This is a genomic window from Janthinobacterium sp. Mn2066, from assembly GCF_049319705.1.
Taxonomy (GTDB): Bacteria; Pseudomonadota; Gammaproteobacteria; order Burkholderiales; family Burkholderiaceae_D; genus Janthinobacterium.
Map to the genome: position 1 here is coordinate 115,344 of NZ_JBMOUF010000005.1, position 115,343 is coordinate 230,686.

Consider the following 115,343-nt stretch of genomic DNA (forward strand, 5'->3'; position numbering starts at 1 on the left):
TGTGACGATGGCCGGCTCGTATACGGCCAGGAATTCCGGCGGCATGCGGCGCGCGCGGCCGCTGCTCAATTCGATGCAGACCAGTTCCCAGCGCCCGCGCACGATGGTGGCGCCGTCGCTGTTGCGTATCAGCTGGAAGCGCCGCTCCATGCTCAGCTTGCCATCGCTGGCGCACAGCCAGGTGGCCAGGGTCAGGGTCTCGCCGGCACGCGTGGGCAGCAGGTAGTCGTATTCGCCGCGGCGGATGGCCATGGCCCGGTCCAGGCGCCGGTAATCATCGAGGTCCAGCCCCAGCGCCGCCGAGTGGTGCCAGGCGATATGCTCGCACCAGCGCACATAGACGGCGTTGTTCGTATGCTGCAAGCCGTCGATATCGTCCGGCTGCGGCGTCACGCCCAGGATGTGCGGATGCGGATAATCCCAGTTCAAGCTTGCTCCTGCGCCGCCAGCTGCGCCTGCAGCGCGGCGACGATCAGCGCATGGTCGTCCGCCTGGGCCAGCCCCGACACGCTGACCGTGCCGACCAGGCCCACACCGCGTATCAGCAGGGGGAAGGCGCCGCCGTGGCCTGCAAATTCCACGTCGTCCAGGTATTTCACGTCCTCGAAGGCGGCGCCCCGGTTTTTATAATAAATGCCCATGTAGTAGGAGCTGCGGCAATAGCGGTTGACGGTATTGTTCTTGCGGCGTATCCAGTCGGCCTGGTCCGGCGTGGTGCCCGGCATGGCGTAGTGGAACAGCACCTGGCTATTGCGCGTGATATTGACGACGACAGCCTTGCCGCGGCGGCGCACTTCCTCGACGATCCACAGGCCCACGGCCAGCGCCGTGTCGTTGTCGAAGTGTGTAAATTGCAGGGTTTCTTCCTGCTGGACCAGGGTATTGAGTAATTCCGCGTAGTTATCCATTGCCGTATCGTGAAAATAGCTAAAAGCGTTACTGTAGCCTAAAGCAGCGGCTGCGCGCACGCTACAATGGCGCTTATGAATTTCTCCCTGTTCGACGATGACGATATGCCGCCCGGCGGGCCGCAGCCCCTGGTGCCCGGCGCCACGGGGGCGACCTTGCTGCGCGGCTTTGCGCTGCCGCAGATTGGCAGCCTGCTGGCAGCGATCGATGCGGTGACAGCAGCGGCGCCGCTGCGCCATATGACCACGCCCGGCGGCTTGCGCATGTCGGTCGCCATGAGCAATTGCGGGCCCTTGGGCTGGGTCACGGATGGCCGTGGCTACCGCTATGCGCAGCATGACCCGGCCAGCGGCTTGCCGTGGCCGGCCATGCCCGCGGTTTTCCAGGAACTGGCCGGGGAAGCGGCGCAGGCCGCCGGTTTTCCCGGCTTCGTGCCCGACGCCTGCCTGATCAACCGCTATGCACCGGGCGCACGCATGGCGCTACACCAGGACAAGGATGAATCCGATTTCGCCGCGCCCATCGTTTCCGTTTCACTGGGCTTGCCGGCCACCTTCCTGTTCGGTGGCGCGGCCCGTGCCGACAAGGCGGCCCGCATCGCGCTATTCCATGGCGACGCGGTGGTGTGGGGCGGGGCAGACCGTTTGCGCTACCACGGCGTGGCGCCGCTGAAGGAGGGGCAGCATGCACTGCTGGGCGCGCAGCGCATCAACCTGACGTTCCGCAAGGCGCGCTAAGGCGCCGGTCCAGGTCGAGAATTACCTGGTACAGCACGCGGGCGCCATCGAGCAGCTGCGACGGTTCTATCCATTCTTCGGGGCAGTGGCTGCGCCCGCCCAGGCAGGGGATGAAGATCATGCCGACCGGGCCGGTGGGCGCCACATACACGGCGTCATGGCCGGCGCCGCTGGGCATGCGCATGCTGGCGTAACCCAGTCTGGCCGCCGCGCCGTCGATGGCGTCCATCACCAGCGGCGCGCAATCGGTGGGTTGCGAGCGGCTGACGGTCGACATCTCCACCGTCAGGCGCAGCTGCTGCAAGCCATCGGCCACTTCCGCCATCAGCGCTTCGGGAAAGGTCTCGAGCACGCCGGCGTTCTCGCTGCGCACTTCCATCATCATCTCCACCATGCCCGGCACGGCGTTCGAGGCGTTGGGCGTGAGCGACAGACGGCCGATGGTCGCCACCACATAATGCGGCTTGCCTGACAGTTCGGCGGCGCGGCGGTTGGCCGCATCGATGATGCGCGCCGCGCCCACCAGCGCATCCTTGCGGATATCCATCGGCGTGGTGCCCGCATGGTCGGGCTGTCCCCGCACCACCAGCGAGACGCGGCGGATGCCGACGATATTGGTGACGGTGCCGATCGGCAGGTCCCGCGTTTCCAGCACCGGGCCTTGTTCGATATGCAGTTCGACAAAGGCCGCCGTGCTGCCTGCCGCCCGCAGCGGCCGGCTCAGGTTTTCAGGCTGGCAGCCTATCCTGCGCATGCCTTCGGCCAGGGTTTCGCCATCGGGATTGCGGGCGGCCAGCATCTCGGGCGGCAGGGCGCCGGAAAAGGCGCGGCTGCCGATGCACGAAATGCCGTAATCGCTGGGTTCTTCGGACAGGAAATCGATCACTTCGAACGGGTGCTCCAGGGCGATGCCCTGTTCATGCAGGGTGCGCGCCACCTCGATGCCGGCCAGCACGCCGATGATGCCGTCGAAGCGGCCACCCATCATCACCGTGTCGCAGTGCGAACCTGTCACCAGCGGTGGGCGCGGCGTGGCGCCGGCGCGCGCGGGCAGGCGTCCCACCAGGTTGCCGCCGTCATCCTGGTGCATCTGCATGCCGGCGGCGAGGAATTCTTCGCGCAGCCAGGCGCGCGCTTCCAGGAACAGGGGAGAAAAGGCGCGCCGCGTCCACGGCACGCCGGGCAGGGTCATGCGCGACAGGGTTTCCACGCGGGCCCACAGGCGCTCGGCGTTCAGGGGCGGAAAAGGGATGCTGTTCATATGGGTTTTCCAGGTAAAGAGGTTCAGGCGGCGCGCGGACGCAAAAAGGTGCCATCGCCGGCCTGGTTGACGATGCCGGCGCCGTCAAACACCAGCTGGCCACGGCAATACGTGGCGGCCACGCGGGCAGTAAATTCGCGGCCTTCGAAGCTGCTCCACTGCACCGCCGACAGGCTGTGCGCCGGGTCATGGCGGTAGCGTTCAGGCGCGACGATGACGATGTCGGCATCCATGCCCACTTCCAGCGCGCCCTTGCGGTCGTCCAGCAGGAAGTGGCGGGCCGGATTGCGGCACAACTGGCGCACCACCATCGATGGACTGATGCCATGTTCCTCGCAGCCGGTCCAGAAGGCGGGCAGCAGGGTTTCCAGGCCGGGGCCACCGGAGGCATTCTTGAAGATGTTCGGGTTGTCCTTGCGCTCCAGGCCCCAGCTGACGTGGTCCGACGAGACGAAGGTGCAGGCGTCGCGCGCGATGTGGGTCCACAGCAGGTCCACCTCGGCTTGCGGGCGGATGGGCGGATAGTGCTTGGTCCTGGCGCCAAAGCGGCGGCTGTGTTCTTCGTGGTTCAGCATCAGGTACTGGATGCAGGTTTCGATGCTGGCCCGGTGGCCGGCGGCGCGGTACATATCGCACAGTTCAAAGCCGCGCGAGGTGGAGACGTGCACGGCGTGCGCGCGGGCGCCCGTCTCGGCGCCGATTTCATAGATCATGGCCGTCGCCAGGTTTTCGATCAGCGGCGTGTGCGCGCGCATGAAGGCGTCCCAGCCCGTGTCGCCCTGTTCCAGCATGCGGGCGATATTCTTGCGCGTCAGCTCCTGCATCTGGTTATGCACGCCGCAGACCAGGCCAGACGGCGCGATCAGGCGGAACGCTTCATACAATTGATCTTCCTCGACGCGGGGAAAGCGTCCCGGCGTCGCTTCAAAGGTGGAAAACTTGAAGGCGCACACGCCGCCCTCGATCAGGCCGGCCGCCGCCTGCAGGCCGTGCTTGTCGTTCAGGGTGCCGAACAGGCCCGCGTCCACGTGGCAGTCGCGCTCCACTTCGGCGATCTTTGCGTCGAGCTGGGCGCGCGAAGCCACCGGTTCCGGGTCATCGTAGGGCATGTCGACCATCACCGTGATGCCGCCGGCCGCCGCCGCGCGCGAAGCGTGGCCCAGCCCTTCCTGGCCGGCCTGGCTGCCCGCATGCACTTGCCCATCGACGGCGCCGGGCAGGATCCAGCGCCCGCCAGCGTCGTGCATCTGCCTGCCTTGCGGCGCGCGCCCCGTGCCGCGCGCGGCCAGCTTGCCATCGCGTACGCCCAGCCAGCCGTTTTCCACTACTTTATCGGCGTCGACGATATTGCCGGACACCACCAGATCGAATTCGCTCATCGTTGCACCGCTCTCCATGATTGACGATGGATGAAAGTGTAGGACGGCCAAGCCAAAATGCCTTATGCTTAAATATACGATCCAATTAACATGATGTTATAGGTGTGCCTCCCGTGAAACTCAATCTGCGTCAAATCGAAGTCTTCCGCGCCATCATGCTGAGCGGTTCCATCAGCGGCGCCTCCAAGCTGCTGTACGTGTCGCAGCCGGCCGTCAGCCGCTTGATTTCCTACACCGAGCAGCGTCTGGGCCTGCTGCTGTTCCAGCGCATCAAGGGCCGGCTGTATCCGACGCCGGAAGCGCGCCGCCTGTTCGAGGAAGTGGGCGCCGTCTACCAGAGCGTGCAGCGGGTCAACGAGGTGGCGGAAAACCTGGCGGAAAACCGCATCGGCCAGCTGCGCATCGCCAGCAGCCCGAACCTGGGCCAGTCGCTGATGCCGCGCGCCGTGGCCATCTTTTGCGAGCGCTATCCCGAGGTGCGTATCGTGCTGCACACGCTGATTCCCAGCGTGATGCTGCAAAGCCTGCTGACGCACGAGGTGGAACTGGGCGTGACCTATATGCCCGTCACGCATCCCAGCCTGGCCGTGCGGCCCCTGTACAAGAACCGCATCATGGCGGTGGTGCCGCAAGAGCACCGCCTGGCGGGGCGCAGCAGTATCACCACGGATGACCTGGCCGGCGACCGTTTTGTCGGCTACAGCAGCGACATTCCATTCGGCCAGCTGGTGCAGCAGATGTTCGGCAACGAGGAGCAGCGCCCGCAGCCGCGCATCGAAGTGCAGCAGGCGCATGTGGCCTGCGCCATGGTGCAGGCGGGCGTGGGCGTGGCGCTGGTCGATGAAATTACCATCAGCGGCCCGATCTGGTCGAAGGTGGTGGCCATTCCCGTCGTGCCGATCGCCAGCGCACCCGTGAATGTGTACCACATCGAACTGGAACCGCTGTCGCGGCTGGCGCAGGAATTCATCGCCATCCTGGAGTCCTTGCGCCAATAGCCGCGCGGATTATTGTGCCAATACGGTGCACGGCTTGGGGCCGGGCCTGCACCGCCATGTGCCACGCCATAGCGGGGCGGCATGCACCATCAGATGGCATTAACGCGATGTTATATGCTCATCACAAAATGTAACGCGACATTATTAATAATCCTACCTAATATTTGCTCCATCGCGACAGGAAAAACCTGCGCAGATGCAGATCAATCATGGAGGAGAAAAATAGTGGGACGTATCTTGACACTGAAGGATGTGGAGGCGGCCGTGAAAGGCGGCTCCGTGTTTGCCTGCGGCGGTGGCGGCTGGGCCAAGCATGGCCGCGAGCTGGGCACCCTGGCCGTGACCATCGGCCGGCCGGAACTGGTCAGCATGGAGGAAGTGGATGACGAGACGTGGATCGCCACGGCGGCGGCCATCGGCGCGCCGGGCGGCTTGACGGACTGGGAAATGCAGGGCATGGATTACGTCAAGGCGGTGCAGCTGACGCAGGAAGCGCTGGGCGCACCCATCTATGGCCTGATCATCGGCCAGAACGGCATGTCGAGCACCCTCAACGCCTGGCTGCCATCGGCCGTGCTGGGCACCAAGGTGATCGATGCGGTGGGCGACGTGCGCGCCCATCCGACCGGCGACATGGGGTCGCTAGGCCTGGCCAACAGCCCGCAGCAGATGATACAGAGCGCCGTCGGCGGCAAGCGCGCCAGCAATGCGTACATCGAGCTGGTGGTGCGCGGCGCCACGGCCAAGGTCTCGCCCATCCTGCGCAAGGCCTCGGACATGTCGGGCGGCTTCATCGCCAGCTGCCGCAACCCGGTCCGCGCCGCCTATGTGCGCCAGCATGCGGCGCTGGGCGGCATCAGCATGGCGCTGGCCCTCGGTGACACCATCATCGCCGCCGAAGGAAAGGGCGGCATGGCCGTGGTCGACGCCATCTGCAAGCAGACGGGCGGCCGCATCATCGGCAGCGGCAAGGTAGCCCGCAATACCCTGCGCTACACGGACGAAGCATTCGATATCGGCGTGATCGAAGTGGGCGAGGGGCCGCACAAGCGCCTGATCCACGTGATGAACGAGCACATGGCGGTGGACGACGCGCACGGCGCGCGCATCGCCAGCTACCCGGACGTGATCACCACCCTGGACATGCAGGGCAATCCGCTCAGTGCAGGGCAAGTCAGGGAAGGCATGGAAGTGCTGGTCTTCCACATCCATAAAAGCGGACTGCCGCTGTCGTCCAGCGTCAGCGACCCGGCCGTCTACCCGCCGGTGGAAAAGGCGCTGGGCATCGAGTTGGCCAACTACGCGCTGGAGGGCAAATAATGACGCAGGCCACCTTCACCGTGCAATCGGGCGCCACCTTGCGCTGCAAGGGCTGGCGCCAGGAAGCGCTGCTGCGCCTGCTGGAAAACGTGCTGGCCGTGGGCGAAGCGCCGCAAAACCTGGTGGTCTATGCGGCGCTGGGCAAGGCGGCGCGCGACTGGCCCGCCTACCGCGCCATCGTCGACGCCCTGCTGCAACTGGAAGAAGAGCAGACGCTGATCGTCCAGTCGGGCAAGCCGATCGGCGTCTTGCGCACGCACAGCCAGGCGCCCATCGTCATCATGGCCAACTGTAACCTGGTGGGGCAATGGGCCAAGGCGGAAAACTTCTATGCGCTGGAAAAGCAGGGCCTGATCTGCTGGGGCGGGCTGACGGCCGGCGACTGGCAGTACATCGGTTCGCAAGGCGTGATCCAGGGCACTTACGAGATTTTCTGCCGCATCGCCGAGCGCCATTTCAATAATGACTTGCGTGGCCGTTTCATTTTGACGGCGGGCCTGGGCGGCATGGGCGGCGCGCAGCCGCTGGCCGGCCGCATGGCCAACGCCGCCATCCTGACGGTGGAAGTCAACGAGGACAGTATCCGGAAGCGCCTGAAGAACGGTTTCCTGGAAGTGCGCGCCGACTCGCTCGAGCATGCGCTTGCCCTGATCGCCGATGCGGTGGCGCGCAAGGCGCCGCTGTCGGTGGGCTTGCTGGGCAATGCGGCCGATATCTACCCGGCCATCCTGGCGCGCGGCATCGTGCCCGACATCGTCACCGACCAGACCTCGGCGCATGACCTGGTGTATGGCTATGTACCGTCCGGCCACACGCCGCAGCAAGCCATCGATCGCCGCGAGACCGATATCGAGGGCCTGATGCGCGACAGCCGCGCATCCATCGTGCGCCATGTGCAGGCCATGCTGGGTTTCCAGGATCAGGGCGCGATCGTTTTCGACAATGGCAACCTGATACGCACGCACGCGAAACAGGGTGGGGTGGAGCGGGCCTTCGAGATTCCCGTCTTCACGGAAGCGTTCTTGCGGCCGCTGTTTGCGCGCGCCATCGGCCCGTTCCGCTGGATCGCGCTGTCGAACGACGCCGAGGATATCCGCAAGATCGACGATTTTCTGTTGCAGCGTTTTGCCGATAACTGGATCGTCTCGAACTGGGTGCGCCTGGCGCGCGAAAACGTGCCCTTCGAAGGCTTGCCGGCCCGCATCGCCTGGCTGGGCCACGGCGAACGCACGGAGCTGGCGCTGGAAGTCAATCGCATGGTGCGCGACGGCGAATTGAGCGCGCCGGTCGCCTTCACGCGCGACCACCTCGATGCGGGCGCCATGGCGCATCCGAACATCATGACGGAAAACATGCGCGACGGTTCCGACGCCGTGGCCGACTGGCCGCTGCTGAACGCCATGATCAATTGTTCTTCCAGCGCCGATCTGGTGGCCATCCATTCGGGCGGCGGCGGTTACAGCGGCTACATGACCAGCGCCGGCGTCACCGTGGTGGCGGACGGCAGCGCGGCGGCGGAGCAGCGCTTGCGCCTGTCGCTGACGAATGACACCAGCAGCGGCGTGCTGCGCTACGCGGACGCCGGTTACGACGAGGCGCTCGATGAAGTGGCCGTCAAGGGCATCGCCCGCATCGATACACAGGAGGCCAGATTCCAGCAATAGGGCATAGTCACGCAGCATAAAAAATCAAAAGGCCAGCCGGGGAATACCCCGGCGGCACATAAGAGCTAGGGCAATGTGGTCTACAGGGAGAGATAAATGAAAGAGCTGGCTATCAATGCAGGCGGGGAACGTGCGTCCACCGCAGGAACAGAAACAGCGGCGGGCGCGGCGCATGCCAGCGTTAATCACAATGAGATCAAGCACGACGCCAAGGCGAGCCGCCGCGCCGTCATCGCCGCCTCGACCGGCAATGCGCTGGAATGGTATGACTTCACGGTGTACGCCTTGTTTGCCGTGTATATCGGGCAGAATTTTTTCCAGAACGAGAATCCCACCGTGCAGCTGATGGCCTCTTTCATGGCCTTCGGCCTGGGTTATGTGGCGCGGCCGCTGGGCGCGCTGCTGCTCGGTTCCTACGGCGACCGGGCAGGGCGCAAGGCTGCGCTGACCATGACCATCATGCTGATGGCGCTGGGTACCTTGCTGATTGCGATTGCGCCGCCGTATGCGGCCATCGGCGTGGGCGCGCCGCTGCTGATCGTCTGCGGCCGGGTGCTGCAGGGCTTTTCGGCCGGTGGCGAAATCGGTGGCGCCACGGCTTTCCTGGTCGAGCATGCACCGCCTGAAAAGAAGGGCCAGTATGCTTCGTGGCTGCAGGCCAGCATGGGCATCAGCAATGTGGCCGGCGCGCTGGTGGCGACTGTCGTCACGGCCATGTTCACCGTCGATGAAATCGGCGAATGGGCCTGGCGCATTCCTTTTATTATCGGCCTGGCGATTGCACCGGTCGGCCTGTGGATGCGCAAGGCGCTCGATGAGACGCCGCACTTCAAGCTGGAAGAACAGCGCATGAAAGCGGCCGGCATCGTCAAAAAGACGCCGCTGCTGCAAGTCATCCGCGAATGCCCCAAACAGCTGGCGGCCGGCTTTGGCCTGTCCGTGCTGTGGGCGGCGGCGCCGTATTCGCTGATCATCTTCATGCCGATCTATGCGCAAAAAACCATGGGGTTCACGGCGTCGCAAGCTTTTACTGCCTCCCTGATCGGCAACCTGTTCATGATCGTCTGCTGCGTGCTGGCCGGCACCCTGTCGGACAAGCTGGGACGGCGCACCATGCTGCGCTTTGGCGCGATCTTGCTGCTGGTGGGCGTGTATCCGCTGATGATGTGGCTGCAGGCGTCGCACACCACGGCCACGCTGGTGATCGTGCAATCGCTGTTTTGCGCCATGATCGCCATGTTTGTCGGCGTGGCGCCGGCGGCGCTATCGGAAATCTTCCCCACGTCCGTGCGTTCCTCGGGCATGTCGCTGTCGTATAACACGGCCGTGACCCTGCTGGGCGGCTTCGCGCCCGCCATCCTGACCTGGATCACCTACACCACGGGGGTGGCGTTTGCGCCAGCCCTGTATGTGATGGGCGCCGCCGCCATCGCGCTGGTCGCGATTGCCACCTTGCCCGACGCCAGCCAGACCTGATCCGCCCACCGCAGACACTCACCGAAAGAGCACCATGCACATCACACAACGCAGCGCACTGCGCGCCGCGACGGCACTCGCTTGCCTGGCGTTTGGCCAGCAGGCCTGCGCGCAGTCCAATCTCAGCTTCACCGGCGTCATCGATACCTATGCCGGCTCCCTGCAGCGCAGCGGGGAGGCCGCCCGCACCAATGTCGTCAACAGCAGCGGCATGACCACTTCATGGTGGGGCTTCAAGGGCGTGGAAGACCTGGGCGGCGGCTTGCAGGCGCAGTTCAACCTGACCGGTTTTTTCCGCCCCGATAACGGCGGCGCAGGGCGCTACGACAGCGACACCCTGTTTGCCCGCGACGCCAACGTGGGCCTGGCGGGCGGTTTCGGGCGCATTTCCATCGGCCGCGACCTGGCGCCCAACTTCGTCCCCTCGATTGTCCTCAATCCGTTCGGCGGCTCGTTCGCCTTCGCGCCGCTGCTGGTGCACACGCAAGCGTCGGCCGGCGCGTATCCGGGCCAGAAATGGGCGCCCACCACGGCGGGCGACACCGGCTGGAGCAATGAAATCATGTATGTCACGCCGAACCTGAACGGCTTGACGGCCAGCCTGTTTTACCAATTCGGCGAGCAGGCCGGCAACACCGGCAAGAATAACGCCGGCGCCAACGCCATGTACAGCCATGGTCCCTTGACCCTGGGCGCCTACGTGCAGCGCATCGCCGTCAACAACCCGCTCGACGCCGTGACGGGCGATTCAAAGGTGTTCAGTTTTACGCCGTATAACGTCGCTACGGGCGCCGTCTACAAGCTGGCGGCGGCCAGGCGCCAGACCACCTGGTTCGTCGGCGGCGCCTACGACTTCAAGCTGCTCAAGCTGTTCGGCACCTGGCAAACGGCGGACAACAGCCTGCCCGATGGCCTGGACCGCGACCAGCACAGCTTGAAGTCCGACACGGCCCAGCTGGGCGCCAGCGCACCGCTGGGCAGTGGCGTGGCCATGCTGTCCTGGGGCCGTACGGCGATCCGGGCCGGTGGCGATTTCGGCGGCCCGGGCTGGCGCAGCAGCGTGCGGCGCAATACCGTTTCGCTGGGCTACGACTACCTGCTGTCGAAGCGCACCGACGTGTACAGCGTCGTCATGCGCGACAAGATCAGCGACCAGGACGGCGGCACCAGCGTGGGGGCCGGCATCCGTCACAAGTTCTGAGCCGCTTGACGTCACCCTGCGCAACAATTAATATCCGTCCGGTCGGAAATAAATTGGAGCAAGGATGGGACGCAAGCGCGTGATTGATCAGGAACACATACTTGACGCCGCCGAAGTGGTGGTGGCGCGCGATGGGGCGGCGCGGCTGACCCTGGATGCGGTGGCGGTGCAGGCAGGCATCAGCAAGGCCAGCGTGCTGTACGACTATAAGTCCAAGCAGGCGCTGATCGCCGCCGTGGTCGACCGGGCCGTGGCGCGCGACAACGCCTTCAACCAGCAAACCACGGCCAGCCTGGGCGAGGTGGACAGTGCAGTCATCCGCGGACGTATCGCCGCCGCTGCCTTGCCGATACCCGAGCAATTCAAGCAGGTCGCCATGAATCTGTGCGCGGCCATGGCCCAGGATGCGCAGTTGCGCGCCACCTTGCAAGCCAACCAGCAGGCAGTGATTGCGCAGATCCTGGCCAGCTCGGCCCAGCCGCGCGGCGCCTTGCTGGCCTATCTGGCGCTGGAGGGACTGAAACTGCTCGAAGCGCTCGATTACCACAGCTGGCCGCAGCACGAGCGCAGCCGCATCCTGCGCGAGATCGGCTGGCTGGTCGATGTGGAGCCAACATGACACAGCGTTTGTTCCTGACGGGCGGCAGCGGTTACCTGGGTCGCAACCTGATCCGCCATTTCGTGGCGCAGGGCACGACCGTGGTGGCACTGGTGCGCAGCGAACGGGCCGCCGCCGTGGTGCGGGCCCTGGGCGCGCTGCCGTTTGCGGGCGATCTGCTCGATCCTCTGGCGGAAGGCATGGCAGGCTGCGACGCCCTGATACACGCCGCTGCCGACACCAATCACGGTTACGCCACGGCGGCCCAGCGCCGCATCAATCTCGATGGCACGCGCCATGTATTTGCCTCGGCGCGCGCGGCCGGCATCGCCAGGGCAGTGGTTGTCAGCAGCGAATCGGTGCTGCTCGATGGCCGCCCGCTGGTCAATGCACGCGAAGACATGCCGTTTCCCCGTCACCCTGCGGGCGCGTATTCGCGCACCAAGGGCGAGGCTGAACGCATCGCCCTGGCGCTGGCCGGACCCGGTTTTAGCGTGGTCGCCGCGCGTCCCCGTTTCCTGTGGGGCCGTGACGACACCACGGCGCTGCCGCAACTGACGGCGGCTGCGGCGGCCGGCAAGATGGCCTGGCTCGATGGCGGACGCTACCTGACTTCGACCACGCATATCGTCAACGCCTGCGCCGGCATTGCGCTGGCCCTGCAGCATGGCCGCAGCGGTGAAGCGTATTTTTTCAGCGATGGCGAAGCGCAGGAATTTCGCGGTTTTATCAGCGACTTGCTGGCCACGCAGGGCATCGTGGCGCCTGATAAAAGCATGCCGCGCTGGCTGGTGTGCGCGATTGCCGGCGTGGGCGACCTGCTGGCCACGCTCAGCGGCGGACGTTTCACGCCGCCCGTGACGCGCCAGCAACTGGCCACCATGTCGGTCGAAGTCACGCTCGACATCAGCAAGGCGCGCACGCATCTGGGCTACCAGCCCGTCATGTCGCGCCGTGAGGGGCTGGCCGAATTGGTGGCGCCAGGCTGATGGCTGAGGTGGTAGTTTAAAAACAAGCATCCTGCCGTGTGCCGCGATTCGTAAATTGGTGAAAAAATGCAATTGACTAGCTGATACCAGTCCGGCGCCGCAGGCTTTGCGGGCGCCGCCGATAGTTCATCGCGAAGGAGCATCATGACTACTACCTCCCGGCCGGGACCGTTGTTGCTCATTACCGGCGTTGTCTTCATCCTGTTGGGACTGGCGCTAGCCGGTGGCGGGGCCTGGCTGGTTTATCTCGGCGGTTCCTGGTATTACGTGCTGGCCGGCATCGGCTTGCTGATTGCGGCCGCGCTGGTGCTCAAGGCCAGGCGCAGCGTCCAGCCTTTCGTGGCTTTCCTGCTGTTCGCCACCCTGGTGTGGTCGGTGGTGGAAGTCAGGTTCGACTGGTGGCAATTGCTGCCGCGCCTCGATATCTGGTTCGCCGCCGCCATCTGGCTGCTGCTGCCGTTTGTCGACCGGCGCCTGGGCACGCCTGACACCAGCTACACGAAAAAACGCGAAGCGGGCAAGACGGCCCTGCTGGCCGCCCTGGTGGCCACCCTGGCCGTCGGCGTCTTTTCGCTGTTCCAGGATTACACCACCCTGCACGGCAACGTGCCTGATGAAAACATGGCCGCCGCGCCGCAAGGCGATTTTGCACCGGGCGTGGCGCACAACGACTGGGCCGCGTATGGCCGCTCCGGTTATGGCGACCGCTATTCGCCGGCCAGCCAGATCACGCCGGCCAATGCGTCGCAGCTGAAACAGGCCTGGGTGTACCACACGGGCGACTTCAAGGGGCCGAACGACCCGGGCGAAATCGCCAATGAAGTCACGCCGCTGAAGGTCAATGGCTTGCTGTACCTGTGCACGCCGCACAATATCGTCATCGCGCTGGACCCGGATACGGGCAAGGAAGTGTGGCGCCACGATCCCAAGATCAACCGCGATGCGAAAAGCTACCAGCACATGATTTGCCGCGGCGTGGCGTATTGGGATGTGAACGCGGGCCGCGCGAAAAACGATCCGGCGCCCGAAGCGGCAAACATGGAATGTCCGCGCCGCATCCTGGCGCCCACCATGGATGCGACTTTGATCGCCGTCAATGCCGATACGGGCGAGTCGTGCAAGAGCTTTGGCGAAAATGGCGTGATCGGCCTGTACCACGGCATGGGCATGAAAAAGCGGGGCTTTTTGATGCCGACCTCGCCACCGGCCGTATCGCAAAAGATGGTCGTGATGGCCGCCAGCGTGACGGACAACGATTCCACCGACGAACCATCGGGCGTGATCCGTGGCTACGATCCCGTCACCGGCAAGCTGGTGTGGAACTGGGACGCTTCCAATCCCGATGACACGGAACCGATCGCCGACGGCAAGACCTACACCAATAACTCGCCCAATTCCTGGGGCGTATCGAGCATCGATGAAAAGCTGGGCATGGTGTATGTGCCGATGGGTAATGAAACCCCCGATACCTGGGGCGGCAACCGCAATCCCCACGGCGAGAAATACAATAGCGCCATCGTCGCGCTGGACCTGGCCACCGGCAAGGTGCGCTGGGTGTATCAGACCGTGCACCACGATATCTGGGACATGGATATCGGCGGCCAGCCGACCCTGGTCGATATCGATACGCCGAAAGGCCGTGTGCCGTCCGTGGTGGCCACCACCAAGCGCGGCGACATCTATGTGATCGACCGCCGCGATGGCAGCCTGGTGGTGCCCGCACCGGAAAAACCGGTGCCCAATACCAATCCATCGGCCGGCGACCGCCTGTCGCCCACCCAGCCATTTTCCGAGCTGACCTTCTTGCCTGAAAAACACATCAGCGAGACGGATATGTGGGGCACCACGCCATTCGACCAGTTGGCTTGCCGCATCACCTTCCGTTCGCATCGCTACGAAGGCCCGTTCACACCGCAGACGGCCGCATCTGGCAAGATCAAGGGCGCCATCATTTCGCCGGGCCCGCTCGGCATCTTCGAGTGGGGCGGGGCGACCGTGGATCCGGTGCGCCAGTTGCTGATCGTGAACCCGGACTATATGGGCTTCCTGGAGCGCCTGGTGCCGCGCGACCAGGCGGACGTGAAGGGCGGTTCCGGCACGGAAATGGGCTTGCAGCCGCAGACGGGCACGCCATTTGCCGTGGAAATCAAGCCTTTCCTGTCGCCGCTGGGTTTCCCTTGCCAGGCGCCGCCGTGGGGTTATGTGGCGGCTGTCGACTTGCGCACCATGAAAAAAATCTGGATGCACAAGAACGGCACCACCATGGATAGCGCCCCCGTGCCGATTCCGCTGCCGCTGGGCGTGCCCAGCCTGGGCGGCATGAGCACCACGGCCGGCGGCGTGGCTTTCCTCAGCAGCACGCTCGACTATTACATCCGTGGCTACGATGTGCGCAACGGTAAAGTGGTCTGGAAAGCCCGCTTGCCAGCTGGCGGACAAGCCACGCCGATGAGCTATATCTCCGACAAGACAGGCCGCCAGTACGTGGTCGTCATGGCCGGTGGCCACGGCTCGCTGGGTACCAAGATGGGCGATAGCCTGATTGCGTATGCACTGCCTGACGAAGCAGTGAAGGGCAAGTAGCGCCATTTGCCCCTAGCCTAGCTGCGGCACGACCGGTCTGGTCGTGCCGCAGCTCACTTAGTTGCGCTTTTCTTGCCGATCTTTGGGATGATGATCGCCTTCATGGTGCTCTTGCTGCGGATGAGCTTGCGGCTGGTGCTGTGCTTGTGGCCGCGGTTCTGGGCGCGGCTCCACCCGCGGCGGCGCTTGCTCACGGTGTACCTCCGAAGCGGGACGATGCATTTCCTGGTGGAACTGCTGGCCGCCGTTGGGCCGGTCGAATTGCGGATGCGGCCGGTCCTGTACAGGTTGTGGCGCTGAGGCTGGCTGTGGCTGCGGCTGGAACGTTGCCGCTGGCCGATTGCCGCCGAAGGCATGCTGGTTCAGGTTGCCCGGGGGACGCATCCCCTCAAGGTTGTGCTGCGCAGCTGCTTCATGGTTCAGGGTATTCTGCTGCAGCTCATGCATGGGTCGGCCACTCTGTCCATTCTGGCCAGGCTGGCCACCAGCAGGGCGTTGCGGTGCACCGCCAGGCTGAGCCGGGTTCTGCACGGCATGCATGGCCCCTGGCTGCCGCAGCTGATTGGTGCTGGCCGCTGCCGGGCTGCCGGCAGCAAAATTCCTGCTGAAATTCGGCCGTGTCATGTTGCTGAAGTCCGCTGGTCCGTGATTGCTCCCTTGCGTTGCGGCAAACGACGCACCATTCGACCCTGGACGCAGTGGTTGCGGATTGCCTGGCGCAGCAAAATTCGGCCGCGTCATGTTGTTGAAGTCTGCCGGACCATGATTGCCCCTGGGCATAGCTGCAAACGACGCGGCATTTTGGCCTGGATGCACTGGCTGCGGATTGCCTGGTGCAGCAAAATTCGGACGGGCCGCGTTGAAATTGGCGACCGCGCCGCCCGGCTGGACCGGGTTCGGGGCAGCGAAATGATTGCGCGTATTGTTGTTGATGACCGTATTGTTGTAGTTGTTGGTGACGCGATTGATGATCGTGGTGGAGCGCGACACATAGGTATTGTTGTTGTACACCACCGCCGGCCGGTGCCAGCCGTTCGGGCCGCCGCCATTCCAGTTGCCGCCCCCGCCGCCGCCGCCCCAGTGCATGCCCCAGGAATGCCAGCCCCAGGGGTGCGTGTCGATCAAGGCGCCGACGGCGATTCCCAGGCCAAAGGTCAGCACGCCTGCGGTAACGATGTCACCGGGCGGATAGTAGGCTGGCGGCGGCGCGTAGGAATAGCCTGGATAGACCGGCAGCGGCTGGCCATAGACGACGGCCGGATTATAGGCCGGCACATAGACCACATCCGAATCGGCCGGCTCGATCACGATGGTTTCCGGTGGCGGCGGCACCATTTCAGGACCGGCGTAGTAGGCCGGCTCATTGGGTGGTGGCGCATAGCCGAGCGGTGGCTGTGCCTGCACGCGTGGTGCTCTGGCGATATGCTGCTGTTTGTTGCTCTTCAGATTGCCGCTGGCGGCTGCCCGCTGGCGCATCACCTGGATTGCATTCATGACATCGGTCGGATCGTTGACATAGGCGTCGCCGAGCGCCGACGTCCACGGGATATTGTGCGCCATCTGGTCCAGCACGCCAGGGAACTGGGTCAAGCCCTTGACGCTGACATCCCAGGGTTGTTGATTGGCGGCATCCTGCAGTGGCTGGCCTTTCAGGTTTTTATTTTGCGCCAGCCAGTTGTCGGCGGCGCTGATCTGGTCTGGGTAGCTTGATGCTGCCAGGACTTGCGCCACCAGTTTGTCAGGGAACAGGGCAATCGGCCCGACCAGCTGGTAAAGCTGGTCGGCGGTAGGGGGAATATAGGCGGGAGCAGCTTGTGGCGTAGCAGCAGGCGCGGTGGCATCGTTTTTTTTGTCGCAAGCGGCAAGCGACAACAAGGCGACGCAAACGGACGCGCCAAGTAACAACGATGTTTTTTTATTGTTGGCCATTTCGCGCTCCATCACATCAAGGTATTGACAGTATCTACAAGTTAGCACGGCAATCCGGATAGCCTGCAGTGCGTTACAGAATCTTGCATGTTTAACAGACTATCCCGGCAGGGAGCGGCGATGCTTTATGATGGCGAGACCGTGCAGCGATGCGCTTGCACAGCGCAGATGGCGCGGCAGCGTATTCTTCCAGAAACAGCCGCTTTAACCAGTGAAAGAAAACCATGAAGGCACCACCAGACGATTTGCCGGTCTATCGCGTGTTAACCGGCCCTGACGATGCAAAATTTTGCCGTCGCGTCAGCGAGGCGCTTGCGCTAGGGTATGTGCTTTACGGCTCGCCCTCGCTGACGTTTAATGGGCAAAATGTCATCGTAGCCCAGGCCGTTGTCTGGCCTGCGATTGACGAGCAGTCTATCGGGTAGCCGCCACGATGGACCTTGCTTGATTGAAATCACTGCTGAAAAGACAGCTTGCCTGTTCTTTCCTCTGCTATCCTTCTTCAATTATCACGCATCCTCTCTTATCCTCCTTTAATTTCCCTGTCGTGACTTTTCGATAGTGTGTGGCCCCTTGGCCGCTGCTAGTATTTTTACCTGCCGAGCCCGCTTGCCTTATTGCTTGCGCAAGCTCGGCGTTCTGCCGGCAGGGGCGTCTTTGCCCGTCAATTCTTGCCATGGCGCTCGCTGCTTTTTTGATGATGCAGGCATGCGTTGCGCTCCCATCAGTACCGTGTAGCGGCATGTTTTAACCAGGCAATCCTTGGAGGGAAAGGCTTGCCATGAACGAGAGGAGCAAGGAATGAGCAGTGAATTCAAGAGGCGTGGTGCCTTGAAGGAAGCTGAAAGCTATCCAGTCTGGTTGCAGCAGGTATTGACCGAGACAGCGTCTGCACGGGCGTTGGTGGCCGGACATCCCGTCTTCACCGGCATGCGCGACGCCAGGCTGGGCGCGCGCGAGTTCGCGGCATTCTTTGTCCATGGCTGGCCGGTGGTGGAGCAATTTCCCCAGTATATGGCGATGAATCTGCTCAAGGCGCGTTTTGGCCGTTCGGAAGGGGAGGATATGGCGCGCCGCTACCTGACGCGCAATATCCGGGTCGAGCAGAATCATGCCGATTACTGGGTCGACTGGGCCGGCATGCACGATGTCTCGAAAAGCAAGCTGCTGCGCGCCGAAGGCCCGCCTGCCGCGTTTGCACTGAGCCACTGGTGCTGGAGCAGCAGCAGTTCCCACGCGCTGGCATCCGCCATGGCCGCCACCAATTACGCCATCGAAGGCGTGACGGGCGACTGGGCCACCCTGGTGTGCAGCAAGCCCGATTATGAGCAAAGCTTTCCTGAGGGATCCCGGAAAAAAGCCATGCGCTGGCTGCAACTGCATGCCCATTACGACGACGCCCATCCCTGGGAAGCGCTGGACATCGTCGCCACCTTGCTGGGACATGAACCGCGCAAGGAGGAAATCGAGGACGTTCGCAACAGTATCCTGACCAGCTTTTCTTACTTCAAGGCTAGCCTGGACTGCTGCCTCTGATAGTTGAGTAGCGCGTCGGCCTGCTGCTTGCGGGGCCGGCGCTTCGCCGGATTTCGCTTCAATTTGGCAGGATTTGCTCTATTTGTGCGCTTCAAGCCAGACAATGAAACGACTACACTGGTTTCATTGTTCACTTACTGGATCTGGAAGCCGCATATATGAACCGCTTACCACCACTCTCATTGAAAATATTACCGGCATCCTTCTTTGCGCTGACCCTGGGCCTGGCGGAAACGGGCAATGCCTGGCGCTTCGCCCGCGACCTCTGGTCCTTGCCGCCGTTGATGGGCGAACTGTTCGAGGCGCTGGCCATCGCCTCATTCCTTCTTTTTATCGTCATGTATGCACGCAAATGGCTGGTGCAGCGGGCAGCGGCAGTGGCTGAAGTGCGCGACCCTGTGCAGTCGGCCTTTTTGGCCCTGATCCCGGAATCGATCATCCTGATCGCGCTGGCGCTGCTGCCGTACGCGCCGGCCGCCGCCAAACTGTGCTTCTGGCTTGGCTCGAGCGTCAACCTGCTGTATGGCGCCTGGCGGCTGGCCGCGCACTGGAGCAGCCAGCGCGATGCCGCGCAGATTGTCCCGCCGCTGTATCTGCCCTACACGGCCAGCGTGCTGGTGAATGCCCTGGCGGCTGGCGTATTTGGCTACACGGATTACGGCTGGATGCTGTTTGGCGTGGGCGCGATTTCCTGGCTGATCATGGATTCGTCCATCACGCACCAGCTGATGACGGGGGGACTGGCAGAAAAGACCCGCAACTTCATGGGCATCTACAGCGCGCCGCCGGTAGTGGCCCTGGTGGCTTACCAGGTGCTGGCCGGCAAGGAGGCCAACCCGGCGATCAGCCATGCGCTGGCCGGCTACGCCCTGTTCCTCTTCGCCGGCTTGCTGTTCGCCTCGCGCTGGCTGGCCCGGCAAGACTTCGCGCCCGGTTACTGGGCCTATACCTTTGGTCTCGCCACGCTGGGCCAGGGCTTGATGCTGATGGTGCAGCGCCATCCGACTGGCTTGCTCGAAGCGCTTGCCGCCGTCGTGTTTGCCGCTACCTTGCTGCTGGTGCTGTATGTTGCGCTTGGCTCCTTGCGTCTGCTGGCCCGGGGCGCGTATTTCCCGCTGGCGCCTTTGCCTGCATCAGTATGAAAACCGTCGCATTGGTCATTTTCCCTGGCGTGCAGTCGCTGGACGTCTCGGGGCCGATGGACGTGTTTGCCGAAGCGAATGATTACGTCGCTGCCGGCGAGGGCTATCGCCTGGTCACGGTGGGCACGCAGCCATCGCCGATCCGCGCATCGAACGGCCAGCAGCTGGGTTTTGATTTCAGCCTGGACCAGGCAGAGGCGGGCATTGGCTACGATATCGTGCTGGTGGCCGGCGGCCCCCGGCTGGCGCAGGAAGAGGAAAGCCCGGCCTTGTCCGCCTGGCTGAAGTTAGTGGTGCAAAACGTGCCCCGTTATGGCTCGATTTGCACCGGCGCTTTCTTGCTGGGGCGCGCCGGCTTGCTCGACGGCAAACGCGCCACTACCCACTGGAGCGATGCGGGCCGGCTGGGCGAGCAATTTCCATTGGCACAAGTCGAGCACGACCGCATCCATGTGCGCGATGGCGGCCTGGTGACGTCGGCCGGCGTGACGGCCGGCATCGACCTGGCGCTGGCGCTGGTGGCGGAAGACCATGGCCCTTCGGTTGCGCTGTCGGTGGCCAAGCGGCTGCTGGTGGTGGCCCAGCGGCAGGGCGGTCAATCGCAATTCAGCCCTTATCTGCAAGCCCAGGCGCAGCCCGACGCGCTGGCCACCGTGATCCGGCGCCATGTGATGGAACACCTGGCCGAGCCGCTGTCGGTCGAGCGCCTGGCCGATATCGCCGGCATGAGCGCCCGCAACTTCGCCCGTTTGTTCGTCAAGGAAATGCAGATCCCCCCGGCCGAATTCGTGCTGCGCGCCCGCATCGACGCCGCCCGCAACCTGCTCGAAGGCAGCGAGCTGCCCCTGAAAACCATCGCCTACCGCTGCGGCTTCGGCAGCGCCGCCCGCATGCGCCTGGTGTTTGCACAACGATTTGGGGTGACGCCGTATCAGTATCGCGATAGTTTCAAGGTAGGCCATTCCAATGATGGCAGCGCAGCTATTGAGAGTTGACGCCTGTTGCCGGAACAGTGGCAACATCAGTACAGTTCGTTTTTAGGTGCGCGTTTCGATTCACACTTGGCGCTATCGGATGCCTCGCCGCTGCCCTCATTTTCCGTTGCGCACGCGTTGGTGGCTGGAGAAACCTGTACTTTTTCCTCCACTTGTACGGTATGGTCAGGAACGTCAGCAATGTTTGTCGGCGCCGGGGCCTGCTCGGGGGCCGCCTCAAACGGCATCGCTTGGTGCTCCACTGGCGCTGGCATTTCGGTAACGGCGGGCAGCGTTGACGGCGCCTCTGCGGGTGTTTCTTTTTTGTTTGCGCCGAAGACCACAGCGGCGATCACTATGAGTGCGATCACTCCCATACCGGTGCTCGCAAACCCCACTTCGGAACTGCCGCAAGACGGGCATTTCAGCGACATGTTTTTCCCCCTTGGATACCAGGTGTATCCGCATTTCTTGCACTTGTTTTGTGATCGTTTTGTAGCCGCCATATTTTTACCTTGAAGGTTATAGTCAACGCGAAAGCGAGCAATGGGGATCGCGCGTCATTGTTAAGAATCTGGAGCAAAATTTTGGGGTCAGACCCGTCGGGTCTGACCCCAGCTTTCTGCTGCTGGCTAAAGCCTACCCACAAGCCCTTGTGCAACTACGATACGGCGCTTCGCACGCCTGCAGGCGTTCGGCGCGGCGGGCGCGGAAGGCTTCGGCTTCGGTGGGACGCAGTTGTTGCGACTCGGGATGCACTCCTTTTGCGGCGTTGGCGTAGGGATTGCTGTCTGGCTTCATTGATAGCACGGGACTGGTATCGTTTTCGGTGGTGGGGCCGACGTTTGCGCGGCAGTCCTGGCGGGCCGAAACGCAGACTGATTTGCACATGGATGGCTCCGCCAGCGGTTTTGGGGCTGCTGGCGTGTCTGCGGCGTAGGAAGTCGAGCTCAAGCAGAGGAATAGTGCAAGGGTGCTGGCAAGTCGCATGAAGCATTTCTCCAGATTCCTGCAGGCGGCCACATGGCAGCGCGTCAGGCAGGCGCGACTATATATTTGACAACTCTTTATGGCAAGCTTATTTGACGCTCATGATGGCGGGCCACCCCATTGCAAGGCAACCCGCCTGATTAATGCCACGCTAATTACTGCGCCGCCAGACCCAGTTTCAAGCCTACCGGTTTGCCTGGCGTGGCGTCGGTTTTTTCCGGCGCACCGGCGCTGACCCTGGCCGCTGGCGTGCCATCCTGCTGCAGGGCAGCGAGGATGGCGGCGCTGCGCGCATTGCCCAGTTTGCTCAGTGCATCGGCAGGCAGGGCCTGCTTTTGCTCCAGCTGGGTACGCAAGCCGTTGTAGAAAGCGCTTGTGTCGGCTACTTGGGGTTCGCCTTCGATCAGCTTGCCCAGGCGTTGCCAGACGGGGATTTTTTCCGCTGGTGCCGAAGCTGAAGCTGAAGCCGATGCGCTGGCTGCTGCCGGCGCCGCCGTCGGTATTGCCACCTCGGCTGCTTTCTTTTGCTTGTCCAGCTCAGCCTTGCCGAAGCGTTCTGCGTACAGGTCGCGCAGGGCGCCCCGTATCTTGCGTTCGCCCAGGTTCAGCGGACCCGGCGCTTCGCCCGCTTCGAGCTTGATGCCAGCCTTGTTCGTCACGGCCAGGCGCACGGCCTGTTCGCGCAGGGCAGCCGCATCGCTGTCGCTGTACTGGGCCGGCACGGCCAGTTTCAGCTGCTCGCGCTTGGCCAGGATCTGCGCCACCTGCTTGAGTTTTTCGCGCTCGGGCGGCAGCAGCACGGCGCTGCCTGCGTCGAAATCGACGGCTTCGAGCTTGTCGCTATTGATCCCGAGCAAGCTGCCCAGTGCGCGGAACGGCGCCGTGACGATTTTCGTCAGCACGTTGCCGATGGCTTTCCAGATCAGCGCGCCGTAGCTGAATTGCGGGTCGCTCATGTCGCCCGACACGGGCAAGCCCAGGTCGATGCGGCCATCTGAATCTTTCAGGATGGCCAGCGCCAGGGTGAGCGGTAGCTTCAGTGCGTCGGGGCTGTCGATGCGTTCGCCCAAAGTCAGCTTGTCGAGCACGATCTGATTGGTGCCGTCGAGCTGGCGGTTGCGCACCTTGTATTGCAGGTCCAGCGACATCTTGCCTTCCGCGACTTTATAGCCGGCAAACTTCATGGTGTAGGGCGAGGCCGAGACCATGTCCACGTTCTTGAAGATCACGCTCAGGTCGGTGTTGTCGGTTGGCGCAAACGGGTTCAGTTGGCCGCGCACCCGGGCCAGGCCGAATTCATCGATGCGGCCGTCCAGTTCGATCTGGCTGCGCGCATCGCGCCTGGTGGACAAGCCCGTGACGATGCCGTTCAGCTCGTAAATCTTGGCGCCGAACTGGGGACGCAAGCTCAGGTCGGCAAAGTCCAGCTTGGCATTTTGCAGGCGCACCCGGCGCACGCGCACGGGGAAACTGGCGTCGGCCGTCGAGCTTGCCACCGGAGCCGTAGGGACGGGTGCAGGTTCAGCGGGTTTGACCAGCAGGCGCTGGGCGTTCAGGCTGCGGTCGTTTTCGATGATCAGCTGGGCGTTCGGTTCGACGATGCGCAGTTCCGGAATATCGAGAGAGTTAGGCCCCACGCTGGCTGTCAGCTTGTCCGTGCGCACGCTTTTCCAGGACGCGAAACGCTTGCCATCGACTTCATTCAAGACCAGGCCGGCAATGTCCACGCCGCCCACATAGCGCACGGTGGGCGCGTTCCTTGTGCCGCCGCCCGTCGTCAGATGGCCGCTGCCGGACAAGGTGCCGCCGGCCAGTTTCAGTTTCAGATGCTGGGCCAGCAAGGGTTGCGCGGGCGACAGGGCCAGCTGTTTCAGGTTCAGCTGGGCGTCCAGCGCTGCCGTACCGGGCACGAACTTGCCTTGCGCCGTCAAACGTCCCCCTGCGCGCAGGTCCACGCCCAGATCAAACGGCAGCGCCTGTTTCAAGTCATTGCTGACATTGCTCAGATTCAAGTGCGCATCCTGCAATTGCCCTTTGAGGCCGGTGCCGGGATCGTTGTACAGGGCGCCGAACTTGCTCAGTTCTACCTTGCCGACCGTGGTGGACCATGGCGCGGATGGTTTTTCTTCGGCTGCTGCAGCCTTGCTTGACGCAAACACGGGCAGGTTTTGCGCGATCACAAACTGACCCTTGTGGTTGCGCGTCAGATCGATCTGCGCACCGCTGGCCGTCACCGTACCAAGTGCCACCTTGTGCGCGGCCAGGTCGATCTGGCCATCTTCAAAACCTAGCTGGGCCAGCTTGAATGGGGTTTGCGTGCCGCGCTGCAGGGCCAGGTCGGCCAGGCCGAAGCGGGCGCCATCGATCATGATCTGCGTGCCGGCCGGCGCTTGCTGCAACTGCAGTTGCAGCTGCAATTGCAGTTGTCTGGCGCTCAGGGCCAATGCCGGCTTGACGGTGTCGTCGGTGGCGCTGAGGTCCACATTGCTCAGCGCCAGTTGTTTCAAATCGACTTTCCACTTGCCGGAACCTGGTTTGGCGGGTGTGGCCGCCTCGGCAGCCGGAGTACCTGCCACCATCAGGTTGGCCAGGTCGATCTCGCCGTGGGCGTCGCGATGCACGGCCACCTTGCCGCCGTCGAGGCCGATCTTGTCGACGCTCACGGTCTGGCGCGCCAGGTCGGCGTTGATGCCGGTTACTGCCAGGGTGTGCAGGGTGGTGAACGGTTCGCCCTTGCCGTCGCGCACCAACGCCAGGTCGCGCAAGGCCAGGCCGGCGTTCTTGATGCCCGCTTCCAGCTTGCCGTCCGCATAGGAAAACGCATAGGGCAGGCGGGCCGACAAGGCGCCGCTGGTCACTGCGGCGCGCGTATAGGCTTTCAGGTAGGCGGCCAGGCCGGGCAGCGAAGCGTCCGTCAAGATCAGTTCGCCTTCGCCGCGGATCGGCGTCAACGACGCCGTGCCGCGCCAGTGCAGCTTGCCGCCGCGGGCCGCATCGGCGCTGAAGGTGTAGCTGCCGTTGGCGTCGGGCAGGGTGGAGATATTGTCGAGCGCGAAGTTGATCGGCGTAAAGTTATCGGCATACCCGGCCTTCTGGTCTTGCCAGGCCACCTTGCCCTGTTCCAGCGCGAAATGGCTGATCACCAGGCGCGGCATGCTGCCATCCGACGGTTCATGCGGACGGCGGTTCCAGGTGTCGAGCAATTCGGCCAGGTTGAACTTGCCATCGGGCGTGATGGTGAAGTGTGCTTGCGGCGCCGTGATGCGGATTTCCGCCAGGCTCCAGGCGCGGCGCACGATGGATTTCCATTCCAGCTGCACGATCAGCGCCTCGATGTCGAGCAAGGGCGCACCCTGGGCGCTGGCCGCTTCCTTCAGGACGATGTCATGCGCTTCCAGGCGCAGGGTAAACGGATTGAAGCGCACCTCGCCGATGCTGGCCTGGCGTTCCAGGGTTTGCGCGGCAAATTTGGGGTATTGGCTTTGTATCAGATGCGGCACCAGCCAAAAGCCTGCCGCGCTATAGGCGCCCAGTACGCAGGCAGTGCCTACGGTCCAGCGTTGCCAGCGTTTCCAGCGAAACTTTGTCGGCTGCACGCTTTTGTTTTCTGTTTTTTTCACGATCAACCTTGTAATGGTAGACGTCGTACGCGTCTTAACTGTCAGTATGCCTTTTTGTCGCTGAGCCTGCAAAATTGAAGCGTGCTCCAGTGCCAGGGTAAATAGTAAAAACAGATGTAATGCATGACTTTTTTGCCGATAAAAAACTCACCAAAATTCACTTTTTCTTGCGAATGATTCTCGTTACGGATATGATGCGGGCTATCTTCAGCCTCCGGGCTATTCTTTTTTGTAGAAAGTTTCCCTCCATGCGTGCCGTTTCCCCCGCCATCCAGTTGCTGCCCCTCGTCGCCGCCTTGTCGCTGGCCTTTGCTTCCACTTCCAGCTTCGCCGCCGATAGTGGCAATGGCCAGGATGACCTGACCGCCGGCGATGAAAAAGTCATGCAGGCGGTGCAGGTGACGGGCGCCCGCGCGCAAGGCCTGGTGCCGACCACCACAGAGGCGGGCAGTTTCCGTGGCTCCAGCATCATGGACGTGCCATCGACCGTCAACGTGATCACGCGCGAACTGCTGGAACTGCAGGGCGTGAGCGGCTTGTACGATGCGGTGCGCAACACGGCCGGCGTCACGCGCCAGCAAAACGGCGGAGAGACCTGGGACCAGCTGGTGATACGCGGCATCGCCGTGGAAAACCGCACGAACTATCGTTTGAACGGTTCCCTGCCCATCATGAACTTCTCGCAAGTGCCCATGGAAGACAAGGAGCGCGTGGAAGTCCTGAAAGGCGCGTCGGCCCTGTACTACGGCTTTACCTCGCCGGCCGGGGTAGTCAATTTCGTCACCAAGCGCGCCGGCAGCAAGCCTGTCACCAGCGTGGGCTTGACGGTGGGCGACCGTGGCAGCGCGGTCGCCAATATCGACGTGGGTCGCCGTTTTGGCGAGGAACAGCAATTCGGCGTGCGCGTGAACGCGGCTGGCGGCACCCTGGGCTCGTACATGGATAACGTGGGCAATGGCAACCGCAGCTTTTTGTCGGCCGCGCTGGACTGGCGCGTGACCAACCGCCTGCTGTTGAAGGCCGACCTGGAATACGACCGCCGCAAGGTGACGGAACAGGCGGGCATCAACCTGCCGGCGGCTGTCAATGGCGTGATCACCTTGCCGCATGCGGTTGACCCCAGCCGTTTGATCGGCCCGGACTGGTCGAACTTTGAAGCGCAAACCAAGAATGCCCAGCTGCGCGCCGATTACGCCCTGAGCGACAACTGGGCCTTGACGGTGGAAGGCGGCCACTCGGAAACGTCGCGCGACCGCCGCCTGGCGATTTTCCGTCTGACCAATCCCGCTGCCGTGACCACGGGCGCCGGCAGCATCACGGGCAATATCCAGAATGCCGTGATGTCCTCCGATTTGCTGCGCGCCGAACTGGCCGGCAATTTCAGCACGGGTTTCGTCAAGCACGAACTGACCCTGGGCGCTTCGCGCACGGATAAATCGCAAACCCCGATCTACCAGCAAAATTACACGATCGCTTCGCAAAACCTGTACAACCCGCTGCCGATCACCAAGGTGGTGTTTGGCGCCGTGCCGACCACCCCGACCACGGCCGCGCTGGATACGCGCGACACGGGCCTGTATGCGCTGGACCGCCTGGTGTTCACCTCACAATGGGAAGCCGTGGTCGGTCTGCGCCATTCCAGCTACCAGAGCGACCAGGGCACGAATCACTATGACGTCAGCAAGACCACGCCGATGGTGTCCCTGGTCTACAAGCTGGCGCCGGACCTGTCGTTCTACGCCTCGTCGGCGCGTGGCCTGGAAGAGGGCGCAACGGCGCCTACCGGCACCGCCAACCAGAACGTCAAGCTGGCGCCTGGCGTGAGTAAACAAAAGGAACTGGGTGCGCGCTGGATGGCGCCGACCGGCACGCTGGTGTCGGCCGCCCTGTTCGATATCAGCCGCCCCGGTTACTACACCAACACCAGCAATATCTACACCTCGGACGGCGAGCAGCATTACCGCGGCCTGGAATTGTCGACCCAGGGCAAGCTGACGCGCCAGCTGTCATGGCAGACTTCGGCCCAGTTCCTGGACCCGACGTTTGAGCATATCAACGCCCAATACAACGGCAAGGCGCCGGAAAACGCGTCCCGGCGCACGGGCAGCGCCTTCTTGTCGTACGCCTTCGATGGCGTGCCTGGCTTGTCGGTGAATGGCGGCGCCTATTATTACAGCGCCCGTCCCGTCAACGACCTGAACCAGGCCTTTTTGGGCGGCGTGACCCTGTTCAGCGCCGGTGCGCGCTACGCCAGCCGGCTGGCCAATAAAGACGTGACCTGGCAGCTGAACGTGGAAAACCTGGCCGACAAGTTTTACTGGGCGGGCGCAGGCACCCGCCTGGCGTCCGGTGCGCCGCGCTCCGTCAAGCTGAGCGTGAAGGTGGACCTGTAATGCGCACACTGCTGACCGTTGTGACATCGGCCCAGCTGATGCTGGCCGGTGCAGCCATGGCTGCACCGGCGCTGGACTCCGCCTTGCCCGCGTATGCGCCGCAGCCGGTGACGGTGCCGGCCATGGCGGGCTATGTCGACCGCAAGACGGGCGCGGCCATGCTGGGTGGCGCCGAACACGTGGCCTTCATCGTCGGACGTTTCAATGCGCTGTTCATGGCCACGCATCCCGGTATGAAACTGGGTTTTGATGGCAAGGGCACCAGCAGCGCCGTGCCTTTGTTGATGCATGACAAGATCCTGTTCGGCGCCATGGGCCGTGCCATCAATCCCATCGAGAGCGTGCCTTACCGCAAGATCGTCGGCGGCGATGCGCTGGCCATCCGCATTGCGCACACGGCCGCCACGCCCGACCAGCACCTGGCCACTTCGCTGGCCGTGTATGTCAACGCGGCCAATCCGCTGACGCAGCTGACGGCGGCGCAGGTGTCGCAAATCCTGTCGACCGGTAATGCCGGCGGCGACTTCAAGCGCTGGGGGCAGCTGGGCTTGAAGGAGGAATGGCGCGACCGGGTGATCCATCCTTACGGCACGGCCGCCTACACGGGTTTTGGCGATTATCTGCAGCGCGAGCTGTTCCAGGGCCGCGCCCTGGCCGTCAACCATGAGGAATTGGGCAATACGGAAGCCATCACGGGCCGCATCGCGCAAGACCCGGCCGGCATCGGCGTGGCCGCGCTGGGCGTGCGCAACCCGCAATTGCGCCAGCTGGCCATTGTCGGCAAGGACGGTGTGGCGACCACGGGCACGGATGAAGAAGTGGTGTCTGGCCGCTATCCGTTTGGCCGCTATGTGTATTTGTATGTGCGCCGCGTGCCTGGCCAGGCTGTCGATCCGCTGGCCAAGGAATATCTGCGCATGGTGCTGTCGCGCGAAGGGCAGGCGATCATCGCCGCGCAGCCGAATGGCTATCTGCCGCTGACGGCCGTGCAGGCGCAAGCGGAACTGGAGAAGTTGAAATGAGACTGATGCATCTGAGTTCACTGCTGGCCGGCCTGGCGATCGCCGCCAGCAGCTTTGCTGCGCCGCTGCAGGTCGACCCTGCGCAACCGTATGTAAACCGCGACGGCACGGTGGCCATCGTTGGCAATGACGGCCTGGAAGAAGTCATACGGCAATTGAACGCCTTGTTTACGCGCCAAAATCCGGCCGTGCGTTTCAGCTTGCGCATGGAAGGCTCGTCGGCCGGCATGCCTGCGCTGACGGCGGGCGCCACCGCGTTTGCACCGCTCACGCGCGATATGTGGCCCGGCGACCAGGCGGCGTTCCGCCAGGTGTATGGCTACGACGCCACGCCGATCCGCATCGGCTACAACGGCCATGGTCCACGGCCACCGGCGAAAACGCCGCCGGCCGTGTATGTGCACCGCGATAATCCGCTGGCCGGCTTGACGATGGCGCAGGTGGGGCAGATATTTACTTCCGGCGCCGCGGCCGGCGATATCCAGCTATGGTCGCAACTGGGCTTGAAGGATGGCTGGGCAGCGCGCCGCATCCACGTGTATGGCTTGCGCGACGATGGCGGTTTCGCCACCGGCTTGCGCCAGGCGCGCTTCAAGAAGCGCCCGTTTGCGGCCAGCTATGAAGCGCTGGCCACGCGCGAAGCCGTGATCCAGGCAGTGGCCGCCGACCGCTACGGCATTGCCGTGCTGGGCTGGGTGAACGCCAGCGCCACGTCCGACCAGGTGCGCGTGCTGCCGCTGGCCGCCAGGGCCGGTGCACCGTACTATGGCCCGGACAAGGCCAATGTGCGCGCCGGATTGTATCCGCTGTCGATGCCGGTGCAGTTCTACGTCAACCGCGCGCCGGGCAAGCCGCTCGATCCGCTGGTAAAAGCCTATCTGCAACTGGCGCTGTCGCCGCAAGGGCAAGCCATCATCAATGCCCAGCAGGATAGCGAAGAAGGGTATCTGCCGCTCAGCGAGCAGGATTTGCAGGCGGAGCAGCAAAAGCTGAATGGCTTGTAGTTCAATAACTGGGGTCAGCCCCCGCGATAGACGCAGCCCGATAAGTCGGACACGACGCGCGCGGGGTCTGACCCCGGCTTATGTATTTGGCTTGGCAACGTTATAATGCCGCCATGTTCGTCCGTAAAAGCAAAGCCGTTGTCGTCCTGTGGATCGCCTGTCTCGCCATCCTGATGGCGGCGCTCGCCCCGACGGTGTCGCGCGCGCTGACGGTGGCCCGTGGCGATACGGTGCCCAGCATGGAGATTTGCTCGGTGGCCGGCGGCTTGACGATGGTGCCGCTGAAGTTCGGCGGACAAGCGCCTGATGGGCCGCAAAAGTCCGCCATGAGCATGGGCGACTGTCCGTGCTGCAGCATGCACGTGGCCACCCTGACCGTGACGCCGATGACCCTGGCGCCCGCGTCGGGCGCGCTGATCACGGGCTTGCTGCCCGTGCTGTTTTACCAATCGATTACACCGCTGTTTGCCTGGACACCGGTCCAGCCGCGCGGCCCGCCTGCCGCTTTCTGAATTTCGCTCCGTTTGAACTGCTGCCTGCCGCACGTTTGTTGCGTCGGTCGCCGTTCGTCTCGCCTATCCGAATTTGAAAGCAGCAACAATGAAATCTATCCCATTCTTGATGGTGTGCGCCGTCGTCTTGCCCGCCGTAGCGCAAAGCAATAATCCAGACTCTTCGGTCTTGCCTGAAATGAAGGTCATCGTCACGGCGATTGGCGACAGCTACCGTCCCGCCGCCGATACGGCGCAGATGCTGTCCAGTACGCCCGGTTACAGCGTGGCGGCCGGTGGCGGCGTGTCGGGCTTGCCGATGGTCAATGGCTTTGCCGACGACCGCCTGAAGATACGCATCGATGGCATGGAAATCACCTCGGCCTGCGCCAACCATATGAATGCGCCGCTGTCGTATATCGCCCCGCAGCAGGTGCAGCGCATCAGCCTGCTCGCTGGCGTGACGCCCGTCAGCGCGGGCGGCGACAATATCGGCGGCACCATCGAAGTGCAGTCCGCCGTCCCCGTGTTTGCCCAGCCAGGCGGGCCATTGCGCACGGAAGGCAGCTTTACCGTGGCTGGCCGCAGCGTCAACAGCAGCGTGTCGACCAGCGCCACCGCGTCGGCCGCCACCGACCAGTTCAGCATCGGCTACAGCGGTGCCTATACGCGCGGCCACAGTTATGACGATGGCCATGGCAACAAGGTGCTGGGCAGCATGGTTGAAAGCATCAACCAGGCCATCGTGCTGGCGGCCAGAGGGGAAGGGCAGCAAGTGACCTTGCGGGCCGGCGTGCAGCATATTCCTTACCAGGGTTTTCCGAACCAGTATATGGACATGACGGATAACCATGGCCAGTTCGCCAACCTGGCCTACAAGGGGCAGTTCGGCTGGGGTCTGCTGGACGCGCGCGCCTACTGGCAGCAGACGGACCACGAGATGGGCTTTTTCAGCAGCGAGCGGCCCGGCACCATGCCGATGCTCACGCATGGCCGCAATATCGGCTATGCGTTGCAGGCGACCTTGCCCACCAGCACGGGCGAATTGCGCCTGGGGCAGGAATACCACGGTTTCCGTTTGGACGACTATTGGCCGGCCGTGCCCGGTTCGATGATGATGGGGCCGCGCACCTATCTCAACATCAATGACGGCAAGCGCGACCGCACTGTGCTGTTCGGCGAACTGGAAACGCGCCACGATGCGCGCTGGACCAGCATCGTCGGCCTGCGCGGCGAATCCGTGCGCATGGATACGGACCAGGTGCAATCGTATGGCGACAATATGATGAATATGGCGGACACGGCCGCGGCGGCCGCCTTCAATGCCCGCGACCATCATCGTAGCGACACGAATATCGACGCCACGGCGCAAGCCCGCTTCGAGGCGGATGCCAATAGCCGCTATGAATTCGCGCTGGCCCGCAAGACGCGCTCGCCCAACCTGTACGAACGCTATTCCTGGGGCCGCGGCACGATGGCGATGACCATGACCAATTGGTTTGGCGACGGCAATGGTTATGTGGGCAACCTGGACTTGAAACCGGAAACGGCCTACACGGCGGCGTTCACGGCCGACTGGCATGGCGGAGAGGGGGAGGCGGGCTGGTTCGTGCGGATCAATCCGTATTACAGCAAGGTCGACAATTACATCGATGTCGATGTGCTGGGGAGTTTTAATCCGTATATGCAGATGGGCGCCAAAGGCAATCTCTTGCAGTTTGCCAACCATGACGCCACCCTGTATGGCGCCAACCTGTCGTGGCAATGGCCGTTGGCCAATACCACGCGCTGGGGCCGCTTCACGGCGTCGGGCAACGCCGCCTACACGCGTGGCAAGCGCAGCGATGGTGGCGATTTGTACCGCATGATGCCGTTCAATGCCTTGTTTGCCGTCGAACAAGCCGTGGGCGTCTGGCGCAACCGCATCGAGGCCAAGGTTGTCAGCCGCAAGGATGACGTCGATGCCCGCCGGCTGGAACCGCTGACGGGCGGTTATGCGCTGGTCAACCTGCGCAGCAGCGTAGCCGTCAACAAGATGGCTAGCCTGAACTTTGGGGTGAGCAACCTGTTCAACCGCGCCTATGCCGACCCGCTGGGCGGCGTTTACCTGTCTGGCTTGCAGGCCAATGGCGGGGCGCTGCAAGCCTTGCCGGCGGAAGGGCGGTCGATCGACGTGGGTTTGCAGCTGAAGTTTTAGTGATAGTTGTAGCCGATTGGGGTCTGACCCGCCGGGTCAGACCCCAGCTTGATGCATGATTACGCGTCATGTGTCGCCTGAGCAAGCATCCTTTGCCAGGCGGCGCCTGATGTTGTCTAATCATGGCTGCTTTTGATGAGATAAAGAGGTTCCCATGTTGCCCCAGCCGTTGTCCCAACACTTGATAAGCGTCTTGCGCGCCGACTTCCCCCTGATCGACGCCTTGACAGCCTTGCAGCCCCTGGGCTGGTTCAATCCCGCCATCGCGCCAACTGCCGAAGCGCTGGGCGATGTGGGATTGACGCAGGATGACGTGGAAGACGCCAGCGCCCGCCTGGCCCGCTTTGCCCCTTACCTGGCCAAGGTGTTTCCCGAAACCCAGGCCAGCGGCGGCATTATCGAATCGCCCATCGTGCCATTGCCCGCCATGCAGGCTGCCCTGAAGGTGGCGCCTGGCAAAATCTGGCTCAAGCAGGATAGCCATTTGCCGATTTCCGGCTCGATCAAGGCGCGCGGCGGCATCTATGAGGTGCTGAAACACGCGGAAACTTTGGCGCTGGATGCCGGTTTGCTCAAGCAGGGCGACGACTACAGCCTGCTGGCCAGCGATGCCTTGCAGGCTTTCTTTGGCCAGTATGCGATTGCCGTGGGTTCCACCGGCAACCTGGGCTTGTCGATCGGCATCATGAGCGCCAAACTGGGCTTTCGCGCCAGCGTGCATATGTCGGCGGACGCGCGGCAATGGAAGAAAGACAAGTTGCGTGCGCATGGCGTGACGGTGGTGGAATACGCGCAAGACTATAGCGTGGCCGTGGAAGAGGGGCGCCGCCAGGCGCAGGGCGACCCCAGTTGTCACTTTGTCGACGATGAAAACTCGCACGATTTATTTCTCGGTTACGCGGTCGCGGGGCAGCGTTTGAAACGCCAGTTCGACGCAGCGGGCGTGATCATCGATGCCGAGCATCCATTATTCGTTTATTTGCCGTGCGGCGTAGGTGGCGGCCCCGGCGGCGTGGCCTTTGGTTTGAAGCTGGCCTTTGGCGATGCCGTGCACTGCGTATTTGTCGAGCCTACCCACTCGCCCTGCATGTTGCTGGGCGTGCATACTGGCTTGCATGAAGGCATCAGCGTGCAGGATATCGGCATCGACAACGTGACGGCCGCCGATGGCCTGGCCGTGGGCCGGCCGTCCGGCTTCGTCGGCCGCGCCATGCAGCGCCTGATCGATGGCTATGCCACCGTTAGCGATGAAACACTGTACCGCTTGCTGGCTATGTTGGAACAAACCGAAGGCTGGCGTCTGGAACCGTCCGCCGTGGCCGGTTTTGCAGGCATCCGGCAGGTGCTGGATGCGCACGATTATCAGCAGCGCCTGGGCTTGACGCCGCAGCGCTTGCAGCAAGCTACCCACCTGGTCTGGGGCACGGGCGGCAGCATGGTGCCCGCAGCCGAGATGGATGCCTATGTGGCGCGGGGCAGGGCGTTGCTGGAGCAGGGCTGATGGCAACGGGCGCCCAGTTGACGGCCAGCCAGTTCGCCAACCTGCGTACCTTCCTGGTCGCGGCGCGCCACGCCAGCTTTGCGCTGGCGGCACAGGAATTGTCTCTGACGCCCAGCGCCGTCAGCCACCGCATCGCCCGCCTGGAAGACAGCCTGGGTTTGCTGCTGTTCGAGCGCCTGACGCGCCAAATCAGGCTGACGACCGATGGCCAGCGCATCTACGCGGCCCTGCAACAATGCTGGGACAGCCTGCATGCGGCCCTCCACGGTGGCGACCTGCTGGCCGGCAATGTCACCGTCCATGCGCGCCCCTCGATTGCCCAGTGCTGGCTGGTGCCGCGCCTGGCCGGTTTCACGGCCTTGTACCCCGACATCAGCCTCGACCTGCGCGTGGGCAATGAACAAGTCGATTTCCGCGCCGGCCAGGTCGAGCTGGCCATCCATTATGGTGATGCAAGCTTTCCTGGACTTGCCTCCCAACATTTGATGGACGAATCGCTGGCGCCCGTCTGCAGCCCCGCTTACGCGCATGAACATGGTTTGCTGGACAGGCCAGAAAACCTGAAAAACGCGACCATACTGCACGACACCCTGGCCTGGCCCGCCTGCGCGCCTGATGCCGAATGGCAATCATGGGCCGCCGCGCTAAGCCCGGCAATAACATTACCCACCCGCAGCCTGCGCTTCGACCGCGCCGACCTGTGCGCTTTAGCCGCAACTCACCACGCCGGCATCGCCATTGGCCGCCGCCAGCTGGTGCAGCCTTGGCTGGACAGCGGGCAACTGGTGCTGCCATTCGGCGGTTTCAATGTGGCCAGTCCGCAAGCGTATCACCTGGTGCATGCGGCGAGGTCGCCGTTGCCGGCAAGGGTGCAGGTACTGATGGAGTGGTTGCTGGGGCAAGCGCAGGAGCGCTAGTTCTTCTGGCGCGTCGCCCACAAACATAGCAAGGACCCCGCCGTCACCATCACCACGCCATACAGCAAGGAACGTCCTGGTCTAATGCCCAGCCACAAGCTGGTCAGCGTGGCCGATAGCACGGGCGTGAAATAAGACGTGGTGGCGAGCACCGTCAGGCTGCCGTGCTGGATGCCGAAATTCCAGCAAGAATACGCGGTTGCCGTCAGCGCGCCGAGCAGCACAACTTGGGCTATCCCGGCATAGCTGATGTGCAAGGTGGCTTCGTCGCTGAGCGCATATTTGATCCACAAGACCGTGGCGGTGACCAGCAGAAAAAGCGGCACGCCATTCGCTCCCTGGCCGTAACGGCGCGTCATGACCGAATAGCTGGCCCAGATAAACGCCGCAGCAAAGGCCAGTCCATAAGCGACTGGATTGCCCAGCACATGGCCCCACAAAAGCGGGGCCGACAACGCCCCATCGCCCTTCATCACCCAGACGATGCCGCTAAAACATAGGGCGATGGCGGGCAGCAATAGCCAGGAGCCGCGCTGGCTGCGCGTGATTATGGCCAGCAAGACCGTCAGGCTGGGCCACAAATAATTGATCATGCCCAGTTCCAGCGCCTGGTGCCGGTCATCGGCCAGGCCCACCGACAAGGCCAGTGCAATCTCGTAAGCAACAAACAACGTCCCGCAGCCCAACAGATACATGGGCCGCATGGTGCGTAGATTCGGCAAGCCCAGCACCGCCGACGCAAGCAGACCGCTGGCGCTAAAAATCAGGGCCGCACCGCCCACCGGGCCAAAGATTTCAGAGATGCTGCGAAACAGACCAAGAGAAGCGCTCCACATCAGGATGGCGGTCATGCCGATCAGGGTGGATTTGTGTTCGGGGTGGTGAGATTGCAGAAAATTCATGCTTATTCAGGCAGGTGGACGAAGTGGACGGATAATCTGGTTTGGCAGGCACAGGTGCGCGATTGGCGCCGATTAACGGAACTCTTGCGCGATAAAGTCGATGAAGGCGCGCATTTTGGCCGGCAGATTACTGCGGCTGAGGTAGTACAGGTATAAGTCCGCATCGGGCAGGCAGTAGCCTTGCATGACTTCTTTCAGCCGTCCGCTTGCCAAGTACTTGGCGGCGTCCCACTCGGAGCGCTGCACGATCCCGTGACCTTCCAGTGCCCAGTTCATGACCACGTCGCCGTCGTTGCTGGACACTGCGCCCCGTACCTTCACCAATTCGTCCGCCTTGCCTTTCTGAATGCGCCAGGTGCCGTAGACGTCATCGTTCTGCCGGTGCAGGATGCAGCGATGGCGCTGTAATTCTGCAGGCGTCTGTGGCTCGCCATATTTTTTCAGATAGGCAGGGGAGGCGCACAGGAAGCGGCGGTTGGACATGAGTTTGCGCGCCGTTAAACGCGTGTCCGGCAACTCGCCGAAGCGTATCGCCAGATCGTACGCTTCCTCGACCAGGCTGATAGGACGGTCAGTCAGGTGCAGCTCGACTTCCACCTCGGGATGGACATGGGCGAAGCGCGACAGGATGGGGGCGATACGCGTACGGCCGAAGCCCGGCGTGGCGTTGATCCTGAGCAGCCCCTTCGGCTCGGCGCGCCCGCTGGAGATCGATTCCTCCATCTCGCGTATCTGGTGCAGGATCTGGGTCGCCTGCGCCAGATACAACTCCCCCTCATTGGTCAGGCTGATGCGCCGGGTGGTGCGATTGACCAGCCGCACGCCCAGTTTCTGCTCCATCAGGTTCAGCCGTTTGGTCACCGCGGGCGGCGTGACGCCGAGTTCGCGGGCAGTTGCCGTCATGCTGCTCAATTTTGCCAGCAACACAAAAAATGCCAGATCTGGGGCGGTATCAGTTTTCATTTTAAGTGAATAAAGGTTTCAATCTAAGTTAATCTTACCAGTTATATTCAATAGTAAGCTACGTCTATGCGCTGAAAGACAGCACTTCCCGACACCTGGAGACCTAGCATGAAAATTATTGAAATCCGCGAAAAAACCGTACCGATCAGCTCCCCGATCCGCAATGCCTACATCGATTTCAGCAAAATGACCTTGAGCCTGGTGGCTGTGGTCACCGACGTGATCCGCGATGGCAAGCCGGTGATCGGCTATGGCTTTAACTCGAATGGCCGCTATGGCCAGGGCACGCTGATGCGCGAACGCTTCATTCCGCGCATCCTGGAGGCAGATCCTGCCTCGCTGGTAAACGACGAAGGCACGAATCTGGACCCGCACAAGATCTGGAACTGCATGTTTACCAACGAAAAACCCGGCGGTCACGGCGAACGTTCGGTCGCCATCGGCACCATCGACATGGCGATCTGGGATGCCGTAGCGAAGATTGAAGGCAAGCCCTTGTTCCAGCTGCTGGCAGACCGTTATGGCAATGGCAGCCCCGACCGCAATATTTTCGTGTACGCTGCCGGTGGCTACTACTACCCAGGCCAGGACCACGGCAAGCTGAAGGACGAGATGCGCAGCTACATCGACCGTGGCTATACGGTGGTCAAAAAGAAAATCGGCGGCGCCTCGCTGGATGAAGATCTGCGCCGCATCGACTCTATCCTGAGCGTGCTGGGCGATGGCCAGAAACTGGCGGTGGACGCCAACGGCCGCTTTGATCTCGATACGGCAGTGCAGTATGCCAAGGCGCTGTCACAGTACGATTTGTTCTGGTACGAAGAACCAGGTGATCCGCTGGACTTCGAGCTGCAAGCAACCCTGCGCAATTACTACAAGAATCCCATGGCCACCGGCGAGGACTTGTTCTCGATGCAAGACGCCCGCAACCTGATACGCTACGGTGGCATGCGTGCCGACCGCGACTGGCTGCAATTCGACTGCGCACTGAGCTACGGCCTGGTTGAATACCTGCGCACGCTCGATATGCTGCGCGAGCATGGCTGGTCGCCTAGCCGCTGCATCCCGCACGGTGGCCACCAGATGTCGCTCAATATCGCAGCCGGCCTGGGCCTGGGCGGTAACGAGTCCTACCCGGACCTGTTCCAGCCTTACGGCGGCTTCCCCGACGGTGTGAAGGTCAACAACGGCTACATCACGATGCCAGACCTGCCAGGCATCGGCTTCGAAGGCAAGGCCGATCTGTACGCCGAGATGCGCAAGCTGGCGCAATAAAACGACAGCGCTACGCCGCGCACAGACGACGCAAACAGCCGAAGAGCAGGTGCGTCGTCCTTTCCAATAAAAGCACAGCGCAGAGCGCGGGCGGTATGCCGCTGGCACGCTCTCTGCTGGCGCTCGTCGATTATTTTGTTCCGCTGGAGGAGACCCGCCGTGAACGCGCAACGCTTTAAAAAACTGGCATCCACCTTATACATCCAAGTTATTATCGGCCTCGCCGCAGGCATCCTGCTGGGCTACTTCTATCCCGATATCGGCGTCGAGCTCAAACCGCTAGGCGACCTTTTTATCAAGCTGATCAAGATGCTGCTGGCGCCTATCATCTTCGCCTCGGTGGTAGTGGGTATCGCCCGCATGGGCAGCGTCAGGGAAACCGGACGTGTCGGCGCCAAGGCCATGCTCTATTTTGAGATATGTTCCACCTTGTCGCTGGCATTCAGCCTGATCGTGGTCAATCTGATGAAGCCCGGGGTGGGCATGAACATCGACCCGACGCACATCGACACCGCGTCCATCAAGAGCTATACCTTGGCAGCACAGCATCATACGACGCTGGAATTCTTGATGAACATCGTACCCAATAGCGTGGTCGGCGCCTTTGCACAAGGCGATATGTTGCAGATCATCCTGTTTTCCTTGCTGTTTTCGTTTGCGCTGAACCGGCTGGGCAGCAAGGTCACGCCACTGATCGATGGCCTCGATATGTTCTTGCATGGCATGTTCGGCGTGGTGCGCATCGTCATGCATTTGGCACCGATCGGCGCTTTCGGCGGCATCGCCTTCACCATCGCCAAATACGGCATTGGCACCTTGAACTCGTTCGCCGAACTGATGGCCGCCGTGTACCTCACCTGCATCCTGTTTGTGGTGCTTGTGCTGGGAACGGTGATGCGCTACTGCCGCGTGCCGCTGTGGGGTTTCCTGAAATATATCAAGGATGAAATCCTGATCGTGCTGGGCACCGCTTCGACGGAAGCGGTACTGCCACAAATGATGCAAAAGATGGAGGCCATGGGCTGCCAGAAAAAAGTGGTGGGTCTGGTGCTGCCAACCGGTTATACCTTCAATGCGGACGGCACGGCAATCTATCTGGCGATGGCGGCTATTTTCATCGCGCAGGCCACCAATATCGACCTGACGATCTGGGAACAGCTCGGCATCCTCGGTGTCATGATGCTGACCTCCAAAGGTTCTGCTGGCGTGGCTGGCGCCGGTTTTGTGGCCCTGGCCGCCACGCTCGCTTCGATGCACAAGATTCCCCTGTCCGGCCTGGTGCTGTTGGTGGGTATTGACCGCTTCCTGAACGAGGCGCGCGCCGTGACCAACTTGATAGGCAACGGTGTCGCCACCATCGCGGTGGCCAGATGGGAAGGGGCACTGGATCTGGAGCAGATGAAGCGCGCGTTCGCCGCTTCGGCAGCTGGACGTGATGTGTCTGTGCCCAAGGAAGCAGCTCCCCTTGCCGAAAAGCCCCTTGCTGTGCCGGGTGAGCATGCTTCGCGTAGCGCCAGTCTCTGATTTTTTTGTAGGCAAGCGCGGCAGCAATGGCTGGCCGCGCCACTTGGCTGAAGACGACAAGACGATGCATACTCAGAGCCACCCCTTTAAAGGTGCGTCGTCACAGCTGAGATAAAACCGGCACTCTTTGTAGCAAACATCATCTAACTGGCACAGGAGGAAACTGCCATGATGATGAATGCTGTGATATCGCACTGCGCAAAAATCAGCCCGCTGACTGTGATGGCAAGGCTGGCGCTGCAACGTGCCCTCGATCCTGCTTGGGCCGATGAACTTTTCGAGCGAGAACGTGGTGCCCAATACCAGAGGGAGCTGCTGTTCTCGACGACAGTCGAACTGATGTCCGTGGTCGCAGTTGGGCTGCGGCCATCGCTGCACGCCGCAGCGCAGGCCTGCCCTGATTTTCCGGTTTCTGTGCAAGCTTTATATGACAAGGTCAGACACACCGAGCCGAACCTGGTACGGGCGCTGGTCACCGGCAGCGCCGAGCGCCTTGATGACGTGATCACGCCATTTTTGCAGCGAAAGCGGCCGCTGGTTCCGGGTTACCGCACCCGTATCGTGGACGGCAACCATTTGCCTGCTAGCGAAAAGCGGCTGAAGCCTTTGCGGGCCTTTCGCGGCGCCGCAATACCTGGCCAGTCCCTTGTGGTGTATGACCCTGATTCGGGCCTGATCGTCGATATGGAGCCTTGCGAAGATGCACACTCGCAGGAACGCGCCGTGATGCCACCGTTACTGGAGCGTTCGCATCCGGGCGAGTTGTGGATTGCTGATCGCAACTTCAGCACGCGCATGATCCTGTCCGAATGGGATCGCCGTGGGTGTGCCTTCATCGTACGTGAGCACGGCCGTACGCCCAATCCGGCGCCGCTGGACGAGTTGACATATCAGGGGCGAATCGCGACCGGCACCGTCTTTGAACAGTGCGTTGCCATCCCTGGAACCACAGGGCAAAAGGTAGCATTACGCCGCATTGAGCTGCGACTGGACAAGCCCACTGACGATGGCGAAACGATCATCCGCTTGCTGACGAATCTACCAACAGAGCATTTCAACGCACGCGCCATTGCTCGCCTATACAGCAAGCGCTGGCGGATCGAGACCATGTTCCAGCGACTCGAATCGGTCTTGCACAGTGAAGTCACCACACTCGGACACCCGCGCGCCGCCTTGTTCGCGTTCGGCATCGCAATCCTGGCCTATAACGTGTTGACTGTCTTGCAGTGCGCAGTGAGCGCCGCGCACGACCTGGTTGCCAGCGGCATTGAGCTATCGCTGTTTTATGTGGCCGTGGAGGTACGAGCGCACTATGCCGGCATGGTGATGGCTGTGCCAACCAAAGCATGGCGGCGCTACGACGCCATGTGTGCATCAGAGCTGAGCAAATTACTGCTCCAGATTGCCGCTTACGCTAAACCAAAAACGCTGCGTAAGCACCCTCGCGGCCCGAAAAAGACAGAGAAAAAAGGCTACGTGGCCGGCGCTGTTGCACGACGCCACGTATCGACGGCGCGGGTATTAAGGGACGGGGTTGTCAATGTACACCTTTAAAGGGGTGATACTCAGAGCATATCCTTAGCGAATGCCCCCCCCATTTGATACACTGCGCCCCTCACCAAAAATCGCGCACCAAGGACTCCCCATGCATCGCCCGCCATCCCCCTCGACCTCCGCCACCCCACAGGAACTGCGCGCCACTGCGCTGGCTTGTCTGGTGGAGGCCGATCCGGCGACCAAGGTGGCGATGGTGGCGGCGATGGCGCAGGCGGAGCTTGAGCTTGATCCAACTGCTGCGCTAGAGCCGCAAGGGCCGGTGCCGGGCCGGCCTGAAAGGCCGGAACTGGTGCCGCCGCGGCTGGTGGGGCGGCGGTCGATGGTGACGCAGGAGGGGCGGGCGATGCTGGTGCATGCGCTGGCGCATATCGAGTTTAATGCCATGAACTTGGCGCTCGATGCGCTATGGCGCTTTCCCGGTTTGCCTGCCGAGTACTATACGGACTGGTTGCGGGTGGCCAAGGAAGAGGCCACGCATTTCGCCATGCTGGTGGCGCATTTGCAGGTGCTGGGCCATGCTTATGGCGATTATCCGGCGCATGACAGCCTATGGGAAATGGTCGACAAGACGCGCGGTGATGTGCTGGCGCGCATGGCGCTGGTGCCGCGCACCCTGGAAGCGCGGGGGCTGGACGCGATTCCGCCGCTGCGCGCCAAGCTGGCGCAGGCGGGCGATATGGCGGCGGCTGCCATCCTCGACATCATCCTGCGCGATGAAGTGGGCCATGTGGAAATCGGCAACCGCTGGTATGGTTATCTGTGCGAGCAGCGCGGCCTGGAATTGCGCGCCACGTATGCGGAACTGGCGGTCCGCTATGAAGCGCCCACCCTGCGCGGCCCGTTCAACCTGGAAGCGCGGCGCAGGGCGGGGTTCAGCGAGCTGGAACTGGGCGATTTGCCTGCTTGACGGGTGCGGCTTGGGTCGCTTTGCCTACATGCCTGGCCATGCAGGCAAAGGCGAGACCAAACGCCATCGCGGTCAATTCCACGGCGGCGCTCTGGCCGTCGCCATTTGCCAAGTACAAGCCCAGGTGCTGTCCTGTCGTGACCCAGTTCAGCAACGGCAAGGCCAGGCACAGCAGGGCGGTGCTCCATAATTGATCCAGCCAGGCCTGGCGTGGATTAGTCAGGAACGTACGCACCAGCGCATGCAGCAGGCTGGCCAGCCAGGTGTACATAAAGGCCTGGATTTCCAGCTTGGCCCGGCCTTCCAGTGCTGCGGGCAACAAGCGGTTGGCATAAAAATACACGATACAGGCCAGGGCCGTGCCGGCCAGGGCGGCCACGTTGCACGCTTCGATCACGCGGTAGACGGTGGCCGTGGCGGCGCCGAATTCCATCTCGCTTTTCTTGCGGCGCTTGACGCAAAACAAGATGGTGCCCGTGGCCATCATGGCAGTACCCATCAAGCCGCCCACGAAGTACAGCCATTTGACGCTCCAGCCACCGAAATGGGCCAGGTGCAGTTGCTCCATCGCCTCGTGGCTGAACTTGCCGGCGTAGCCTGCGTCATGCTGCGCGCCTTCCAGTTGCAGGATTGCGCCGGTGGCGCCGTCGAAAGTGATGCTGCGGGCATGGTTCAGCAAGTCGCGGGAATCGTCGCCTTCCGTGCTGCGTGCATCGAAGCGCACGCGCTGGTGCGTGTCTCCGGGCAAGTCCACCGTCATTTCCAGCGCCGGCCTGCCCATCAGCGTGTCGGCGCGCAGTTGCAGGGCGGCCAGGTCGGGCAGGGCGGCAGCGATTCCACTGCGCGCGGGCGGCGCCAGTGGCGGGGGCTTCAGTGCCAGTTCCGCCTGATATTGTTCGTAGGCATCTTTGCCGCCATACATCGTTTCCATGGGCCAGGGCATATAGCTGATATAGAACACGGACAAACCCGTGTAGACGATCATGAACAGGAACGGCAAGGACAGCACGGCCATGGCGTTGTGCGCATCGAGCCAGGAACGCTGGCCCTTGCCGGGGCGAAAGGTGAAAAAGTCCTTGAAGATGCGTTTATGCACCACCACGCCCGACACCAAGGCCACCAGCATGCCCATCGATAAGAATCCCACCAGCCAGTAGCCGGGCAAGCCGCCTTGCAGCATGTAGTGGAAAGCCATGAAATGCCGGCCGCCCTGGGTGGCCCGTCCCCAGGGCTGGTCCAGCAGCGCGCCGGTAGCGGGATCCATGATCACATGGTGCCTGGAACCATCATCTGCCTTCCAGGCCAGCTGCATCGCATCGCCGGGACGGCGTGGCAAGTCGACTTGCCACGCTGGCGCTTGCGGCGCGGTGGCGGCCAGATAGGCGCTGGCCCGTACCACGGGATTGCTGTTCGCGGCCACTGGCAACAATGGCTGGGCTTGCATCCAGCGCGTAATCGGTTCCCGGAAGACGCTCAAGGTGCCCGTCAGGAAGATGGCGCACAGCACCCAGCCGCAGAACAGGCCGCACCAGGTGTGCAGCCAGGCCATGCTTTTGCGAAAACTGTCCTTCACGCGGACACTCCGCGCATCATCGTAGAGCGATAGAAAGGAAAACAGCGGGGAATCAGGGACATGCAAAAATCTCCATCAGAGTGAATACAACACACTCCCATGGAGACGCAGGGCGGGGCGCGAACCTCACCCTGCCGATCAAATTATTGTTACAGCGACTGCGGCGCCTTCTTGATGAACAAGGCGGTCAGCATGCCCAGTACGGCGACGGCGATCACATACCAGGCGGGCGCCAGGGTACTTTGCTTGAGCAGCAAGGTGACGGTGAGCGGCGTCAGGCCACCGAACACGGCATACGACAGATTGTAGGAAAACGACAGCCCGGAGAAGCGCACTTGGGCAGGAAACGCTTGCACCAGTGCACAGGGTACGGCGCCGACCACGCCCACGGCCAGGCCCATCAGCGCATACAGGGGCAACAGCAAGTCAGGGCGCGTTTGCAAGCTGGTGTAAAAGAAATAGGTGCAGATGGCCAGCAGCAGGCTGCCGAGGAACATCAGGCGCTGCGTGCCGAAACGGTCCGCCAGGGTACCGGCCAGGATGCAGCCCAAGGCCAGCGCGATGGTGGCGGCCACGTTCGCTTCCAGCGCCGTGCGCGCATCGAAGTGATACAGCTTTTGCAGCAGGGCCGGCGTCATCAGGATGACCACCACGATGGCGGCCGACAGCAGCCAGGTCAGCAACACGGAGACGATCACGGCGTGCTTGTGTTCGCGCAGCACGGTCTTGAGGGGCATTTCAGCGGCCAGGGCCTTGCGCTGTTGCAGTTCGACAAAGATCGGGGTTTCATGCAGCCAGCGGCGCAGATACATGGCGCCCAGGCCAAAGATACCGCCCAGCAGGAAGGGCAAGCGCCAGGCCCAGTCGGCCACTTCCGCTGGCGTGTAGGCGGTATTGATGCCGGTGGCGACCAGCGAGCCGAGCATGATGCCGACCGTCAGGCCGGCAGTCAGCGTACCGCAGGCGTAGCCGATGCGGCGCGCCGGCACGTGTTCAGCAACAAATACCCAGGCGCCAGGCACTTCACCGCCCACGGCCGCGCCTTGCAGCACGCGCAGCAACAGCAGCAATATCGGTGCGGCGATGCCGATGCTGGCGTAGGTTGGCAGCATGCCCATCAGCAAAGTGGGCACGGCCATCAGCAGGATGGAAATGGTGAACATGCGTTTGCGGCCCAGCAAATCGCCAAAGTGGGCCATGACGATGCCGCCCAGCGGACGCACGATATAGCCGGCGGCAAAAATACCGAAGGTTTGCAGCAGGCGCAGCCAGTCCGGCGTGTTGGCCGGGAAAAAAAGCTGGCCGATGACGTTGGTAAAGAAGACAAAGATGATGAAATCGTAAAATTCCAGTGCGCCGCCCAGGGCGGCCAGCGACAGTGTCTTGTAGTCCTGGCGCGTCAGCGGGCGCGCCGTGGCGCCGGCCTGGCCGGCAGTGCTGGGGAAGCCTGTTGTCTTATCCTGGCTATGCATGTGTGCTTGTCTCGCTTCTTGTAGGGTATGGGGAAGAATCTGCCTTGCTTGCGATCAGTTGCACAGACGCACCAATAGCTCCCGGCCATTCTCGGGCCGGGAGCGCTGTACAAGCTGATCAGTTACCCACCAGCATACGCATTATTTACCCAGCGCAATACTGCGCCGGGCATTTTTTTTTGTTGCCGTATGTCCCGTTTGTTACAAGAAGTAAGGATTCAAATAAAACATAGTATGGTAAGTATCGCCTGCAGCAATGTAGCAAGCACAGCATATGGCCGGCCGTATCAGGGCAGGTGCTGCAGCAGTTCACCCACGTTCGGCACGCCCAGGCCCGTCACCATGTCGTAGCCCTTGACGGCGTCGAAGGCGCCGTTGTTGCCGATGGTGATGTCGCGGAAGCACGCCGTTTTTTGCAGTGGATACAGCAACGGCGGCAAGAAGGTCAGCGCCTGCTTGCCTGCCGCCAGCCGGGCGCCATTGATGCCGGCGCAGAAGGCTGCCCAGACGGGGGCGCTCCAGCTGGTGCCGCCAAATTGCATGTCGCGCCCACCGAGGATGACCAGCGCGCCCGTATTCGGGTCCGCCGCCATGGCCACGTCGGGCACCATGCGGTGATGCCGGGCCTTGCCGCCCAGGTCGCTTTGCCACGAGGGCGCGCCGAAATATGCGCTTTTGCCGCCGCCGCTGTCTGGCCAGCCCGTCTCATCGGTGACCGTGCCGCTGGCGGCCAGCTTGAGCGTGGTGCCGCCCACGCCGATGACGTAATTGTCCGAGGCAGGATATTCGGCTTGCAGCGGACCGTTCGAGGCGTGGCCCGTATTGTCCGGATTCGAGCCGGCGTCGCCGCTGGAGACAAAGACGTTGACGCCGGCAGCGGCCAGGCGCAGGTATTTCAGGTTTTGCGTGCGCAGTTCGGCCGGCTGCATATAGCTTTCGCCCAGGCCCAGGCTGATCGACAGCTGGCGCAGGCCCGGTTCATTGGCCAGGTCGTTCAGGATGCGGTCCAGGCCCCGGTCCAGCGCCGTGAATTGCAGCGAGCCGCAGGCGTAGACGCGGATCGCTGCTTCCTGGGCCACGCCGCCAGCCCATTCCACATCCATGGTTTCCTCGCCTTCGGGCGGCGGCAGGTCGGTGTTGTTGACGTTGACGATGGTCACGCGCGAGCCGGGCGCCGTGATGCGGTTGCGCTGCCAGAAGGCGTTCAGGTCCTCGTCATCGGGCTCGGCATCGATCAGGATGGCGATCGTCTGGCCGCGCCCCGTCAGGGCGGGGTCGTCCGCGTTATAGGCTTGCCGGATTTCATGTGGCAGGTAGGGCGGCGCGAAGTTGATGTTACTGGTGGGGGCCGGCACGCCATTGACATTGACCTTGAGCTTATTGTCCGTCTTGGTGCGGTTCATGGCGGGCATGCGCCGGGAGTGCTTGCGGGCGTGACGAAAAGGCTGCAGGCCGCCGATTGCCTGTACTTGTCCGGCAATGTCCGCAGGCAGGCTGGGGGCATTGCGCGCCGCAAGATACGTCACGCCATTCTTGGTGATGTGCACCATGGTCACGCCCAGGCTTTGTTCGATTACGGATGCGCTGGCCTTGGCAAACACGGTGCTGTTGTCGCTGGCCACGTGCTCGATGGTATAGCCTTGCTGTTCCAGCCATTGCGTCAGTTTCTGGCATTGGGCGCGGTCGGTGGCAAAATCCTTGATCTGGTCGGCATACGGGATACGCTGGCCTTTGGCCACCGCCTCGACCAGCGCCGCCTGTTTGTCGTCCGGCAAGGCAAACGAAAAGCTCAGCAGCATCGGGGCGTCATCCTTGCCGGGGCCGGCGTGATTGAGTTTCAAGCCGTTGGGCGCCAGGCCCGGCAGCTCGGGCAGCGGCAGGATGCTGTCGTGAAAGACGACGCGTTGGCGGTTGTTTTGATTGCTAGCTGGATTCATTGTTGACTCCTTGAGTGAGAGTTGCAGGGGATAGTTGCAGGCGTGGCGAGATAGGCACTGGACAGGCAGTGACAGGTATGGGACAGAGCAGGCCGGCTGCCACGCGGCGCCGCCCAGGAAAAACAGCATAGAGGGCGCTGCGGGTGCACGATTGAGCCAGCGCAAACAAGTCGTGTGTACGGAAGCAAGCGTCAGGCGTGGTACATTGATTCGTCGTCCGCGTGACCGTGGGCAAGAGCCTGGGAGTGAGTATGGCAACAGAATGGGAACTGGTAGGACGGCTGGTGTTTTCTGCCTTGCTGGGCAGCGCCATCGGCTATGAGCGCGAGCGGCTGGCCTGGGTGGCGGGCTTGCGCACGCATATGCTGGTGTGCGTGGGTTCGACCCTGATCATGATCGTTTCGGCGTATGGTTTCAGCGACGTGCTGGGCAATGGCGTGACGCTGGACCCGTCGCGGATGGCGGCGCAAGTGGTGTCGGGCATCGGTTTCCTGGGCGCCGGCGCGATCCTGGCGCGCGGCGAGATCGTGCGCGGCCTGACGACGGCCGCCAGCGTCTGGTCGGTAGCCGGCATCGGCCTGGCCGTGGGCGGCGGCCTGTACACGCCAGCCGTGGCGGCCACCATCATCATCCTGATCATTCTGGCGGGCATCAAGCCGCTGGAGCAGCATTTCATGGGCAGCCGGCAAAAGCGCGACTTGCTGATCACGGCCGAGCGCGACGCGCTGTCACTCGATAAACTGCATGAAGCGCTGGGCGCCGGCACCACGCGGGTGCAGCAATTCGTGATCCGCCAGAAGGACGGCGCCCCCCAACTTGACGATATCGTGATCACGTTTGGCCGGGTGACGCCGGTGCAATTGCTGGCCTTGCAGAAACGCCTGGAAGCGGTGGAAGGCGTGTTGCAGGTGAAAGATCCTGATGCTGCCGAGCACAGCAATTAACCAGTGTTTTGCAGTCGCCGTTGCAGCAACGCCAGCACGGCGGCCTCTTCCGGCGACAGCGCGTGCAAGTCTTCTTCCAGTTGCTGCCTGGCCCGCGCGCGCAAGCCTTGCAGCAAGGTGCCGTCGAGATAGGCGTCCAGCACGGCCGGGTGCACATAGCATTTGCGGCAGATCGACGGGGTGTTGCCCAGCTTTTTGGCCACCGATTCGATCGCTGCCACGATGTTTTTCTTGGCTTGCGCTTCGGAATCGACTTTCTCAAACTCATCGAGGGCCAGCGCGGCCAGCACGGTGCCCGACCAGGTGCGGAAGTCCTTGGCCGTGTAGTCTTCGCCCGTGATGTCACGCAGATAATCGTTGACGTCGCCCGAATCGATGGCGTGGCGCTGGCCGTCTTCATCGAGATACTGGAACAGTTCCTGTCCCGGCAGTTCGCAACTGCGGACGATGATGCGCGCCACGCGCCGGTCGCTCAGTTCGATATCGTGGTGCACGCCGCTCTTGCCGCGAAAGTGAAATTGCACGGTACTGCCGTCCACCTTGACATGGCGCGTGCGCAAGGTGGTCAGGCCGAAGGATTTATTGCTGCGTGCATATTCTTCGTTACCGATGCGCATCATCGTCAATTCCAGCAAGTGCACGATGGTGGCCAGCAGCTTTTCGCGGGGCAAGCCCGGCAGTTTCATGCCGGCATCGACGGCGCGGCGGATGGCGGGCAGGGCGCGGCCAAAGCTGAGGATATGCTCGTATTTGGCCGCGTCGCGCAGCTTGCGCCAGCGCGTGTGGTAGAGATATTGCTTGCGTCCCCGGGCATCGTGGCCGGTCGCCTGCAAATGCCCGTTGGCGCGCGCGCATATCCACACATCGGTCCAGGCCGGCGGTATCGCCAGCGCCTGGATGCGCGCCAGCATATTGTCATCGCGCACGCGCTTGCCATCGGCATCAAGATAATGAAACTTGCCTGGCAGTCCCTGGCGGGCGATGCCGGGCTGCTGGTCGTCCACGTAGCGCAGCCCGGCGCAGCGGGCGCTGGCCGGCGCCGATGGCGTTGAGGATGTCGTGACGGCTGTCGCTGCAGGCATTGCGGTTTGCATGTCTCCCCCTTTTTTTGTACGGCCTGGCTGGCGCGCTGCGCCGATGGCCGATGTTGTGCTACTGTGCGCCCTTGTACCGCCCTGGACGGCAACCGGAGTTACCGATGTTTGGCAGAAAAAAGAACCTGGAACAAGACCATGCGCAGCAGGCGCAAGGGACGCAATACGAAAAAAAATATACCGATGACAGCTTCTGGGACAAGGTCGTCAAGTTCGCGAAGACGGCCGGCCGCGAAGTCATCGAAAAGGCGCTGTGGCTGTATTACGCCGCGCAACAGCCCAACACGCCCCTGTGGGCCAAGACCGCCATTTATGGCGCACTCGGCTATTTCATCTCTCCCATCGACGCCATTCCCGACATCACGCCCGTCATCGGTTACGCAGATGACCTGGCCGTGCTGGCCGCCGCCGTCGCCACTGTCGCTACCTATATCACGGCTGACGTGAAACAGCGCGCCACGGAGAAACTCGGTGACTGGTTCGGCGCCTGAATTTACGCCTGCACTTTCGCCGCGACGCTGCCTGCACCATACCCCAGCAGCCGTTTCACCACCTCTTTCTGGAAGCTGCGAAACTCGCGGTCGGCGCTGATGTTGGCAAAGGCCAGCACGGCGGTCTTGCTGGCCTGGTCGAGGCAGACGATGGAAGCGGCGCCGGGGGCGTTGCCGCTATAGCTGGCCAGGGCCGTGCCATCAAGGTCGCGCAACTGCCATACCAGCGCCTGGCGCAGCGAGGGATCGGTGGCCAGCATGGCAGCGGACATGGGCATTGCCTGTGGCGCCAGAAAGGTGTGCACGGTGCTGTCCTGCAGATACGATTCTCCGTCGACCTTGCCGCGATTGCTGAAGATGGCCAGGAAGCGGGCAAAGTCATGCGCCGATGTGCGCAGCTGCCCCGCGGGCCAGTCCGGATAACCGACAGGCTGCAGCAATTGCACGCCCGGTTCCTTGTCGGCATAAGGCTGGGCGAGGACGGCGCCGCGCGGCAGGCTGGCCAGGCTCCAGGCCGTATTGTCCATCTCCAGCGGTTCGAACAGCCTTGCGTGCGTATAGGCGTCCAGGCCGTCCGTCTTGATGCGGCCCACCAGGTAGCCGAGCAAGGCGATGCCGACATTGCTGTAGCGCCACTGCGTACCGGGGCGGGCGGCGAACGACAGCTCCGCGTCATACCAGGCGCCGCCGCGTGACAGATAACCTGCCAGGAAGTCGCGCAGGGGCAGGCGGGGATCGCCGTGCACGGCAAACGCCCTGGTTTTTTCATACACGGTATCGGAAATGCCCGAGGTATGCGTCAGCAAATGGCGGAAGGTAATCGGTATATCGGGAAACTTCGGATGCATCAGGGGAAAATCCAGATAGGCCGCCACTTTGTCGTCGAGCTGGAAGCCCCCTTGTTCGAGCAGCATCATGATGGCCGTGGCGGTGACGAGCTTGCTGACGGACGCGATATGAAACACCGTGTCGGCGTCGGCCTTCTGGCCGGCCTGCACATCGGCCCAGCCATAGCCGCGCGCAAAGACGGTCTTGTCACCGCGCACGACGGCCACGCTCATGCCCGGCGTTTCCGTTTTCGCCAGGTTGTCTTGCATGAAGGCATCGAATTCTTTTTCCCAGGCAAGATGTGCCGAATTGACGGTATTGCTGGCGCAGCCGGCCTGCAGCAGGGCCAGTGAGACGCCCAGTCCCAGCACGCTTCTACGTTTCATCTTGTGTGTTTTCCTCGCTGTGACTGCTGATGAGTGTATTGTCCGCCCTGCAAGAGGTCGAATTTTTGACTATATTAGCAACCTTTCAGGCTGGCACGGCGCAAATATGCGGGAAGATTGCTCAGACGTAATATCAACCGGCGATCAGGGATGCCAGTAGCGGTCCAGCAATGGTTTGACGCTGAGCCCATGCATGATGATGGACAACATCACGACGACGATGGTGATGTTGCTCAGTTCGCGCGCCAGCGCAGGCGGCAAGCCATGATGGATGGCGTAGCACAGGTAATACACGGAACCGATGCCGCGCACGCCGAACCAGGCGGCCAGGCCGCGCAGGCGCAGGCTGGTGCCGGACGCCAGCAAACCCAGCATCACGCTGCAGGGGCGCGCCACCAGCAGCAGGAACAAGCCGGTGGCCCAGGAACGCCAGTTCCAGGCCACCGCGCTGATGGCGCCGCCCAGCAGCAGCACCAGGGTCAGCTCGGATAGCCGCTCCAGGTGCTCCTTGAAGACCAGCGCTTCGCCGCTGACGGTGAGCGGCGCCTCCGGTTCGGCGGGCCGGGTGGCGGAACTGGCGTGCACCTCCTCGGCCTGCAGCAAGCCTTGCCGGTCCTTGCGGGCGCCGGTCAGCACCAGTTCCGTCTGGCGCAAGGCCACGCCGGCAAAAAAGACGGCCAGGAAACCCCAGGCCTGCAGCCAGTCCGCCAGGCCATACACCAGCGCGATCAGGCCCAGGCCCGCCAGGTCGTCCAGCACTTCATGCTTCGGGTCCTTGCCGCGCAATTGCCAGCCCAGCCAGGCCAGCAGCGCTCCACCGGCAATGCCCAGCGCGATGGCCGCCGCGCTGGCCCACAGCAAGTCGTGCCAGACCCAGCGGATGCCATGGTCGCCCAGCTCATGCAGGCCCAGCAGTCCCAGTCCCAGCATCACGAAAGGAAAGCCGGTGCCATCGTTCATGCCCGCTTCGCAGGTGAGGGTAAAGCGCAGATGGTCGCTGTCGCCGGCGCGCCGCACCTGCACGTCGGTGGCCAGCACCGGATCGGTCGGCGCCAGGATCGCTCCCAGCAGCACGCCTGCGCCCAGCGGCAAACCCAGCACCAGGGTGCAGAAAGCGGCCACCAGCGCCACCGAGAGGGCCATCGACAGCCAGGCCAGGCGCAGCGAAGGCAGCCAGCGGGCCAGGCTGAACGGCACCGGCATCTTCACGCCGGCCGAGAACAGGGAGATCAGGACGGCGATTTCCGTCAGGGTTTCCAGCAGCGGCGCCTGCTTGATCAGATCGATGGAAAACAGGCCCAGGAACATCGGACCCAGCAGCAGGCCGACGCCCAGGTAGGCCATCGCCGAAGTGAAGGGCAGGCGGGCGATGCTGGTGGCGGCCAGGCCACGCGCCAGCATCAGGCAGCCGATCAGGATGAACCAGGCAGTGATGCTCATGGACGCCAGCCTTTCTCGGGTGAATGCAGGCGATTCATTCTAGCGGCGCGCCGGGATAGGCAGCGCGCCGCTGGTTTTCAAGCCTTGTTCAGCATCGATGGCAGACTGTCGTTCTCAGCCTGCATAGTTTCAGTCTGCATGCTGATCGGATCATGCGTAGCGCGCACGCGTGGCAGGCCATGCGGATAATTGGCAGCAATAAAGGCCAGCATCTGTTCGCGCACCAGGTAGCGCAGGGCAAACACCTCGTCCGAATTCTGCGAGCTGACCAGGAAGCGCACGCGCATGGCCCGTTCATTGGCGTCGAAGACCACCACCGTGCAGGCGCGGCCATCCCATTGCGGCGCTGCTTCGCAGATACGCCGTAGTTCCTCGCGCAGCGGTTCCAGCGGGATGCTGAAGTCCAGCCACAGGAACACGGTGCCATGCAGCGTGGTGGAATTGTGGGTCCAGTTTTCAAACGGATTTTCTATAAACCATTGCAGCGGCACGATCAGGCGGCGCTCGTCCCACACGCGCACCACCACGTAAGTGCCTTTGATTTCCTCGACCTTGCCCCATTCGCCATTGACGATCAGCACGTCATCGATGCGTATCGGTTGAGAAAACGCAATCTGCAGCCCAGCGATGAAATTGCCCAGCACGGGACGAGCGGCAATACCGGCCACCAGGCCCGCCACGCCGGCCGAGGCCAGCAGGCTGGCGCCGATCTGGCGCGCGCCAGGCAAGGTCAGCAGCACGAAGGAAATCCCCAGCATGACGACCACCGCCTGCGCGCTGCGCGTGAGCACGCGCGCCTGCGTGATCAGCCGGCGCGCCCGGATGTTGTCGGCCATGTCGACCGGATTGATGTCAGAAATGGTGATGCTGAGCGACTGTATGCATTGCATCGTCAGCCAGGTCAGGCCGACGATCAGCGCCACATTGGCCAGGTGCGACATGGCAACCAGCCCCGGCGTATCGTCCGGCGCCCCGGCCAGCACCATGCGCAAGCCGAAAATGACCACGCACAGCTGGCTGGAACGAAACGCCACGCGCGTGACGGTGGTGGTAAACGGGCGCCCATTGGCCAGTTTTTTCAGCAAACTTATGCCGGCGCGGTGCACGCCGATGGCGACCAGGGTGACCAGTAGGGCGGAAACCAGCACGGTCAGCGCAGAGCGCAGCGGGCCGCCCATCAGAGAATGAAACGTGGTGAGATCCATAGGCGAAAACTCCTTCTTTTAATGGAATGGATGTCGGTAAGTGATGCTTAACTGGCTATTTTACGGGGAGAGGGCTTGATGAGGATGTACGTTGCCAAACGGATAATGCAGATTGGAGCGTGTTTTTAATTGAAGTGCGGGCCTTGAGTCGCGGGCCTGAGAAAATGGCCATGGCTGCGTTGCTTGGGCTCACCGTACATGCGTACTGTCTTCGCCCGGCGCGCCTGGGTTTGACAACTCGCTGACCATTTTTCAGGCCCTCTGGGCCCGGGGAGCCTTTGCTGGGGACTTGGGCTGGGGCGGGTTTTATCTGGTAGCTTGGGTTGGAAGGGCGGCTAATATTTTGCTGATGGGTGAGGTCGGATATGAATGGCCCAAACTGTCCGGTACATCCTTTGGATGCGCCGTCTCATCTTAGATTCATCTCAGCCAGAAAAATTAAAGTTCATCTCAAACACATATGAAATTTGCCATCTTTTTTTCCTTGGCCTATCAACGACGCCGAGCTATTTTAATTCAAAGTGATGTCCTGCCTTCTTAAGAATTGCCGCCAACCTGTAATCTCGCACAATTTTATTGTCCTCCCCACCACCTTCCGTTTGATCCCCTCCTGAGTAAAAAGCATCTCGTGCGCGGAGTTCAAACAATTCCTCTGCCTTTTGCAATGACGCTTCAATTGACAAGCCTTTTGACGATCTATCCAGGATATCAAAATACGTTTGATAAGTACGAGAGGCCAAATGACCATCTGGCCTGGTTGCTAGCATTTTAATTTCTTTTGATGCGTCAACATTAAATTCTACTGAAGTAAAATTAAAGAATAATGTAGATGCGATTAAATAATCAAGTCGTTGTTCTGGCATGTCGGCACTGGCATAGTCATATTCAAGATGCATGGCCTCGCCATTCAAATATGAAATAATCATTGCCTTTTCCAGTGGCAAATCCCGATACACTTTCGCTGTAGGATCAAGCTTTGCGAGCAATTCGGCACTATTGAAAATATTTTTTTGACATTTTTTAAGTAACGCGTCTGGATCCTCTTGATGCCTCCATTTGACCAGTGCTTGCATCAGCTGACACTTAAAGAGTTGTCGTGCATTAAGTGCTAGAAGTTGGTAATTCTCATCCATCTGTGCGGCGGCCAATCCTTTTTCAGCCCGTGCTTCGCGTTTGGAAAACGAATCTATAATTTCATGAGCTTGCATTTTTTCTTTCTTATTTGTGGGAGTTGCTACGGGCGAAAGGGATAGTGCCATTCATCCACGATCTCGTCCACTAGCAGAATATGAGTTGCCCTTCCGATACAAACTACCAGATGAAACCCGCTCAGGCCCATATGGTAGAACTACCCTGTCACCGATTGCCTCCAGACGTCAATAGTGTTCAGATAGAGTTAAAAAAGCCCGCGCGTGGCGGGCTTGGATCAGGGCTTTGCGACAGGCAGCGTCGGCGCTGGCTGGGCGTAGATAACTACGGGAGCTGGCGGGGGAGGAGGGGTTTTAGGGGGAACATTGTTGAGAAGGAATGTCATCAATGAAATTCCAATCACGCCTAGCCCCATGACGATGCCGGCCACCCATTTGACGGTGTCGGCTGTTGATTTGTGCAGTGTCGCGTCGAACTCGGCAAACTTACGGGCGAGCAGCAGCTCCATGGAGCTTAGCCCTGCCGCCAACTTCGTATCGATGGGGCTTCTACTCGCATATCCATCCTCGTTTCGATAAGTTCGAGCCTGCGCTCCACTCGTGCAGACGAAGTCGCTAATTTTGCATCCAGCTCTGCGTGTGTGATATCTGCCATTTTTGGTCTACCTACGTCTCAGAGATGCTGCCTTTAGTCTACGCTGAAAATCGACTAAGGATATATTCGATATCAATATGAGTTGCCAGTATGAGTTGCCTTCCCGATGCAAGCTAGCAGATAAAATCCGAATATACCAAAGTCCCCAGCAAAGGCTCTCCGGGCCCAGCGAGCCTGAAAAATGGTCAGGGCAAGGCGCGCAGGGCGAAGACAGTACGCATGTACGGCGAGCCCAAGCAACGCAGCCCTGGCCGTTTTCTCAGGCCCGCGACTAAAGGCCCGCACTTTTTAATTTATGCGCCTGTAATCGACGTGACCGCCTTTTCCTCTCCCAGATGACGATACCGGTTACTGACAGCATCGCCACCATAATCCCCATGAGCGACATCATTATCCTCCCCGGCAACCCCAGTATGCGGCCGGAATGCAGGGGAAACTGTAGCTGAACAAAAACATCAGCCGCCGTACCTTCCCAGGGCTTATGCTGGCCTATGACCTTGCCATCCATCCCATCAATATAAAGATTCGACAGCCCCATGCCGGCTGAGCCGAACTCGTCGGCAGGGTCGAAAAACGAGACGTTGTAGAACGAGTAATTGCCGCCGTAATAAATGCCGCCCAGGGGCGCGCTGATGCCGCGTTGCACGGCTTCCTGCTTGGCGATATTGGCCGCCTGCTCAAAGCCGATGGCGGGCTTGAGGAAGGTGCCGTACGGCGCCGGTGTTTGCGTTTCATACGGGCCTGGCGTGGTTTTCGAGACCAGCGACATGACGGGGTAAAACACTTCGCGGTAGAGGTTGAGGGAAAACGAAGTGAACGCCACCACGATGATGATGCCCCACACCCACAAGCCGCCCGCGCGGTGCAGGTCGAAGTTGAGCTTGTAGCCGCTGGCCGCCCAGCGCACTGCCCATGATGGTTTCCAGCGCTGCCACCAGTTGGCGGCGTCGCGGTGGCGCGGTGCGTCAGGGCGCTCGCGCAGGCGGCGCGGGGTGGTCAGGTAGAACGCTACCAGGCTGTCGAGCAGCCATATCAGGGCGACCGTGCCCATCAGCCAGTAACCCCAGCGGTCGGTGCCCCAGAAGGCGGGCACGTGCAGGCTGTAATGCAAGTGGCGCAGGAAGGGCATCAGGCTGCGGCGCGACAGGGAAATCGCGGTCGAGTCGCGCGTGCCCGTGATCTGACCCGTGACGGGGTCCACATACACCGTGTTGTAGTCGAGCACATAGGGCTTGCCGGTGGCCGGATCGGTCAGGGGGCGCACCAGGAATTGCGCCGCATGGCCTTGTTCCAGGCCCAGGCTCATGTAATTGACTTCCACCCGCGGGTCGGCCGCTTCCGCTTTTTTTGCCAGCAAGAAGGGGGACAGCAGCGGGCCGCGGCCCGGCGTGTCCATGATGTCGGCGTTCAGCCACTCGTCCAGTTCATGGTCCCAGGACGTGACGGCGCCCGTCAGGCCGGCCACGATGAGGAAGAGGGCGATGGTCAAGCCGGCCCAGCGGTGTAAAACAGTCCAGAAAGCGCGCATGCGGTACAAACCTTTATCAAAAACAGCTTGTTGCCGCTGCCTCCGCTTGGAGTAATGGGAATCGTTCGCATTTTCCGCCGCGTCGCTGTTTTTGGCAAGCGGCTTGGGTTTGCAAGCGACTTCCATCATGTCTTTACATTCACAAATTTCATATAAACAAGCATATTTTTCTTCGTATTCAGGCATTTTTAACTTGTATATACTTTTTCTCGTGGTGATGTCCTTTACCGAAGTGCCGTTCCCCACATGTCAGGCGCTGGCGACGATCTCGCCCTGGATGCCCGGCTTCAATGGCGCCGCTGGCGGCGCGTCATCTTCTTATGCTGGCACCCGACCTGATTGCAGTACACAACGCTGGCGCATGCATCGATAGCAAGTAAAAACATCTTAAAAATAATAGTAAAAACCAAACAAGGGGTACTGATGGGTAAGCATTTGATTGGATACGGCACGCTGGCCGTGTTGTCGGCTGGCGTGATTGCCTCTGCGCAGGCTCAGCAGCAAAGCAGTCCGGCGCCGGATACGGGTTCCGACACCATAGAACAAGTCAACGTGACGGCCACGCGCTCGGCGGGCGCGGTCGATGTGCAGAAAGTGCCGGCCGCCATCACGGTCTTGCAGCCGGAAAGCCTGGCCAAGTTTGGCCTGGGCAACCTGGTCGATATCGCCAGCGCCGTGCCGGCCATGAGCGTGCAGTCGCAAGGTCCTGGCGTCAACAACATCACCATGCGCGGCCTGGTGGTGCGCGGCATCGTGCCGTCGGAAATCCAGGATGCGTCCCTGGTGGCCGTGTATGTCGATGACATGCCGGTGACCTTGAAGTCGGGCAACCCGGACTTGAAAGTGCTGGACCTGGAACGCATCGAAGTGCTGCAAGGCCCGCAAGGCACTTTGTTTGGCGCCGGCGCCATGGCTGGTGCGGTGCGCCAGATTACGCAAAAGCCCGATACCAACGATTTATTCGGCTCGGTGGAAGCGGTCGGTTCGCGCACCTCTGGTTTCGGCGGCAATAATCACAATCTGCGCGGCATGGTCAATATCCCCCTGAAGGATGATGTGCTGGGCTTGCGCCTGACCGGTTACACGGGCAACGATTCCGGTTATATCAAGAACGCCTTGACGGGCGGCACCACCAACGCCGTGTCCACCAACCAGGGGCGCGCCGCCTTGCGCCTGAAAGCCTCGCGCGACCTGACGGTGGACGCCAGCATCACGGCTTCGAACGTGAAGGCCGGCTTGAACGATGCCTACGCCGACCTGGCGCCATTCACCACCATCGCCTTGCTGCCGCAAAGCAGCAATGACAACCTGCAACTGTATAACCTGGCCGTCAATTACGATTTTGGCCGTGTCCAGCTGGTGTCATCCACTTCCTATCTGCACCGCGATACCTTTTACCAGCAATCGGCCCAGTATCCCGCCACCGCCTTTGTGTTTGGCGGGCAGCTGCCGCTGATGGCGGCGGCCTATCAAATTGGAAACAAGGTCACCGATTTTGCCCAGGAATTCCGCTTCAATTCGAAAGATGCCGGGCCGTTCAAGTGGACGGCGGGCGCCTTCCTGGAAAGCGGCAAGCGCAATGTGGTGCAGAATGAACCGACCATCGGTTTCGATGCGCGTTTTGCAGCCACGCGCAATTTCCCTGGCTATAACTCGCAAACCAATGAACTGGCCTTGACCCCGGACAATTTCTTCTCGGGCTTGCAAAACACCAAGTCGCGCCAGGTGGCCCTGTTTGCCGAAGGCACCTACACCGTGTGGGACAAGCTGGACTTGACGGCTGGCCTGCGCCTGTTCCGCGGCACCCAGGATTTCGACCTGCGTTTCTCTGGCCTGTTCGGCAACCTGGTGGGCGCCACGCCGACCACGGTGGGCATCCCTGAAACCAGCGCCAGCAGCGCCACTTCGCAAGGCGCCAACCCGCGCTTTGCCGCCGCCTACCGGGTAGACCCCGACCATATGGTGTATGCCAGCGCCGGCAAGGGTTTCCGCTACGGCGGCAATAACCAGCCCGTGCCCTTCAACTTCTGCGGCGTCCACGCACCGTCCACGTTTGCACCGGACAGCCTGTGGAACTATGAGCTCGGTTCGAAAAACACCTTGCTGGACCGCCGCATGACGTTCAACGTCAGTCTCTACCGCATCGACTGGAGCGATGTGCAAGTGTTCAACAAGCTGCCGTGCACTTATTACTACACCTTGAACGCAGGCAAGATTCGCAGCCAGGGCCTGGAAGTGGAGTCCGCCTTCAAGCTGAGCCGCCACGCCACGTTCGGCTTGAGCGCTTCGTATAACGATGCTTACGCCAGGGAAACCGTGGTGACTGGCATTGCCGCGCAAAACATTCCGGCCGGCAGCCGCACTCCCTATGCGCCGCGCTTTGCCGCCAACGCCACCCTCAGCTACAGCATCCCTGTGAACGGCAAGGATGAGGTCGGTGTCTCGGCCAGCTACGCCTACCGTGGCAATGCCTATACCAACTTTGCCAAGGCGCAAGGCAGCTACGAAGAGATCCCCTCGTCGAACATGGTCAACGCCACCCTGACTTACAAGACGGGCGCGTACGAGTTCGGCCTGTTTGGCACTAACTTGACGAACGGCACCAAGATCAATGACGTGACCAGCAATGTCATCGCCATCCAGCCGGGCAACACCTTGTTCCTGGCGCAACCCCGCACCATCGGCCTGCGCGTCAAAGCGCGTTTTTAATGGATGTCGTTTTTACCCCGCCCCAAAGCCAACCCGGGGTCGGACCCTGCAGGGCCCGACCCCGGCACTTTCGACGTTGGGGTGAATAAGAAATATGCTGGACTGTTTGAGTGAACGGCTTTACCCGGTGCACTGCACTTTTTCTGGAGACTGAGATGGCAAGTATTGTAAGTAGGGCCAAGCCGATGCTGGCGTTGATCACCATGGCCCTGTTCGGCGGGACAGCACTGGCCGCGCCGGATGCCGGCATTACCATCGGTTCCAAGATCGATACCGAAGCATCGCTGTTATGCCCGATGGTCAGGCTGGCATTGGAAGCGAACGGCATCAAGGTCAAGGAAAAGTGCGGCACGGGCGCCACGCAGGTGGTGCGCAAGGCCTTGCTGGAAGGGGAGATCGATGTGTATCCCGAATACAGCGGCAATGCGCCGTACCTGATCAAGAACGTCAAGTTTGAGCCGGGCATTTTCAAGGATGGCGCCAAGGGGTACGCGGCCGGCGCCAGGGCGGACCTGGAACACAACCAGATTGTCTGGCTGAAACCGGCGCCAGCCAGCGTCAGCTATGGCCTGGCCATCCCGCAAAAGCTGGCCAAGGCAGAGAACCTGGTCACGCTGGCCGACCTGGCGCGCTATATCAATGCGGGCAAGACTTTTAAAGTAGTGGTCAGCCAGGAATTCGTCGACCGCGACGATGGCTTGAAGGCATTTGAAAAAGTCTACGGTTTCAAATTGAAGCCGGCGCAATTGATCATCCTGCCGGGCGGCAATACGGCCCAGACGGAAACGGCGGCGGCGCAAGGCACCAGCGGCGCCAATGCGGCCATGGCGTACACCACCGATGGGCAATTGCCTGCGCTGGGACTGGTGGCCCTGGCCGATAACGCGGGCGCTGTCGATGTCTCGCAACCGTTGTTGACGATCCGCAGTGCGGCGCTGAAGAAATATCCGCGCATCCCCGCCATCATCGATCCGATTTTCGCCACGCTGGATGTAGCGACCCTGTCGCGCCTGAACGCGAAAATCGTGGTGGGCGGCCAGTCCGGCGCCAAGGTGGCGGAGCAATATCTGAAACAGAAGGGTTTCCTGAAATGACGACGGCCATCCGCTTGCCTCGCTTGCCTTTGGCCATCAAGTCCGGCCTCAGCTGGCCGGGCCTGTCCACGCGCCCCAGCAGCATCGCCTTGCTGGCGGCGCTGCTGGGCTTGTTGTCCCTGCAATGGCCATTCGTGGTGCTGCGCCAGAACCGCGTGATGCCGCTGGGCGATGACTATTCCTTGCTGTCGCTCAATGCGACTTTTGCTGGCCTTGCCGCTGCCGGCTGGCTGCTGTTCGCCGTCAGCGCGCTGCTGGTCCCGGGCAAGCTGCGCAAGGCCGCTCTGGCCTTGAGCCTGAGCCTGGCCGCCGGCGCCAGCCTTGCCGCCCTGACCTGGGGCGCCCAGCATTTGACGATTGATAACGAATTTTCCCGCGTCAGCATTGCCGCTGGCGCCTGGAGCAGCCTGGCCGCCATCTATATCGCCCTGTTTGCGCTGCAATCGGAAGCGCCCTGGTGGTTATTTGCGCCCTTGCTGGCGCTGGCTAGCCTGGCCGTCACCGCGCCGTATGGCCACCTGGGCATCGTGCTGGAATACCAGGCCGTATCCGATGTATTCCAACAGGAATTGATACGCCATCTGCTGCTGGTGGCCGCCACCTTGCCGCTGGCGATACTGGCGGGCGCGGCCATCGGCTTGCTGGCCGTGCGTCAACCTGCGGCGGAAGGCGTGTTGCTGAGTGTCACGAGTTTCTTGCAAACCGTGCCCTCGATCGCCTTGTTCGGCTTGATGCTGCCCTTGCTGTCTGCGTATGGACGCCATGTGACGGTGGCCGGTGCGCTGCTGTTTGCTATTGCCTTGCTGGTATTTGCAGGCGCGGGCTGGCTGCTGCTGCAGCGCTGGCCGCAGCCTTTGTTGTTGACGGTGTATGGCGTGATCGTCGCGCTGGGCTTGCTCGTCCTGTTGCCGGTATTGGCTATTTCCGTGTATCAGCTGCTGGCCAATGGCGCCGAGTTTATTGGCAATTTGCATCTCTCGGCCAGCTTTGCCGACCTGGGGCTGCGTGGCCTGGGCGCGGCGCCGGCCATCGTGGCGCTGGTGCTGTACGGCATCTGGCCCATCGTGATCCAGACGCATACGGGCTTGAGCAGCGTGCCGGCCGCCATCCTGGAAGCGGCGCGCGGCATGGGCATGAGTGCGCGGCAAATTTTCTGGCGGGTGGAATTGCCGCTGGCCGCGCCTTTCCTGGTACAGGGGTTGCGCGGCGCCTTGCTGCTGCTGATCGGCTTGAGTACCGTGGCGGTGCTGGTCAATGCGGGCGGCCTGGGCTTCTTCCTGTTGCGCGGCACGGAACAATCGGTGTCCGACCTGGTCTTGCTGGGCTCCCTGCCGGTGGTGGTGCTGGCGTTTGCGGCCGACGCCATCACGCGCTCGCTGGCCTGGGCTTTAACCCCGCGCGGAGGATGAGCATGATCCGTTTGAATCAGATCGATAAACACTATGACAGCGTAGTCGCGCTGAACCGCGTCAACCTGGAAATCGAGCACGGCAAGCTGGTGGTGCTGATCGGCCCGTCCGGTTGCGGCAAGTCAACCTTGCTGCGCGTGGTCAACCGCATGATCGAACCGAGCGGCGGCCAGATCTTCATCGATGGCAAGGATGCGCTCGACATCGATCCCGTGCTGCTGCGCCGCTCGATCGGCTATGTGATCCAGAGCGCAGGCCTGTTTCCGCACCTGACAATACGTGAAAACGTGGCCGTCGTGCCCCATCTGCTGGGCTGGAGCAAAGCCAGGCGGCTGGACCGCGCCGACGAGATGCTGGCGCTCGTGCAGCTCGATCCGCATAAATTCGGCAACCGTTATCCGAAGGAATTGTCGGGCGGGCAGCAGCAGCGCGTGGGCATCGCCAGGGCGCTGGCGGCCGATCCCGCCGTGCTGCTGATGGATGAACCGTTCAGCGCCGTCGATCCGATTACGCGCGAGCAATTGCAGGAAGAGTTGCTGCGCATCCAGCGCGACGTGCGCAAGACCATCGTGTTCGTCACGCACGATATCGATGAAGCGATACGCCTGGGCGACAAGATTTGCCTGATGCGCGACGGGGCGGTGGTGCAATACGCCGATCCCGACACCATCTTGCGCCACCCGGCCGATGCTTTCACGGCGCAATTTATCGGCCAGGAGCCGGAATTGAAACGCCTGGGCCGCCACAGCGTGGGCGACTTCATGCGCCCCGGCACGCCGGAACATGGCCTGGCCGGCGCCGAGCGGGTAGGGCAGGCGAGCAGCGCGCGCAGTGCGCTCAGCAAGTTGCTGGGCGGGCAGCCGGCCTTGATCGTGGTCGATGCCAGCGGCGCGGCGGTCGGCCATGTCTCGCTGTCTGACTTTGCGGCGCTGGCATGAGTAAATTTTTCTTCAACCGTCAAGCGCTGGGCTTGCTGTGCTGGCCCTTGCTGTGGCTGGTCTACAGCCATGAAAGCTGGTGGCAAGCCTTGCTGGCGCCTTTGGGCGAGCCTGGCCAGCCGGTGCTGTATGAACGCATCAGCTTGCTGGAAGCGGCCCAAAGCCATGTGCTGATCGTGGCCGTGGCGATGGCCGGCGTGCTGCTGCTGGGCTTGCCGCTGGCGATCTGGGCCACGCGCAGCATCGGCAAGACCTTTTTGCCGCTGATCGCCAATGGCGCCACCATCGGCCAGACCTTGCCGCCCGTGGCCGTGCTGTTCCTGGCCACGCCCATCTTCGGCTTTGGTCCGCAAGCCATCATGTTTGCCCTGTTCGCCTATGGCTTGATGCCCACCGTACAGGGCGCCTTGACGGGGCTGCAGCAAGTCGATGGCGATATCAGGCGGGCCGCGCAAGGCATCGGCATGGGCGCCTGGCGCCAGCTGTGGGCCGTGGAATTGCCGCTGGCCTTGCCGGCGATACTGGCCGGCGTGCGCACCAGCCTGGTGTTGTCGGTGGCCACCGCCTCGCTGGCGCCGATGGCGGGCGGCGTCAGCCTGGGCACGCCCATCGTCTCCGGCCTGGCCGTCAACAATGCCACGCAAGTGATGGAAGGCGCGCTGGCCGTGGCCTTGCTGGCGATCGCCTGCGATTACTCGATGCGCGTGCTGGAACGCTGTCTGACGCCCTGGCGTTAAGGAAAACCCTATGAAAATGGAAAACCCGATGGTCTTGTTGGATGAAACTGCGCTGGACTGGCGCGCCGTGGCCCGTGTGGCGCTGGGAGCGCCGTTGTCGCTGAGCCCGCGGGTGCAGCAGCGCTTGCGCAATGCGCGGCAGATTGTGGAGCGTATCGTGGCCGATGGCGTGCGCGCCTACGGCATCAATACGGGCCTGGGCGCCTTGTGCGAACAGGTGCTGGAACCGGCCTCGCTGGCCACTTTGTCACTGAATACCCTGAAAAGCCATGCCTGCGGCGTGGGCGAAGCCATGCCGGACGCGCTGGTGCGCGCCATCATGTGCGCCCAGATCGCTAACTACAGCCATGGCAAGTCGGGCATCAGTCCGGAACTGGTCGATGGCTTGCTGGCCTTGCTGAACCTCAACCTGACGCCGCTGGTGCCGGCGCGCGGTTCTGTTGGCTACCTGACGCATATGGCGCACATCGGCTTGCCGCTGGCGGGCCTGTCGCAGGTGCGCGTGGCTGGCAAGGTGGTCGGGGCGAAACAGGCGCTGGCCGAGGCCGGTTTGCAGCCTTTGATTCCGGGCGCCAAGGATGGCTTGAGCCTGGTCAATGGCACGCCGTGCGTGACCGGTTTGCTGAGCGTGGCCTTGCACCATGCCGAGCGTTTGCAGAAGTGGGCCGATATCGTCGCCGCCATGAGTTTCGAGGCGCTGCGCGGCCAGACTGCCGCGTTTGATGCAGAGGTGCTGGCGTTAAAGCCGCATCCGGGCGCACAGCGCGTGGGCCGCAACCTGCGGACCTTGCTGGCCGGCAGCGAGGTGCTGGCCCAGGCGCAAGGCGTGCGCACGCAAGATGCGCTCAGCCTGCGCGCCGTGCCGCATATCCACGGCGCCACGCGCGACCAGGTCGAACATGTCGCAAAGCAAGTCAATCTCGAACTGGCCTCGACCACCGACAATCCGCTGGTGCTGGGCACGCCCGATGCTTACCGGGTCGTGTCGCAAGCCCATCCGCATGGCCAGTCGATGGCGTTTGCCGCCGATGTATTGCGCATTGCGATGGCCGAACTGGCCGGCGTGGCCGAGCGCCGCATCGACCGCCTGGTCAATCCGCTGGTCAGCGGCTTGCCGGCCTTCCTGGTGGAAAACAGCGGCGTCAATTCCGGCCTGATGATCGTGCAATACGTGGCCGCTTCGCTGGTGGCGGAAAACAAGGTCTTGTCGCAGCCTATGGTGGTCGACAACTATGTGACTTCGGCCTTGCAGGAAGACCATCTGAGCCTGGCCACGCCGTCCGCGCTGAAAACCCTGCAAGTGATCACCAATGTGGAACGGGTGCTGGCGCTGGAATTGCTGGCGGCCGGGCAAGCCTTGCAGTTTTATCCATCCGATACGTTGGCGCCGGGCACGCGGGCCGTACTGGCCTTGCTGCGCGAACATGTCGCGCCCTATACCGAAGACCGCATGCTGGCGCCCGATATCGAGGCGGCGACCAAACTCATCCAGGACGACGGCGGTATCCACCGCATCGAAACGCTGCTCGATATCAGGCTGTAAGGCAACACGGGAAAACCTATGGGATTGCAAACCTACAAACACGCGGCCGGCTCCGAGTATATCGATGAAGAGCAGCATCTGCATGTTTCCAGCGAGCGCGGACGCCGGCTGTGGCTGGCGGAATGGCCGACCTGGCTATTGATCGTGACTATCCATGCGGGCTGGCTGGGCACGCTGTTTTTCTGGCATGAGATCGGCACCGTGCCGGCCACCTTGCTGATGATCTGGTGGTGCGCCTGGTATATGTCCTTGCAGCATGAGCTGATCCACGGCCATCCCACGCCCTGGCCCTGGGTCAACCGCCTGTTCGGTTATGCGCCGCTGGCCGTCTGGTATCCGTATAAACTGTACCGCGACAGCCATTTGCGCCATCACGTGGATTTTCACCTGACCATGCCGGCGCTGGACACGGAAAGTTATTATGTGTCGCCCGCCGTATGGGCCGGCATGAGCAAGCCGATGCAAAAGCTGCACTGGCTAAACAAGACTTTCTGGGGCCGCATGCTGGTCGGTCCGCTGCTGTCGATCACCGGCGCCTGGAGCCAGGTGGTGCGCCAGCCTTTGCAGGGCAACTGGCATTATGTGCCGATGTGGCTGATCCACTATGCCATGCTGGGCGCCATGCTGTGGGCCATCGACCGGTATGTTGGCGTGTCGCCGCTGTATTATCTGCTGGCCATTTCCTATCCGGCCCAGTCGATTGCCAAGATACGCTCGTATTATGAGCACCGGCCGGCGGAAGAGCACAAGCAGCGCATCGTTATCAATGAGGCGGGGCCCGTGTTCCGGCTGCTGTTTTTGAACAATAATCTGCACCTGGTGCACCATGATTTTCCGTCGCTGCCCTGGTATCTGATCCCGCGTGTGTACCAGGCCCGGCGGGCCGCGTATATTGCGCGCAGCGGCGGTTTTTTTGTCAATGGATATGGCGAGCTGATACGCCGCTTCGGCTTCAGCCCCATCGATGCGCCCGTCCACCCGCATATGCCTGAGCCGGAGTAGCTGTATGACCTGGAAAGTAGCCTTGCCCATGTATAACGTCTCGCCGGCCGTGCGCGAGGCGTATGAAGCCTTGCTCGATACGGTGCTGGACGCATTGCGGGCCGATGGCTGGCAGGGACAGGTCGCGCTGGTGCGCGATCCTGCCTTGCCAGGTCTGTGGCAGCAGCCAGACTTGCTGTTCGGCCAGACTTGCGGCTACCCGTACATGACGCAGTTGTCAGGCCAGGTGCAGCTGATCGCCACGCCCAGCTATGCCATGCCTGGCTGCAGCGGCAGCGATTATGCGAGCGCCATCGTGGTGCGCAGCAACGGGCCCATCCGCAGCCTGGCGGACGCGCGCGGCCTGGCCGCCGCCGCCAATGACGCTCACTCCAACAGCGGCATGAATGTCTTGCGCCATGCCGTGGCGCCGCTGGCGGTCGATGGGCGCTTCTTTGGCAAGGTGACCTGGTCGGGCAGCCACCATGCCAGCCTGGGCCTGGTGCGCGAGGGCGCGGCCGATATCGCGGCCGTCGATTGCGTCACGTTTGCCTACTTGCAGCAAGAAAATCCGGCCTGGCTGGAAGGGCTGTCCGTCCTGCAATATTCGGCGTCGTCGCCCGGTTTGCCGATGATTGCCGGCGGGCAGGTTCCAGCGGAGGTGGTGGCCCAATTGCGGACGGTGTTGCTACAGCCAAACCCGGCGTTGCAACAGCTTATGCATACCTTGCGCATCCGCGCTTTCGAGCATCGGCCGCACGGCGATTACATGCGGATTTTGCAGCTGGAACAGGCCGCGCAGGCAGGCGCTTATCCCACATTGCGATGAGGCTGGCATAGTGCAAATAACGCATGTTAAGATGCCAATGTAGATTCCTCATGGAAACAATCAAGGCGGAACAGGCATGCGTATTGAAGATCGCAACAACGTCCGGGTGGCCGAGCCGCCCGCCACCCCGCAGCAGCAGGGCGCTGCAGCCACCATCGTGTTTGTACATGGCTTCGGTTGCGACCAAACCATGTGGTCTTATCTGGAACCTTTGTTCCGTGTGCGCTACCGTACGGTGCTGTTTGACCTGGTCGGCAGCGGGGCGTCGGACCTGGGTGCCTACGATTTCGATAGCTACGCCAGCCTCGATGGGTATGCCCGCGACCTGCGCCAGATCATCAAGGCCGTGGCCGATGGCCCGGTGATTTGCGTCAGCCATTCCGTCAGCGCCATGAGCACCTTGCTGGCGACCCTGGCCGAGCCGCAACTGTTCAGCGCGCAAGTCATGCTGGCGCCATCGCCATGCTACATCGACGACCCCGCCACCGGCTATAAAGGCGGCTTCAGCCGTGAAGATATCGACGACTTGCTCAATACCATGGACAGCAATTACCTGGGCTGGGCCGCCACCATGGGGCCGGCCATCATGGGCGTGCCCGGGCGGCCGGGACTGGGGCAAGACCTGGCGAACAGCTTTTGCCGCACCGATCCCGATATCGCGCGCCATTTCGCGCAAACCACTTTTTTGGCCGACCACCGCGCCGATTTGCCGCACAACCTCACGCCGGCGCTGATCGTGCAATGCGACGACGACTTTATCGCGCCGCTGTCCGTGGGCAGCTATTTGCGCGAGATGTTGCCGCACAGCCATTTGCAAGTGATCGAGAATGCGGGACATTGCCCGCACATGAGCGCTCCTGACACCAGCTACCGCGCCATCCGCACCTTCCTCGACGGCCTGGGCCTATGATGCGCGACGCCATGCCATCCCTGCCAAATGCCGACAGCCTGTTCCAGCACGCTGCGTGCGGCTTGCTGCTGTGCGCCACGGATGGCACCATCCTGAAGGTCAACGCCACTTTTTGCGGCTGGCTCGGTTATACCGCGATCGACTTGCTGGGTAAAAAAAAGCTGCAGGAATTGCTGACCATCGGCGGGCGCATCTTCCACCAGACCCACTGGACGCCGCTGATGCAGGTGCAGGGCATGGCGTCGGAAGTCTTGCTCGACATGCGCCAGCGCCAGGGCCAGTCCGTGCCCATGCTGTTCAATGCCGTGCGGCGTGAACACGATGGCGTGCTGTATGACGAGATCGCCGTGTTTGTCGCCACCGACCGGCGCAAGTATGAACAGCAATTGCAGCTGGCGCGCAGCAAGGCCCATGCGCTCAATGAGGAACTGGCGGTGGCGGACCGGCGCAAGGATGAATTCCTGGCCACCCTGGCGCATGAACTGCGCAATCCGCTGGCGCCCATGCGCAACGTGCTGGAAGTGCTGAAGCTGGCGCAGCTGGACGACCCGAACCTGAGCTGGGCGCGCGACGTGCTGGGACGCCAGCTATGCCATATGACGCATCTGGTCGATGACTTGATGGAAGTGTCGCGCATCACGCGGGGCCGCCTGGAATTGCGCCGCCACAGCGTGGAACTGGCGCCCGTAGTCGAGGCGGCGCTGCATAGCGTGGCCACGCTGGTGGCCGAATCGGGCCATCGCCTGCACGTGGAGCAGTGGCCAGACGCCATCTGGCTCGACGCCGACGCCACGCGCCTGGGCCAGATGATCGCCAACCTGCTGACCAACGCCGCAAAGTACACGCCGGCCCAGGGGGCGATCTGGCTGACGGTGTCGCGCAGCGGGGACGAGGTATTGATCAGCGTGCGCGATTCGGGCATCGGCATCGCGGCCGAACACTTGCCGCGCGTGTTCGACATGTTTTCCCAGCTGGAGCCGGCCCTGTCGCGCTCGCAGGGCGGCCTGGGCATCGGCCTGTCGCTGGTGCGGGGCCTGGCCGAATTGCATGGTGGCAGCATCAGCGCGCATAGCGACGGCGTGGGGCAGGGCAGCACGTTTACCTTGCGCCTGCCCTTGCCGGCCACGCCCGTGCCGGCTCCCGCGCCATCGGCGGCCAGCCGCCAGTTGCAGGCCGGCTCGCGCGACGGCAAGGTGCTGGTGATCGACGACAGCGCCGACGCGGCCGAAAGCCTGGCGCTGGCATTGGATATCCTCGGCTACGAGATGCGTACCGCCTACGACGGCGCGGCCGGCATCGCGCTGGCGGAAAGCTTCCAGCCGCAAGTGATCCTGCTCGACATCGGCCTGCCGCGCATGAATGGCTACGAAGTGGCGCGCCACCTGCGCAGCCAACCCTGTGGCCGCGACGTGATCCTGGTGGCGGTGACCGGCTGGGGCCAGGACAAGGACCGCAAGATGGCCTCCGACGCCGGTTTTGACTTGCACCTGACCAAGCCGGTGGATTTTTATGAGCTCGATACGGTGTTGCAGAAGATGTTGAAGACAGCGTGAGAGCAGGCGTATGGGGCAACAGGTAAGACATGAACTGAATACGCCTGCGCGGCTTTCCCAGCGCTCGATATGGGTGGGTGTTGCCGCTGGCTGGCTGGTCCAGCTTGCGTTGAAAGCGATCCTGCCGCTGCTGGTGCTGGCTGTGCTGGCAGGACCGTTTTGGTACGTATCCCAGGCCGCGATCTTTATCGGCTCGGCCATCGCCGGTGGCCTGGCCGCCAGGCTGGCGCCGGGCAAGCCGCTTGCCGTGGCCGCAGCGCTTGTTTTGCTGAGCCTGTTATCGAGCAGTTTCGAGCAGTTCCCCCAGCCCCTTTCAGGCATGGTGCAGTTCATCTGGCTGGGTGGACCGTGTTTGGGCCTGATCATGGGCTTGGTGCTGGCGCGGCGATTGATGCGCGGTGCTCGCTAATGCCCGTGCACTTCAACTGGCACGGCGGCCACATCGGGCGCGGCACCGTGATCGATGCCGGCTACCGCAATACGCAGAACGTGCGGCGGTTTTTACTGGCCCAGTGCGGGCCAGGCTTCAGGTTCGACCGCGATTTCATGGCCTGGATACGCAGCGGCGCACCGCACGATATGGGTGAAGTTGCCGATGAATGGCAACGCCGGCAAGCGGGCCTCAAGCCGTAGCTTTTGTCTCTGGCTGGCCATGCGCTGTGTACAAGGCACGCAGGGCGACGCCGATCAGGTCGCCGGCGGACAGTTCGGCATGCAGCTGCATCGCATTTCCATAGGTCAATTCCATCACCAGCGCTCCGAGCACCATGGGCGGCACGGGCGCCGGCGTGGCAGCAGTCGCCGGCGGAAAAATCCTCAGCAGGCGGGTGCCCACGGCCAGCCATTGTTCGTCGAACAGGCGTGCATGGCGCGCCGATAATGCCGGATCGCCCTTCACGCGGCGCGTCATGTCCAGCACCAGCATGCGCAGATCCGGTTCGTGCTGCAGGCCGCTGGCCCAGCTGCAGGTAGTGGCGATGATGTCTTCAGCCGTGTGCACGGCGTCGAGCAGCCGGCACAGTTCGCTGACCTGGCTGTTGGAATGCACGTCCACCAGTTCCAGGAACAGCACATCCTTGGACGCGAAGTTGGAATACAGCGCGCCCTTGGAATAGCCGGCTTCCTCGGCGATGCGGTCCACCGAGGCGCCGCCATAGCCTTCGCGGGTAAATACGATGGCTGCCGAGGCGAGGATGCGTTCGCGCGTCTGCGCCCGGCTTTGCTCGCGCGTCAGCCGGGCCGGGCGCTCCATGGTGCTGCTTGCTGGTGTCGAAATTGGGTCGCTGCTCATCTGCTCATTTCATGGTTGCACGGGTAGTGCCGTCAGCCCGCTGCGCCGCTGTCCACGCGGACGACAGGCGTGACCGACATGCCGACCTTCAGGCGCTGTGCCGCTGCCTGGCCAGGTTCGATGACGATCTTGACGGGCAGGCGCTGCACCACCTTGGTAAAGTTGCCGGTTGCATTGTCAGGGGCAATCGGCGAAAAAGACACGCTGCTGGCCGGGGCCAGGCTGTCGACATGGCCATTCAGTGTTGTTCCTGGCAACATGTCGACCGCAATTGTAACGCGTTGGCCGACGCGCATCCGCGCCAATTGCGTTTCGCGGAAATTGGCCTCGATATATGCCTGCTGCACCGGTACCACGGCCAGCAGGGGCGTGCCCACGTGGGCATACGCGCCTACCCTTACCGCGCGCTGTCCCACCACGCCATCGATGGGGGCGGTGATGCGCGTATAGGACAGGTTCAGTTCGGCGGCGGCGACGGCCGCCTTTGCATGCGCCACCTGCGCCGTGGCCTGCGCCAGCTGGGCGTTGAGTACCGGGATTGCCTGTCTTGCACCGGCCAGCGAAGCGACATCGGCGGCATGGTGCGCGCCGGCCGCTTCCGCTTGCGATTCGGCCTGCTGGCGGTCTTGCACGGTGGCCGAACCGTCCGAGGACAGGTCGCGGTAGCGCTCCGCATTGACCTGCGCAAATTTCAGGGTGGCGCTGCCGGCGTCTATCGTGGCCGAGGCGCGCGCAATGCTGCTGCCTTGCTGCGCCAGCGCGGCCCGCGCACGCGCTTCGTCGGCGCTGGCCTTGGCCAGTTCGGCCTGCGCCATGTCCAGCGCCACCTTGTAGTCGCGCTCATCGAGCTGCGCCAGCAATTGTCCCTTGCGCACGGGCTGGTTATCGTCGACCATCACGGCGACGATGTCGCCGGCCACTTTCGGCGCCACCAGCGTGAAGTCGGCCGTGACATAGGCGTCGTCCGTGCTCTGGCGCGCAGCCGCGCCTTCCTGGTGCAGGTAGGCGTAGGCGCTGCCGGCGGCCAGGACGGCCAGCAAGGCGGCGATGGTGATTTTTGCGGTTTTCGGGAGTGACATGAGGATCCTTGATTGCTTAACTTGATTGCTTAACTTGATTAATGGTTGGGCGCCGTGATGACGGGCGGCGCGATGTATTCGAGCGACAGCACCAGCGGTATCAGCAGCAGCGCCAGTGCGCCCAGGACCAGGTAGGCGTCGGCGATCGACAGCACGAAGGCCTGGTGCGAGACGCGGTGGGCGATCTCGGCGAAGGCGCCGGGCAGGGCCACGTCGGCGCTGCGGCGCATATTGGCGGCCTGGTCCAGCAGCACGTTGGCGTGCGTGGCTTCGCGCACCGTCAGCAGGCGGCCGACTAGCGCGCTGCCCAGCAGGGTGCCCAGCGCCCGCAAGCCGTTGACGATGCCCGACACTTGCGGCCCTTCCATGGGCTGCACCACGCTGGTGGCCAGGAACAGCAGCGAAATGACGGCCATCGGCTGGCCAATCGCGTGCAAGGCTTGCGCCAGCACAAAGTCGGTCGCCATCCATTCCGGCGTCAGCTGCGCGCCATACCAGCAGGCCGTGGCGATCAGCAGCAGGCCGCCGGCGAACATGCGGCGCGCATCCATCCATGGCTGGTACAGCAGATAGGACACGGCCGGACCGGCCAGGAATTGCGGCAAGCCCACTTGCAGGCCGATGATGGCCAGCTGCGGCGTGCGGTGGTGCCAGGCGTGGCCCAGGTAGTCGGCCGGCAGCAATGAACCGGACAGCAGCACCACCAGCAAGCCGACAAAAATGCTGAAACCCAGCCCCAGGTTACGCCGGCTCAATAGCTGCAGCTTGATGAAGGGCAGCGGATGGAACCATTCGCTGAGCAGGAAGATGGCGACCAGGATCAGGCTGGAAGCACCGAGCCAGCACAGCAGCGGGCTGTTGAACCAGTCCAGGCGTTCGCCCTGCGACAGGGCCACGCCCAGCAGCACCAACCCGGCAAGCCCCGTGACGAGTCCCGTCAGGTTGATCTGGCGGAAGCGTTCCAGCCGCACGGGGTCTTGCGGGATGCCCCAGGCGACGGCGGCCAGCGAGAACGCGGCCATCGGCACGGTTTGCCAGAACAGCAGATGCCAGTTGCCGACGGTATCGGTCCAGGTGGCGGACAGCCAGGTGGCGACGTTGGGCGCAAAGGTGGCCGTCATCGCATACAGCGCCAGGCCGTACAGGCGCAGCGGGAGCGGAAAGAAACGCAGCGCGGCGGCCATCAGCACGGGAATCAGCAAGCCGCCGAAGAAACCCTGCAGGCAGCGCAGGACCAGCAATACGGCGACATTCGGCGCCAGCGGCGTGAGCAGCCCCAGCACGGCGAAGATGGCCACCACCGACAAGTGATAACGCCGGAAGGAAAAAGTGATCGCGAACCAGGCCGAAAAAGGCATGGCAGCCAGCTCGAAGGCGCCATACAGGCTGGTGATCCAGCTGCCGTCATCGATACCCATGCCGAACGCGGCGCGGATATCGTTGAAGGCCAGGCCGCCGATGCGGCTGTTCAGGCCCGACATCATGGCCGCCACGAAGACGCCGACCACGCCGGTCAATATGCGCGGGCCGAAGGGATGGGCGAGCGGCGCCGGAGCGACTGGGGGCGCCGTCATGGCCGGCCTCCGTCATCGGGCGTGGCGGCAAGCTGGCGGGCTGCCGCTTCGGCCGCCAGCATGGCTTCCTGCGTGGTGCCGGCGCTGCCTTCGGCGGCGACGCCGCTGTGATGGTAGGTCTGGACTTCCCAGCGCCAGCGGCCATCGAGTTCGTCGAGCCAGACGCACAGGCGGCGATGCTCGACGCTGTACAGCATGGCGTCCAGCTCGGCCACCCACAGCGGCATTTCAAATTCATCGGCGGCGTGCCAGGTCAGCATGGTGGTTGCCATCATCGTGCCGCGCCCGCTTGCGTGGCATCCCAGCCGCCGCCCAGCGCCTTGTACAGCGACACCATCGCCAGGGTCATGCCGGTGCGGCTGCGTGACGCCGCGTTTTCGCTGTCGAGCAGGCGCTGCTGGGTGACCAGCACGGTCAGGTAATCTGCCGCGCCCTGGGCGTAGCGCCGCTGCGCGTGTTCCAGCGCCTGGCGGTTGTCGCCCACGGCCACTGCCAGCCGCGCATCGCGCTGTTGCAGCGTGCGGTAGGCGGTCAGCGCGTTGTCGACTTCGTGCCAGGCCGCCAGCACGGTGCGATGGTAATCGATGGCGGCCTCCTGCTGGCGCGCTTCCGTCAGTTGCAGGTTGCCGGTCAGGCGTCCGCCTTCAAAGATCGGCAGGTGCAGCACGGGACCGGCGGCGAACTGGCGCGCCGACCAGTTGCCCACGTCCGAGAATTTCAAGGCCTGGAAACCGAAGCTGCCCGTCAGGCTGATGCTGGGATAAAAATCGGCCTTGGCCACGCCGATGGCGGCCGTCGCCGCATGCAGCTGCGCTTCCGAGCGCAGGATGTCGGGACGGCGGTGCGCCAGTTGCGAGGGCAGGCCGATGGGCACCTGGGCCGGCAGGCGCGGTAACGCGTCAGTGCCGCCATCGGTGCGGGACAGGCGCGCGTCGAGCGCGTGCGGCGGCTGGGCCATCAGCAAGGCCAGCGCATTCAGCAGGGTGCTGCGGCGCAGCTCCAGGTCCGGGATCGCCGCCTCGAAGGTGGCCACCTGCGCCGAGGACACCGCCGTGTCGAAGCGGGTTGCCACGCCTTGCTGGGCGCGGCGCTGCGCCACATGCAGGCTTTTGGCGGCCAGATCCGCGTTGCTGCGCGCGATGCGCAGTTCGCTTTCGGCGCCCCGCAATTCCAGGTAGAGCCGCGCCACTTCGGCGCCGAGCGACACGCGCATGGCTGCGGCGTCGTAACGGGCCGCCTCCAGCTGCGCGGCCGCCGATTCGCGCAATCGGCTGGCGCGGCCCCACAGGTCCAGCTCCCAGCTGGCATCGACACCATATTGCGACACGCTGTACGGCGGGGAGCCGGAATTGCCGGGCAGGGAGCTGACGCCGAACGGATCGCCGCCATTGGCCGCCGTCGCGCCGACGGAAGACGCCGTGCCCGTCAGCGCCAGGATGCCTTGCGGGCTGGCCCGTTCGCGCAACTGCGAAGCGTTGGCGCCCACCTGCGGCAAGGCGGCGGCGCCGCTGATCTGCCAGGCGGCGCGGCTTTGCACGATGCGCGTGGCTGCCGCCTGCAAGTCGAGATTGGCCGACAGCACGTCGCGTTCGAGCGCCACCAGCGTGGCATCGTTGAACAGCGACCACCAGGCGGGATCGATATCCTGCGCGACCGTCCGGCTGGGCGTTGTGGCGCCATCGGGCTGCGTGTCGAACACGCCGGCATGGACTGGCGTGGCAGGCCGCGAAAAGTCGGGGCCGGCGGCACAGCCAGCCAGGGCCAGCAGCATCGAGGAGATGGCAATCCTGTGATTGAGTATGGTTGACATGGGAAATGTAGATGGATGGTTTCCATTGATTATACCGATCGGTATTTGAATTGCAAATGGTATTTCATTTGTGAAGTAAATCTTGGGCGCGCACGGCAAAGCTTGCCGGCCAGTGCGACAGGGGAGGAACGTGGGGAAGGAATAACGCAGGGAGGGGGCGACGGGATGACTTGTGTTGCGGAGGCGGGGCTATGCGCGGCCGCCCGCTCAGGCGGCCACGCAGGGTAAAACGATCAGGCTGGCTGTGCGCCGTCCAGGTTGCGGCTGCGGTTTTCCACCAGCACGGAAATGCCGAGCACGACGATGCCGCCGCAGGCCAGCATGGCGCCGACCCAGCCCGTCGAACGCAGGCCCATGCCCATGGCAATCGCGATGCCGCCGGCCCAGGCGCCCAGCGCGTTGGCGATGTTGAAAGCCGAATGGTTGAGGGCGGCGGCCACCGTTTGCGCGTCGCCGGCCACGTCCATCAAACGCGTCTGCACGGCAGGAGCGACGGCGATGCCGGCGCCGATGGCGAACAGGTTGATTGCCAGCAGCCACACATGTTCGCTGGTATAGCTGAAGGCGACCAGCGCCGCCACATTCCACAGCAGCACGCCGAAGATGGTCCACAGGCGCGAGCGGTCGGCCAGCCAGCCGCCGATCAGGTTACCCACCGTCATGCCGATACCGATAATGGCCAGCAAGATCGAGATGACCAGCGGCGAGACTTTGGTAATTTCCAGCAAGGTCGGCGTAATGAAGGTGTAGACGGCGAACATGCCGCCGAAACCGATCGCTACCATCAGCAAGGTCAGCCACACTTGCAGGCGGCGGAATACGCCCAGTTCGCGGCGCGGGCTGGAATCGCCGGCCGCCACCATCGGCACGAAAATGCGCACCATCAGCATGGTCAGCAGGCCCAGCGCGGCGACCAGCAAAAAGGCCGCGCGCCAGCCCAGGGTCTGGCCGATATAGGTGGCCAGCGGCACGCCGAAGATATTGGCCACCGTCAAACCCATCAGCACGCGCGCCACGGCCTGGCCGCGCCGGTCCGGGTCGGCCAGGGCGGCCGCCACCAGCGCCGCCACGCCGAAATAGGCGCCGTGCGGGATGCCGGCGATAAAGCGGGCCACCACCAGCAAGCCGTAGTTGGGCGCGATCGCGCTCAATAAATTGCCACCAGCGAACATCAGCATCAGGCAGATCAGCATCAAACGGCGCGGCATGCGCGCCAGGAAGATCGTGATCAGCGGCGCACCGATCACCACGCCCAGCGCATAGGCGCTGATCATATGACTCATTTGCGGCAAGCTGGTGTTGAGGTCATCGGCCACCACGGGCAGGATGCTCATGGAGGCGAATTCGCCCGTGCCGATGGCCAGGCCGCCGATGGCCAGGGCCAGGTCGGCATAACCAGCGCCAAAAGGCGCAGTGACGCGCGGAATCAATGGATCTACGGATGCATGCATGTTGTTAACTGGGTAAGGATGACAGGGTGAAATTGCGCTGTGGAAGAAAAGCCGGGAGAGAGCTGCCCACAGGCAATATTGTAAAAGATTCAGGCCATCTCTGCCGGGCGCGGGTCAAATATGCTGCGCCGCACACAACAGCGATGGTTTTCGATGTTAACGATAACACAGATGTATCGCAGTTCCGCTGCCTATCTGCAGATCAGCGCGGAACTGCTTTGACAGTGTCTTATTTAAGCAAGGATTGTTGCAGCGCCGCCAAGCCGGCCACGTAAATACCGTGGAACAGGGCGGTCACTTCTTCCTCGCTGACACCGACGGGCGTGAATTGCCCGGACCAGATGACGCGCGCATGGTCACTGCCGGCAATCGGATTTACTTGCAGGGTCGAGCGGTAATCCCTGGCCGGAAACGGCGCCTGCAGGATGGAATAGCTGTAGCTGCGCGCTGCATTGTCGTACGCTTCCAGCCGTTCGACGATGGTTTCGCCCGCCGGATTGGCCAGGTGACGGACCTGGCCGCCCTCGCTCAGGGTGCTGCTGGGAATGTAGGGCAGCCAGTCGGGCAGGGAATTGAAGCCGCCGATCAATTGCCATACTTGTGCCGGCGTGGCGGCGATATCGATAGAGGTGGTGGTGCTTGCCATGATGGCTCCTTGTTAAATAGTGTCGCCGGGCAGTGGCGCGGCGCGGCTGACCAGGTGTTCGGCACGCATCTCTTGCCAGAAAGCGGCAGGGATGACGCTGTTCAAGGCGGCCAGGTCTTCGGCCAGGCGTTCCGGACGGCTGGCGCCCGGGATCACGGCGGCCACGGCCGGGTTGGCCAGCGAGAATTGCAGGGCGGCTGCCTTGACGCTCACGCCATGGCGGGCGGCAATCGCCTTGATGCGCTCGACCTTGGCGATGATCTCGGGCGAGGCTTTCTGGTATTCAAAGTGCGCGCCGCCCGCCAGGATGCCCGAACTGTACGGGCCGCCGACGACGATATCGACGTGTTGTTTCGCCGCTGCCGGCATCAAACGCTGCAGGGCGCGTTCATGGTCGAGCAGGGTGTAGCGGCCGGCCAGCAGGAAGGCGTCCGGTTGCGCTTCGGCCAGGTCCAGGGTCAATTCCAGTGGTTCGACCTTGTTGACGCCGATGCCCCAGGCCTTGATCACGCCTTCTTCCTTCAGGCGGGTCAGCACGCGGAAAGCGCCGGTGCGGGCGATCTCAAATTGCGCCAGCCAGTTGTCGCCATGGAAATCCTGGGCGATGTCGTGCACCCAGACGATGTCGAGGCGGTCCGTGTCCAGCCGTTTCAGGCTGTCTTCGACCGAACGCAGGGTCGCGTCGGCCGAGTAGTCATCGACGATCTTGTTCTTGCGGCCAAATTCGAACAGGCCGCCTTTTTCGCCCAGTTCGCGGCTGGCCGGGTCTTCCAGTTCGTCCAGCAGGAGGCGGCCGACCTTGGTGCTGAGGATGTAATCGTCGCGGCGGTGTTGCTTGAGCGCTGCGCCCAGGCGGATCTCGGCCAGGCCGGCGCCATAAAACGGGGCCGTGTCGAAATAGCGGATGCCGCTATCCCAGGCGGCGTCCACGGTGGCCAGTGCTTCGTCTTCCGGAATGTTGCGGAACATATTGCCCAGTGGCGCAGTGCCGAAACCCAGTTTGCCAGTCAGTAAGTGTTTGATGCTCATGGTGTTTTTCCTTGTAGCGGTGAGTGAGTGAAGACAGAATAGCTGGACAAGTTAAGCCTGTCCAAGACATAATTTGCTTAACTTAAGTCATAAAAGGTCTAATCAAAGCCATGCTGGATATCCGACAACTGCAATACTTCGTCGCCGTCGCCGAGGAAGAACACGTGGGCCGCGCTGCCGAACGCCTGCATATTTCACAATCACCGCTGAGCCGGCAGATTGCCCAGCTGGAAGACAAGCTGGGGCTGATCCTGTTCGAGCGCAGCGCCCAGCGCATCCGCCTGACGCGCGACGGCCATACCTTCCTGGCCGAGACCCGTGCTTTCCTGACGCACGGCAACCGGCTCGAATCCTTGGCCAGGCGCCTGGGCCGTGGCGACGAGGGCGGTCTGTGCATAGGCTATATCGATAACGCCATGCATACGGGCGTGTTGCCCGATGGCTTGCGGGCCTTGCGGGTGGGCCGGCCGCAAGTGCATATTGCGCTGTACAACCTACATTCGGCCGAGCAGGTGGAAGGCTTGCGCCAGCGCAGCCTCGATATCGCACTGCTGTGCGTGCCGCCGCTGCCGGATGATCCCGACCTCGATAGCGTGCAAATCCTCAGCGATCCCATGCTGCTGGCCCTGCCTGCGGCGCACCCGCTGGCGGCCAAGGCGGAGCTGACGCCAGCCGACCTGGCCGGCCAGGAATGGATAGCCGTGCTGCACAAGGTCGCCGTGCTGAACAAGGACAGCGCCTTGAAACACGACAATTTTGTCGCTGCCTGCGTCCGCGCCGGCTTTACGCCCGATATCCGGCTGGAAGCCACCGAGCCGCTGACGGCGCTGGGACTGGTCGCGGCCGGGCTGGGCATGGTGATGATACAGCGCAGCCTGCGCCAGCACGTGCCGGCCGGCGTGGTGGTGCGTGAACTGGCGTGGTTCAGCTACCGCACGCCGCTGTGGGCCGCCTGGCACAAGGTGAACCTGCGTCCGCTGGTGGGCATCTTCCGCGAAATCCTGCTGGCGCAAGCGCTTGCTTCAGACCTTCCGGACGCGGCTTAAATAGCAGGGCAGCGCCCACCACGCGCCAGCAATCAGCGCGGCCATCAGTGCGCAGGCGATCAGGCCGGCCAGGTGGCCGAACACTTCCGACATGACCAGGTTGGTGCCCAGGATAAACGCCAGCGCCAGGCACAGGGCGCCCGCCATCATGATGCGGTCGGCCACGCGCTTGAAACGTACGCGGTCGATCAAGGGGCGCATGATGCGGTGGCCGATGGCCGGCGCGCTGAGCAGCACCAGGCTGCTCATGGAAAAGATAAAGGTGGCCAGGAAAACGATCTTTTCCGCCTGGTCTATTTTGGCAAATCCGCCATTAAACGGCAGGATGATCAGGAAGGCCGTCAGCATCTGCGCGCCGGGCAGCAGGATGCGCAGTTCGCTGAGCAGGTCGGACAAGTCGCCGTGCTCGGTTTGCGTATTCGCTTGCTGGTCGTCGTGCCGCATGATGGCTCCTGCTTTAAAACCACTGCTTGATGTGGGCCGGCTTGCGCAAGGCATGCTCGCGCAGGCGCTGCAATGGCGTCGAGACGCAGGCAGCGGCGCCATGTACTGCATCGTAGCCGCAATGGCCGCACAGGTGTCGCCGGTGTGGACTCAGCGCAAACTCCCCCAGGTCCAGGTGCGGATGGCCGCAGCGGGGGCAATCGACGCAGCCCAGGGCCAGTCCCCGGTTCAGCGCTGCCGCGTAGGCCTGCGCTGCCGGCGGCGTGATATTGATGTGCACAATGGATGGCTGAAACAGGCCGGGCAGGGAGCGGATGTCGATGGCCAGCGCGCTCACGTCGCGGGCCAGCAGGGCGCCGCCATCGTTGGCTTTTGCCCGCAAACGCATGCTGCCATCGGCCAGATAATCGAGCGTGATGGCGTGATAGCGGCTGATGTCCAGCACTTCCGGATACAGCACGTAACCCAGGGAGCTGGCGTGTTGCTTGCAGCGCATCTGATGCGAGGCGGCATAGTCTGCCAGGTCGGCCTGGGTGCCCCAGTAGCATTGATGGGTGCAGCACCAGTGGCGGACTGCGCCATTGCGAAACTTTCCTGCAGGCAGTAAATCGCACGGCACCAGAGCATCGCGTCCCGCCCCGGCGCGGAAATGGCCGCTGATCGTGTCTGTCGTCACGGCAATGTTGCCTACGGTGGCGTGCAGGGGCCAGCACATGCCGGGCAGGGTCAAAGCTGGGTTCACGATGTGCTTGTCGAGCCAGGACCGGCCGTCCAGCGGCCGCTCCTGGCGTGGTCAGGATTACTCTTCGGTATCGGCCAGGGTGACGATGGCGCGCGCCCATTTCGAATACTTGAGGTTAGCCAGGTCGCGCACGGTTTTCACATTGAACGCCTGCTTCAGCAGTTCGGCATCCTTGGCGCTCACGCCTTGCAGCGCATCGACGGGGGCGTCGGCGATTTCCTTGAAGGTCTTTTTTTCGTAGGCCTTGTCTACCGCTTTGTTGATATTCATATCCTGACACTCCTTAGTAAGTAGTCAATAAGTAGTCAATCAATAAGAGATTTTATCTTACCTGTTTTTGATTTTTCTCCATGTACGCTTGGGAAATAGATCAATCTTCATCGCATAAAGTTATGCGCAAATCGTGGCTCAGCCATTGACGCATTCGTAGTACGATGGCTGCGTGGCCGGGTTTTCCCTGGCTGCGTGCGCATGCCGTGCAATCGCCGGCATCAATTTGACCGTGTTCAGGAGGCGAGTATGGGTTTGCTGGATCAACTTGCAGGACAGGCACTGGGTGCCTTGGGTAACAAGGGCACGGAGGGCGAGGGCGGCGCTGAAGGCCAGTCGGGCTTGCTGGCCAGCGTGACGGAACTGATCAACCAGCATGGCGGGGTGCAAGGCTTGCTGCAGAAGTTCCAGGAGAGCGGACTGGGCGACCAGGTGGCCAGCTGGATAGGCCACGGTGAAAATGCGCCCGTATCCGGCCAGCAAATCAAGGATGCGCTGGGCAGCGATACCGTCACCCAGATCGCGGAAAAAGCGGGCGTGACGCCCGATGCAGCCTCAGGCGGCCTGGCGGCGCTGCTGCCGCAACTGATCGACAAGCTGACGCCGAATGGCCAGGTACCCGAAGGCGGCGACTTGCTGAGCCAGGGCTTGAATGCGCTGAAGGGCAAGTTTTTCGGTTGATATTGTTAGCGTCGAAGTCAAAAAAACTTTGCAGTGATGCAAGGTTTTTTATTGAGCGTAGAAAACCTGCGGCGCCAGAAAAATGCCCGTGGCTAGGCGCGACGCCGCAGACAGCACTTCAGTGCGGCAAGGCTAAGCAACAACGCCACGGACATTTTTCTAAGCCGCAGCCATCAGGCCGAAGCGCTGCGCGATATGCGGCGGCTCGGCCGTCAGCCTGGCCGTGCTGCCTTCCACCAGATACGAGCAATAGCGGCGCCGTTCGGCTGAACCGCCGCGCCTTTCCATGCCTTCGTTAAGCATGATCACGGCTTCGGCCGCCATTTTCTGCACGGGCTGGCGCAAGGTGGTGATATCATAGCTGAGCCAGCCTGATGCTTCCAGTGCGTCGAAGCCCGCCACCGACATTTGCAGCGGCACCTGGATGCCCAGTTCGTGGCGCGCCGTATCCAGGCAGCCGATGGCCATGATGTCGTTGCCGCAGATCACGGCGTCCGGCACCCGGCCCAGGCGGTCGATGACCTTGCGCAAACCATGTCCGCCGCTGGCGTAATTGTAATTGCCGCTGACCACGATGGGAGCGGGCAAGCCCAGTTCCAGCAGGCGGTCCAGCACGCCCGACTTGCGTTCCTGCGCCACGGACGAATCGCCGGGGCCATCGATGACGGCGAACTGGCGGTGGCCGGCCTCGGCCAGGCGCGACACCAGCAGCCGGGCCGCTTCGGCCTGGTCGCACAGCACGGCGGGCACGGCATTGTCGCGCGGGTTGCGGTTGAACAAGACCAGCGGCACGTCGCGCCGTGCAAATTCGGCCATTTGCTCGTCGGACAGCCAGGCGGCCACGATGGCGCCATCGACCTGGTATTGCCACACATCGTTCAGCGCCTTGCCGATGTCGGCTTCCCGTGCCAAAGTGAACAGCAGCAGGCGCTTGCCCTGGCGCGCGATCTGCTGGCTCAGCTCGGACAAGATTTGCGGGTAGTACAGATTGGCCAGGTTGGAAATGATGACGGCCACCAGGTTCGAGCGGCGCGTGATCAGGCTGCGCGCGGCCGCGTTCGGGATGTAGTCCAGGGCGATGGCGGCCTGCATGACCTTGGCGTGGGTGGCGGGCGACACGCTGGCGCCAGGCTTGAAACAGCGCGAGACGGCCGATTGCGACACGCCGGCCAGCAGGGCCACGTCGTACGAGGTGACGCGGCGCTCGGTGCCGGATGGGCCTGGTGTGCTGGTGCTGGAAATACGGGCTGCAGTTGTCTTTTTTTGCATATGGGTCGGGCTGGCCACCTGTCTCTGGGTATTCCTGCAGGCCCGGAGGACGAATAAAAAAAACAGTGTCTTGCCGGGCGGGCAGGACGAGCATAGCGCAAAAGATTGCCTGATAGCAAGACCGATTCCTTGTTTTTCTTTCATTGCCCATGTGGCAAATGGCATGGTGTATTGGCAAGTGGCATGGCGGCGGACTTGCTCCAGCCCTGGCATTTTTTGCCTGCCCATGGCGGCGTGGCTCAATCTGGCGTATCGCAGGGGCCCGTGCCATAGGGGCTGGTCTGGCCCGGCGGCGGCGTGCGGCGTTCGCTGAAATCCTTCGCCAGGGTCGGCAGCGCCAGTTCCATGGTGGTGCTCGATTCCGTGCCGGCCACCGTGCCGCGCACGGTCAGCGCCAGTTGCACCCAGGAACCGTAGTTGCGCGGATAGCTGACGGTGACGCTGGACAGGCCCAGCACATCGCTGACGCTGCTGGCGCTGACGGCGAGCGGAATGCCGGGGTCGAGCACGCCGTTGCCGTTGAGGTCGTAAGCGCGATCATAAATGCCGTTGCGTAACACGTCTTCATTGGCGCAACTATAGCGTGGCAGGGCCAGCCGCCATACGCCCGTGTCGGGGAAGTCTGCCTTGTCGGCCTCCCAGACGTAATAGCCCTTGCCATAGCGCACCGGCCAGGCGGCCGCCGTGATGGTCACGCCGGGCACCGCGTTGCCGGCGCTGTCGGAAACGAGCACCGCAAATTCCTTTTGCAGCAAGCTGGTCGAGTATTCGCGCACGGTATTGCCGGTGCCGACCTTGATCGACAGGGCCTTGCGGGCCACTGTCAGGCGTATTTGTGCGCTGGCGGACGCCTGCGTGGCGCCTTCGATGCGCGCCTGTATCAGTACGCCGTCGCGGCCGCTATCGGCCGGGCCCGCCACATACACGCTCTGCGCCATGCCGTCCGAACCGGTCGGCACGGCCCCCGTCTGGCGCAGGTAGCCACCGCTGGGGTCGCTCAAGATGCTGAATACCACGGGGGCGTGCTTGACCAGGTTATTCACCGGACCGTCGCGCACCACCGCGCTGATGGTGCTTGCCTGCGTGGTGTCGCTGCCATGGTTCGAACCGAGCACGGCAGGCTCGGCTTGAGCGCTGAGCTTGTTGGCGGGGCCAGGCAGCGCGACAAATTCCAGTCGCGTCTGGGCCGTCGGGCCGCCAGCTACCGCCGCCGTGATGGTGGCCAGTCCCGCGTTGGCCGACTGCAGGTAGCTGCGCGGCAGATTGCCATTGCTAAACACCAGGCTGGACGCGATGGGCGCGGTGCAGGCGCTGTCGCCAAACAGCGCGCCGCGCGAAGTGTTCAGGCTGGCACTGCCGGACTGCGGCACGCCCGTGTCCACCCGCGCATAGCGCACATCGATGGCCTGGCAGGCCAGGGTCGGCACTTCCTGCAACACGTCTGCGCCGCTGGCATCCTGGCCCACGGCCGGGGTCAGGCGCAAATCGCTGCCGGCCACCGTGTAGGCTTGCGACATGCTGGCGCCGAGTGCGCTGGCCGAGACCGCATCCTGGCCCAGGGCGCCCGCCGTCAGGCGCAGCACCAGCTGGCCCTGGGCATTGCTGACGGCGGCGCCGCCGTCCCTGACGCGCACGCTGTTGCCGCTGCCCGTGCTGTAGCTGATGGCCGCGCCCGCCACCGGTTTACGGGCTGAATCGCGCACCGTCAGGATCAGGTCGGCGTTCTGGCCGCGCGTCAAGGCGGAGGGACCGACGATGTCGATGGTGCTGCCAGTAACGGCCACCGTGCCGCTACCGCTTTGCGCGCCGACCGTGGCCGTCAGCTTGATGCTGCGGTTGCTGTTGGCGCCGCCGGTGCCCAGCAGGGCGCGCGCCAGGCCATTCCTGTCGGTGATGGCGTCGACGGCGCTGAGGATGCCGGAATCGGCACTGAAGGAAATCTTCGCGCCCGGCAAGGCCAGGTTGGCGCCATCCTTGACCAGCGCCGTCACGGCCACTTCGCTGCCAGGCAAGCCGGCCGATGGCAGTTCCGTACTGGAAAAGACCAGTTGCACGGCGCTTGCCAGGCTGGCCGGGTCGGGCGGCGTGACCGGTGGCGTGACCGGCGGGGTAGTCGGTTTGATGGGGGCGGGCAGGGTGCCGCCGCAGCCAGCCGTGCCCTGCAGCGCACAGCCGACGGCTGGCTGGGCTTCGGCTGCACCGCCGCCACAGCCGGCCAGGCTTGCTACGGACACGGTGAAAACAAGGGCAAGCCAGGACAGGCGAACGGGGGCGTGGCGAGATTTCACAGGGAGTCTCCGGAGGGCGGCGAAATTGCTGGGCGTCAATTTCTTAAGAGTAGCTTTTGTCCGAAGCTGCTGATTGACACAGCGCAAACTATGTCTGTGTGAAGGGGAATGGCGGTTTTTCTGGTGCAAAGAGGCATGTTCTGGTAGCATAACGCCCCTTTAATTCATGGAAGGGTCGACATGGTCTATGCTTGCGGCGTCGATTTCGGCACATCAAACTCCACGGTAGGCTGGGCGCGTCCAGGACAGAACACCATGCTCAGTCTGGAAGACGGCAAGACGACCCTGCCATCGGTGGTCTTCTTCAACGCGGAAGACGAAGAAGTCAGCTATGGACGCGCCGCGCTGGCCGGATACCTGGCCGGCTACGAAGGCCGCTTGATGCGTTCGCTGAAAAGCTTGCTGGGCACCAGCCTGATCGATGGCCAGACGGAAGTGGGCGGCCGCGCCTTGCCCTTCCGCTTGCTGATGTCGCAATTTATCGGTGAAGTGAAACGCCGCGCCGAACAGTCGGCTGGCCGCGAATTCACCTCGGCCGTGTTTGGCCGTCCCGTCTTCTTTATCGACGACAATGCCCAGGCCGACCAGCTGGCGCAAGACACCCTGGCCGAGATAGCCCGTTCCGTCGGTTTCAAGGACATCGCCTTCCAGTTCGAGCCGATCGCCGCCGCCTTCGATTATGAATCGCAAATCGAGCGCGAAGAACTGGTGCTGATCGCCGACATCGGCGGCGGTACTTCGGACTTTTCGCTGGTGCGCCTGTCGCCCGAGCGGGCCAAAAAGGCTGAGCGCCGCGACGATATCCTGGCCACCGGCGGCGTGCACATCGGTGGTACGGACTTCGATAAATACCTGAGCCTGTCGTCCGTCATGCCCTTGCTCGGTTATGGCAGCCGCCTGCACAACAATAGCGAAGTGCCGTCCAGCTATTATTTCAACCTGGCGACCTGGCACACCATCAACCTGGCCTACACCAAGAAAATCTGGGTGCAGCTGGCCGATGTCTGCCGTGATGCACGCGAGCAAGATAAGATGGGGCGCTTACAAAAGCTGATCGATGAGCGCGCCGGCCACTGGCTGGCGATGAAAGTGGAAGAGGGCAAGATCGCCCTGTCCGATGCGGCCGAAGTGCAGCTGGAACTGGACCGCCTGTCGCCAGCGCAAAGCCTGTTGCTGAAACGCAGCCAGTTCGACGACGCCATCGGCCACCTGTGCACCTCGGTGGAAGACACCGTGCTGCGCCTGCTGCGCGACGCGGGCGTGGCGCCGGACGCGGTCGACACCGTGTTCTTTACGGGCGGTTCCAGCGGCGTGCGCCTGCTGCGTGAAAAGATCGCCGCCCTGGTGCCGGCCGCGCGCAAGGTGGAAGGCGACCTATTTGGTAGTATCGGCGCGGGACTGGCACTGGACGCCGTGCGCAAGTTTGGCTGATAATCAGTCTTCTTCGCATTACCCCTGGAAAGCCCGTCTATGCAAGTGTTTGAAAAACCGATCGTGATGCTCGACTTTGAAACGACCGGCCTGTCGCCCGACATGGGCGACCGCATCACGGAAGTGGCGGCGCTGCGCATCGAAGGCGGGCGCATCACGGACCGCTATGTCACCCTGGTCAATTGCAAGGCGCGCATACCGTCGTTCATCACGGGCTTGACGGGCATCACGCAGGCCATGGTCGACAATGCGCCGCCCGTCGATGAAGTGGTGCCGCAGTTGCTGGACTTCATCGGCAGCGATGCCTTGTCGGCGCATAACGCCAGCTTCGATGAAAAATTCCTCGTTGCCGAAAGCGCCCGCTTGCAACTGGCGCCCGCACACCAGTCGCTGGTGTGTTCGCTGAAACTGTCGCGCCGCGTGTTTCCCGGCTTGTCCAGCTACAAGCTGGGCCTGCTGTCGAGCCAGTTGGGCATCGCCTTCAAGAGCGCCGCCCACAGGGCCGAGTCCGACGCTGAAGTGGCGGCGCAGGTGCTGATCCATATCGGCCGCCATTTGCGCAGCAATTATGGCCTGGCCGATGTCGATGCCGACCTGCTCGTTTCCCTCAATAAATTGGCCGCTGCCAAGGTGCCCCAGTATCTGCAAAAGCGCCGCCAGTCCAGCTGAACCACGGTTCAGGCGGACTCATCAAAACGATAATATTTTATTATCTCCATTGAGTTCGCTCAACCCTCTCTCCCGCATCGAATTTACAATTCAAGCAACACACAATGCCATCACAGGCTGCGGCCGGGCGCGTGCTGCCGGCCAGCGCAATGTGTCATGGGGACAGGGGCGCATATGGACAAGCACCAGACCGCCAGGGATAGCCATCAGGCCTATATCTGGTTTCGCACAGCTGCCGAGCAAGGCAATCCCTACGCCCAGTTCAATCTGGGACTGATGTACAAGAAAGGCGAAGGCATCGCGCATGACGACGCGCGCGCCTTTGTCTGGCTGCGCCTGGCGGCGATACAGGGCCTGGCTTTTGCACAGAATCATCTGGGGGCAATGTATTACCACGGACGTGGCGTGGCCCAGAGCGATGAAGACGCCGTGCTGTGGTTCCGCCGCGCGGCGGCGCAGGGCGATGCCTCGGCGCAGCAAAACCTGGGCCAGATGTACCGCAAGGGCCGTGGCGTGCTGCAGAGCGATGAACTGGCCCTGGCCTGGTTTTACCGTGCCTCTGAACAAGGCGTGGCCAGCGCCCAGTCCTTGCTGGGCGAAGCCTATGCGCAAGGACTGGGAGCGAAAAAGAATGATGCGCTGGCGCTGGCCTGGTTCCGCAAGGCGGCATTGCAGGGCGATATGCAGGCGCAGCTGAACCTGGGCCTGGTCTACAAGCGGGGCCAGGGCGTGGCGCAAAGCGATGCGCAAGCCGTGGCCTGGTTCCGCCAGGCGGCGGCGCAAGGCCTGGCGGTGGCGCAGCGGCAATTGGGCGTGGCCTATGCGGAAGGCCTGGGCGTGGCGCCCGACCAGCTGCGCGCGTATGCCTGGCTGTTGCGCGCCGCCGAACAGGATGATGCCGATGCGCAATACAACCTGGGCGTCATGCTGGCGCGGGGGCAGGGCGTGGAGCAGGACGAGGCGCGCGCCGTTGGCTGGTACCGCCGTGCGGCCCTGCAAGGCCATTGTCTGGCGCAATACAATATGGGCGGCATGTGTGCGGGCGGGCGTGGTATCGAACGCGATCTGCGCCAGGCGCTGGAATGGTATGTCAAGGCGGCGGCCCAGGGGGCCTCCAACGCGCAGTTCAACCTGGGCGTGATGTACGCCAACGGCCATGGCGTGCCGCGCGACCCTGTCTGCGCCGTGCGCTGGTATCGCACGGCGGCCGAACAGGGTGACGCCAGCGCGCAAAACAATCTCGGTGTGATGTATGCGAATGGCCAGGGCGTGCCGCAGGACGATGGCCTGGCCGTGCACTGGTATGAGCAGGCGGCGGAACAAGGCCATGCGCTGGCCCAGTACAACCTGGGCTGCATGTACAACAGCGGACGCGGCGTGCCGAAAAGTCCCGTGCACTCGTATATGTGGACGGCACTGGCCGCGCAGAGCGGCGACGCCACGGCCAGTTCGGCGATCGCGGGGCTGGCCGGCGAACTGTCTTCCTCCGACCTGGGCGAGGCGCAGGCCTTGACGCGGCAATGGCGGCAGGCGCGTCCGCCGCCATTGCCGCCGCGCGCGTAGGCGAGCAAAAACGCTAAGGTGCTTCCATGCGCTGTGCTGGCGCACCTTGACGGCGGTCCAGGAACAGGCTGTTGCCGTGGATTTTCTTGGCCTGCTTTTTCGCTTCGGCCGCCTGGGTGGCGATCTGGTGATGCGTGTAGTACTGGTGCGCCTCGACCTTGATCACGCCCAGCGATAGGCTGATCAGCGAATAAAACACTTTTTTCCCCTGCCGGTCTTCGCTGATGTAGCCGCCGCGTTCGCAATCGCTGCTGCTGTAGAAATCGAGGATGGCGCTGGAAAAGCGCTCGAGCATGGCCTGGCAGCGGCTTTCCCAATCTTCGCTCTGGAACAGGATCATGAAATCGTCGCCGCCGATATGGCCGATGAAATCGCGGTTCGGGTCGCAATGGCTGCTGAGAATTTCCCCCGTCAGCTGGATCACATCGTCGCCCTTGCGGTAGCCATACACGTCATTGAACGGCTTGAAGTGGTCGAGGTCGCAATAGCAGACCCAGAAGCGGCTACCGCTGTGCAGCAATCGATCGATATGTTCATTGATGGGCACATTGCCCGGCAATTGCGTGAGCGGATTGGCGTAGCGGGCTGCATTGATCTGCATTTGCGTGATTTCGCGCATCAGATCATGGCCCGTGCCCATGCCCAGGTACTTGCCGTTTTCGGTAATGATGAAGCCGTTGAACAGATGATGGGCGTCCGACTGCACCATGGTGTAGCTCAGTTCCTGCAAGCTGGTTTCATGGTCGGCGATCAAGGGCTTGGCATCCATGAACAGGCTGCAGGACTTCTTGCCGTACAGCTCACGCTGATAGGGGCGGGCAAAATGGTCGATCATCTCGAAGCGGCTGATCAGGCCCAGCGGCACGCCCTGGTCGACCACGGGAATGATCATCAGCTTGGGTTCCTTCAAAAAGATGTCGTAGACCTCGTTATTGTTTTTCTCTGGCGACACGGCGGCCACCAGGTGCAGCAGCTTGCGGATGCTGGCGCCATTCTTTTCCAGGCTGCTGCGCTGCGGATACACGGCCACCCCATTGCGTCCCAGCGCCTGCACCACTTCGGCCGGCAGGGCGCGCGCCGGCGCCATATTCGGCCGGCCCAGGTGATATCCCTGGCCAAAGGCCACGCCCAGGTCGCGCAGCACCAGCAATTCCATTTGCGTTTCGATGCCTTCGGCGATCACCAGGGTGCCTGATTTTTCCGCGATTTCCTGGATCGAGCGCACGAATTGCAGTTTCACGGGGTCATTATTGATGCCCTGGATGAAATGCATGTCGATCTTCACATATTCAGGCCGCAGTTCCGACCATAGCCGCAGGCTGGAAAAGCCTTCGCCCAGGTCGTCGATGGCGATCTGGAAACCCATATTGCGGTAGTGCAGCACCGCCTCGCGCATCAGGTCGTAATCGTAGGTGGGCTGGTTTTCCGTCAGCTCGATGATCACGCGGTCCGGATTGATGCCGATCTGCTCGATGTATTCCAGCGTTTCGCCATGGCGCGCATTGCGCAGCAGCAGGCATTCCGGGCTGACATTGAGAAACAGTTTACCCGGCAGCCCCAGTTCGGCGAAGCATTCCAGCACCACTTGCCGGCACAGATGTTCCACTTCCAGGGTCAGGCCGCTGGCGCGCGCCACCTTGAACAGATTCATCGGTGCATGTAGAGGGCTGTCGGACGGCCCCCGTATCAAGCCTTCATAGCCGATGATGTCGCCGCTATGCATATGGATGATGGGCTGGAACAGGGCGCTCAGTTTGCGGCCGTTAATAATGTCATGCAACTCTTCCGCCGCCCCTTCCGGCCCGGCCGCCACCAGCGATGGCTTCAGGTAAGCCACATTCGATGGCGGCGCATCGTGCGCAGGCAAGGTGGCGGGGAAGGGAAGAGTGTGCATAAGGGCAAGTCTGGACGCGCAGGAGTCGGCATGGCCGCAATCAGCGCCATGATCATGTTGCCCATGGTAAAGATCTTTTATGACAACTTGATGAAATGCAGTCAATTCTGACAAGGGTTGCGACCAGGCCCAGTTTTCCATTTTTCACGGAAAACCGTTTTTACGATGGCGATTATTATAATTTTGCAAAATAAAAGATGGCAATCCTGGCTGATAACTGTGCTTTAAAAGTTGTGATACACGCTATGATTTATCTTGGCGAAAGTCATCATGGGCAGCCGCCGCACGCAGTGAGGTAGTTGAAATAGTCAATGCGCGGCCTGCTTTCTTCGATATCCAACAATGAGACAAACAACCCATGCAATTACGTAGTGCAACCCTCATATTCAGCTTGCTGGCCGCTTTCGGTGGCAATGCCATGGCACAAACTTGCCCAGCCGGCGACGGCGCGACCGTAACGTATCCGGTCAGCAAAAAAGTCGATCAGCAAGACAGCTATTTCGGCACCACCATTGCCGACCCGTACCGCTGGCTGGAAGATGCCAACAGTGCTGAAACGCACGACTGGGTCGTGGCGCAAAACAAGGTGACGCAAGCCTATCTGGGCACCATCCCGGAACGCGAAGCCATCAAGCAGCGCCTGACCAAGCTGTGGAATTATGAGCGTTTCACTACGCCAACCAAGCAGGGCGGCCGCTATTTCTACAGCCGCAACGACGGCTTGCAAAACCAGGCCGTGCTGTACACGGTGAAAAAACTGACGGACGAACCGCGCGTGCTGCTCGACCCGAACACCCTGTCGACCGATGGCACGGTGGCGCTGGCCGGCACCTCGATCAGCCCGAACGGCAAGTACCTGGCCTACGCTACGGCCGCTTCCGGTTCCGACTGGAATGAATGGAAGGTGCGCGACATCGAAACGGGCAAGGACCTGGCGGACCATATCCAGTGGGCCAAGTTCTCGGGCGCTTCGTGGACCAAGGACAATAGCGGGTTCTTCTACAGCCGCTATGACGCGCCGAAAGAAGCGACCAAGCTGGCCGATATCAATTACTTCCAGAAACTGTACTTCCACAAGATCGGCACGCCGCAAAGCGACGACGTGCTGGTGTTCGACCGTCCTGACCAGAAAGAATGGGCGTTTGGCGGCAGCAAGGTCAGCGATGACGGCAATTACCTGATCATCACGGCCACGCAAGGCACGGAACGCAAGAACCGCATCTTCTACAAGGACTTGCGCCAGAAAAATGCCAAGGTGGTCGGCTTGCTGGAAGAGTTCGACGCATCGTACTCGTTCATCGACAATATCGGTCCCGTATTCTATTTCGCCACCGACAACAAGGCGCCGAAATCGCGCGTGATCGCCATCGATACGCGCAAACCTGCGCCGGCCGACTGGAAAGAAGTCGTGCCGCAAAGCGAGGAAACCCTGGTCTCGGCGAATATCCTGAACAACCAGCTGGTGCTCGATTACTTGAAAGATGCGCAGACGCAAGTCAAGATCACCGACCTGAACGGCAAGCTGGTGCGGGAAGTCGCCTTGCCAGGCATCGGTTCGGCAGGCGGCTTTGCGGGCAAACGGGGCGACACGGAAACGTTCTACTCGTTCACCAGCTTCACCACGCCGGCGACGATTTACCGCTACGACATGAAAACCGGCAAGAGCACCATCTACCGCCAGCCCAAGGTCGATTTCGATCCGGCCGCGTTTGACGTGCGCCAGCAATTCTTCACCAGCCGCGACGGCACCAATGTGCCGATGTTCATCGTCTCGAAAAAAGGCATGAAACTTGACGGCAACAACCCGACCTATCTGTACGGCTATGGCGGCTTCAATATTTCGCTCACGCCAACTTTCTCCGTGGCAAACCTGGCCTGGGTGGAAATGGGCGGCGTCTATGTGATGGCCAACCTGCGCGGCGGCGGCGAATACGGCGAAGCCTGGCACCAGGCTGGTACCAAGCTGAACAAGCAAAACGTGTTCGACGACTTTATCGGCGCGGCCGAATGGCTGGAAGCGAACAAGGTGACCTCGCCATCGAAACTGGCGATCGGCGGCGGCAGCAATGGCGGCCTGCTGGTGGGCGCCGTGCTGGCCCAGCGTCCTGAGCTGTTCGCTGCCGCCATCCCGCAAGTGGGCGTGCTCGACATGTTGCGTTTCCACAAGTTCACCGTGGGCTGGGGCTGGGTGCCCGACTATGGCTCGTCGGATGACGCCGAGCAATTCAAGGCGCTGCTGAAATACTCGCCGCTGCACAACCTGAAGGCGGGCGGCTGCTATCCAGCCACCATGATCACCACCGCCGACCATGACGACCGCGTGGTGCCTGCCCACAGCTTCAAGTTTGCTGCCGCCCTGCAAGCGGCACAAGGCGGCCCTGCGCCGGTGCTGATCCGCATCGACAGTAAGGCAGGCCATGGCGCCGGCAAGCCGACCACCAAGCAGATCGAAGAAGTGGCCGACCGCTGGGGCTTCCTCAGCCGCTCGCTGCACATGACGGAGCCGGCCAAGGTGGCGGGGCAGTAATCAGTCAGTAGTTGGATAGTAAAAAGCGCGGGCGCAGTCAGCCCGCGCTTTTTTTTATTGCTGCGGCGCGATGCGGGCCAGCACGCCCGTGCCAAATACAGGCTGGAACGGCAAGTCCTTGCGCTGCGCGTAACCGATATAGCAGTCGCACTTGAAGCGGGGGCAGCTGCGTTCCTGCAGCATATCTTCCAACTGGTCCGTGTACAGGTTGCCCAGGCGTTCGGGCACGAAATGGCAGCGCGCCAGTTCGCCGTCGCCATCGACCGATAGCGACAATTCACCCGCCAGGCAAGGCTTGCCGCGTGAAGGCACGGGGCGGCGGTTCAGGGCAAACCACGGGTCGATGGCATCGAGCCAGGCCAGGTCTTCGGTGCTGTAATAAGCGGGGCCGCGCCGGTCATACGCGTTCAGCCACAGATACGTTTGCGCGGGCAGGGCCGCGCGCAAGGCGCGGATGGCGTCATAGTGTTCGGGCATGGCGACCATGCCGACCGAGTAACGCACACCCATCGCGTCGAGCCGCGCGCAGCGCTCCAGGAAGCGGGCCAGGGTGGTCTGGCCCGGGTGATAGGTGCACCACAGGCCGATTTTTTCCAGGCCGGGCAAACCTTCCAGCCAATGCAGGGGGCCGGACAGATTGGTTTGCAGCGCCACTTGCCGCACATGGGGCAGGGTGGCCAGGGTTTGCATGGCGGTGCGGTAATGGCGCCGCACCAGCGCTTCGCCCCACGGCGTGAACAGCACGCTGATGGGGCGATTCTGTTCTGTCACCCAGCCCGTGAACCTGGCCACTTCGCGCGCATCGCGGGCCAGTGCGGTCCGGCTATCCTGCTTCTTGGCGAACGGGCAGTAGCCGCAGGCGTAATTGCAACTGGCCAGGGTGCCCCGGTACAGCAGCGACAAGATGTTTGCTGGCGCCGTCAGCACGCCGGGCCGCCTTCCGCCATCAGCGTCCGCACCGTGTCGGACGCCAGCCAGGGACCGATGGTGTCGGCATACGCGTAGCCTTGCTGGTTCAGGCGCAGCCAGCGGCCATCTTCTTGCACCAGTTTCAATGCATGCAGCTCTGCCAGCTGCGGCAAGTCTGCTTCGCAGCGCGTGCCGAAGCGGGCCGTGTAGGCGTCGCGGTCCATGCCCGGTTCCGTCAGCAGCGACTGGATCACATAGCGGCGCTGCTGCTCGGCGGTGTCCAGCACATAGCCGTGTTCAGCGTGCGCAAACTGCGCCTCGTCCAGTGCCAGGTATTGTTCGATGATGCCGATGGTTTGCGTGCGCTCCACTGCGTACTGGCTCGAATAATGCAAGCCTGTTGTGTACGAGCGGGCGCCCGCGCCCAGCCCCACCATGCCATCGTTCTGGCAGCAATACGAGGGGCCGTTCTGTTCCGGCGCATGGGGGGCGCGGAACATGCGCATCGAGACTTGTTCATATCCCCGTGCGCGCAAATGGTCGCGCGCCGCCGCGTACAGGACCAATCGGCTGTCGCCATCGCGCGCCAGCATGATGGGGTTCAAGGTTGCTGCACCCTGGCGGCGCGCCACCTTGCCCAGGCCCGTTTGTTCACGCACATACAGCGGATACAGGTAGAGCTCTTCGGGCTGGAAGGCCAGCGCGCTGTCGATCGAAGCCAGCAGGCTATCCACCGTCTGCCCGGCGATGCCGTAGATCAGGTCCAGGTTCAGGGTGGGGAAACCGGCTGCGCGTATCAGGCCGATGGCGTGATGGACGGTGGCATTTTGCTGCGGTCGCGCCAGCGCGCGCATCTCTCCGGCCGCAAAGCTCTGGATGCCCAGGCTGACCCGGTCGATGCCGTGCGCGCGGCAGACGGCCAGGCGTTCAGCCGTGATGGTTTCCGGCGAGGCTTCGATGCCGGCCGGCGTATGCTGCAGATCGATGCCGAGGATGTCGCGCGCGCCGCACAGCAAGGTGTCGAGCTGCGTCGCCGACAAATAGGTGGGCGTGCCGCCACCGAGCGCGAAGCGGGCAAAGCGCCGTTCACCGAGGGCGCCATCCAGCGCACGCATTTGCAGCAGCACCTGCTGTACATAGCGTTCGACCATGCCGGCACTGGGGCGTGCCATGGCGAACAGATTGCAAAAACCGCAGCGCATTTCGCAAAACGGAATGTGGATATAGGCGAACAGGGCGGAACGGTCCTGCTGCGCCCACAGGGGCGCCAGCGGCGCGGCTTGCGCCAGGCTGCGGTAGGCGGCCTTGTGCGGATACGAATAGGAATACGCCTGGTAGGGCGTGTGGCGCATGCGCTGCGCCAGGCTTGTTTCGGATGGATTCACGGTAGGGGTAATGCTTTCTGTGTATGTTCTATCAGGAAGTGCGCATAGGGCACGCTCCATACGCTGTCGTGCGCCACGCGGTGGCCCCGATAACCATCTTCGCCATAGGCGCTGCCGTGGTCCGAGCAAACGATGGCAAACGTGGGCGCGCGGGCGGCGCAGGCGGCAAACAGGGGCGCCAGCGCGCCATCGACATAGCGCAGCGCTGCCGCGTGGCTATCCAGGCTGTCCGCTTTGCAGCCGGGCAGGTAGGCGCGGTTGGGCGTGTGCAGGGCGGCCACGTTGATGAATAAAAAAGTGCGCTCTTCGCTGGCCTGCAGGCGTGCGACGGCCAGCCTGACTTGTTTTTCCGTCGAATGGCGGCTGGCCACGCCCATGCCGGCGCTCCAGTGGCTTTCCTGGAACAGATTCGGCAGCACCGTACCCAGGGCAGTCTGCTTGTTAAAGAAGCCGACGCCGCCGATGCAGATGGTGCGGTAGCCGCGCGCCGCCAGGGCGGCAGGGAGATCGGCTTCGTCAAATGTCCAGGTATGCGGCGAGGTGGTCTCGCTGCCCGCGAAGGCGCTGGCAAACAGGCGCGGATGGCGGCCAGGTAGCGCTGGCGTGGGTAAAAAGCCCGCAAAGAAGGCCTGGTGGGCGGCATAGGTAAAGGTGGCGGGCGAGTGGCGACGTTCCCAGCCGCAGGGAGCCAGGAGGCGGCCCAGCACGGGCAATTCGCCCGCTTCATATAATGCTTGCGCCACGTCATAGCGCAAGGTGTCGAGCGTGATGAAGGCGATATCGTGACTGCCCACGATGGCGTGCATGTCGGGGATAGGGTATGGGTTGTCAGGCATGGTGAAGGTGGCGCAGTTGGGCCGTATAAGTATCGTCGCCCTGCCACAACAGGCCGGGCAGCAGGTCGCCGAAGGCATTCGCTTCCAGCACATGGGCCTGGCCATGGCGCACCACCAGGTCCAGGCCGGCGACTGTGCTGCAAGGGAAAGCGCTGGCGGCCAGGGTGGCGGCCGACTCCAGCGCCGCCATGTCGGCGCAGTTCAGCAGGCTGGCCGCGTCGCCGCGCTGGTTATCCAGGTGCAGATTGGTCATCATCTGCGCGCCGATGCGGGCCACCCGGTGCGCGGGCTGGCCTCCCAGCGTGACCACGCGCAGGTCGTAATGGCTGTCGCCGGTGCGCGGCTTTGGCAGCCATGCTTCCGCGTACAGCTGCTGTTGTGCCAGCGTATCGACCAGGGTAGCGATTTCGCTGGCAGATTCATAGCGCGAGATGCGCTTGTGGTTAAACAGGCGTGGTTCGCCGTTCATTTGCTGCAGGCTGGCCGAACTGGTGGCTTGCTGGCGGCCCGCCCTGTTCCGGCGATAGGCGACCACGCCCGAAGCGGAAGAACCGTAGCGCGGTTTCAGGTACACGCGGTCAAGCCCATGTTCGCGCAACAGCGACTGCAAATGCGCGTAGCCATGCACGGGTCCCAGCAGTGCCGGGACAGGCACGCCGTGCGCCGCCAGGTGGCGCTGGCAAGCCAGCTTGTCGGTCATCAGGACGATGTCGGCTGGCGCATTAAAAACGCGCGTTTGCGGCAAGGCGGCCAGCTGGCTGGCGAGTCCTTCCATGGCAGCTTTAAAGCCGCCAAACCAGGCATCCATGGCCAGCAGTTCGCCGTGTTCGGGCGCGGGCACGGGCGGCCGGCCCAGCGAACGGCAGCCATCGTGCAGCAAGTGTCGATGCGCGGCCGGGTCGTCGCCGGGCGGCTCGATCTTGAATACGCCAGGCTGGGCCAGCGCAGTATCGAGTAGCGACGGTTGCCGCAACCAGTCGCGCCATTCCAGCACCTGCGCGGGCGGCAGGTGCAGTTGCGCGCGCGCCGCCTGCATCAGGCGCACGCGCTTGCTGCCGCTGGTGGCCAGCAGGGTAAGAGGCTTGGACAACCTTATTCGCCGACGGCCACGTAGCGGTAGAAATCGTCGCCGTCCAGGTCTTCCTGCTGCTCGTCGTCCAGCACCACCTCGAAGGGCAGCGCCTTCAGCTTGGCCTGATTCTCCTTGGAGATGTAATGGTGCGACAGGTCCAGGCGTTTCAGCTTGCCCAGCTGCGTGTGGTTCAGCACGGCGACGGCCGCCAGGTCGCTCGGCGTGCCCAGCGACAGGTCGAGGATGTCGAGCTGGGCCACCAGCGGCTCTTTCGCCAGCCAGACGGCCAGCTCGTCGGCGATTTCCGCGTTGCGCAAGCCCAGGTAGCGCAGGCTCGGCACGGCCAGCTGCTTCAGCAGCTTCCAGTACACCGTCACGTCGCCCGAAAAACCGTAGTCGTCCGTGCCCAGCCACAGCTCCAGGTGTTCCAGCTGCGGCATGCTCGACTGCGCCAGCGCCAGGGCGATCTTTTCATCGAGGCCGCCCGATTCGATGGTCAGCTTGCGCAAATGCTGGTGCGCGAACGGCTCGATCACCAGCGCATTGCCGCCACGGATGCGCAATTCCTCCAGCAGGGGGAAAGCGTCCAGCAAGGGCTTGTAGCTGCCCTGGACGATCCACGAGATTTCGCATTCTTCGTACGTCATGTCGCCGATAAACAGGGCGCGCAGCCTGGGCAGTTCGGCGGCGCGGGCGATCAGCGCCGCCATCACCTCGTCGGCGCCCGATTCGTAGGGATCGCCCCACATGCCGATGATCAGTGCTGACAACGTGGTCTTGTCGGCCTTGTCCAGGAAGCTGGCGATCAACTCATCCATCTTGCCTTCGTCATCGTATTCCAGCGACAAACGGTAAACGATGTCCGGCGAAGGATCGTAGGGCAGGTCGGGGTCGTACTGGACGACTTTTTTATTGGCGAAGGTGGTGGTGCTGTCGGAAATGGTCATCGCGGTCTGGCTCCGTAAAAGCGTTAAAGCCTGGATGCCGTGCGCGGGGCCGCAATGCTGGGGAAGAGCCGGGATGTGCTGCAACGCTCTGCTAAGACATCCAGGCCTGGAAATCTTGTCTATTTCGGAATCTTAGCATGAGGGCAAAGGCCTGTTGCGCACTGCAGAAGAAGGCGCAACAGGGCTGGGGTCAGACCCGGCCGGTCTGACCCCAAACTCAATTAGCGGTGTATCACGACCAGTAAAGCCTTGCCCTCGGTTTTCCCCAGGTTCCGTATCGTATGCGGCAAATCGGCCGGATAGCGCGCCGTGCCGCCGTTCTTGACCTTTTTCCTGGCTGCGCCCACTTCCAGTTCCAGGTTGCCGTGAATCACGGTCAGGTGTTCGGTGGTGCCCGGATCGTGCGGCTGGGAAGCCAGTTCGCCGCCCGGCGCCAGGGTCACTTCATACCATTCATATTTGCCGGCCAGTTCCATCGGGCCCAGGATGCGCAGCACGTAGCCGGCGTGGTCGCCGGGCAGGGTGGGGGTTTCGTGGGCGTCCGTGACGCGGATGGTTTCCACGGCCTTTTCCGCGCTCGACAGCAATTCGCCGATCTGCACGCCCAGCGCATTGGCCAGGCGCCAGGTGATGGCGATGGTGGGATTGGCTTTTTCGCGCTCGATTTGCGACAGCATGGACTTCGATACGCCGGCGATGCGTGACAAATCCTCCAGTGTCAGGCCGCGCGCCAGGCGCAGCCGTTGCAGGGTGGCGCCCACTTCGGGCGGAGAATTGGTCGAAACACTGTTTTTCATCGGCAGTTGGCTTGCAAAGTTCAATAGGCTTGGGTAATATCCACTATATTGAATTTTAGTTCGAAATAGTGGATTCAGAAGAAAATCACGGAAACGTGTAAACTTCGAACAGCGCTTCACGGTACAGCATACAGCGAGGGCCGGTCAAGCGCCGGACTTTGCATTTTGTCTATTTTTCGGCTTGTTATTCATTCAATACAAGCCATATCAGCATACAACCGTGCCGGCAGCGGCATATAAAGATCAAAGGATCAAAAGGATCAACATGAGCGAGCAAGCGAAGAACACCTTTTTCAGCGGTCTGCAACAGAACCTCGATCAACTGCGCCAGCAAGGCTTGTACAAGCCTGAGCGCGTGATCGCCTCGCGCCAGGGCGCTGAAGTGGTGTGCGACGATGGCCGCACCCTGATCAATATGTGTGCGAATAACTACCTGGGCCTGTCCGGCGACGTGCAAACGCAGCAGGCGTCGATCGCCGCCACTGAAAAATACGGTTACGGCCTGTCGTCCGTGCGCTTTATCTGCGGCACGCAAACCGTGCACAAGGAACTGGAACAAGCCATTTCCAGCTTCCTGGGCACGGAAGACACGATTTTGTACGCCGCGGCGTTCGACGCCAACGGCGGCGTGTTCGAGCCGCTGTTCGATGAAAACGACGCCATCATTTCCGACGCGCTGAACCACGCATCGATCATCGACGGCATCCGACTGTGCAAGGCTGGCCGCTACCGCTATGCCCACAACGACATGGCCGACCTGGAAGTGCAGCTGCAAGCAGCCGTCGCCGCCGGCAAGCGCCACAAGGTCATCGTCACCGATGGCGTATTCTCGATGGACGGCACGATTGCGCAACTGGACAAGATCTGCGACCTGGCCGACCAATACGGCGCGCTGGTGATGATCGACGAATGCCACGCTTCCGGCTTCATGGGCGCTACCGGCCGCGGCACGCACGAACACCACAATGTGATGGGCCGCATCGACATCATCACGGGCACCCTGGGCAAGGCCCTGGGCGGCGCGATGGGCGGCTTTACTTCGGCCCGCAAGGAAGTCATCGACACCCTGCGCCAGAAGTCGCGCCCTTATCTGTTCTCGAACACCCTGGCGCCATCGATCGCCGGCGCTTCGTTGTCGGTACTGGAGCGTTTGGCCAAGTCGACCGAACTGCGCGACCGCCTGCATGAGAACACGGCTTTCTTCCGCAGCGAAATCGAACGCATCGGCTTCACCATCAAGCCAGGTACGCACCCGGTGGTGCCGGTGATGCTGTTTGACGCACCGGTAGCGCAAAAGTTTGCCGCCCGCCTGTATGAACTGGGCGTGCTGGTGACGGGCTTTTTCTACCCGGTCGTGCCGATGGGCCAGGCCCGCGTGCGCGTGCAGCTGTCCGCCGCCCACACCCGCGAACAGCTGGTCAAGGTGCTGGCCGCGTTTGAACAGGCTGGCAAGGAACTGGGCCTGCTGAAGACCGATGCAACGATTAATCAATAAAAGTAATCAGGACAAGAAGAACATGGAACGCATTTTAGTTATCGGCGCAAACGGCCAAATCGGTAGTGAACTGGTGGGCGCGCTGGCGCTGCAGCACGGCGCGGACAATGTCATCGCCAGCGACATCGGCACGAATAATCTGTACCAGGCCAAGCGCTACGCGCAGTTGAACGTGCTGGACAAGGACGGCCTGGCGAAGATCGTCGCCGATGAAAATATCACCCAGGTGTACCAGCTGGCAGCGATGCTGTCGGCCACCGGCGAAGCAGCGCCCTTGAAGGCCTGGAGCCTGAACATGGATGGCTTGCTCAATATCCTGGAACTGGCGCGCGAGCGCGGCGAGGCAGGTAAGCCATTGCGTATCTTCTGGCCATCGTCGATCGCCGCCTTCGGCCCGAACACGCCACAGGAAAACACGCCGCAAATGACGGTGATGGACCCGACCTCGATGTACGGCATCAGCAAGCTGGCCGGCGAGCGCCTGTGCGAGTACTACTTCAACAAGTACGGCGTGGACGTGCGCAGCATCCGCTATCCAGGCATCATCAGCTATAAATCGCCTCCAGGCGGCGGCACCACCGACTACGCGATTGCGATTTTCCACGCCGCCCTGCGCGGTGAGCGCTATGACTGCTTCCTGGACGCGACCACGACCCTGCCGATGATCTACATGCCGGATGCGATCCGCGCCACCATCGAACTGATGGACGCGCCTGCCTCGCAGGTCAAGATCCGCTCGTCCTACAACGTGGCCGGCGTGTCGTTCAACCCGGAGCAACTGGCCAAGGCCATCGTGCACATGGTCCCGGATTTCAAGATCAGCTACAAGCCGGACAGCCGCCAGGCTATCGCCAACAGCTGGCCGCAAAGCCTGGACGACAGCCGTGCCCACGCAGACTGGGGCTGGAAAGCGCAGATCGGCGTCGAGCAGATGGTCACCGACATGCTGGCCAACGTGGACGCGGGCCAGTCGGTGCAAGCTGCCTGAAGTAAAAAGCTAAAGTTTTATAAAAACATACCAGTATAAAGAGACACAGCAATGGACATGAGCGTATTTGACCTGTTTAAAATCGGCATCGGACCGTCGAGTTCCCACACGGTGGGGCCGATGGTGGCGGCGCGGCGTTTCCTGGTCGAATACGGTCCATTGGATGACGTGGTGGGCGTGGAAGCGGCCCTGTATGGCTCGCTGGCTTTAACAGGCGTGGGACACGCGACCGACAAGGCAGTGATCCTGGGCCTGATGGGCGAAACACCGCAAGGCGTGCCGCCCGATGAAGTCGACAGCAAGCTGGCTGCGATCGAGGCGGCCGGCTCAATCGCACTGCTGGGCGTGCACGCCGTGCCGTTCACGGCCGCCACCGGCCTGGTATGGTTCAAGAGCGAATCGCTGCCCGAGCATCCGAACGGCATGCGTTTTACCCTGAAACTGCGCGATGGCAGTCGCTACGATAAAGTCTATTACTCGATCGGTGGCGGGTTTATCCGCGAAGCGGGCGAGGCGCAAGCCGAAGCTGCGGTGGAGCCGGCAGCGGACGCCCGCGTGGTGTTCCCGTTCGACACGATGGAGCAGTTGCTGGAACACGGCCGCACCAGCGGCTTGTCGATCCCTGACATGCTGCGCGCGAATGAAAACGTCAAGCGCAGCGACGAAGAATTGAACGAAGGCCTGGACCGCATCTGGCACGTGATGCGCGACTGTATCGCGCATGGCCTGGAAACGACGGGCAACCTGCCGGGCGGCTTGAACGTCAAGCGCCGCGCCGCCAAGCTGTGGCGCCAGGCGCAGGACGCGAAAGCGTCGGACAACCGCGCCAACGACTTGCCGCACGACGCCGTACACCTGGTCAGCCTGTATGCGATGGCCGTCAATGAAGAAAACGCGGCTGGCGGCCGCGTGGTGACGGCGCCGACCAATGGCGCGGCCGGCATCATCCCGGCCGTACTGCGCTACTACGCCCAGGATTGCCGCCCCAGCGATGCGGTCGGCGGCGTGCGCCGCTTCATGCTGACGGCGGCCGCCATCGGCATGCTGTGCAAGCGCAATGCCTCGATCTCTGGCGCCGAAGTGGGCTGCCAGGGCGAAGTGGGCGTGGCTTGCGCGATGGCGGCGGCCGGCCTGGTGGCGGCCCTGGGCGGCACCAATGAACAGATTGAAAACGCCGCCGAAATCGGCATCGAGCACCACCTGGGCATGACCTGCGACCCGATCGGCGGCCTGGTGCAGATTCCCTGCATCGAGCGCAACGGCATGGGCGCCGTCAAAGCCATCACCGCCGCCTCGCTGGCGCTGAACGGCGACGGCACGCACTTCGTCAGCCTGGACGAAGTGATCGAAACCATGCGCCAGACGGGCGCGGATATGCAGGACAAGTACAAGGAAACGTCGCTGGGTGGGCTGGCGGTGCATGTAATAACGGTCAATCACGCAGCCTGCTGATTTCGCTACCTGGGGTCAGACCCCGCGTTAGAGGCGGTCCGATTAGTCAGATTCTGCTTGCTCGGGGTCTGACCCCAGTTTTAAGCCAACTCGCTCACTCATCTTCAAACAACTGCTCCAGCCTCCGTGGGTAGTTATTCAAAAAATCCTTCGTCACGGCATAGTGCTCCGTGTCTTCATACGCCACTTCGTGGATGCCGCCGCCCGTAAACATCAGGATTTTCGCGTTCGGGTAAGCCAGCAGTATCGGCGAGTGGGTGGCGATGATCAGTTGCGAGTCGTCCTGCACCAGCTGGTGGATCACCGATAGCGCGGCCAGCTGGCGGCTGGGCGAGAGGGCAGCTTCCGGTTCGTCCAGCAGGTACAAGCCTTTTCCCTGCAGTTTGTTGAGCAAGGTCGCCATGAAGGCTTCGCCGTGCGATTGCGCGTGCAGCGACTTGCCGCCGTAGCTGCCCAGATAGGCGGGCATGGTGTCCATATAGGTGGCGACATTGAAAAAGCTTTCGGCGCGCAGGAAGTAGCTGTCGTTTGGTTTCTTGTAGCTTTTGCTCAGGCGCAGATGGGCGTGCAAGCCTGACTCACGGTCCGACTCCTGCGTGATGCGCACGTTGCGCGTGCCGCCATCCTTGCCAAAACCCAGCGCCACGGCCAGCGCTTCGAGCATGGTCGACTTGCCGCTGCCGTTTTCGCCCACAAAAAACGTCACGTCAGGGTGGAAGTCCATTTGCACGAAATCGCGGATGGCGGGTATCGTGAACGGATAGTGTTCCAGGTCGATCACGGCGTCCGGGCGCAGGGCGGCGCTTTGCAGGTACGGCTTTTTACTGAGCGACATGGGCGGTCCATTCATCGTTGGGGGCTGGGCGGTGGGCCATGGCATACTGGCGCTGCGGGCAAATTCGCCTTGCGCGTGCGCCCGCACTATAATATTGGCTCGTTTGCATTCATGATAACCGCCCTCAGCTCACCTGGACCCTACAATTTTATGCAATATGTGTCTACCCGCGCTGAAACAGCGCCATCGAATCCGCAACAATTTTCCGACATCCTCTTGGGCGGCCTGGCCCCCGATGGCGGACTGTACCTCCCTGAACACTACCCGCAAGTCAGCGGCGCCGAGCTCGATGCCTGGCGCAAGTTGTCGTATGCCGACCTGGCCTACGAGATTCTCAAGAAGTTCGCTACCGATATCCCGGAAGCGGACCTGAAAGCGCTGACGGCAAAGACCTATACCAAGGCTGTCTACAAAAATGCGCGCGCTGACGACAGCGCGGCCGATATCACGCCGCTGCGCGTGCTGGAACAAAACGTCGTCAAGGGTGGCCAGACCACCCTGATGCTGCAGGCGCTGTCGAATGGCCCGACCCTGGCCTTCAAGGACATGGCGATGCAGTTGCTGGGCAATCTGTTCGAATACGCGCTGGCCAAGCAAAATGCCGAACTCAATATTTTCGGCGCCACCTCGGGCGACACGGGCAGCGCGGCCGAATACGCGATGCGCGGCAAAAAAGGCATTCGCGTGTTCATGCTGTCGCCGCACAAGAAGATGAGCGCCTTCCAGACGGCGCAGATGTTCAGCCTGCAGGACCCGAATATTTTCAATATCGCCGTCGAAGGCGTGTTCGACGATTGCCAGGACATGGTCAAGGCCGTATCGAATGACTTGCCTTTCAAGGCCAAACAAAAGATCGGCACCGTCAATTCCATCAACTGGGCACGCGTGGTAGCGCAGGTGGTGTATTACTTCCGCGGCTACCTGGCGGCGACCACCAGCAATGAGCAGAAAGTGTCGTTTACTGTCCCATCGGGCAATTTCGGCAATATCTGCGCCGGCCATATCGCCCGCATGATGGGCTTGCCGATCTCCAGACTGGTGGCCGCCACCAATGAAAACGATGTGCTGGACGAGTTTTTCCGCACCGGTGTCTACCGCGTGCGCAAGTCCAGCGAAACCTATCACACCAGCAGCCCGTCGATGGATATCTCGAAAGCCTCGAACTTCGAGCGCTTCGTGTACGACCTGGTCGGCCGCGACAGCCAGCGCGTGAAAGTGCTGTTCCATAAAGTGGAAACGCACGGCGGCTTCGACTTGTCCGGCAAGCCGGGCAGCGATGGCGACGAATTCAAGCTGGTCGCCAAATACGGCTTCAAGTCGGGCAAATCGACCCACCAGGACCGCCTGGACACCATCCGCGACGTGGCCGACGATTACGACATCACTATCGACACGCACACGGCCGATGGCATCAAGGTAGCGCGCGAGCACCTGGAGCCCAACGTGCCGATGATCGTGCTGGAAACGGCGCTGGCCGCCAAGTTCAATGAAACCATCCTCGACGCCCTGGGCGTGGATGCGGAACGCCCGGCCGGTTTTGAAAACATCGAAGACTTGCCGCAAAAGTTCGTGGTGATGGGCACCGATGTGGAGAAGATGAAGGCGTACATCAGCGCCAATACGGGCTTATGATGACGACCGCTCCCGCAGAACGCAAACCGATGCTGTCGGTGGCCGAAGCGCTGGCCTTCATGCTGGACGCGGTGCGTCCCGTAACAGAGGTGGAAAACGTGGACACGCTGCAGGCCAATGGCCGCGTGCTGGCGACGGCGCAAAGTTCGACCCTGAATGTGCCCGAGCGCGACAATACGCAGATGGATGGCTATGCCGTGCGGGCCAGTGATTGCGCCAGCGGTGCGGCCAGCCTGCCGGTCTCGCAGCGCATCGCCGCCGGTCACGTGGGCGAGGCTTTGCTGCCAGGGACGGCGGCGCGCATCTTCACGGGCGCGCTGATTCCTGACGGCGCCGATGCGGTGGTGATGCAGGAGCAGTGCACCCTGCTTGATGGCGTGGTGACGGTCAATCACGTGCCGGTGGCGGGTGAGTGGATACGCCGCCAGGGCGAGGATATCCGCGCCGGTGGCCAGATCCTGGCGCCGGGCACGCGCCTGCGCAGCCAGGAAATGGGCCTGGCCGCCTCCGTGGGCCTGGCCCGGCTGCCGGTGCTGCGCAAGCTGCGCGTAGCCGTGTTTTTCACGGGCGACGAGCTGGCCATGCCGGGCCAGCCTTTGGCGCCGGGCGCCGTCTACAATTCCAACCGTTTTACCTTGCGCGGCCTGCTGGAAAATCTGGGCTGCGAAATCACCGACCTGGGCATCGTGCCCGACAGCCTGGAAGCGACGCGCGCCGTGCTGCGCCAGGCCGCCCAGGGCAATGACTTGATCATCACGTCGGGAGGCGTGTCCGTCGGCGAGGAAGACCATATCAAGCCGGCGGTGGAAGCGGAAGGGCGGCTGAACATGTGGCAGATCGCCGTCAAGCCGGGGAAACCGTTGGCCTTCGGCGAGGTGGGCGACGCGTTCTTTGTCGGCTTGCCTGGCAATCCCGTCTCCAGCTTTGTGACCTTCTTGCTGTTCGTGCGGCCCTTCATCCTGCGCCTGCAAGGCGTGGCGGGTAGCGTGGCACCGCGCAGCTATCGTTTGGCCGCCGATTTCGAACGCCTGAAGGCGGACCGGCGCAACGAGTTTTTGCGCGCCAGGGTCAACGATGATGGTGCGCTGGAGCTATTCGGCAACCAGAGTTCGGGCGTGCTGACATCCACCGTGTGGGGCGATGGCTTGATCGATTGTCCGCCGGGCTTGTCGATTGCGCGCGGCGATATGCTGCGTTTTATTCCGTTTAACGAACTGCTGTATTAAGGAAGATGATGAAAATCCATCTGCGTTTTTTTGCCAGCGTGCGTGAGCTGGTCGGCACGGCGCAGGAAGTGCTGGAAGTGGCCGAGCCGGTGCGCACGGTGGGCGAGGTGCGGGCCTTGCTGATCGCGCGGGGCGGTAACTGGGCCAGCGCGCTGGCGCCTGGCCGCGCCTTGCGCATGGCGCATCAGCAAATCATGTGCGATGCCGATACGCCGGTTCTTGATGGCGATGAAGTGGCGTTTTTCCCGCCCGTGACGGGCGGCTAAGCGCCGGTCTACCAAGTTGTATCCTTAGCGCGACTTGGCTTTCGGCGCGTCGCCGCTGCACACGGCGCACGCCACCGCTTTGCGGTAGCGCCAATATTTGGAGCCGATGAAAATGGCCGAGGCGACCAGCGACCAGGCCAGCGCGCTCAAAATATCGGTCTGGGTGGCCGTGCCCTTGCTGTATTCGACCACCGCCAGAATGATGAATAAAATGCCGCTGGCCAGCAAATAGCGGGAAATCCAGTATCCTGCACCCATGTTCTTCTCCTGTCGGTCTCTTGAAACTGCCGCCTGTTAGTTGATTACTGCGGTGATTATTGCGGCATATACGCTGCAGTATGCACTAATTTGTGGCGCTGACAATATCTGCCCGCCTTATCTCGACTAAAATGCCGGGGTTTTCCATCCTGTTGCGCCAGTACTGACATGTCCACTCCCATCCCTGTTACTCCCCACATTGCCATTATCGGTGGCGGTCCCGCCGGCCTGATGGCGGCGCAAACGGCGGCCGCTGCCGGCGCGCGCGTGGAACTGTTCGACGCCATGCCGTCGGTCGGCCGCAAATTCCTGCTCGCCGGCCGTGGCGGCATGAATATCACGCATGCGGAAGGGTATCAGGCATTCGTCACGCGCTATGGCAAGCAGTCGCACCGCTTGCGTCCCGCGCTGGACCAGTTCGGCCCGCAGCAGGTGCGCGACTGGGTGCATGGCCTGGGCGTGGACACCTTTGTCGGCTCGTCGAACCGCGTTTTCCCCACCGATATGAAGGCCGCGCCCTTGCTGCGCGCCTGGCTGCACCGCTTGCGCGAAGCCGGCGTGCAGTTTCATATGCGCCACCGCTGGACGGGCTGGCGCGATGGGCAGCTGGTGTTCGCCACGCCCGACGGCGAACGGCAGCTGGCTTTCGATGCGGTGATCCTGGCGCTCGGTGGCGGCAGCTGGGCGCGCCTGGGGTCAAGCGGCGCCTGGGTGCCGCTGCTGCAAGCGCAGGGCGTGGACGTGGCGCCCCTGGCGCCGGCCAATTGCGGTTTCGACGTGGACTGGAGCGCGTTTTTCAGCAGCCGTTATGCGGGCGAGCCGTTGACCACCGTGGCGATTACGGCGCGCGATGCGGACGGCTTGCTCATCCGCCGCCAGGGCCAGTTCGTGGTCACGGCCGGCGGCGTGGAAGGCAGCCTGATTTATGCGCTGTCGTCGGCTTTGCGCGAGCAGATCGCCAACGAAGGCAGCACCACCATCTGGCTGGACCTGGCGCCTGACTTCAGCAGCGAACGCGTAGTCGATGAAGTGACGCGCCCGCGCGGCGCCCGTTCCATGTCCAGCCACCTGCAAAGCCGGCTCGGCATCAAGGGCGTGAAATCGGGCTTGCTGCGCGAGTGTTTGAGCGCGGCGGACTTCGCCGACGAAGCCACACTGGCGCGCGCCATCAAGCTGCTGCCCGTGACCTTGCAACGCCCGCGTCCCATCGATGAAGCCATCAGCAGCGCCGGCGGCGTGAAATTCGAAGGCCTGGACGGCAGCATGCTGTCCGCCATGCCCGGCGTGTTCGTGGCTGGCGAAATGCTGGACTGGGAAGCGCCCACCGGCGGCTACCTGCTGACCGCCTGCCTGGCCGGTGGCAAGGCGGCGGGGGAGCAGGCGATGGCGTGGCTGGCTGCTAACGCTTAAGAAATTATCAGTGCCAGACGATTTCGCCCGAGCCTGAATGCTGCGACTCGCGCCCGCGCGGGTTGCCAAACACGTGAATGTCGCCGCTGCCGCGCAGGTTCAGCGTAGCGTCGTTGCGGATGAAGACGGTGCTGGTGCCCGAGCCTTGCAGGCTGACGTTGGCCTTGTCGGCAGGCAAGTGTTCGGCGTCGATGTCGCCTGAACCGCTGAGGTCTGCGCGCAGGAATTTGGTGTTGCCGCTGGCGACGATGCGTCCCGAGCCCACCATTTCCAGTGTCACGCTGTCGCTATTGCCGCCATTGATGTCCAGATTGCCGCTGCCGTTGACGGTGGCGTTGATCTGCTTGTAGCGTCCGGTGAAGCTGATGTCGCCCGAGCCGGCCAGTTCCAGGGTGAAACTGTCGCCTGAAAATCCCGTGACCTTGCTATTGCCATTGCCGTGTATTTCCAGCTGGGTCAGGGCGGGCAGCACGATTTCCACCTGCAGCGGCTGGCGATGGTGGAACAGCATGCCCTTGGGGCCGATATGCAGGGTGTTGCCGTCGGCGGTAGTATCCACGTTGGCCAGCAAACGCTGTTCGCCGCTCACTTTCAGCGAGGGCGTGGCGCCGCGGCGCAGGGTCAGGTCGATGGGGCCCGCCAGGTCGATGCTGGTGATATTGGCCGGGATGGGACGCGTGTCGCTGCGCACGGCGCGGCCGGCTGCACTGCTGGGACTGCTGATGCCCTTGGCGCGCAGGGCCGCATAGGACATGGCGATCAGGACCAGGGCCAGCAGGAACATGGAGAGGCCCACTTTGAATAATTGTTTCATGGCTGTGTCCTCAATGACCTTTGAGAAGAGAAATATTCATCGCGATATAGCGCCGGATGCCGATCAGGGTATAGCGCGTGACTACCAGGCTGAGCAGGAACAGGATGATGCCGCCCACCACGATGGCCATGCCGATCACCGTTTGCGTGGTGCGCGCATCGCGGTCCATGTCGGTCGAGATGCGGATGCCGCCGCCGGCCAGTACTTCCGCCTTTTCCATCACGCGCGAGGATGACTGAGGGTCGTCGCTATCGTCGCCAGTGGATTGCTCATTGCTGTCCGGCGACTTGTAGACGCGGATGCCCGTATCGCCAATCACGATGCGCGTTTCGCGCGGCGCATCGCCATCGTCCTGGATGATGATATGGCGCAAGGGACCGTCGAGCACCAGTTCGTTGGCGCCGGACAAGCCACTGGCGGTAATGGCGATGCCGGCCAGGTAGAAGCTCAATCCCAGTGCGTACAAGGTGGCCAGCAAGGCGGCGTAGACGGCGGCGGGCACCACCATGAACAGGTTGAAGATGGCCAGCCCGACCAGCGATACCAGCAGGCGCAGCAGGTTGACGGGGGTTTTCTTTTGTTCGAAAACCCGGCGCTGGGTATTGGCGCGCAAGGTCATGGCGATTTTTTTCGGATCGCCCAGTTCGTCGGCGATTTCCTGCTCGCTGCGGCCGGCGGCCAGGCCTTCGTTGAAGGTCTGTTCGTAATACGCCATCGTCTTGGCGATCAGGTCGGGCGGTAATCCAGCCAGCGCCTGGCGCAGTTTGTCGAGATAGTTGTTCATATAGTCAGCTTATTAGTCAGCCTGGTTTCAGCTTGTCCTGTGTCGTCGGAGCCGGGGTTTAACCTATGCTCAGACTGTACTCAAACGGCCCCGCATGCACCAGCGTAGTGCGACAGACTGCAATTTTGATGGGGTCAGCGGCGCCAGGGCAGGATGCACCGTCAAGTCTACTTTTGCTGGCCGAGCTGTGCCGCCGCCTGCACGCCGCTGCGTACGGCCGCTTCGATGGTGGCCGGGTAGTCATGGGCGCTATCCTCGCTGGCCGTATAGTCGCCGGCAAGCAGCAGGCCATCGATGCCGCTGGCATTGGCGGGGCGCTGCAAGCCGGGCGTACAGGCAAAGGTGGCGCGTTTTTCGGTGATGACCTGCGTCCACAGTGGCTGGGCCAGGGCGGGCTGGCCCAGTACTTGCGCCAGCTGGCTGGCGATGGCTTGCGCCAGCGCCGCATGGCCTTGTTCCGCAGCCTGGCTCGATGCGCTGATGACGACCGCCAGCAAACCTTGCTGGCGGGGATCGAGCTGGCCCCGGTCGAACACGAACTGGCCCCAATGCCCCGCCTCTGGTGCGTCGACCAGCGCGTAAAACGGCAAGTCCAGCCGCACCTCGGGGGCGTATTGCAGATAGCAGGTGCTGATCGCTTCCGGCGTGAAGGCTTGCAATTGTCCAAGCACGGCGCTGGTGCGCGCATCCTGCAAGCCTTGCAGCAGGGCGGCTGCCTGGGCCGATGAGGTGGCGACCACCACGCCATCATGGATGCCGGCGCCGTCGACTTGCCAGCGACCATCGGGCAATGGCGTCAGTGTGTCGACCTTGACACCCATGTGCACCACGCCGCCATGCTGCGTGACGTAGCGGGCGGCGGCATCGGGAAACAGCGACGACAAATCGTTTTTCGGCAGCAGCATGTCCGAGGCGTTGCGTTTGCTGGCGCCCAGGCTGTCGCGCAGCACGTTGATGAAGACCCTGGCCGAAGCGCGTTCGGGCGGCGTATTCAAGGCGGCCAGGCATAGCGGACGCCACATCAGCCGGGTCAGGCGCTCGGTCTGGTCGAAGCGTTCCAGCAATTCGATGACCGAACAATCGTTGTAGAGTTGCCAGCCCATCCAGCGCATGGCGCTGGAAAATCGCATCAGCGAGAGCTTGTCGGCCCGTTGCAAGCCCTGGGCGCGCAGCAAGGCCCAGGCCAGGTGCAGTGGCGCAGGCCAGCGCGGGGCCATGAAATCCATGCCGCCGGAACCTTGCGGGTAGCGCATCTGCAGCGGCAGGTCCAGGATCAGCGCGCGCGGATCTTGTCCCGCCAGCTTGAGCAGGCGCAAGGTTTCGGTGTAGGCGCCCAGCAGGATATGCTGGCCATTGTCGAGCACCAGGCCCTCGCGTTCGACCTTGCGCGCGCGGCCGCCGAGGGTGCGCGCGGCTTCGAACAGCGTGACGGCATGGCCGGCGCGCGCCAGTTCCATGGCGCAGGCGCAACCGGCCCAGCCGCCGCCGATCACGGCATAGTTTCGCGGCGACACGGATTTAGCCACGAATCTAGCCACGAATCCAGGTCTTCCAGGCCAGCCACAGTTTGCGGATCGGGGTCAGGGAAATGCGCTGCTTGAGCACGTGGTAGCCATCGCGCTCGACTTCTTCCAGCAGGGTGCGGTAGATGGCGGCCATGATCAGGCCGGGGCGCTGGGCGCGGCGGTCTTCCTTGGGCAGCAGGGCGAACGCTTCGTCATAGGCTGTTTGCGCGCGCGCCACCTGGAAGCGCATCAGGTTTTCAAAGTTCTCGCTGTGGCGGGCGTTCAGCAGGTCGGCCGCCGTCACATTGAACTGCTGCAATTCGCTGATCGGCAAATAGATGCGCCCCTTGCGCGCATCTTCGCCCACGTCGCGGATGATGTTGGTCAATTGAAACGCGTGCCCCAGTTTCTCTGCATACTGCAAGGTTTCCGGGCGGGTTGCGCCAAAGATGCTGGCCGACAAGATGCCCACCACGCTGGCGACATGCCAGCAATAGCGGCTCATGGCCTGGTAATCGAGGTAGCGGGTCTGGTTGAGATCCATTTCCATGCCGTCGATGATGGCCTGCAAATGTTTTTCTTCCAGCTTGTACACGTCCAGGTGCGGTTGCAGCGCGCGCATCACGGGATGCGTGGCATTGCCCTCGTACATGGCCTTGACTTCCTTGCGCCACCAGACCAGCTTGGTGCGTGCCACGGCTTCGTCCGTGCACTCATCGACCGTATCGTCCACCTCGCGGCAAAACGCGTACAGGGCCGTGATCGCCTTGCGGCGTTCCGCAGGCAGGAACAGGAAGCTGTAGTAAAAGCTGGAGCCGCTCTGGGCGGCTTTTTGTTGGCAGTATTCGTCAGGAGACATAGGCAAAAAGCAAGGGTGACAGGTCGAAGCCGCTATTCTATCGTCTTACACTGTGGGTGTAGGGGGAAAACGCGGTTTTACTTGCGCAACTGGCAGCAAGCGCTTTTTCGACATGCGCATGGCGCGCCAGAAGATGGTCAGCCAGTCGCGTTTTGTCAGCTTGGGACGGCGCCGGAAAACATCGTAATTGACTGCTTCGATGGATTCGAGGATGTGCAAGCCGCCTTGCACCACCAGCCGCAGTTCCCAGCCGATGCGCCCGCGCAAACGCAGGGCCAGCGGCGCGCCACTGAGCATCAGCGCGCGCGCGCGCGCCACCTCGAAGCGCATCAGCGCGCTCCACTTGCCATGCGACTCGGGCCGCTCGAACGCGGCCGGCGAGACGGCGAAGCGCGTGAAATCCTCCATCGGAAGATAGATGCGCTCTTTCTGCTGGTCGATGGCGACATCTTGCAAGAAATTAATGAGTTGCAAAGCTGAACAGATGGCATTCGAATCGCGTACATTCTCTTCGTCCACCGCCTTGTACAGATGCAGCATCAGCAAGCCGACCGGGTTGGCAGAGCGGGCGCAATAGTCCAGCACGTCATCGTGGGTAGCGTAGCGCGTGGTTGCCACATCTTGCTGGAAGGCCGACAGCAAGTCGTGGAACGGTTTCATCGGCAACTCGAATTTCGCGATGACTTTGGCCAGGCGGCTGAACATGGGATCGTCGCTGGGCTCCTGCATCTGGATGCGGCCCAGTTCCCTGGCATAGGCTTGCAGGGCGGCCAGCCGCTCAGCCGGCGTGGCGTCGCCTTCATCGGCCAGGTCGTCCGCACTGCGGGCGAAGGCATAGATGGCTTCAACGGCAGGCACCAGCCGGCGCGGCAACAGGAAAGAAGCGACGGGAAAATTTTCGTAATGATCTACAGGCATGAACACACTTGTTTAGTATTGCACTTCTTTTAACTCAGCAACAAAGGACGAAATTAATGACGCGAAAGTCACTAAAAACTTTTCCGCACGATTATAATTAATAACCGACGAGTCATTAAGCTTGGCAAGGTAGGACTGCCAGCCGCAATGCGCAGACGGATATTGTCACAAATTTAAGATTATTGGTAAGGAAAAGTTTGGCGCTACCCATCCGGCAAGCAAAAAGTTTCCTGACATAAAAAATCTACAGCCCGCATAGTAAAGGAAATTACCTTGTTTGCCCTGAAAACCCTGCGCCCCGAGACTGGCGCGCCCGTATTTTTTACCCTGCGTCCCTTGGCTGGCGCCGCCCTGGCGCTGGTCTTGGCTGCCACCTTGTCCGCCTGTTCCAAGCCTGCTCCAAAAATCGATGACGTGCGTCCCGTACGGGCAATGGTCTTATCTAGCAGCAATGTCGATGTGAACGCAGAGTTCCCGGGCGAAGTGGTGCCGCGCGTGGTGTCGCAGCTGGGTTTTCGCGTGGGCGGCAAGATCGTGGCGCGCAAGGTGGACGTGGGCACGGTGGTCAGGCGCGGCCAGGTGCTGATGCAACTGGACCCGCAGGATTTGCAATTGTCGCAGGCGCAAGCCAAGGCTTCGCTGGCCAGCGCGGAAACCAATCGCGACCTGGCGCGCGCCGAACTGAAGCGTTATCAGGACTTGCGCGAGAAAAACTTCGTCAGCCAGACCGTGCTTGACAGCAAGGACGCCACGTACAAGGCGGCCCAGTCGACTGTGGATGCGGCCCAGGCGGCTTATCGGGGCCAGGCCAACCAGTCCGGCTATGCCAGCCTGCTGGCCGACGTCGATGGCGTGGTGACGCGCATCGATGCGGAAGCAGGGCAGGTGGTGGCGGCCGGCACGCCCGTGGTGCAAGTGGCCAGGAGCGGCGACAAGGAAATCGCCATTGGTTTGCCTGAAGACAAGGTTGAAACCATGCGCGGCGTCAAGGATGTGGTGGTGCGCCTGTGGGCCGACCCGAGCCAGGCGCTGGCTGGCAGGATCCGTGAAATTTCACCGGTGGCCGATGCCGCCACGCGCACCTACCTGGCCAAGGTGACGATACCGGACGTGCCGCAGGCGCGCCTGGGCATGACGGCCGTGGTGCAGTTCGCTTCGCAAACGGCGACGCCGCAAATCCGGGTGCCGCTGACGGCGCTGTTCAATGAAAAATCGCAAAGTTCCGTCTGGGTAGTGGAAAACGGCGCCGTGCAGCGCGTCGCCGTGACGGTGGGCGGCGTGGCCGGCAATGATTTGTTGCTGACTTCGGGCGTGAAGGCGGGCCAGACCGTGGTGACGGCCGGCGCCAATCTGTTGAAACCTGGCCAGAAAGTCAGCATCCTCGGCACGGGCCTGGCGCCCATGGCCGGGTCAGCAGTCCCGGCCTCTGCCGGAGCGGCCAAATGAAGGGCGGTTTCAATCTCTCGCGCTGGGCGCTCGAGCATATCCCGCTGACGCGCTACCTGATGGCCGTGCTGCTGATCGGCGGCATGCTCAGTTATGCCAACCTGGGCCAGGATGAAGATCCGCCATTTACCTTCCGCGCGATGGTCTTGCAAGCGTACTGGCCAGGCGCCACGGCGCTGCAGATGGCCGATCAGGTGACCGACAAGCTGGAACAGAAGCTGCAGGAAACGCCGTACATCAATGACATCACCAGTTATTCCAAGCCCGGTGAAACCTTGATCCTGCTGCAACTGCGCGAATCGGCGCCGCCAAAGGAAACCGCTGCCGCCTGGTATCAGGTGCGCAAGAAGATCGGCGATATCCAGGGCACCTTGCCGTCTGGCGTGATCGGCCCTTTCTTCAATGACGAGTTTGGCGATACCTACGGTTCCATCTTCGCCTT

The 115,343-nt window shown here is 62.4% G+C and carries 100 protein-coding genes (2 of these 100 cut by a window edge); 53 read left to right on the plus strand and 47 right to left on the minus strand.

What is annotated here, in order from left to right; translation table 11 throughout:
• Positions 1–429 carry the 5' portion of an acyl-CoA thioesterase gene (locus ACL9RI_RS11085; RefSeq protein ID WP_422726626.1) on the minus strand. The gene continues 30 nt to the left of window position 1, outside the view, so only the first 429 of its 459 coding nucleotides appear in the window; the start codon lies at positions 427–429; its stop codon lies beyond the left edge, outside the window.
• Positions 426–908: a heme-degrading domain-containing protein gene (locus ACL9RI_RS11090; protein ID WP_422726627.1), complete on the minus strand. Its 483-nt coding sequence runs from the start codon at positions 906–908 to the stop codon at positions 426–428. The genes ACL9RI_RS11085 and ACL9RI_RS11090 overlap by 4 nt, the downstream gene beginning before the upstream one ends.
• Positions 909–983: 75 nt before the next feature.
• On the opposite strand from ACL9RI_RS11090, the gene alkB reads away from it, so the two are divergent.
• Positions 984–1,646: a DNA oxidative demethylase AlkB gene (gene alkB, locus ACL9RI_RS11095; protein WP_422726628.1), complete on the plus strand. Its 663-nt coding sequence runs from the start codon at positions 984–986 to the stop codon at positions 1,644–1,646.
• Here the strand turns inward: alkB and ACL9RI_RS11100 are convergent.
• Together ACL9RI_RS11100 and ACL9RI_RS11105 are read right to left on the minus strand one after the other, a co-directional pair.
• Entirely contained in the window at positions 1,618–2,907 is a 1,290-nt protein-coding gene (locus ACL9RI_RS11100; protein ID WP_422726629.1) for a Zn-dependent hydrolase, read from the minus strand. The genes alkB and ACL9RI_RS11100 overlap by 29 nt on opposite strands.
• 23 nt (positions 2,908–2,930) lie before the next feature.
• Positions 2,931–4,286, minus strand: a complete 1,356-nt coding sequence (locus ACL9RI_RS11105) for a dihydroorotase (RefSeq protein ID WP_422726630.1) — start codon at positions 4,284–4,286, stop codon at positions 2,931–2,933.
• Between the two features lie 113 nt (positions 4,287–4,399).
• Between ACL9RI_RS11105 and ACL9RI_RS11110 the strand changes: the two genes are divergently transcribed.
• The 8 genes from ACL9RI_RS11110 (at position 4,400) to ACL9RI_RS11145 (ending at position 15,115) form a co-directional block, all read left to right on the plus strand.
• On the plus strand, positions 4,400–5,284 hold the full coding sequence (locus tag ACL9RI_RS11110) for a LysR family transcriptional regulator (RefSeq protein ID WP_422726631.1): 885 nt from the start codon (positions 4,400–4,402) through the stop codon (positions 5,282–5,284).
• Positions 5,285–5,509: 225 nt separating this feature from the next.
• Positions 5,510–6,604 (plus strand): DUF917 domain-containing protein, encoded by a 1,095-nt coding sequence (locus ACL9RI_RS11115; protein WP_422726632.1) that lies wholly within the window; start codon positions 5,510–5,512, stop codon positions 6,602–6,604.
• On the plus strand, positions 6,604–8,268 hold the full coding sequence (locus ACL9RI_RS11120) for a urocanate hydratase (RefSeq protein WP_422726633.1): 1,665 nt from the start codon (positions 6,604–6,606) through the stop codon (positions 8,266–8,268). Before ACL9RI_RS11115 ends, ACL9RI_RS11120 begins: the two co-directional genes overlap by 1 nt.
• Before the next feature lie 96 nt (positions 8,269–8,364).
• Positions 8,365–9,744, plus strand: a complete 1,380-nt coding sequence (locus ACL9RI_RS11125) for an MFS transporter (RefSeq protein WP_422726634.1) — start codon at positions 8,365–8,367, stop codon at positions 9,742–9,744.
• A 34-nt stretch (positions 9,745–9,778) separates the two neighbouring features.
• Positions 9,779–10,945 carry a porin gene (locus ACL9RI_RS11130; RefSeq protein ID WP_422726635.1) on the plus strand — a complete coding sequence of 389 codons (1,167 nt, stop codon included), beginning with the start codon at positions 9,779–9,781 and terminating at the stop codon, positions 10,943–10,945.
• A gap of 64 nt (positions 10,946–11,009) precedes the next feature.
• Positions 11,010–11,564 (plus strand): TetR/AcrR family transcriptional regulator, encoded by a 555-nt coding sequence (locus ACL9RI_RS11135; RefSeq protein ID WP_422726636.1) that lies wholly within the window; start codon positions 11,010–11,012, stop codon positions 11,562–11,564.
• A complete protein-coding gene (locus ACL9RI_RS11140) occupies positions 11,561–12,532 on the plus strand; it encodes an NAD-dependent epimerase/dehydratase family protein (protein ID WP_422726637.1) in 972 nt (323 codons plus the stop codon). The genes ACL9RI_RS11135 and ACL9RI_RS11140 overlap by 4 nt, the downstream gene beginning before the upstream one ends.
• Positions 12,533–12,676: 144 nt before the next feature.
• Positions 12,677–15,115 carry a membrane-bound PQQ-dependent dehydrogenase, glucose/quinate/shikimate family gene (locus ACL9RI_RS11145; RefSeq protein WP_422726638.1) on the plus strand — a complete coding sequence of 813 codons (2,439 nt, stop codon included), beginning with the start codon at positions 12,677–12,679 and terminating at the stop codon, positions 15,113–15,115.
• A gap of 57 nt (positions 15,116–15,172) precedes the next feature.
• On the opposite strand, the gene ACL9RI_RS11150 is transcribed toward ACL9RI_RS11145, so the two are convergent.
• On the minus strand, positions 15,173–17,044 hold the full coding sequence (locus ACL9RI_RS11150; RefSeq protein WP_422726639.1) for a DUF3300 domain-containing protein: 1,872 nt from the start codon (positions 17,042–17,044) through the stop codon (positions 15,173–15,175).
• 224 nt (positions 17,045–17,268) lie between these two features.
• Between ACL9RI_RS11150 and ACL9RI_RS11155 the strand changes: the two genes are divergently transcribed.
• The 4 genes from ACL9RI_RS11155 (at position 17,269) to ACL9RI_RS11170 (ending at position 20,717) form a co-directional block, all read left to right on the plus strand.
• Complete coding sequence (locus tag ACL9RI_RS11155; protein WP_422726640.1) at positions 17,269–17,469, plus strand: DUF1737 domain-containing protein; 201 nt, start codon at positions 17,269–17,271, stop codon at positions 17,467–17,469.
• Between the two features lie 376 nt (positions 17,470–17,845).
• Positions 17,846–18,580, plus strand: coding sequence for an iron-containing redox enzyme family protein (locus tag ACL9RI_RS11160; RefSeq protein WP_422726641.1), 735 nt, complete (start codon positions 17,846–17,848; stop codon positions 18,578–18,580).
• Between the two features lie 158 nt (positions 18,581–18,738).
• A complete protein-coding gene (locus ACL9RI_RS11165; protein ID WP_422726642.1) occupies positions 18,739–19,722 on the plus strand; it encodes a hypothetical protein in 984 nt (327 codons plus the stop codon).
• Positions 19,719–20,717, plus strand: coding sequence for a GlxA family transcriptional regulator (locus tag ACL9RI_RS11170; protein WP_422726643.1), 999 nt, complete (start codon positions 19,719–19,721; stop codon positions 20,715–20,717). The genes ACL9RI_RS11165 and ACL9RI_RS11170 overlap by 4 nt, the downstream gene beginning before the upstream one ends.
• Before the next feature lie 26 nt (positions 20,718–20,743).
• Here the strand turns inward: ACL9RI_RS11170 and ACL9RI_RS11175 are convergent, their stop codons facing one another.
• The 3 genes from ACL9RI_RS11175 to ACL9RI_RS11185 all read right to left on the minus strand — a co-directional run bounded on the left by ACL9RI_RS11175 (position 20,744) and on the right by ACL9RI_RS11185 (position 25,282).
• The gene (locus ACL9RI_RS11175; protein WP_422726644.1) at positions 20,744–21,202 is read right to left on the minus strand and encodes a hypothetical protein; all 459 of its coding nucleotides are present in this window, start codon (positions 21,200–21,202) and stop codon (positions 20,744–20,746) included.
• A gap of 133 nt (positions 21,203–21,335) precedes the next feature.
• Positions 21,336–21,587 (minus strand): hypothetical protein, encoded by a 252-nt coding sequence (locus ACL9RI_RS11180; protein WP_422726645.1) that lies wholly within the window; start codon positions 21,585–21,587, stop codon positions 21,336–21,338.
• Between the two features lie 254 nt (positions 21,588–21,841).
• The gene (locus tag ACL9RI_RS11185) at positions 21,842–25,282 is read right to left on the minus strand and encodes a DUF748 domain-containing protein (RefSeq protein ID WP_422726646.1); all 3,441 of its coding nucleotides are present in this window, start codon (positions 25,280–25,282) and stop codon (positions 21,842–21,844) included.
• Positions 25,283–25,554: 272 nt separating this feature from the next.
• On the opposite strand from ACL9RI_RS11185, the gene ACL9RI_RS11190 reads away from it, so the two are divergent.
• The 7 genes from ACL9RI_RS11190 (at position 25,555) to dsdC (ending at position 34,831) form a co-directional block, all read left to right on the plus strand.
• Complete coding sequence (locus ACL9RI_RS11190; RefSeq protein ID WP_422726647.1) at positions 25,555–27,699, plus strand: TonB-dependent siderophore receptor; 2,145 nt, start codon at positions 25,555–25,557, stop codon at positions 27,697–27,699.
• Positions 27,699–28,721, plus strand: a complete 1,023-nt coding sequence (locus ACL9RI_RS11195; protein ID WP_422726648.1) for a PstS family phosphate ABC transporter substrate-binding protein — start codon at positions 27,699–27,701, stop codon at positions 28,719–28,721. Before ACL9RI_RS11190 ends, ACL9RI_RS11195 begins: the two co-directional genes overlap by 1 nt.
• Positions 28,722–28,726: 5 nt before the next feature.
• The gene (locus ACL9RI_RS11200) at positions 28,727–29,725 is read left to right on the plus strand and encodes a PstS family phosphate ABC transporter substrate-binding protein (RefSeq protein ID WP_422726649.1); all 999 of its coding nucleotides are present in this window, start codon (positions 28,727–28,729) and stop codon (positions 29,723–29,725) included.
• 113 nt (positions 29,726–29,838) lie between these two features.
• Positions 29,839–30,237 (plus strand): DUF2946 domain-containing protein, encoded by a 399-nt coding sequence (locus ACL9RI_RS11205; protein ID WP_422726650.1) that lies wholly within the window; start codon positions 29,839–29,841, stop codon positions 30,235–30,237.
• 88 nt (positions 30,238–30,325) lie between these two features.
• The gene (locus tag ACL9RI_RS11210) at positions 30,326–32,413 is read left to right on the plus strand and encodes a TonB-dependent receptor (RefSeq protein ID WP_422726651.1); all 2,088 of its coding nucleotides are present in this window, start codon (positions 30,326–30,328) and stop codon (positions 32,411–32,413) included.
• A gap of 154 nt (positions 32,414–32,567) precedes the next feature.
• Complete coding sequence (gene dsdA / locus ACL9RI_RS11215; RefSeq protein WP_422726652.1) at positions 32,568–33,914, plus strand: D-serine ammonia-lyase; 1,347 nt, start codon at positions 32,568–32,570, stop codon at positions 33,912–33,914.
• Positions 33,914–34,831, plus strand: a complete 918-nt coding sequence (gene dsdC, locus ACL9RI_RS11220; RefSeq protein ID WP_422726653.1) for a DNA-binding transcriptional regulator DsdC — start codon at positions 33,914–33,916, stop codon at positions 34,829–34,831. Before dsdA ends, dsdC begins: the two co-directional genes overlap by 1 nt.
• Here dsdC and yddG read toward each other — a convergent pair.
• A complete protein-coding gene (gene yddG / locus ACL9RI_RS11225) occupies positions 34,828–35,733 on the minus strand; it encodes an aromatic amino acid DMT transporter YddG (RefSeq protein WP_422726654.1) in 906 nt (301 codons plus the stop codon). The two genes, dsdC and yddG, sit on opposite strands and share 4 nt — an antisense overlap.
• A gap of 72 nt (positions 35,734–35,805) precedes the next feature.
• The gene (locus tag ACL9RI_RS11230; RefSeq protein ID WP_422726655.1) at positions 35,806–36,696 is read right to left on the minus strand and encodes a LysR family transcriptional regulator; all 891 of its coding nucleotides are present in this window, start codon (positions 36,694–36,696) and stop codon (positions 35,806–35,808) included.
• A gap of 108 nt (positions 36,697–36,804) precedes the next feature.
• Between ACL9RI_RS11230 and ACL9RI_RS11235 the strand changes: the two genes are divergently transcribed.
• The 4 genes from ACL9RI_RS11235 to ACL9RI_RS11250 all read left to right on the plus strand — a co-directional run bounded on the left by ACL9RI_RS11235 (position 36,805) and on the right by ACL9RI_RS11250 (position 41,959).
• Complete coding sequence (locus tag ACL9RI_RS11235; RefSeq protein ID WP_422726656.1) at positions 36,805–37,971, plus strand: mandelate racemase/muconate lactonizing enzyme family protein; 1,167 nt, start codon at positions 36,805–36,807, stop codon at positions 37,969–37,971.
• A 159-nt stretch (positions 37,972–38,130) separates the two neighbouring features.
• Positions 38,131–39,495: a C4-dicarboxylate transporter DctA gene (gene dctA, locus ACL9RI_RS11240; protein ID WP_422726657.1), complete on the plus strand. Its 1,365-nt coding sequence runs from the start codon at positions 38,131–38,133 to the stop codon at positions 39,493–39,495.
• A 222-nt stretch (positions 39,496–39,717) separates the two neighbouring features.
• Positions 39,718–41,049 carry an IS4 family transposase gene (locus ACL9RI_RS11245; RefSeq protein WP_422726900.1) on the plus strand — a complete coding sequence of 444 codons (1,332 nt, stop codon included), beginning with the start codon at positions 39,718–39,720 and terminating at the stop codon, positions 41,047–41,049.
• A 91-nt stretch (positions 41,050–41,140) separates the two neighbouring features.
• On the plus strand, positions 41,141–41,959 hold the full coding sequence (locus ACL9RI_RS11250) for a ferritin-like domain-containing protein (protein ID WP_422726658.1): 819 nt from the start codon (positions 41,141–41,143) through the stop codon (positions 41,957–41,959).
• On the opposite strand, the gene ACL9RI_RS11255 is transcribed toward ACL9RI_RS11250, so the two are convergent.
• The 3 genes from ACL9RI_RS11255 to ACL9RI_RS11265 form a co-directional block, all read right to left on the minus strand.
• A complete protein-coding gene (locus ACL9RI_RS11255) occupies positions 41,925–43,532 on the minus strand; it encodes a PepSY-associated TM helix domain-containing protein (RefSeq protein WP_422726659.1) in 1,608 nt (535 codons plus the stop codon). The two genes, ACL9RI_RS11250 and ACL9RI_RS11255, sit on opposite strands and share 35 nt — an antisense overlap.
• Positions 43,533–43,681: 149 nt before the next feature.
• Positions 43,682–45,004 (minus strand): MFS transporter, encoded by a 1,323-nt coding sequence (locus ACL9RI_RS11260; protein ID WP_422726660.1) that lies wholly within the window; start codon positions 45,002–45,004, stop codon positions 43,682–43,684.
• Between the two features lie 287 nt (positions 45,005–45,291).
• Entirely contained in the window at positions 45,292–46,941 is a 1,650-nt protein-coding gene (locus tag ACL9RI_RS11265) for a S53 family peptidase (RefSeq protein ID WP_422726661.1), read from the minus strand.
• A 251-nt stretch (positions 46,942–47,192) separates the two neighbouring features.
• Between ACL9RI_RS11265 and ACL9RI_RS11270 the strand changes: the two genes are divergently transcribed.
• Positions 47,193–47,885, plus strand: a complete 693-nt coding sequence (locus ACL9RI_RS11270) for an MgtC/SapB family protein (protein ID WP_422726662.1) — start codon at positions 47,193–47,195, stop codon at positions 47,883–47,885.
• On the opposite strand, the gene ACL9RI_RS11275 is transcribed toward ACL9RI_RS11270, so the two are convergent.
• Entirely contained in the window at positions 47,882–48,979 is a 1,098-nt protein-coding gene (locus ACL9RI_RS11275) for a DNA topoisomerase IB (RefSeq protein ID WP_422726663.1), read from the minus strand. The two genes, ACL9RI_RS11270 and ACL9RI_RS11275, sit on opposite strands and share 4 nt — an antisense overlap.
• Before the next feature lie 104 nt (positions 48,980–49,083).
• Between ACL9RI_RS11275 and ACL9RI_RS11280 the strand changes: the two genes are divergently transcribed.
• Complete coding sequence (locus ACL9RI_RS11280; protein WP_422726664.1) at positions 49,084–49,470, plus strand: YkvA family protein; 387 nt, start codon at positions 49,084–49,086, stop codon at positions 49,468–49,470.
• A 2-nt stretch (positions 49,471–49,472) separates the two neighbouring features.
• On the opposite strand, the gene ACL9RI_RS11285 is transcribed toward ACL9RI_RS11280, so the two are convergent.
• From ACL9RI_RS11285 to ACL9RI_RS11310, 6 genes are all read right to left on the minus strand, one after another.
• A complete protein-coding gene (locus ACL9RI_RS11285; RefSeq protein ID WP_422726665.1) occupies positions 49,473–50,684 on the minus strand; it encodes a serine hydrolase domain-containing protein in 1,212 nt (403 codons plus the stop codon).
• 144 nt (positions 50,685–50,828) lie between these two features.
• Positions 50,829–52,124, minus strand: a complete 1,296-nt coding sequence (locus tag ACL9RI_RS11290) for a cation:proton antiporter (RefSeq protein WP_422726666.1) — start codon at positions 52,122–52,124, stop codon at positions 50,829–50,831.
• Between the two features lie 77 nt (positions 52,125–52,201).
• Positions 52,202–53,329 (minus strand): mechanosensitive ion channel family protein, encoded by a 1,128-nt coding sequence (locus ACL9RI_RS11295; protein WP_422726667.1) that lies wholly within the window; start codon positions 53,327–53,329, stop codon positions 52,202–52,204.
• 506 nt (positions 53,330–53,835) lie between these two features.
• Complete coding sequence (locus ACL9RI_RS11300) at positions 53,836–54,588, minus strand: hypothetical protein (protein ID WP_422726668.1); 753 nt, start codon at positions 54,586–54,588, stop codon at positions 53,836–53,838.
• Between the two features lie 167 nt (positions 54,589–54,755).
• Positions 54,756–54,986, minus strand: coding sequence for a hypothetical protein (locus ACL9RI_RS11305; protein ID WP_422726669.1), 231 nt, complete (start codon positions 54,984–54,986; stop codon positions 54,756–54,758).
• Positions 54,987–55,403: 417 nt separating this feature from the next.
• Positions 55,404–56,660 (minus strand): PepSY-associated TM helix domain-containing protein, encoded by a 1,257-nt coding sequence (locus tag ACL9RI_RS11310; RefSeq protein ID WP_422726670.1) that lies wholly within the window; start codon positions 56,658–56,660, stop codon positions 55,404–55,406.
• A 423-nt stretch (positions 56,661–57,083) separates the two neighbouring features.
• Here ACL9RI_RS11310 and ACL9RI_RS11315 point away from each other — a divergent pair, with 423 nt between their 5' ends.
• The 12 genes from ACL9RI_RS11315 (at position 57,084) to ACL9RI_RS11370 (ending at position 69,996) form a co-directional block, all read left to right on the plus strand.
• On the plus strand, positions 57,084–59,369 hold the full coding sequence (locus ACL9RI_RS11315) for a TonB-dependent receptor (RefSeq protein WP_422726671.1): 2,286 nt from the start codon (positions 57,084–57,086) through the stop codon (positions 59,367–59,369).
• A gap of 155 nt (positions 59,370–59,524) precedes the next feature.
• On the plus strand, positions 59,525–60,463 hold the full coding sequence (locus ACL9RI_RS11320) for a glycine betaine ABC transporter substrate-binding protein (RefSeq protein WP_422726672.1): 939 nt from the start codon (positions 59,525–59,527) through the stop codon (positions 60,461–60,463).
• Positions 60,460–61,872: an ABC transporter permease gene (locus tag ACL9RI_RS11325; RefSeq protein WP_422726673.1), complete on the plus strand. Its 1,413-nt coding sequence runs from the start codon at positions 60,460–60,462 to the stop codon at positions 61,870–61,872. The genes ACL9RI_RS11320 and ACL9RI_RS11325 overlap by 4 nt, the downstream gene beginning before the upstream one ends.
• 2 nt (positions 61,873–61,874) lie before the next feature.
• Positions 61,875–62,810 (plus strand): ABC transporter ATP-binding protein, encoded by a 936-nt coding sequence (locus ACL9RI_RS11330; protein WP_422726674.1) that lies wholly within the window; start codon positions 61,875–61,877, stop codon positions 62,808–62,810.
• A complete protein-coding gene (locus ACL9RI_RS11335) occupies positions 62,807–63,547 on the plus strand; it encodes an ABC transporter permease (RefSeq protein WP_422726675.1) in 741 nt (246 codons plus the stop codon). Before ACL9RI_RS11330 ends, ACL9RI_RS11335 begins: the two co-directional genes overlap by 4 nt.
• Positions 63,548–63,557: 10 nt before the next feature.
• Positions 63,558–65,090 (plus strand): HAL/PAL/TAL family ammonia-lyase, encoded by a 1,533-nt coding sequence (locus tag ACL9RI_RS11340; protein WP_422726676.1) that lies wholly within the window; start codon positions 63,558–63,560, stop codon positions 65,088–65,090.
• An 18-nt stretch (positions 65,091–65,108) separates the two neighbouring features.
• A complete protein-coding gene (locus tag ACL9RI_RS11345) occupies positions 65,109–66,092 on the plus strand; it encodes a fatty acid desaturase (protein ID WP_422726677.1) in 984 nt (327 codons plus the stop codon).
• Positions 66,093–66,096: 4 nt separating this feature from the next.
• The gene (locus ACL9RI_RS11350) at positions 66,097–66,900 is read left to right on the plus strand and encodes a phosphate/phosphite/phosphonate ABC transporter substrate-binding protein (protein ID WP_422726678.1); all 804 of its coding nucleotides are present in this window, start codon (positions 66,097–66,099) and stop codon (positions 66,898–66,900) included.
• Between the two features lie 76 nt (positions 66,901–66,976).
• Positions 66,977–67,810, plus strand: a complete 834-nt coding sequence (locus ACL9RI_RS11355; protein WP_422726679.1) for an alpha/beta fold hydrolase — start codon at positions 66,977–66,979, stop codon at positions 67,808–67,810.
• A gap of 11 nt (positions 67,811–67,821) precedes the next feature.
• The gene (locus ACL9RI_RS11360; protein WP_422726680.1) at positions 67,822–69,363 is read left to right on the plus strand and encodes an ATP-binding protein; all 1,542 of its coding nucleotides are present in this window, start codon (positions 67,822–67,824) and stop codon (positions 69,361–69,363) included.
• A 10-nt stretch (positions 69,364–69,373) separates the two neighbouring features.
• On the plus strand, positions 69,374–69,772 hold the full coding sequence (locus ACL9RI_RS11365) for a hypothetical protein (protein ID WP_422726681.1): 399 nt from the start codon (positions 69,374–69,376) through the stop codon (positions 69,770–69,772).
• The gene (locus ACL9RI_RS11370; protein WP_422726682.1) at positions 69,772–69,996 is read left to right on the plus strand and encodes a DUF6434 domain-containing protein; all 225 of its coding nucleotides are present in this window, start codon (positions 69,772–69,774) and stop codon (positions 69,994–69,996) included. The genes ACL9RI_RS11365 and ACL9RI_RS11370 overlap by 1 nt, the downstream gene beginning before the upstream one ends.
• Here the strand turns inward: ACL9RI_RS11370 and ACL9RI_RS11375 are convergent.
• From ACL9RI_RS11375 to ACL9RI_RS11410, 8 genes are all read right to left on the minus strand, one after another.
• Complete coding sequence (locus ACL9RI_RS11375) at positions 69,986–70,654, minus strand: TetR/AcrR family transcriptional regulator (RefSeq protein ID WP_422726683.1); 669 nt, start codon at positions 70,652–70,654, stop codon at positions 69,986–69,988. The two genes, ACL9RI_RS11370 and ACL9RI_RS11375, sit on opposite strands and share 11 nt — an antisense overlap.
• Before the next feature lie 32 nt (positions 70,655–70,686).
• Positions 70,687–71,733 (minus strand): HlyD family secretion protein, encoded by a 1,047-nt coding sequence (locus ACL9RI_RS11380; protein WP_422726684.1) that lies wholly within the window; start codon positions 71,731–71,733, stop codon positions 70,687–70,689.
• A 38-nt stretch (positions 71,734–71,771) separates the two neighbouring features.
• Positions 71,772–73,307 (minus strand): MFS transporter, encoded by a 1,536-nt coding sequence (locus ACL9RI_RS11385; protein ID WP_422726685.1) that lies wholly within the window; start codon positions 73,305–73,307, stop codon positions 71,772–71,774.
• Complete coding sequence (locus ACL9RI_RS11390; RefSeq protein WP_422726686.1) at positions 73,304–73,567, minus strand: hypothetical protein; 264 nt, start codon at positions 73,565–73,567, stop codon at positions 73,304–73,306. Before ACL9RI_RS11390 ends, ACL9RI_RS11385 begins: the two co-directional genes overlap by 4 nt.
• Positions 73,568–73,578: 11 nt before the next feature.
• Positions 73,579–75,117: an efflux transporter outer membrane subunit gene (locus tag ACL9RI_RS11395; protein ID WP_422726687.1), complete on the minus strand. Its 1,539-nt coding sequence runs from the start codon at positions 75,115–75,117 to the stop codon at positions 73,579–73,581.
• A 233-nt stretch (positions 75,118–75,350) separates the two neighbouring features.
• Complete coding sequence (locus ACL9RI_RS11400) at positions 75,351–76,568, minus strand: MFS transporter (protein ID WP_422726688.1); 1,218 nt, start codon at positions 76,566–76,568, stop codon at positions 75,351–75,353.
• 229 nt (positions 76,569–76,797) lie between these two features.
• Positions 76,798–77,214: an SRPBCC family protein gene (locus tag ACL9RI_RS11405; RefSeq protein ID WP_422726689.1), complete on the minus strand. Its 417-nt coding sequence runs from the start codon at positions 77,212–77,214 to the stop codon at positions 76,798–76,800.
• Positions 77,215–77,226: 12 nt separating this feature from the next.
• The gene (locus ACL9RI_RS11410) at positions 77,227–78,243 is read right to left on the minus strand and encodes an aldo/keto reductase (protein WP_422726690.1); all 1,017 of its coding nucleotides are present in this window, start codon (positions 78,241–78,243) and stop codon (positions 77,227–77,229) included.
• A gap of 110 nt (positions 78,244–78,353) precedes the next feature.
• Between ACL9RI_RS11410 and ACL9RI_RS11415 the strand changes: the two genes are divergently transcribed.
• Entirely contained in the window at positions 78,354–79,289 is a 936-nt protein-coding gene (locus tag ACL9RI_RS11415) for a LysR substrate-binding domain-containing protein (RefSeq protein ID WP_422726691.1), read from the plus strand.
• Here ACL9RI_RS11415 and ACL9RI_RS11420 read toward each other — a convergent pair.
• From ACL9RI_RS11420 to ACL9RI_RS11430, 3 genes are read right to left on the minus strand one after another with little or no spacing between them, the layout of a single operon-like run.
• Positions 79,266–79,733: a DUF6328 family protein gene (locus ACL9RI_RS11420; RefSeq protein WP_422726692.1), complete on the minus strand. Its 468-nt coding sequence runs from the start codon at positions 79,731–79,733 to the stop codon at positions 79,266–79,268. The two genes, ACL9RI_RS11415 and ACL9RI_RS11420, sit on opposite strands and share 24 nt — an antisense overlap.
• A gap of 13 nt (positions 79,734–79,746) precedes the next feature.
• Positions 79,747–80,475, minus strand: a complete 729-nt coding sequence (locus ACL9RI_RS11425) for a hypothetical protein (RefSeq protein WP_422726693.1) — start codon at positions 80,473–80,475, stop codon at positions 79,747–79,749.
• Positions 80,476–80,532: 57 nt separating this feature from the next.
• On the minus strand, positions 80,533–80,745 hold the full coding sequence (locus tag ACL9RI_RS11430; protein WP_183679037.1) for a hypothetical protein: 213 nt from the start codon (positions 80,743–80,745) through the stop codon (positions 80,533–80,535).
• A 249-nt stretch (positions 80,746–80,994) separates the two neighbouring features.
• On the opposite strand from ACL9RI_RS11430, the gene ACL9RI_RS11435 reads away from it, so the two are divergent.
• On the plus strand, positions 80,995–81,426 hold the full coding sequence (locus ACL9RI_RS11435) for a YidB family protein (RefSeq protein ID WP_422726694.1): 432 nt from the start codon (positions 80,995–80,997) through the stop codon (positions 81,424–81,426).
• A 159-nt stretch (positions 81,427–81,585) separates the two neighbouring features.
• On the opposite strand, the gene ACL9RI_RS11440 is transcribed toward ACL9RI_RS11435, so the two are convergent.
• Both ACL9RI_RS11440 and ACL9RI_RS11445 read right to left on the minus strand, forming a co-directional pair.
• A complete protein-coding gene (locus tag ACL9RI_RS11440) occupies positions 81,586–82,695 on the minus strand; it encodes a LacI family DNA-binding transcriptional regulator (protein ID WP_422726695.1) in 1,110 nt (369 codons plus the stop codon).
• Between the two features lie 239 nt (positions 82,696–82,934).
• Positions 82,935–84,929, minus strand: coding sequence for an Ig-like domain-containing protein (locus ACL9RI_RS11445; protein WP_422726696.1), 1,995 nt, complete (start codon positions 84,927–84,929; stop codon positions 82,935–82,937).
• Positions 84,930–85,163: 234 nt separating this feature from the next.
• On the opposite strand from ACL9RI_RS11445, the gene ACL9RI_RS11450 reads away from it, so the two are divergent.
• From ACL9RI_RS11450 to ACL9RI_RS11460, 3 genes are all read left to right on the plus strand, one after another.
• Positions 85,164–86,414 carry an Hsp70 family protein gene (locus tag ACL9RI_RS11450; RefSeq protein ID WP_422726697.1) on the plus strand — a complete coding sequence of 417 codons (1,251 nt, stop codon included), beginning with the start codon at positions 85,164–85,166 and terminating at the stop codon, positions 86,412–86,414.
• A gap of 39 nt (positions 86,415–86,453) precedes the next feature.
• Entirely contained in the window at positions 86,454–87,083 is a 630-nt protein-coding gene (locus ACL9RI_RS11455; protein ID WP_422726698.1) for a PolC-type DNA polymerase III, read from the plus strand.
• A 174-nt stretch (positions 87,084–87,257) separates the two neighbouring features.
• Positions 87,258–88,646 carry a tetratricopeptide repeat protein gene (locus ACL9RI_RS11460; protein WP_422726699.1) on the plus strand — a complete coding sequence of 463 codons (1,389 nt, stop codon included), beginning with the start codon at positions 87,258–87,260 and terminating at the stop codon, positions 88,644–88,646.
• A gap of 13 nt (positions 88,647–88,659) precedes the next feature.
• On the opposite strand, the gene ACL9RI_RS11465 is transcribed toward ACL9RI_RS11460, so the two are convergent.
• The gene (locus ACL9RI_RS11465) at positions 88,660–90,540 is read right to left on the minus strand and encodes a GGDEF domain-containing protein (protein WP_422726700.1); all 1,881 of its coding nucleotides are present in this window, start codon (positions 90,538–90,540) and stop codon (positions 88,660–88,662) included.
• 358 nt (positions 90,541–90,898) lie between these two features.
• Here ACL9RI_RS11465 and ACL9RI_RS11470 point away from each other — a divergent pair, with 358 nt between their 5' ends.
• Positions 90,899–93,067, plus strand: a complete 2,169-nt coding sequence (locus ACL9RI_RS11470; protein WP_422726701.1) for a prolyl oligopeptidase family serine peptidase — start codon at positions 90,899–90,901, stop codon at positions 93,065–93,067.
• 54 nt (positions 93,068–93,121) lie between these two features.
• Here ACL9RI_RS11470 and ACL9RI_RS11475 read toward each other — a convergent pair whose 3' ends face one another.
• From ACL9RI_RS11475 to ACL9RI_RS11500, 6 genes are all read right to left on the minus strand, one after another.
• Entirely contained in the window at positions 93,122–93,994 is an 873-nt protein-coding gene (locus ACL9RI_RS11475) for an STM4011 family radical SAM protein (RefSeq protein WP_422726702.1), read from the minus strand.
• Positions 93,988–95,361, minus strand: a complete 1,374-nt coding sequence (locus ACL9RI_RS11480) for an STM4012 family radical SAM protein (RefSeq protein WP_422726703.1) — start codon at positions 95,359–95,361, stop codon at positions 93,988–93,990. Before ACL9RI_RS11480 ends, ACL9RI_RS11475 begins: the two co-directional genes overlap by 7 nt.
• Positions 95,358–96,197 carry an STM4013/SEN3800 family hydrolase gene (locus ACL9RI_RS11485; protein ID WP_422726704.1) on the minus strand — a complete coding sequence of 280 codons (840 nt, stop codon included), beginning with the start codon at positions 96,195–96,197 and terminating at the stop codon, positions 95,358–95,360. The genes ACL9RI_RS11480 and ACL9RI_RS11485 overlap by 4 nt, the downstream gene beginning before the upstream one ends.
• Complete coding sequence (locus ACL9RI_RS11490; RefSeq protein WP_422726705.1) at positions 96,190–97,287, minus strand: STM4014 family protein; 1,098 nt, start codon at positions 97,285–97,287, stop codon at positions 96,190–96,192. The genes ACL9RI_RS11485 and ACL9RI_RS11490 overlap by 8 nt, the downstream gene beginning before the upstream one ends.
• A 2-nt stretch (positions 97,288–97,289) precedes the next feature.
• Positions 97,290–98,216 carry an STM4015 family protein gene (locus tag ACL9RI_RS11495; RefSeq protein ID WP_422726706.1) on the minus strand — a complete coding sequence of 309 codons (927 nt, stop codon included), beginning with the start codon at positions 98,214–98,216 and terminating at the stop codon, positions 97,290–97,292.
• Between the two features lie 221 nt (positions 98,217–98,437).
• Positions 98,438–99,013, minus strand: coding sequence for a helix-turn-helix domain-containing protein (locus ACL9RI_RS11500; protein WP_422726707.1), 576 nt, complete (start codon positions 99,011–99,013; stop codon positions 98,438–98,440).
• Between the two features lie 265 nt (positions 99,014–99,278).
• Between ACL9RI_RS11500 and kbl the strand changes: the two genes are divergently transcribed.
• From kbl to ACL9RI_RS11515, 3 genes are read left to right on the plus strand one after another with little or no spacing between them, the layout of a single operon-like run.
• Positions 99,279–100,508 (plus strand): glycine C-acetyltransferase, encoded by a 1,230-nt coding sequence (gene kbl, locus ACL9RI_RS11505; protein WP_422726708.1) that lies wholly within the window; start codon positions 99,279–99,281, stop codon positions 100,506–100,508.
• 22 nt (positions 100,509–100,530) lie between these two features.
• Positions 100,531–101,496: an NAD-dependent epimerase/dehydratase family protein gene (locus tag ACL9RI_RS11510; RefSeq protein WP_422726709.1), complete on the plus strand. Its 966-nt coding sequence runs from the start codon at positions 100,531–100,533 to the stop codon at positions 101,494–101,496.
• 51 nt (positions 101,497–101,547) lie between these two features.
• Complete coding sequence (locus ACL9RI_RS11515; protein ID WP_422726710.1) at positions 101,548–102,948, plus strand: L-serine ammonia-lyase; 1,401 nt, start codon at positions 101,548–101,550, stop codon at positions 102,946–102,948.
• 94 nt (positions 102,949–103,042) lie between these two features.
• Here the strand turns inward: ACL9RI_RS11515 and ACL9RI_RS11520 are convergent, their stop codons facing one another.
• The gene (locus ACL9RI_RS11520; RefSeq protein ID WP_422726711.1) at positions 103,043–103,783 is read right to left on the minus strand and encodes an AAA family ATPase; all 741 of its coding nucleotides are present in this window, start codon (positions 103,781–103,783) and stop codon (positions 103,043–103,045) included.
• A gap of 150 nt (positions 103,784–103,933) precedes the next feature.
• Here ACL9RI_RS11520 and thrC point away from each other — a divergent pair, with 150 nt between their 5' ends.
• Genes thrC through moaD form a run of 3 tightly spaced genes read left to right on the plus strand, consistent with a single transcriptional unit; the run spans position 103,934 to position 106,907 of the window.
• Positions 103,934–105,415, plus strand: a complete 1,482-nt coding sequence (gene thrC, locus ACL9RI_RS11525) for a threonine synthase (RefSeq protein ID WP_422726712.1) — start codon at positions 103,934–103,936, stop codon at positions 105,413–105,415.
• On the plus strand, positions 105,415–106,641 hold the full coding sequence (gene glp / locus ACL9RI_RS11530) for a gephyrin-like molybdotransferase Glp (RefSeq protein WP_422726713.1): 1,227 nt from the start codon (positions 105,415–105,417) through the stop codon (positions 106,639–106,641). The genes thrC and glp overlap by 1 nt, the downstream gene beginning before the upstream one ends.
• An 8-nt stretch (positions 106,642–106,649) precedes the next feature.
• Complete coding sequence (moaD, locus tag ACL9RI_RS11535) at positions 106,650–106,907, plus strand: molybdopterin converting factor subunit 1 (protein WP_422726714.1); 258 nt, start codon at positions 106,650–106,652, stop codon at positions 106,905–106,907.
• A gap of 24 nt (positions 106,908–106,931) precedes the next feature.
• Here moaD and ACL9RI_RS11540 read toward each other — a convergent pair whose 3' ends face one another.
• Positions 106,932–107,165, minus strand: coding sequence for a hypothetical protein (locus ACL9RI_RS11540; RefSeq protein ID WP_422726715.1), 234 nt, complete (start codon positions 107,163–107,165; stop codon positions 106,932–106,934).
• A gap of 168 nt (positions 107,166–107,333) precedes the next feature.
• On the opposite strand from ACL9RI_RS11540, the gene ACL9RI_RS11545 reads away from it, so the two are divergent.
• Positions 107,334–108,575, plus strand: a complete 1,242-nt coding sequence (locus ACL9RI_RS11545; RefSeq protein ID WP_422726716.1) for a TIGR03862 family flavoprotein — start codon at positions 107,334–107,336, stop codon at positions 108,573–108,575.
• A gap of 7 nt (positions 108,576–108,582) precedes the next feature.
• On the opposite strand, the gene ACL9RI_RS11550 is transcribed toward ACL9RI_RS11545, so the two are convergent.
• The 5 genes from ACL9RI_RS11550 to hpnC form a co-directional block, all read right to left on the minus strand.
• Positions 108,583–109,389: a head GIN domain-containing protein gene (locus ACL9RI_RS11550; RefSeq protein ID WP_422726717.1), complete on the minus strand. Its 807-nt coding sequence runs from the start codon at positions 109,387–109,389 to the stop codon at positions 108,583–108,585.
• A 10-nt stretch (positions 109,390–109,399) separates the two neighbouring features.
• Positions 109,400–110,173, minus strand: coding sequence for a DUF1700 domain-containing protein (locus tag ACL9RI_RS11555; protein ID WP_422726718.1), 774 nt, complete (start codon positions 110,171–110,173; stop codon positions 109,400–109,402).
• Positions 110,174–110,340: 167 nt separating this feature from the next.
• Complete coding sequence (gene hpnE, locus ACL9RI_RS11560) at positions 110,341–111,687, minus strand: hydroxysqualene dehydroxylase HpnE (RefSeq protein WP_422726719.1); 1,347 nt, start codon at positions 111,685–111,687, stop codon at positions 110,341–110,343.
• A gap of 16 nt (positions 111,688–111,703) precedes the next feature.
• Entirely contained in the window at positions 111,704–112,537 is an 834-nt protein-coding gene (gene hpnD / locus ACL9RI_RS11565; protein ID WP_422726720.1) for a presqualene diphosphate synthase HpnD, read from the minus strand.
• 45 nt (positions 112,538–112,582) lie between these two features.
• Positions 112,583–113,455 carry a squalene synthase HpnC gene (hpnC, locus tag ACL9RI_RS11570; protein WP_422726721.1) on the minus strand — a complete coding sequence of 291 codons (873 nt, stop codon included), beginning with the start codon at positions 113,453–113,455 and terminating at the stop codon, positions 112,583–112,585.
• A 273-nt stretch (positions 113,456–113,728) separates the two neighbouring features.
• Between hpnC and ACL9RI_RS11575 the strand changes: the two genes are divergently transcribed.
• Both ACL9RI_RS11575 and ACL9RI_RS11580 read left to right on the plus strand, forming a co-directional pair.
• Positions 113,729–114,901: an efflux RND transporter periplasmic adaptor subunit gene (locus tag ACL9RI_RS11575; protein WP_422726722.1), complete on the plus strand. Its 1,173-nt coding sequence runs from the start codon at positions 113,729–113,731 to the stop codon at positions 114,899–114,901.
• Positions 114,898–115,343, plus strand: the start of a protein-coding gene (locus ACL9RI_RS11580; RefSeq protein WP_422726723.1) for an efflux RND transporter permease subunit. The gene runs 2,659 nt beyond the window's last position; 446 of the gene's 3,105 nt are visible here — the first part of the coding sequence; it begins with the start codon at positions 114,898–114,900; its stop codon lies beyond the right edge, outside the window. Before ACL9RI_RS11575 ends, ACL9RI_RS11580 begins: the two co-directional genes overlap by 4 nt.

Coding starts and splice junctions, on each gene's coding strand:
- ACL9RI_RS11470 (WP_422726701.1), top strand. CDS start 90,899: ATGCAATTACGTAGTGCAACCCTCATATTCAGCTTGCTGGCCGCTTTC.
- ACL9RI_RS11120 (WP_422726633.1), top strand. CDS start 6,604: ATGACGCAGGCCACCTTCACCGTGCAATCGGGCGCCACCTTGCGCTGC.
- ACL9RI_RS11415 (WP_422726691.1), top strand. CDS start 78,354: ATGCTGGATATCCGACAACTGCAATACTTCGTCGCCGTCGCCGAGGAA.
- ACL9RI_RS11190 (WP_422726647.1), top strand. CDS start 25,555: ATGCGTGCCGTTTCCCCCGCCATCCAGTTGCTGCCCCTCGTCGCCGCC.
- ACL9RI_RS11350 (WP_422726678.1), top strand. CDS start 66,097: ATGACCTGGAAAGTAGCCTTGCCCATGTATAACGTCTCGCCGGCCGTG.
- ACL9RI_RS11100 (WP_422726629.1), bottom strand. CDS start 2,907: ATGAACAGCATCCCTTTTCCGCCCCTGAACGCCGAGCGCCTGTGGGCC.
- ACL9RI_RS11435 (WP_422726694.1), top strand. CDS start 80,995: ATGGGTTTGCTGGATCAACTTGCAGGACAGGCACTGGGTGCCTTGGGT.
- dsdA (WP_422726652.1), top strand. CDS start 32,568: ATGTTGCCCCAGCCGTTGTCCCAACACTTGATAAGCGTCTTGCGCGCC.
- yddG (WP_422726654.1), bottom strand. CDS start 35,733: ATGAATTTTCTGCAATCTCACCACCCCGAACACAAATCCACCCTGATC.
- ACL9RI_RS11155 (WP_422726640.1), top strand. CDS start 17,269: ATGAAGGCACCACCAGACGATTTGCCGGTCTATCGCGTGTTAACCGGC.
- ACL9RI_RS11555 (WP_422726718.1), bottom strand. CDS start 110,173: ATGAACAACTATCTCGACAAACTGCGCCAGGCGCTGGCTGGATTACCG.
- ACL9RI_RS11340 (WP_422726676.1), top strand. CDS start 63,558: ATGAAAATGGAAAACCCGATGGTCTTGTTGGATGAAACTGCGCTGGAC.
- alkB (WP_422726628.1), top strand. CDS start 984: ATGAATTTCTCCCTGTTCGACGATGACGATATGCCGCCCGGCGGGCCG.
- ACL9RI_RS11295 (WP_422726667.1), bottom strand. CDS start 53,329: ATGGATCTCACCACGTTTCATTCTCTGATGGGCGGCCCGCTGCGCTCT.
- ACL9RI_RS11335 (WP_422726675.1), top strand. CDS start 62,807: ATGAGTAAATTTTTCTTCAACCGTCAAGCGCTGGGCTTGCTGTGCTGG.
- ACL9RI_RS11290 (WP_422726666.1), bottom strand. CDS start 52,124: ATGAGCATCACTGCCTGGTTCATCCTGATCGGCTGCCTGATGCTGGCG.
- ACL9RI_RS11105 (WP_422726630.1), bottom strand. CDS start 4,286: ATGAGCGAATTCGATCTGGTGGTGTCCGGCAATATCGTCGACGCCGAT.
- ACL9RI_RS11395 (WP_422726687.1), bottom strand. CDS start 75,117: ATGTCAACCATACTCAATCACAGGATTGCCATCTCCTCGATGCTGCTG.
- ACL9RI_RS11275 (WP_422726663.1), bottom strand. CDS start 48,979: ATGCAAACCGCAATGCCTGCAGCGACAGCCGTCACGACATCCTCAACG.
- ACL9RI_RS11090 (WP_422726627.1), bottom strand. CDS start 908: ATGGATAACTACGCGGAATTACTCAATACCCTGGTCCAGCAGGAAGAA.
- ACL9RI_RS11125 (WP_422726634.1), top strand. CDS start 8,365: ATGAAAGAGCTGGCTATCAATGCAGGCGGGGAACGTGCGTCCACCGCA.
- ACL9RI_RS11145 (WP_422726638.1), top strand. CDS start 12,677: ATGACTACTACCTCCCGGCCGGGACCGTTGTTGCTCATTACCGGCGTT.
- ACL9RI_RS11175 (WP_422726644.1), bottom strand. CDS start 21,202: ATGGCGGCTACAAAACGATCACAAAACAAGTGCAAGAAATGCGGATAC.
- ACL9RI_RS11270 (WP_422726662.1), top strand. CDS start 47,193: ATGGCAACAGAATGGGAACTGGTAGGACGGCTGGTGTTTTCTGCCTTG.
- ACL9RI_RS11370 (WP_422726682.1), top strand. CDS start 69,772: ATGCCCGTGCACTTCAACTGGCACGGCGGCCACATCGGGCGCGGCACC.
- ACL9RI_RS11450 (WP_422726697.1), top strand. CDS start 85,164: ATGGTCTATGCTTGCGGCGTCGATTTCGGCACATCAAACTCCACGGTA.
- ACL9RI_RS11375 (WP_422726683.1), bottom strand. CDS start 70,654: ATGAGCAGCGACCCAATTTCGACACCAGCAAGCAGCACCATGGAGCGC.
- dsdC (WP_422726653.1), top strand. CDS start 33,914: ATGGCAACGGGCGCCCAGTTGACGGCCAGCCAGTTCGCCAACCTGCGT.
- ACL9RI_RS11360 (WP_422726680.1), top strand. CDS start 67,822: ATGCCATCCCTGCCAAATGCCGACAGCCTGTTCCAGCACGCTGCGTGC.
- ACL9RI_RS11550 (WP_422726717.1), bottom strand. CDS start 109,389: ATGAAACAATTATTCAAAGTGGGCCTCTCCATGTTCCTGCTGGCCCTG.
- ACL9RI_RS11485 (WP_422726704.1), bottom strand. CDS start 96,197: ATGCCTGACAACCCATACCCTATCCCCGACATGCACGCCATCGTGGGC.
- ACL9RI_RS11180 (WP_422726645.1), bottom strand. CDS start 21,587: ATGTGCAAATCAGTCTGCGTTTCGGCCCGCCAGGACTGCCGCGCAAAC.
- ACL9RI_RS11150 (WP_422726639.1), bottom strand. CDS start 17,044: ATGGCCAACAATAAAAAAACATCGTTGTTACTTGGCGCGTCCGTTTGC.
- ACL9RI_RS11200 (WP_422726649.1), top strand. CDS start 28,727: ATGCATCTGAGTTCACTGCTGGCCGGCCTGGCGATCGCCGCCAGCAGC.
- ACL9RI_RS11140 (WP_422726637.1), top strand. CDS start 11,561: ATGACACAGCGTTTGTTCCTGACGGGCGGCAGCGGTTACCTGGGTCGC.
- ACL9RI_RS11440 (WP_422726695.1), bottom strand. CDS start 82,695: ATGCAAAAAAAGACAACTGCAGCCCGTATTTCCAGCACCAGCACACCA.
- ACL9RI_RS11300 (WP_422726668.1), bottom strand. CDS start 54,588: ATGGCACTATCCCTTTCGCCCGTAGCAACTCCCACAAATAAGAAAGAA.
- ACL9RI_RS11325 (WP_422726673.1), top strand. CDS start 60,460: ATGACGACGGCCATCCGCTTGCCTCGCTTGCCTTTGGCCATCAAGTCC.
- ACL9RI_RS11455 (WP_422726698.1), top strand. CDS start 86,454: ATGCAAGTGTTTGAAAAACCGATCGTGATGCTCGACTTTGAAACGACC.
- ACL9RI_RS11165 (WP_422726642.1), top strand. CDS start 18,739: ATGAACCGCTTACCACCACTCTCATTGAAAATATTACCGGCATCCTTC.
- ACL9RI_RS11260 (WP_422726660.1), bottom strand. CDS start 45,004: ATGCATAGCCAGGATAAGACAACAGGCTTCCCCAGCACTGCCGGCCAG.
- ACL9RI_RS11355 (WP_422726679.1), top strand. CDS start 66,977: ATGCGTATTGAAGATCGCAACAACGTCCGGGTGGCCGAGCCGCCCGCC.
- hpnC (WP_422726721.1), bottom strand. CDS start 113,455: ATGCCTGTAGATCATTACGAAAATTTTCCCGTCGCTTCTTTCCTGTTG.
- kbl (WP_422726708.1), top strand. CDS start 99,279: ATGAGCGAGCAAGCGAAGAACACCTTTTTCAGCGGTCTGCAACAGAAC.
- ACL9RI_RS11495 (WP_422726706.1), bottom strand. CDS start 98,216: ATGACCATTTCCGACAGCACCACCACCTTCGCCAATAAAAAAGTCGTC.
- ACL9RI_RS11515 (WP_422726710.1), top strand. CDS start 101,548: ATGGACATGAGCGTATTTGACCTGTTTAAAATCGGCATCGGACCGTCG.
- ACL9RI_RS11170 (WP_422726643.1), top strand. CDS start 19,719: ATGAAAACCGTCGCATTGGTCATTTTCCCTGGCGTGCAGTCGCTGGAC.
- ACL9RI_RS11235 (WP_422726656.1), top strand. CDS start 36,805: ATGAAAATTATTGAAATCCGCGAAAAAACCGTACCGATCAGCTCCCCG.
- ACL9RI_RS11320 (WP_422726672.1), top strand. CDS start 59,525: ATGGCAAGTATTGTAAGTAGGGCCAAGCCGATGCTGGCGTTGATCACC.
- ACL9RI_RS11205 (WP_422726650.1), top strand. CDS start 29,839: ATGTTCGTCCGTAAAAGCAAAGCCGTTGTCGTCCTGTGGATCGCCTGT.
- ACL9RI_RS11265 (WP_422726661.1), bottom strand. CDS start 46,941: ATGAATCCAGCTAGCAATCAAAACAACCGCCAACGCGTCGTCTTTCAC.
- ACL9RI_RS11430 (WP_183679037.1), bottom strand. CDS start 80,745: ATGAATATCAACAAAGCGGTAGACAAGGCCTACGAAAAAAAGACCTTC.
- ACL9RI_RS11365 (WP_422726681.1), top strand. CDS start 69,374: ATGGGGCAACAGGTAAGACATGAACTGAATACGCCTGCGCGGCTTTCC.
- ACL9RI_RS11315 (WP_422726671.1), top strand. CDS start 57,084: ATGGGTAAGCATTTGATTGGATACGGCACGCTGGCCGTGTTGTCGGCT.
- ACL9RI_RS11500 (WP_422726707.1), bottom strand. CDS start 99,013: ATGAAAAACAGTGTTTCGACCAATTCTCCGCCCGAAGTGGGCGCCACC.
- ACL9RI_RS11330 (WP_422726674.1), top strand. CDS start 61,875: ATGATCCGTTTGAATCAGATCGATAAACACTATGACAGCGTAGTCGCG.
- ACL9RI_RS11230 (WP_422726655.1), bottom strand. CDS start 36,696: ATGAAAACTGATACCGCCCCAGATCTGGCATTTTTTGTGTTGCTGGCA.
- ACL9RI_RS11305 (WP_422726669.1), bottom strand. CDS start 54,986: ATGGAGCTGCTGCTCGCCCGTAAGTTTGCCGAGTTCGACGCGACACTG.
- thrC (WP_422726712.1), top strand. CDS start 103,934: ATGCAATATGTGTCTACCCGCGCTGAAACAGCGCCATCGAATCCGCAA.
- ACL9RI_RS11510 (WP_422726709.1), top strand. CDS start 100,531: ATGGAACGCATTTTAGTTATCGGCGCAAACGGCCAAATCGGTAGTGAA.
- ACL9RI_RS11390 (WP_422726686.1), bottom strand. CDS start 73,567: ATGCTGACCTGGCACGCCGCCGATGAATTTGAAATGCCGCTGTGGGTG.
- ACL9RI_RS11545 (WP_422726716.1), top strand. CDS start 107,334: ATGTCCACTCCCATCCCTGTTACTCCCCACATTGCCATTATCGGTGGC.
- ACL9RI_RS11310 (WP_422726670.1), bottom strand. CDS start 56,660: ATGCGCGCTTTCTGGACTGTTTTACACCGCTGGGCCGGCTTGACCATC.
- ACL9RI_RS11245 (WP_422726900.1), top strand. CDS start 39,718: ATGGCAAGGCTGGCGCTGCAACGTGCCCTCGATCCTGCTTGGGCCGAT.
- ACL9RI_RS11285 (WP_422726665.1), bottom strand. CDS start 50,684: ATGAAACGTAGAAGCGTGCTGGGACTGGGCGTCTCACTGGCCCTGCTG.
- ACL9RI_RS11250 (WP_422726658.1), top strand. CDS start 41,141: ATGCATCGCCCGCCATCCCCCTCGACCTCCGCCACCCCACAGGAACTG.
- ACL9RI_RS11210 (WP_422726651.1), top strand. CDS start 30,326: ATGAAATCTATCCCATTCTTGATGGTGTGCGCCGTCGTCTTGCCCGCC.
- glp (WP_422726713.1), top strand. CDS start 105,415: ATGACGACCGCTCCCGCAGAACGCAAACCGATGCTGTCGGTGGCCGAA.
- moaD (WP_422726714.1), top strand. CDS start 106,650: ATGAAAATCCATCTGCGTTTTTTTGCCAGCGTGCGTGAGCTGGTCGGC.
- ACL9RI_RS11520 (WP_422726711.1), bottom strand. CDS start 103,783: ATGTCGCTCAGTAAAAAGCCGTACCTGCAAAGCGCCGCCCTGCGCCCG.
- ACL9RI_RS11130 (WP_422726635.1), top strand. CDS start 9,779: ATGCACATCACACAACGCAGCGCACTGCGCGCCGCGACGGCACTCGCT.
- ACL9RI_RS11280 (WP_422726664.1), top strand. CDS start 49,084: ATGTTTGGCAGAAAAAAGAACCTGGAACAAGACCATGCGCAGCAGGCG.
- ACL9RI_RS11380 (WP_422726684.1), bottom strand. CDS start 71,733: ATGTCACTCCCGAAAACCGCAAAAATCACCATCGCCGCCTTGCTGGCC.
- ACL9RI_RS11465 (WP_422726700.1), bottom strand. CDS start 90,540: ATGCACACTCTTCCCTTCCCCGCCACCTTGCCTGCGCACGATGCGCCG.
- ACL9RI_RS11405 (WP_422726689.1), bottom strand. CDS start 77,214: ATGGCAAGCACCACCACCTCTATCGATATCGCCGCCACGCCGGCACAA.
- ACL9RI_RS11345 (WP_422726677.1), top strand. CDS start 65,109: ATGGGATTGCAAACCTACAAACACGCGGCCGGCTCCGAGTATATCGAT.
- ACL9RI_RS11385 (WP_422726685.1), bottom strand. CDS start 73,307: ATGACGGCGCCCCCAGTCGCTCCGGCGCCGCTCGCCCATCCCTTCGGC.
- ACL9RI_RS11400 (WP_422726688.1), bottom strand. CDS start 76,568: ATGCATGCATCCGTAGATCCATTGATTCCGCGCGTCACTGCGCCTTTT.
- ACL9RI_RS11135 (WP_422726636.1), top strand. CDS start 11,010: ATGGGACGCAAGCGCGTGATTGATCAGGAACACATACTTGACGCCGCC.
- ACL9RI_RS11410 (WP_422726690.1), bottom strand. CDS start 78,243: ATGAGCATCAAACACTTACTGACTGGCAAACTGGGTTTCGGCACTGCG.
- ACL9RI_RS11420 (WP_422726692.1), bottom strand. CDS start 79,733: ATGCGGCACGACGACCAGCAAGCGAATACGCAAACCGAGCACGGCGAC.
- ACL9RI_RS11160 (WP_422726641.1), top strand. CDS start 17,846: ATGAGCAGTGAATTCAAGAGGCGTGGTGCCTTGAAGGAAGCTGAAAGC.
- ACL9RI_RS11195 (WP_422726648.1), top strand. CDS start 27,699: ATGCGCACACTGCTGACCGTTGTGACATCGGCCCAGCTGATGCTGGCC.
- ACL9RI_RS11460 (WP_422726699.1), top strand. CDS start 87,258: ATGGACAAGCACCAGACCGCCAGGGATAGCCATCAGGCCTATATCTGG.
- ACL9RI_RS11540 (WP_422726715.1), bottom strand. CDS start 107,165: ATGGGTGCAGGATACTGGATTTCCCGCTATTTGCTGGCCAGCGGCATT.
- hpnD (WP_422726720.1), bottom strand. CDS start 112,537: ATGTCTCCTGACGAATACTGCCAACAAAAAGCCGCCCAGAGCGGCTCC.